78 protein-coding genes are annotated in these 88189 nt (G+C 71.3%); 54 read left to right on the forward strand and 24 right to left on the reverse strand.

What is annotated here, in order from left to right:
- The 3 genes from ON36_RS03630 to ON36_RS03640 all read left to right on the forward strand — a co-directional run.
- Positions 1-2447 (forward strand): amino acid adenylation domain-containing protein (locus ON36_RS03630; RefSeq protein WP_043647561.1); only part of this gene is annotated, 2447 nt, incomplete at its 5' end.
- Between the two features lie 204 nt (positions 2448-2651).
- A complete protein-coding gene (locus ON36_RS03635) occupies positions 2652-3674 on the forward strand; it encodes an alpha/beta hydrolase (RefSeq protein WP_043647563.1) in 1023 nt (340 codons plus the stop codon).
- 167 nt (positions 3675-3841) lie between these two features.
- A complete protein-coding gene (locus tag ON36_RS03640; protein WP_043647564.1) occupies positions 3842-5083 on the forward strand; it encodes a TetR/AcrR family transcriptional regulator in 1242 nt (413 codons plus the stop codon).
- Here ON36_RS03640 and ON36_RS03645 read toward each other — a convergent pair.
- Entirely contained in the window at positions 5064-6572 is a 1509-nt protein-coding gene (locus ON36_RS03645; protein ID WP_052313614.1) for an aldehyde dehydrogenase family protein, read from the reverse strand. The two genes, ON36_RS03640 and ON36_RS03645, sit on opposite strands and share 20 nt — an antisense overlap.
- 362 nt (positions 6573-6934) lie before the next feature.
- Here ON36_RS03645 and ON36_RS03650 point away from each other — a divergent pair, with 362 nt between their 5' ends.
- Genes ON36_RS03650 through ON36_RS03660 form a run of 3 tightly spaced genes read left to right on the forward strand, consistent with a single transcriptional unit; the run spans position 6935 to position 9620 of the window.
- Positions 6935-7939 carry a daunorubicin/doxorubicin resistance ABC transporter ATP-binding protein DrrA gene (locus tag ON36_RS03650; protein ID WP_052313615.1) on the forward strand — a complete coding sequence of 335 codons (1005 nt, stop codon included), beginning with the start codon at positions 6935-6937 and terminating at the stop codon, positions 7937-7939.
- Entirely contained in the window at positions 7936-8745 is an 810-nt protein-coding gene (locus ON36_RS03655; protein WP_043647568.1) for an ABC transporter permease, read from the forward strand. Before ON36_RS03650 ends, ON36_RS03655 begins: the two co-directional genes overlap by 4 nt.
- On the forward strand, positions 8742-9620 hold the full coding sequence (locus tag ON36_RS03660; protein ID WP_043647687.1) for an ABC transporter permease: 879 nt from the start codon (positions 8742-8744) through the stop codon (positions 9618-9620). Before ON36_RS03655 ends, ON36_RS03660 begins: the two co-directional genes overlap by 4 nt.
- 254 nt (positions 9621-9874) lie before the next feature.
- Here the strand turns inward: ON36_RS03660 and ON36_RS03665 are convergent, their stop codons facing one another.
- Both ON36_RS03665 and ON36_RS03670 read right to left on the reverse strand, forming a co-directional pair.
- Complete coding sequence (locus ON36_RS03665) at positions 9875-11059, reverse strand: lycopene cyclase family protein (RefSeq protein ID WP_043647570.1); 1185 nt, start codon at positions 11057-11059, stop codon at positions 9875-9877.
- Positions 11060-11316: 257 nt separating this feature from the next.
- On the reverse strand, positions 11317-11793 hold the full coding sequence (locus ON36_RS03670; RefSeq protein ID WP_043647572.1) for a hotdog fold domain-containing protein: 477 nt from the start codon (positions 11791-11793) through the stop codon (positions 11317-11319).
- A gap of 560 nt (positions 11794-12353) precedes the next feature.
- Here ON36_RS03670 and rpsJ point away from each other — a divergent pair.
- The 11 genes from rpsJ to rpsQ are packed head-to-tail and all read left to right on the forward strand — an operon-like array spanning position 12354 to position 17617.
- Complete coding sequence (gene rpsJ, locus ON36_RS03675) at positions 12354-12659, forward strand: 30S ribosomal protein S10 (protein ID WP_003938093.1); 306 nt, start codon at positions 12354-12356, stop codon at positions 12657-12659.
- A gap of 14 nt (positions 12660-12673) precedes the next feature.
- On the forward strand, positions 12674-13339 hold the full coding sequence (gene rplC / locus ON36_RS03680) for a 50S ribosomal protein L3 (RefSeq protein WP_043647574.1): 666 nt from the start codon (positions 12674-12676) through the stop codon (positions 13337-13339).
- Positions 13336-14022: a 50S ribosomal protein L4 gene (gene rplD, locus ON36_RS03685; protein ID WP_043647575.1), complete on the forward strand. Its 687-nt coding sequence runs from the start codon at positions 13336-13338 to the stop codon at positions 14020-14022. Before rplC ends, rplD begins: the two co-directional genes overlap by 4 nt.
- Entirely contained in the window at positions 14019-14324 is a 306-nt protein-coding gene (gene rplW, locus ON36_RS03690; protein ID WP_014981657.1) for a 50S ribosomal protein L23, read from the forward strand. Before rplD ends, rplW begins: the two co-directional genes overlap by 4 nt.
- Before the next feature lie 33 nt (positions 14325-14357).
- Entirely contained in the window at positions 14358-15194 is an 837-nt protein-coding gene (gene rplB / locus ON36_RS03695) for a 50S ribosomal protein L2 (RefSeq protein ID WP_043647578.1), read from the forward strand.
- Positions 15195-15208: 14 nt separating this feature from the next.
- Positions 15209-15490: a 30S ribosomal protein S19 gene (gene rpsS / locus ON36_RS03700; protein WP_019045020.1), complete on the forward strand. Its 282-nt coding sequence runs from the start codon at positions 15209-15211 to the stop codon at positions 15488-15490.
- Positions 15487-15897, forward strand: coding sequence for a 50S ribosomal protein L22 (gene rplV, locus ON36_RS03705; RefSeq protein WP_043647580.1), 411 nt, complete (start codon positions 15487-15489; stop codon positions 15895-15897). The genes rpsS and rplV overlap by 4 nt, the downstream gene beginning before the upstream one ends.
- Positions 15898-16692 carry a 30S ribosomal protein S3 gene (rpsC, locus tag ON36_RS03710; RefSeq protein ID WP_043647582.1) on the forward strand — a complete coding sequence of 265 codons (795 nt, stop codon included), beginning with the start codon at positions 15898-15900 and terminating at the stop codon, positions 16690-16692.
- Between the two features lie 3 nt (positions 16693-16695).
- Positions 16696-17112 carry a 50S ribosomal protein L16 gene (gene rplP, locus ON36_RS03715; protein WP_043647584.1) on the forward strand — a complete coding sequence of 139 codons (417 nt, stop codon included), beginning with the start codon at positions 16696-16698 and terminating at the stop codon, positions 17110-17112.
- Positions 17112-17351, forward strand: a complete 240-nt coding sequence (gene rpmC, locus ON36_RS03720) for a 50S ribosomal protein L29 (protein ID WP_043647586.1) — start codon at positions 17112-17114, stop codon at positions 17349-17351. The genes rplP and rpmC overlap by 1 nt, the downstream gene beginning before the upstream one ends.
- Positions 17348-17617, forward strand: a complete 270-nt coding sequence (gene rpsQ / locus ON36_RS03725) for a 30S ribosomal protein S17 (RefSeq protein WP_043647588.1) — start codon at positions 17348-17350, stop codon at positions 17615-17617. Before rpmC ends, rpsQ begins: the two co-directional genes overlap by 4 nt.
- 161 nt (positions 17618-17778) lie before the next feature.
- On the opposite strand, the gene ON36_RS32500 is transcribed toward rpsQ, so the two are convergent.
- The 4 genes from ON36_RS32500 to ON36_RS03745 form a co-directional block, all read right to left on the reverse strand.
- Positions 17779-20943 (reverse strand): hypothetical protein, encoded by a 3165-nt coding sequence (locus tag ON36_RS32500; RefSeq protein WP_052313616.1) that lies wholly within the window; start codon positions 20941-20943, stop codon positions 17779-17781.
- Between the two features lie 135 nt (positions 20944-21078).
- On the reverse strand, positions 21079-21822 hold the full coding sequence (locus ON36_RS03735) for a CPBP family intramembrane glutamic endopeptidase (protein ID WP_043647590.1): 744 nt from the start codon (positions 21820-21822) through the stop codon (positions 21079-21081).
- A 123-nt stretch (positions 21823-21945) separates the two neighbouring features.
- The gene (locus ON36_RS03740) at positions 21946-22893 is read right to left on the reverse strand and encodes an RluA family pseudouridine synthase (protein ID WP_043647592.1); all 948 of its coding nucleotides are present in this window, start codon (positions 22891-22893) and stop codon (positions 21946-21948) included.
- Positions 22894-22923: 30 nt separating this feature from the next.
- Positions 22924-23346, reverse strand: a complete 423-nt coding sequence (locus ON36_RS03745) for a TIGR03667 family PPOX class F420-dependent oxidoreductase (protein WP_043647594.1) — start codon at positions 23344-23346, stop codon at positions 22924-22926.
- Positions 23347-23553: 207 nt separating this feature from the next.
- Between ON36_RS03745 and ON36_RS36005 the strand changes: the two genes are divergently transcribed.
- The 3 genes from ON36_RS36005 (at position 23554) to ON36_RS03755 (ending at position 27156) form a co-directional block, all read left to right on the forward strand.
- On the forward strand, positions 23554-24555 hold the full coding sequence (locus tag ON36_RS36005) for an ABC transporter transmembrane domain-containing protein (RefSeq protein WP_245557870.1): 1002 nt from the start codon (positions 23554-23556) through the stop codon (positions 24553-24555).
- A gap of 88 nt (positions 24556-24643) precedes the next feature.
- Positions 24644-25402: an ABC transporter ATP-binding protein gene (locus ON36_RS36010; RefSeq protein WP_245557881.1), complete on the forward strand. Its 759-nt coding sequence runs from the start codon at positions 24644-24646 to the stop codon at positions 25400-25402.
- Positions 25399-27156, forward strand: a complete 1758-nt coding sequence (locus tag ON36_RS03755) for an ABC transporter ATP-binding protein (RefSeq protein ID WP_043647596.1) — start codon at positions 25399-25401, stop codon at positions 27154-27156. Before ON36_RS36010 ends, ON36_RS03755 begins: the two co-directional genes overlap by 4 nt.
- Before the next feature lie 100 nt (positions 27157-27256).
- Here the strand turns inward: ON36_RS03755 and ON36_RS03760 are convergent, their stop codons facing one another.
- Complete coding sequence (locus tag ON36_RS03760; RefSeq protein ID WP_043647598.1) at positions 27257-27964, reverse strand: siderophore-interacting protein; 708 nt, start codon at positions 27962-27964, stop codon at positions 27257-27259.
- A 123-nt stretch (positions 27965-28087) separates the two neighbouring features.
- On the opposite strand from ON36_RS03760, the gene ON36_RS03765 reads away from it, so the two are divergent.
- Entirely contained in the window at positions 28088-29371 is a 1284-nt protein-coding gene (locus tag ON36_RS03765) for a SidA/IucD/PvdA family monooxygenase (RefSeq protein WP_043647599.1), read from the forward strand.
- 17 nt (positions 29372-29388) lie between these two features.
- Here ON36_RS03765 and ON36_RS03770 read toward each other — a convergent pair whose 3' ends face one another.
- Positions 29389-30048: a GNAT family N-acetyltransferase gene (locus ON36_RS03770; protein WP_043647601.1), complete on the reverse strand. Its 660-nt coding sequence runs from the start codon at positions 30046-30048 to the stop codon at positions 29389-29391.
- 149 nt (positions 30049-30197) lie between these two features.
- Between ON36_RS03770 and ON36_RS03775 the strand changes: the two genes are divergently transcribed.
- The 7 genes from ON36_RS03775 (at position 30198) to ON36_RS03805 (ending at position 49700) form a co-directional block, all read left to right on the forward strand.
- Positions 30198-30968 (forward strand): thioesterase II family protein, encoded by a 771-nt coding sequence (locus tag ON36_RS03775; protein WP_043647603.1) that lies wholly within the window; start codon positions 30198-30200, stop codon positions 30966-30968.
- Positions 30965-32272 carry a beta-ketoacyl [acyl carrier protein] synthase domain-containing protein gene (locus tag ON36_RS03780; RefSeq protein WP_043647605.1) on the forward strand — a complete coding sequence of 436 codons (1308 nt, stop codon included), beginning with the start codon at positions 30965-30967 and terminating at the stop codon, positions 32270-32272. The genes ON36_RS03775 and ON36_RS03780 overlap by 4 nt, the downstream gene beginning before the upstream one ends.
- The gene (gene nbtC, locus ON36_RS03785; RefSeq protein ID WP_043647607.1) at positions 32272-35337 is read left to right on the forward strand and encodes a nocobactin polyketide synthase NbtC; all 3066 of its coding nucleotides are present in this window, start codon (positions 32272-32274) and stop codon (positions 35335-35337) included. The genes ON36_RS03780 and nbtC overlap by 1 nt, the downstream gene beginning before the upstream one ends.
- A 21-nt stretch (positions 35338-35358) precedes the next feature.
- Positions 35359-40407 carry a non-ribosomal peptide synthetase gene (locus ON36_RS03790; protein ID WP_043647609.1) on the forward strand — a complete coding sequence of 1683 codons (5049 nt, stop codon included), beginning with the start codon at positions 35359-35361 and terminating at the stop codon, positions 40405-40407.
- A 37-nt stretch (positions 40408-40444) separates the two neighbouring features.
- Positions 40445-44971, forward strand: a complete 4527-nt coding sequence (locus ON36_RS03795) for a non-ribosomal peptide synthetase (protein ID WP_043647611.1) — start codon at positions 40445-40447, stop codon at positions 44969-44971.
- Positions 44972-45087: 116 nt separating this feature from the next.
- On the forward strand, positions 45088-48525 hold the full coding sequence (locus ON36_RS03800; RefSeq protein ID WP_043647613.1) for a non-ribosomal peptide synthetase: 3438 nt from the start codon (positions 45088-45090) through the stop codon (positions 48523-48525).
- Positions 48526-48602: 77 nt separating this feature from the next.
- Positions 48603-49700 carry a DUF6545 domain-containing protein gene (locus ON36_RS03805; RefSeq protein ID WP_157224758.1) on the forward strand — a complete coding sequence of 366 codons (1098 nt, stop codon included), beginning with the start codon at positions 48603-48605 and terminating at the stop codon, positions 49698-49700.
- On the opposite strand, the gene ON36_RS03810 is transcribed toward ON36_RS03805, so the two are convergent.
- Positions 49678-51051 (reverse strand): SagB family peptide dehydrogenase, encoded by a 1374-nt coding sequence (locus tag ON36_RS03810; RefSeq protein ID WP_052313617.1) that lies wholly within the window; start codon positions 51049-51051, stop codon positions 49678-49680. The genes ON36_RS03805 and ON36_RS03810 overlap by 23 nt on opposite strands.
- A gap of 45 nt (positions 51052-51096) precedes the next feature.
- Entirely contained in the window at positions 51097-52077 is a 981-nt protein-coding gene (locus tag ON36_RS03815) for an ABC transporter substrate-binding protein (protein WP_043647617.1), read from the reverse strand.
- Between the two features lie 158 nt (positions 52078-52235).
- Here ON36_RS03815 and ON36_RS03820 point away from each other — a divergent pair, with 158 nt between their 5' ends.
- On the forward strand, positions 52236-54083 hold the full coding sequence (locus tag ON36_RS03820) for an ABC transporter ATP-binding protein/permease (RefSeq protein ID WP_043647619.1): 1848 nt from the start codon (positions 52236-52238) through the stop codon (positions 54081-54083).
- An 84-nt stretch (positions 54084-54167) separates the two neighbouring features.
- Here ON36_RS03820 and ON36_RS03825 read toward each other — a convergent pair whose 3' ends face one another.
- On the reverse strand, positions 54168-54623 hold the full coding sequence (locus ON36_RS03825) for a hypothetical protein (protein ID WP_043647621.1): 456 nt from the start codon (positions 54621-54623) through the stop codon (positions 54168-54170).
- 326 nt (positions 54624-54949) lie between these two features.
- Here ON36_RS03825 and rplN point away from each other — a divergent pair, with 326 nt between their 5' ends.
- Genes rplN through ON36_RS03845 form a run of 4 tightly spaced genes read left to right on the forward strand, consistent with a single transcriptional unit; the run spans position 54950 to position 56392 of the window.
- The gene (rplN, locus tag ON36_RS03830) at positions 54950-55318 is read left to right on the forward strand and encodes a 50S ribosomal protein L14 (RefSeq protein ID WP_043647623.1); all 369 of its coding nucleotides are present in this window, start codon (positions 54950-54952) and stop codon (positions 55316-55318) included.
- 1 nt (position 55319) lies between these two features.
- Complete coding sequence (gene rplX, locus ON36_RS03835; protein ID WP_043647625.1) at positions 55320-55637, forward strand: 50S ribosomal protein L24; 318 nt, start codon at positions 55320-55322, stop codon at positions 55635-55637.
- A gap of 1 nt (position 55638) precedes the next feature.
- Positions 55639-56202, forward strand: a complete 564-nt coding sequence (gene rplE, locus ON36_RS03840) for a 50S ribosomal protein L5 (protein ID WP_043647627.1) — start codon at positions 55639-55641, stop codon at positions 56200-56202.
- Between the two features lie 4 nt (positions 56203-56206).
- Positions 56207-56392 carry a type Z 30S ribosomal protein S14 gene (locus ON36_RS03845; protein ID WP_014981705.1) on the forward strand — a complete coding sequence of 62 codons (186 nt, stop codon included), beginning with the start codon at positions 56207-56209 and terminating at the stop codon, positions 56390-56392.
- 104 nt (positions 56393-56496) lie between these two features.
- Here ON36_RS03845 and ON36_RS03850 read toward each other — a convergent pair whose 3' ends face one another.
- Both ON36_RS03850 and ON36_RS35620 read right to left on the reverse strand, forming a co-directional pair.
- A complete protein-coding gene (locus tag ON36_RS03850) occupies positions 56497-56943 on the reverse strand; it encodes a PIN domain-containing protein (protein ID WP_245557872.1) in 447 nt (148 codons plus the stop codon).
- Complete coding sequence (locus ON36_RS35620; RefSeq protein WP_043647628.1) at positions 56940-57173, reverse strand: hypothetical protein; 234 nt, start codon at positions 57171-57173, stop codon at positions 56940-56942. Before ON36_RS35620 ends, ON36_RS03850 begins: the two co-directional genes overlap by 4 nt.
- 186 nt (positions 57174-57359) lie before the next feature.
- Here ON36_RS35620 and ON36_RS03860 point away from each other — a divergent pair, with 186 nt between their 5' ends.
- On the forward strand, positions 57360-57590 hold the full coding sequence (locus tag ON36_RS03860) for a hypothetical protein (protein WP_043647630.1): 231 nt from the start codon (positions 57360-57362) through the stop codon (positions 57588-57590).
- Positions 57591-57705: 115 nt separating this feature from the next.
- On the opposite strand, the gene ON36_RS03865 is transcribed toward ON36_RS03860, so the two are convergent.
- Entirely contained in the window at positions 57706-57972 is a 267-nt protein-coding gene (locus ON36_RS03865) for a hypothetical protein (protein WP_043647632.1), read from the reverse strand.
- Between the two features lie 180 nt (positions 57973-58152).
- Here ON36_RS03865 and ON36_RS03870 point away from each other — a divergent pair, with 180 nt between their 5' ends.
- Positions 58153-58365 carry a hypothetical protein gene (locus tag ON36_RS03870; protein ID WP_043647634.1) on the forward strand — a complete coding sequence of 71 codons (213 nt, stop codon included), beginning with the start codon at positions 58153-58155 and terminating at the stop codon, positions 58363-58365.
- A gap of 27 nt (positions 58366-58392) precedes the next feature.
- On the opposite strand, the gene ON36_RS03875 is transcribed toward ON36_RS03870, so the two are convergent.
- From ON36_RS03875 to ON36_RS03890, 4 genes are read right to left on the reverse strand one after another with little or no spacing between them, the layout of a single operon-like run.
- Entirely contained in the window at positions 58393-59175 is a 783-nt protein-coding gene (locus tag ON36_RS03875; protein ID WP_052313618.1) for an ESX secretion-associated protein EspG, read from the reverse strand.
- On the reverse strand, positions 59172-60554 hold the full coding sequence (locus ON36_RS03880; RefSeq protein WP_052313619.1) for a PPE domain-containing protein: 1383 nt from the start codon (positions 60552-60554) through the stop codon (positions 59172-59174). The genes ON36_RS03875 and ON36_RS03880 overlap by 4 nt, the downstream gene beginning before the upstream one ends.
- Positions 60554-60907, reverse strand: a complete 354-nt coding sequence (locus ON36_RS03885; RefSeq protein WP_245557873.1) for a hypothetical protein — start codon at positions 60905-60907, stop codon at positions 60554-60556. Before ON36_RS03885 ends, ON36_RS03880 begins: the two co-directional genes overlap by 1 nt.
- A 52-nt stretch (positions 60908-60959) precedes the next feature.
- A complete protein-coding gene (locus ON36_RS03890; RefSeq protein WP_043647638.1) occupies positions 60960-61526 on the reverse strand; it encodes a DUF3558 domain-containing protein in 567 nt (188 codons plus the stop codon).
- A 456-nt stretch (positions 61527-61982) separates the two neighbouring features.
- Here ON36_RS03890 and ON36_RS03895 point away from each other — a divergent pair, with 456 nt between their 5' ends.
- The 12 genes from ON36_RS03895 (at position 61983) to ON36_RS03950 (ending at position 69038) form a co-directional block, all read left to right on the forward strand.
- Positions 61983-62630 carry a YoaK family protein gene (locus ON36_RS03895; RefSeq protein WP_052313621.1) on the forward strand — a complete coding sequence of 216 codons (648 nt, stop codon included), beginning with the start codon at positions 61983-61985 and terminating at the stop codon, positions 62628-62630.
- Between the two features lie 277 nt (positions 62631-62907).
- Entirely contained in the window at positions 62908-63306 is a 399-nt protein-coding gene (gene rpsH, locus ON36_RS03900; protein ID WP_043647640.1) for a 30S ribosomal protein S8, read from the forward strand.
- Between the two features lie 15 nt (positions 63307-63321).
- Entirely contained in the window at positions 63322-63861 is a 540-nt protein-coding gene (gene rplF, locus ON36_RS03905) for a 50S ribosomal protein L6 (protein ID WP_043647642.1), read from the forward strand.
- Between the two features lie 2 nt (positions 63862-63863).
- Positions 63864-64271: a 50S ribosomal protein L18 gene (rplR, locus tag ON36_RS03910; protein ID WP_043647645.1), complete on the forward strand. Its 408-nt coding sequence runs from the start codon at positions 63864-63866 to the stop codon at positions 64269-64271.
- A 46-nt stretch (positions 64272-64317) separates the two neighbouring features.
- Positions 64318-64965, forward strand: a complete 648-nt coding sequence (rpsE, locus tag ON36_RS03915; protein WP_043647647.1) for a 30S ribosomal protein S5 — start codon at positions 64318-64320, stop codon at positions 64963-64965.
- Positions 64966-64967: 2 nt separating this feature from the next.
- Positions 64968-65147, forward strand: a complete 180-nt coding sequence (gene rpmD, locus ON36_RS03920; RefSeq protein ID WP_043647649.1) for a 50S ribosomal protein L30 — start codon at positions 64968-64970, stop codon at positions 65145-65147.
- 4 nt (positions 65148-65151) lie between these two features.
- On the forward strand, positions 65152-65595 hold the full coding sequence (gene rplO / locus ON36_RS03925; protein ID WP_043647651.1) for a 50S ribosomal protein L15: 444 nt from the start codon (positions 65152-65154) through the stop codon (positions 65593-65595).
- 142 nt (positions 65596-65737) lie between these two features.
- Positions 65738-67057, forward strand: coding sequence for a preprotein translocase subunit SecY (gene secY, locus ON36_RS03930; protein WP_043647654.1), 1320 nt, complete (start codon positions 65738-65740; stop codon positions 67055-67057).
- On the forward strand, positions 67054-67599 hold the full coding sequence (locus ON36_RS03935; RefSeq protein WP_043647656.1) for an adenylate kinase: 546 nt from the start codon (positions 67054-67056) through the stop codon (positions 67597-67599). The genes secY and ON36_RS03935 overlap by 4 nt, the downstream gene beginning before the upstream one ends.
- Positions 67600-67624: 25 nt before the next feature.
- Entirely contained in the window at positions 67625-68422 is a 798-nt protein-coding gene (gene map, locus ON36_RS03940; RefSeq protein WP_043647658.1) for a type I methionyl aminopeptidase, read from the forward strand.
- Positions 68423-68478: 56 nt separating this feature from the next.
- Positions 68479-68697 carry a ribbon-helix-helix protein, CopG family gene (locus tag ON36_RS03945; RefSeq protein WP_043647660.1) on the forward strand — a complete coding sequence of 73 codons (219 nt, stop codon included), beginning with the start codon at positions 68479-68481 and terminating at the stop codon, positions 68695-68697.
- On the forward strand, positions 68694-69038 hold the full coding sequence (locus ON36_RS03950) for a type II toxin-antitoxin system PemK/MazF family toxin (protein WP_174377536.1): 345 nt from the start codon (positions 68694-68696) through the stop codon (positions 69036-69038). Before ON36_RS03945 ends, ON36_RS03950 begins: the two co-directional genes overlap by 4 nt.
- A gap of 2 nt (positions 69039-69040) precedes the next feature.
- Here ON36_RS03950 and dtd read toward each other — a convergent pair whose 3' ends face one another.
- Both dtd and ON36_RS03960 read right to left on the reverse strand, forming a co-directional pair.
- A complete protein-coding gene (dtd, locus tag ON36_RS03955; RefSeq protein ID WP_043647698.1) occupies positions 69041-69484 on the reverse strand; it encodes a D-aminoacyl-tRNA deacylase in 444 nt (147 codons plus the stop codon).
- Between the two features lie 88 nt (positions 69485-69572).
- Positions 69573-71090: a hypothetical protein gene (locus ON36_RS03960; RefSeq protein ID WP_245557879.1), complete on the reverse strand. Its 1518-nt coding sequence runs from the start codon at positions 71088-71090 to the stop codon at positions 69573-69575.
- A 243-nt stretch (positions 71091-71333) separates the two neighbouring features.
- Here ON36_RS03960 and ON36_RS03965 point away from each other — a divergent pair, with 243 nt between their 5' ends.
- From ON36_RS03965 to ON36_RS03975, 3 genes are all read left to right on the forward strand, one after another.
- The gene (locus ON36_RS03965; protein WP_157224759.1) at positions 71334-73256 is read left to right on the forward strand and encodes a hypothetical protein; all 1923 of its coding nucleotides are present in this window, start codon (positions 71334-71336) and stop codon (positions 73254-73256) included.
- Entirely contained in the window at positions 73253-74050 is a 798-nt protein-coding gene (locus ON36_RS03970) for an ESX secretion-associated protein EspG (RefSeq protein ID WP_043647668.1), read from the forward strand. Before ON36_RS03965 ends, ON36_RS03970 begins: the two co-directional genes overlap by 4 nt.
- Before the next feature lie 121 nt (positions 74051-74171).
- Positions 74172-74489 carry a hypothetical protein gene (locus tag ON36_RS03975; protein ID WP_043647670.1) on the forward strand — a complete coding sequence of 106 codons (318 nt, stop codon included), beginning with the start codon at positions 74172-74174 and terminating at the stop codon, positions 74487-74489.
- 64 nt (positions 74490-74553) lie between these two features.
- On the opposite strand, the gene ON36_RS03980 is transcribed toward ON36_RS03975, so the two are convergent.
- The 3 genes from ON36_RS03980 to ON36_RS03990 are packed head-to-tail and all read right to left on the reverse strand — an operon-like array spanning position 74554 to position 75890.
- Complete coding sequence (locus ON36_RS03980; RefSeq protein ID WP_043647673.1) at positions 74554-75006, reverse strand: TY-Chap domain-containing protein; 453 nt, start codon at positions 75004-75006, stop codon at positions 74554-74556.
- Positions 75003-75494 (reverse strand): DUF6301 family protein, encoded by a 492-nt coding sequence (locus ON36_RS03985; protein WP_043647675.1) that lies wholly within the window; start codon positions 75492-75494, stop codon positions 75003-75005. The genes ON36_RS03980 and ON36_RS03985 overlap by 4 nt, the downstream gene beginning before the upstream one ends.
- A 12-nt stretch (positions 75495-75506) precedes the next feature.
- Positions 75507-75890 carry a hypothetical protein gene (locus ON36_RS03990; protein WP_043647677.1) on the reverse strand — a complete coding sequence of 128 codons (384 nt, stop codon included), beginning with the start codon at positions 75888-75890 and terminating at the stop codon, positions 75507-75509.
- 239 nt (positions 75891-76129) lie between these two features.
- Between ON36_RS03990 and ON36_RS03995 the strand changes: the two genes are divergently transcribed.
- From ON36_RS03995 to ON36_RS32510, 4 genes are all read left to right on the forward strand, one after another.
- The gene (locus ON36_RS03995) at positions 76130-76597 is read left to right on the forward strand and encodes a YbaB/EbfC family nucleoid-associated protein (protein WP_043647679.1); all 468 of its coding nucleotides are present in this window, start codon (positions 76130-76132) and stop codon (positions 76595-76597) included.
- Between the two features lie 100 nt (positions 76598-76697).
- Positions 76698-77666 carry a toxin-antitoxin system YwqK family antitoxin gene (locus tag ON36_RS32505; RefSeq protein ID WP_157224760.1) on the forward strand — a complete coding sequence of 323 codons (969 nt, stop codon included), beginning with the start codon at positions 76698-76700 and terminating at the stop codon, positions 77664-77666.
- Positions 77667-77907: 241 nt separating this feature from the next.
- The gene (locus tag ON36_RS04005) at positions 77908-80463 is read left to right on the forward strand and encodes a WXG100-like domain-containing protein (RefSeq protein WP_043647681.1); all 2556 of its coding nucleotides are present in this window, start codon (positions 77908-77910) and stop codon (positions 80461-80463) included.
- A gap of 8 nt (positions 80464-80471) precedes the next feature.
- Positions 80472-88189: DUF8616 domain-containing protein (locus ON36_RS32510; protein ID WP_281004811.1), on the forward strand; the 7718-nt coding region annotated here is incomplete at its 3' end.

Consider the following 88189-nt stretch of genomic DNA (forward strand, 5'->3'; position numbering starts at 1 on the left):
CCACCGTGCTGGCCGCGCGGGGCGCGGGACCCGACACCCTGGTCGCCGTCGCGGTGCGCCGCAGCGCCGAGCTGGCCGTCGCGATCCACGCGGTCCTCGCCGCGGGCGCGGCCTACGTGCCGCTGGACCCGGACCACCCGGCCGAACGCACCGCGGCGGTGCTGGCCGCGGCTCGCCCGCTGTGTGTCCTCACCACCACCGCGACCGGTTTCACCGGCGCGGGGGAGACCCCGGTGCTGACGATCGACACCGTCGAACCGGCCGACGGGCCCGCGCCCGCGCTCGCCGTCGCGCGGCCGGACAACCTGGCCTACGTCGTCCACACCTCCGGATCGACCGGAAAACCCAAGGGCGTCATGCTGACCCATCGGCAGCTGGTCGCCCAGTTCCGGTGGTCGCAGCGGACCTACCCGCACGGCCCCGGCGATGTGGTGCTGCACAAGACGCCGGTCACGTTCGACATCTCCACCTGGGAACTGCTGTGGCCGTTGCAGACCGGCGCGACCGTGGTCGTCGCCGAACCCGACGGGCACCGTGACCCGGCCTACCTCGCCCGGGTCATGACCGAACGCGCCGTCACCACCGTGCATTTCGTGCCGTCCATGCTCGACGCGTTCCTGGCCGAACTGCCCGGCGACACGCGGCTGCCGTCGCTGCGGCGGGTGTTCGCCGCGGGCGAGGCGCTCTCCGGCGCGACCGCCCGCCGCTTCGCCGCCGCGCTGCCCGGCGCCACGCTGGTCAACTGGTACGGCCCCGCCGAGGCGACCGTGGTCACCGCGGCGCCCGCGAACGACATCGCCGCCGACGTGGTCGGGGTGCCCATCGGCGCGCCGGTGGCCAACACCCGCGTCCACGTCCTGGACCGCAGGCTCCGGCCGGTGCCGCCCGGCATCGCGGGCGAGCTGTACCTCGAGGGCGTCCAGCTGGCGCGCGGCTACCTGGCCGCGCCCGCGCTGACCGCCGAACGCTTCGTCGCCCACCCCGGCGGCGCCCGCCTCTACCGCACCGGCGACGTCGTGCGCTGGGCGGGGGAGAGCCTCGAGTACCTGGGCCGCAGCGACTTCCAGGTCAAGCTGCGCGGTCAGCGGATCGAGCTCGGCGAGATCGAGGCGGTGCTGCGGACGCACCCGAACGTCCGCAACGCCGCCGCCGCGCTCGTCTCGGGGCCGATGGGCGACCGGCTCGTCGGCTACCTGGTCGCCGAGCCCGGCGCGGGCGACCTCGACCAGGCGTCGGTGCTCGCGCACGCCCGCGCGGCGCTGCCCGGGTACATGGTGCCCGCCGCGCTCGTCGTGCTGCCCGCGCTCCCGCTCAACGCCAGCGGCAAACTCGACCGCAAGGCGCTGCCCGCGCCCGCGGTCGCGACCCGGCCCTACCGTCCCCCGACCACCCCGGTGCAGCGCGCGGTGGCCGAGGTGTTCGCCGAGGTGCTGAACGCGGGCAAGGTCGGCCTCGACGACGACTTCTTCGAGCTCGGCGGCAACTCGCTGGTGGCGACCAAGGCCATCAGCCGCCTGCGCACCCGGGTCGGCGCCGACGTCCGCGTGCAGTGGTTCTTCACCGACGCCACGGTCGCCGCCCTGGCCGACCGCATCGACGCCACCCAGGCCGGCGGCGACTACGACCAGGAGTCCGACGACGCCCTCGACGTGCTGCTGCCCATCCGCAACCGGGTGCCGCACGGCACCGAGGCCGCGGGGCCGCTGTTCTGCATCCACCCGATGTACGGCCTGTCCTGGTGCTACGCCGGGCTCGCCCAGTACATCCCGGCCCGGCGGCCGATCTTCGGTCTCCAGTCGCCCGCGCTGAGCGAGGCCGGCTACCTGCCCGGCACGCTGTCGGAGATGGCCAAGCGCTACGTCGCCGAACTGCGCGAGGTGCAGCCGCAGGGGCCGTACCGGCTCATGGGCTGGTCGCTGGGCGGCGTGCTCGCCCACGCGGTGGCCACCGAACTGCAGGCGGCGGGGGAGCGGGTCGCGCTGCTGGCCATGCTCGACTCGCACCCCGACATCGACGTGCCCGACTTCCACAGCGCCGTGCGCGACGCGCTCGCCGAACTCGGCGTCGACCTGCCCGCCGCCCTGCCGGTCACCGGGGTCCGCGAGCTGAGCGACCAGGCGCTGGCCGCCCTGCACGCCACCATCCCGGCGAACATGGCCGTGCTCACCCCGGAACGGGTGCGCCGGATCTACCGCAGCGCGGTCCGCTCGGCCGAGCTGATCGCCGAGCACCGGCCCGCGGTCTACCGGGGCGAGCTGACCTACTTCAGCGCGCTCGGGCACGAGACCGCGGCCGCCAACTGGGCGCCCTACGTCGACGGCCCGATCGACGACCGCGCGGTCGCCTTCGCCCACGATCAGATGACGACACCGGGCGCGCTGGCCGAGATCGGCCCGCAGCTGTCCGAACTGCTCGATCGGGCGGACCGGAAAGCGGGTCAGGGGTGACGCGGAGTGGCGTGTGGGGCATGATGTGACCGCGCTGTTGTAACAGTTACCACTATCGGGCCGACCCCATAGGCCGTAGGGTCTGGCTCAGCGGTACCTGACGTGCCCGGTCTCCCGGGCGTACCGAAGTCGGAATCGAGACGAAGCGAAGGTGCGAAATTGATCCGTCGGCACACCCGGCGTCGTGGCTCCCGGGCCGCGGCGATGATCGCGGCAGCGGCAGTGGCCGCCGGACTGATGTCCGGCCTCGGCGTCGCCCCGGCTTCGGCCGACCCGATCATCGACTCCAAGAGCCTGCTCGCCAACCCGGTCGCGCCCGACGGTTCCAAGATCGTCAAGGCCGAGGTGAAGGACTCGCGCAGCCTGCGCCTGCACGTGTACTCGGCGGCCATGGACAAGAACATCATCATCGATGTCCAGCGCCCGGCCGACGCCTCGGTCCCGCGGCCCACCCTGTACCTGCTCAACGGCGCGGGCGGCGGCGAGGACTCGGCGTCGTGGGTCGCCAAGACCGACGCGCTGGAGTTCCTGTCGGACAAGAACGTCAACGTCATCCAGCCCATCGGCGGTAAGTGGAGCTACTACACCGACTGGATCGCCGACGACCCGGTCCTCGGCCGCAACAAGTGGAAGACCTTCTTCACCGAGGAGCTCCCCCCGCTGGTCGACGGCGCCCTCGGCACCAACGGCGTGAACGCCATCGCGGGCCTGTCCACCTCGGGTACCACCGTTCTCGCGCTGCCGATCGCCAAGCCCGGCCTCTACAAGGCCGCGGCGGCCTACAGCGGTTGCGCCCAGACCTCGGACCCGATCGGCTCGGAGTTCGTCAAGCTGACCGTCGAGACCTGGGGCGGCGGCGACACCCTGAACATGTGGGGCCCGCAGGGCGGACCCGAGTGGCAGGCCAACGACCCGTACCTGCACGCCGAGGGCCTGCGCGGCCTCGACCTCTACATCTCCACCGGCAACGGCCTGCCCGGCCCGTACGACACCCTCAACGGTGAGTACGCGCTGCCCGGCGCCTACGGCCTGGCCAACCAGATCGTCGTCGGCGGCGTCATCGAGGCGGGCACCAACTTCTGCACCCACAACCTGCAGAACAAGCTGAACCAGCTGGGTATCCCGGCCACCTACAACTTCCAGCCGTCCGGTACCCACTCGTGGGGCTACTGGAAGGACGAGCTGAAGCTGTCCTGGCCGACCCTGGCCCGCGGCCTGGGCCTGTAGGAAGCGGCACCCGCTCCCGTTCCGCGTCGACCGCCCTGCCCGCAGCTCCGCTGCGCGGCAGGGCGGTTTTCGTTGCCGAGCCTTCACACTTTGCCGATGGCGTGTGCGAATTGTGGTTAACTTGTCCGAGGCGGCGTCGTGCCGCGTCTCGGAACGGAAGTGAGTGCATGGTCGCCGATCGCAAGGGAACCGACCGCGCCGACGGCGCGGGCGACCCGTCGTCGGCGCCCGCGCCCCGGGTCGTCCGGCGTCGGCCCAAGGACCGCAAACTGCAGATCATGCGGGCCGCGGCCCGCGCGTTCAGCGCCCGCGGCTACTACCCCGTCGGCGTCGACGAGATCGCCGCCGAGGTCGGCATCTCCGGCCCCGCGCTCTACCGCCACTTCGCCAACAAGTACGCCCTGCTGGTCGCCGCCGCCGAGGAGGGCGCCCGCAGTCTGCGCGACAACGCCCGCGCCGTCGACGACCCGGCCCTGCCCGCCGAAGAGCGGCTCGACGCCCTGCTCACCGCCGTGGCCGAGCAGAACATCGAGCTCCGCCGCGAGGCCGGCCTCTACCGCTGGGAGCGCCGCTACCTCGAACGCGAGGACCGGATCCGCATCCGCGCCTACTACCGCGAACTCGAGGGCCTCATCGCCACGCCCGTCGCCGAACTGCGCCCCGACTGCGACGCCGACGACGTCACCCTGCTGTCGGTCGGCGCCCTGTCGGCCCTGGCCAGCATCGCCGCGCACCGGACCGGCCTCGCCCACCACCGCATGCTCGCCCTGCAACGCGCCATGGCCTGGTCGGTCGTGCGGGCCGAGCTGCCGCCCGCGCCGGCGCCGGGGACCGGCGAGGACGTGGTGCGCGGCCTGCCCGTCACCGCCAAACGCGAACAACTGCTCACCGAGGCGATCCGCATCTTCGGCCGCAACGGCTACCACGAGTCCGGCATCGAGGAGATCGGCGCCGCCGCCGGCCTCAACGCCTCCAGCGTCTACCGCTACTTCGACAGCAAGGCCGACCTGCTCGCCGCGGCCTTCCACCGCACCGCCGACCGCCTCGCCGTCGCCATCGGCGAGGCGCTGGCCGAGGCCACCGACCGGGCCGACGCCGCCCGCCGGATCGCGGGCCGCTTCGCCCGGCTGACCTTCGCGACGCCGGAGATCATGCCCGTCTACTACGCCGAGTTCGGCAACCTGCCCGCGGCCGAACAGCAGAAGCTGCGGGCCGTCCAGCGGCAGAACGTCCTCGAGTGGGCCAACCTGCTCGACGGCGACCCGGTCGAGGCCCGCTTCCGCGTGCACGCCGTCCTCGGCCTGATCATCGACTGCGGCAGGCTGCTGCGCTACGACGGCCGCCCCGAACAGCTGGCCCGCATGGCCGCCCTCACCGACGCGGTGATGTTCAGCCCCGCCGAAGCTTGAACAACATGATCGCGGTGCGCAGATGGCCGGGCCTGCGGTCCAGGGTCGACAGCCGCACCGGCGCCCGGTAGCGCCGCCGCGCGATCGCCAGCGTCCGGCTGAACTCCCGCAGGCCCTGCTCGCCGTGGCTGTGCCCCTGGCCGTACTCGCCGATCCCGCCGAACGGCAGGGCCGGTATCCCCGTGAACGCCGTCGACGAGTTGACCGTCACGACCCCGACGCGCAGCTGCTCGGCCAGCGTCTCGGCGGTGGCGATGTCGCGGCTGAACACCGTGACCGCCACCCCGTTGCCCGCGGCGTTCACCCGCTCGACGGCGTCGGGCAGCCCCGTGACCTGGTTGATGATCAGCACCGGCCCGATGCCCTCGCCGGTGACGGCGATGCTGTCCTCGGGTACGTCGGTGAGCACGATGGGCTCGACGTACGGGTCGCGGATCGACTCGAGCCCGCCGAGCACGGCCTTGCCGCCGCGGGCCAGCGCGTCCCGCACCTGCTTGCGCACCGTCTCGACCTGCGATTCCTCGATCATCGGACCGTAGGCGGCGCGATTGTCGGCGCCCGGCCGCAACGTGCGGGCCCGCTCGGTGACCTTGGCGAGGAAGTCGTCGTAGACGGAGGCGGCCACGTAACAGCGCTGGATGCCGGTGGCGTTCTGGCCCGCGTTCGCCATCGCGCCGAACACGGCCGCCTCGGCGGCGGCGTCGAGGACCGCGTCGACGTGCACGATCATGCTGCCCTTGCCGCTGTGCTCGACGACCACCGGCGTGAGCGTCTGCGCGCACTGGGCGATGACCTCGCGCCCGCCCGCCTCCGGCCCCGCGTAGGCGATCTTGTCCACCGCGGCGCGGCACAGCGCGTTCGCGGTCGCCGCGTCGCCCGTGACGACCTGCAGCACCGGCTGATCGGGCAGGATCGCCGCCCAGCTCCGCGCCAGCCAGACCCCGACCCCGGTGGTCAGCTCATGCGGTTTGAACACCACGGCGTTGCCCGCGGCCAGCGCGTACGCGATCGACCCCATCGGGGTGAAGACCGGGTTGTTCCACGCGCCGAGCACCCCGACGACACCCAGCGGCAGATAGCCGACCGAGGCGTGCTGGTTGCGGGTGAACACCCCGGTGGCCAGCCGCCGCCTGCCGAGGCTGCGCGCGGCGTTGCGGGCCGCCCAGTCCAGGTTCTCCACCGCCTGCATCACCTCGAGGGCCGCGTCGGCCTCGGGCTTGCCGGTCTCGCTGCGCAGGATCTCGATGAGCTCGCCGCTGTGGCGCGCGATATGGCGACACCAGCGCAGCAGGTGTTGCCGGCGGCCCGCGAAACCCAGCTCGCGCCACCAGGTTTCGGTGGCACGCGCGGTCCGGACCGCGCGGGTGACCTCCGCGTTGCCCTGGATCGGGTGGCGCGCCACCTCCTCGCCGGTGCGCGGATCGCGCGAGACCAGTGTGTTGTCGTGTCGGGCCGGCACCCCGGCGCCCGCGTGCGCGAACTCGGCCATGTTCACCTCTCACAGGTCGAGGTGCCACAGTGGCCGACCGGCACACCGGTCCACCTGAGACGAGTGTTTCTCCCCGACGGTCAGGGTATGGCGGGTTACCAAGGGCGACAAGGGTGTTGCGCTGCCCGATAGCTGCCCCTCGGCGCCGTCGGCCCGGTCTACCGGGACGAATCCGGCGAAGCGGGCGAAAAAGTGACCAAACGCACAGTTATCGGCGGGGGTGATCGGGTACGCGCATGCGGGACCTGGAATCGGTCCGGACCGGTAACATCGCGCCGAGTGGTAGGGATTGAGCTACCGGGAACGATGATCCGTGTGCGTTGTCCGACATGTCCCCCGCACCGGCCGATAGTGGAGAGTTGATGCCGAGTACGAACTCAGTGGAGTCGCCCGCAGGTGACGTCGTGACCGGTGGCGCGGAACCCGCGGTGCTCGTCTCCGACGTGCGCAAGTCCTTCGGCGACGTGCACGCCTTGCAGGGCATCAGTTTCCGGGCCGAGAAGGCGAGCGTGCTCGGCATCCTCGGCCCCAACGGCGCAGGCAAGACCACCACGGTCAAGATCCTGTCGACGCTGCTGCGCCCGGACTCGGGCACCGCGCTCGTCGCCGGTCACGACGTGCTGCGCGACCCCGGCGCGGTCCGCCGCTCGATCATGATGACCGGCCAGTACGCCGCCCTGGACGAGAACCTGTCGGGCCGGGAGAACCTGGAGCTGTTCGGCCGCCTCATGGGCCTGACCAGGTCCGCCGCCCGCAAACGCGCCGACACCCTGCTCGCGGAGTTCGACCTGGTCTCGGCGGGCAAGCGGGCTGTACGGCACTACTCCGGCGGCATGCGCCGCCGCGTCGACATCGCCTGCGGCCTGGTCGTGCGCCCCGAGGTCGTCTTCCTCGACGAGCCGACCACCGGCCTCGACCCGCGCAGCCGCCAGGGCGTGTGGGACCTGGTCACCGCCCTCAAGGAACAGGGCATCACCGTCCTGCTGACCACGCAGTACCTCGAAGAGGCCGACGTGCTCAGCGACAACATCATCGTCATCGACCGCGGCACCGTCATCGCCGAGGGCACCGCCGACGAGCTCAAGGCCCGCACCGGCGGCAGCTACTGCGAGATCGTCCCGCTCGATCCCACCCACATCGCGGCCACCGCCGCCGCGCTCGGCGATCTGGTGCCCGCCGCGGTGAGCGCCGAGCTGACCGGCGCCGACAAGCTCTCCATCCCGGCCCCCGAGGGCGCGGCCACGCTCGCCGAGGCGCTGCGCAGACTCGACGGCGCCGGGATAGAACTCGCCGACATCGGCCTGCGCCGTCCCTCCCTCGACGACGTGTTCCTCTCCATCACCGGCCACTCGGGCGGTCACGCGTGACCGTGAGCACCGCCGGAACGGACACTCTGTTCGCCGAGCTACCCGCGGTGCGGCCCAGCAGCTTCGCCCAGTGGCGGGCGCTGACCGGCCGCATCGTGCGCACGATGGCCACCAAGGGGGAGCTGATCGTCGCGGTCCTCACCTCGCTGGTGGTGACCGTCGCCTTCTACCTGCCGCTGCGCTACGTCATGAAGGTGCAGGGCATCGACTACGCCCAGTACGTCATGCCGATCGTGGTCCTGCAGACCATGTCCATGACCATGATGTCGAACGCCCAGCTGGCCGCGTTCGAGGCGCTGACCGGGCTGAGCACCCGCATGCAGACCATGCCCATCGGCACCCTGGTCCCGCTGACCTCGCGGATCTGCGCGGGCCTCGTGCGCTCGGTGGTCTCGCTGATCGCCACCCTGGCCTTCGGCTACCTGATCGGGTTCCGCTTCCAGGCGGGCGTCGGCCAGGCCCTGCTGTTCTGCGCGTTCGCGCTCGCCATCGGCGTCGCGCTGACCCTCGGCGCCGACGCGCTGGGCAGCCTCACCAAGAGCCCGGAGTCGCTGAGCCAGGCCCTGACCCTGCCGATCCTGATCTTCGGCATGCTCTCCACCGGTTTCGTCCCGGAGTCGAGCTTCCCGGAGTGGATCCAGCCCTTCGCGCGCAACCAGCCCATCTCCCAGTTCGCCTACGCGCTCAGCGACATGGCCGAGGGCGGCGTGCACTGGGACGTGCTGATGGTGCCGACGATGTGGCTGATCGGGTTGGCCGTGGTGTTCACGCCGCTGGCCGTGTGGGCGAGTGTGAGGCGATCATGATCACGGAACAGGCCATCCGCGCGGACGCGGACCCCACCCTCGGCGAGGTGGCGACCAAGCTCGCCAACGACCCGCTGCCCGAGGTGCGCGCCAAGAACGCGAACTCGGTGTCGGTGTGGTTCGTGCACAGCGTCATCCAGACCAAGCGCCTGCTCATGGTGTGGCTGCGGGATCCGGCCACCACCATCCAGACGCTCATCTACCCGGCGCTCACCCTGCTGATGTTCCAGGTGGTGCTGGGCAACTCCATCACCAACGCCACCGGCATCCCCGCCATCTACGGTCAGGCCGCGCTGCTCACGCTGATCGCCGCCATGACCGGCGCGGTGGTCAGCGCGCTCGGCTTCAAGCAGGAGAAGGCCACCGGCCTGCTCAGCCGCTTCTACACCATGCCGCTGAACCGGGCCTCGCTGCTCACCGGCCGCCTGGTCGCCGAGGCGCTGCGCATCCTCATCACTACGCTGTTCGTCCTGCTGGTCGCGGTCGTGCTCGGCTTCCGGTTCATGACCGACCCGCTGACCAACATCGCGCTGGTCTGCATCCCGGTGCTGTTCGGCCTCGGCTTCGCGGTGATGGTGACCGCCCTGGCGACCATCACCGAGGGCGTGCTGCTGGTCAGCCTGATCAGCACCTTCAACACGCTGCTGATGTTCTTCAACACCGGCTTCGTGCCCGTGTTCGCCTACCCGACCTGGCTGCAGGACGTGGTGGCGAACCAGCCGATGAGCTGCGCGATCGACGCCATGAAGGGGCTGTCCTACGGCGGCCCGGTTGCCGAGCCGCTGATCAAGACCTTCCTGTGGACCTTCGGCATGATCGCGGTCTTCGCCTACCCGGCGATCCGCGGCTACCGGCGGGCGGCTGAAACATCGTGAGCGCTGGCGCGCTCGAGTTCGCTGAGACATCGTGAGCGCTGGCGCGCTCGAGTTCACGGCCCCTCGAGGCCCGGCGGTCAGGTACCGCGGCTTGCTCCTTCGTCGCCTGCGCCGCGGCACCTGACCGCCGGGCCGGCCGTGAACTGGCCTCCTCGGGGTCGGCCCACCGCGGGTTACGCCCTCGCCGCTGGGCTGCATGCCCGCACGCGGGGGTTTGTGCCCCACGCGTGCCTCCGCCGAGTCACATGCGCACGCTATGCGGGTGAAACCGGGCGATCCGCCGGCTCGAACGGGTAGTCCAGCCAGCGGTCGCGGTTGGTCCAGCCGACCAGGTCGTAGCGCCAGCGGAACGGCCAGGTGTGTGCGACGGTGTTGAACAGCACCGCGCCGAGGGCCGTGTAGTCGCTGTGGTGGGACAGCAGCGCGCGCTGGCCACGGTCGGACTCGGTGAAGAACGCCTCGAACATGGCGATCGACTGATCGGTGGTGAGCCTGCCGAGGCCCCACAGCCCGCGCATCCGCATCCAGTAGACGAGGCGGGCCCGCCACGGCCACAGCGCGGCGACGGGATCCGCGCCGCGGCGCACGGCGTCGACGGCGTCGTCGACCAGGGCAAGGGAGTCGGCCACGCTGTAGCCGGTGCAGGGGTGCATCATCCCGCCGCGGGAACCGAACGGGATCGCGACGCCGGTGCCCTTCCTCGGCGGCGGCTGATCAAGGGGATAGTGGGCGGCCTCGGTCGGCTCGGTGCCGGTGAGGGTGATGCCGTGGGCGGCCAGCCGGTTCAGCGTGCGCCTGCGCAGCTCGTGCTGTGGCATGCCGCCGCGTAAGCCGAGGCTCGTCTCCTCGAAGATGACCTTCCCGTCGCCGAGGGGGACCGCGTACAGGAAGGACGGCGGCTCGTCGGCGCCCGCGCCGTTCTCCGGCCGCCAGTCCAGCAGCAGGCCCTCGCCGTCGCCGACCATGGGCGCCGCGGTGTCGGCGTCGACGAAGATGCCGTGCGCCGACGCCGCCCGCCTCCGGCCGAGGGTCGGCAGGCCGCGGGTGTCGAAGACGGTGCCCGCGGTGAGCACCGCGCCGTCGGCCAGTTCCACCTCGTGCGCCTCGACCCGGCGCGCGCGGGCGGCGAAGACGGTGGCGTCGTCCAGCGACAGCGCCGCGAACAGGCCCGGCTTCGACAGCACGCAGTAGGGCCGCGCGATCGTGTGCTTCGACTTCGTCCACACCGTCGGCGCCTCGATCCGCTGCGCGATCGCCGTGGCGGGCAGCCAGTCCGGCAACTCGTCGATCCAGCAGGAGAAGGTCTCCGGCCACAGCCGGTCGGGGCGCGGATCCACCGCCGCGACGCGCAGCCCGGCCGCCGCGGCCCGGTGCGCCAGCGCGCGCCCGGTCGGGCCGAGCCCGACCACACAGATATCGAATTCCCGCACGCCGCTCACGTCCGCATTCAATCCGCTGCCCGCGCCGCCGCGCAACCACCCACGGGCGGAACCCACAGCGAATCAGTCCCTGCCCCGCACCCCGTCCAGCGCCGCCGGGGCGACGACGACGGAGTACCCGGCCACGTCGATACCGACCGCCGGATCGGCTTCGACGACCAGTTCGTAGTGCTCCCCGACGAGGCGGTAGGCGGTGATCGAGACCCGATACCGGCCTCGGCATACTCCGCGAACTTCCTGATCCGGGCGGCGGGGGATCAGCGCGGGGTGACCCAGGTGGTGATGTCGGCGTGCACGACCTCGATGCCGTCGCGGTCGTAGATCGAGACGGGCACGACCAGGTCCCGGCCCTCGGTGATCGCGGCGAAGTCGGGGATCTCCGGCAGCTTCGCCACCGCGCGCAGGCCGGTCTCGGCCTTGGCCAGGTACTGCACGTTCATGGCCTTGGGGATCCAGCGGTGGGTGGTCGGCACGGTGGCCTCGCTCAGCATCCCCATCGCGACCTCGGCCAGATTGCAGGCCGCGATGGCGTGGAAGGTGCCCAGGTGGTTGTGGATGCCGAACCACTTCGGGGAGGTCACCTCGCACACGCCCGGTTCCAGCCGCACGACCTGCGGCAGCACCGTGCCGAAGTAGGGGACCCGCGCGACCATGCCCAGCGAGAACAGCGCGTGCCCGATCTTGTTGTCGGGCAGTTTCTTCCAGCCGCGGTACGTCGCGGTTTCCTGTGCCATGCCCGCTATCTTACTCCAAAGTAAGATAGCGGTGGAAGGGCGCGCGCCCGGACCGGGCCGGGGGCCGGTGCCGCCCGGCGACCCGGTGGCTACCATGGTTCGGTACAGCCCGCCGGCGACCCGGTGTGGATGCCGCGGCCCGATCCGGCGTGATCGATACCGCAGCACCCCCGATTTGAAGTGCGTTGTCGGCATGGGGCATACTGTTCGGGTTGCCTTGCGAGGGGTCGTGCCTGTTCTGCGGAACGGGCGGATCCGGTGAGGCGAGCAGTACCCAATTTTGCGTACCTCATCGGGAGACCGGTGTGGGTACGTCCGGAGCCACGTTCCGGGTCCTGGTGAGTTATCGACCGGGGCCGAGGAATGAGCGCCAGGGCGACACGCCCGACCGCGTGGACCGGATGAACCATGACAGATGAACAGCGGCGAGGACTGGGCGGGCGCCCGGTCGCGGTCTCGATTCGAGAGTCATTGGCGTGTGTTCGGGCTGTGCAAATTGAGGGTGGTGCGGGAGTTCGCTTCCGTGACCACGAGGAAAAGCGGAGAAAAGGACACTTAGCGTGGCGGGACAAAAGATCCGCATCAGGCTCAAGGCCTATGACCATGAGGCGATCGACGCGTCTGCGCGCAAGATCGTCGAGACGGTGACCCGCACCGGCGCCCGCGTCGTCGGGCCGGTGCCGTTGCCCACCGAGAAGAACGTGTACTGCGTCATCCGTTCGCCGCACAAGTACAAGGACTCGCGCGAGCACTTCGAGATGCGTACGCACAAGCGCCTCATCGACATCCTCGACCCGACGCCGAAGACGGTTGACGCGCTCATGCGCATCGACCTGCCGGCCAGCGTCGACGTCAACATTCAGTGACGGGGACTCGAGACATGACTGACAACAAGAACCGGCCTGCCGCCGGCATCCTGGGCACCAAGCTCGGCATGACCCAGGTCTTCGACGAGAAGAACCGCGTCGTCCCGGTCACCGTCATCAAGGCGGGCCCGAACGTGGTCACCCAGATCCGCACCGAGGAGCGCGACGGCTACTCCGCCGTCCAGATCGCCTTCGGCGCCATCGACCCGCGCAAGGTGAACAAGCCGACTTCCGGCCAGTTCGCCAAGGCAGGCGTGACCCCGCGCCGCCACGTGACCGAGATCCGCGTCGCCGACGCGTCCGGCTTCGAGGTCGGCCAGGAGCTCTCCGCCGACGTGTTCGAAGAGGGCAGCTACGTCGACGTGACGGGCACCAGCAAGGGCAAGGGCTTCGCCGGCACCATGAAGCGCCACGGCTTCCGTGGCCAGGGTGCCTCCCACGGTGCGCAGGCCGTGCACCGTCGCCCGGGTTCCATCGGTGGCTGCGCCACCCCCGGCCGCGTGTTCAAGGGCATGCGCATGTCGGGCCGTATGGGTAACGACCGCGTCACCACCCAGAACCTGTCGGTTCACAAGGTGGACGCCGAGAACGGCCTCCTGCTGATCAAGGGTGCGATCCCGGGCCGCAAGGGTGGCCTCGTGATCGTCAAGAGCGCCGTGAAGGGTGGTGCGCACGCATGACCAGCTCTGCTGTCAACACAGAGAAGGCTGCAAACCTGACGCTGCCGGTCAAGGAGATCGGTGGCAAGACCAACGGCACCGTCGAGCTCCCCGCGGAGATCTTCGACGCGCCGGCCAACATCGCCCTGCTGCACCAGGTCGTCGTCGCGCAGCTCGCCGCCGCCCGTCAGGGCACCCACGCGACCAAGACCCGCGGTCAGGTGTCCGGTGGTGGCAAGAAGCCGTACCGCCAGAAGGGCACCGGTCGCGCCCGCCAGGGCTCGACCCGCGCGCCGCAGTTCGCCGGCGGTGGCACCGTCCACGGCCCGCAGCCGCGTGACTACAGCCAGCGGACCCCCAAGAAGATGAAGGCCGCCGCCCTGCGTGGCGCCCTGTCCGACCGGGCCCGCAACGATCGCATCCACGTGATCACCGAACTGGTGGCCGGCCAGGCGCCGTCGACCAAGACCGCCAAGACCTTCCTGTCCGAGCTTTCGGACCGCAAGAAGTTCCTGGTCGTCGTCGGCCGCGAGGACATTGCCGCGTGGAAGAGCGTGGCGAACCTGCAGAACGTGCTGCCGATTGCTCCGGACCAGCTGAACACCTACGACGTGCTGAACAGCGACGACGTGGTCTTCAGCGTCGAGGCGCTCAACGCCTTCGTGCACGGCCCGGCCGAAGCTGCACAGGAGGAGAGCAAGTGACCACCATCGCCGACCCCCGCGACATCCTGCTGGCGCCGGTCATCTCGGAGAAGTCCTACGGACTGATCGAGGAAGGCACCTACACCTTCCTGGTGCACCCGGACTCCAACAAGACGCAGATCAAGATCGCCGTCGAGAAGGTCTTCGGTGTCAAGGTCACCAGCGTCAACACCGCCAACCGTCAGGGCAAGCGCAAGCGGACCCGCTTCGGTTACGGCAAGCGCAAGGACACCAAGCGCGCGCTCGTGACCATCTCGGCCGACAGCAAGCCCATCGAGATCTTCGGAGGCCCGGTCGCGTAAGCGGCGGGGAATCCAGAAAGCAGAGAAGAACTCATGGCAATCCGTAAGTACAAGCCGACAACCCCCGGTCGCCGCGGGTCGTCCGTCTCGGACTTCGCCGAGATCACCCGGTCGACCCCGGAGAAGTCGCTGCTCCGCCCCCTGACCAAGTCCGGTGGCCGCAACGCCCACGGCCGGATCACCACCCGTCACCGGGGTGGCGGTCACAAGCGTGCCTACCGTCTGATCGACTTCCGTCGCCTGGACAAGGACGGCATCCCGGCCAAGGTCGCGCACATCGAGTACGACCCGAACCGCACCGCGAACATCGCCCTGCTGCATTTCGCCGACGGCGAGAAGCGCTACATCATCGCGCCGAAGGGCATCAAGCAGGGCAGCCCGATCGAGTCCGGCCCCACGGCCGACATCAAGCCGGGCAACAACCTGCCGCTGCGCAACATCCCGACCGGTACCACGATCCACAACGTGGAACTGCGTCCGGGTGGCGGTGCCAAGCTGGCCCGTTCGGCCGGTAACAGCATCCAGCTGCTGGGCAAGGAGGGTCCGTACGCGACCCTGCGTCTGCCCTCCGGCGAGATCCGCCGCGTCGACGTGCGCTGCCGCGCCACCGTCGGCGAGGTCGGCAACGCCGAGCAGTCGAACATCAACTGGGGTAAGGCCGGCCGTATGCGCTGGAAGGGCCGCCGCCCCACGGTCCGTGGTGTCGTCATGAACCCGGTCGACCACCCGCACGGTGGTGGTGAGGGCAAGACCTCCGGTGGTCGCCACCCGGTCTCGCCCTGGGGTCAGCCTGAGGGCCGCACCCGTAAGCCCAACCGCCCGAGCGACAAGCTCATCGTCCGCCGCCGCAAGACCGGCAAGAAGCGCTAAGGAGGAGGTAAGAAATGCCACGCAGCCTCAAGAAGGGCCCGTTCGTCGACGACCACCTCCTCGCGAAGGTGGACGTCCAGAACGAGAAGGGCACCAAGCAGGTCATCAAGACCTGGTCGCGTCGTTCGACCATCATCCCCGATTTCATCGGCCACACCTTCGCCGTCCACGACGGTCGCAAGCACGTGCCGGTGTTCGTCTCGGACAACATGGTCGGGCACAAGCTGGGTGAGTTCGCGCCCACCCGCACGTTCAAGAGCCATGTCAAGGATGACCGGAAGAGCAAGCGGCGATGACCGATAACACAGCAACGGTTGAGCAGAACCCCACTGCCCGGGCGACCGCGAAGCATGTGCGGGTCACCCCGATGAAGGCTCGTCGCGTCGTGGACCTGGTCCGCGGCAAGCGGGTCGAGGACGCCCTGGCCATCCTGAAGTTCGCGCCGCAGGCCGCGAGCGAGCCGGTGGCCAAGGTCGTGGCGAGCGCCGCGGCGAACGCCGAGAACAACCTCGGCCTGAACCCGGCGACCCTGGTCATCTCGACGGCCTACGTCGACGAGGGCGCCACCATGAAGCGTTTCCAGCCGCGGGCCCAGGGCCGTGCGTTCCGGATCCGCAAGCGCACCAGCCACATCACCATCGAGGTCGAGAGCGTGCCCACCGCCGGTGCTGCTCGCAGCCGCCGGAAGGGAGGGGCAAAGTAAATGGGACAGAAGATCAACCCCCATGGCTTCCGCCTCGGTATCACCACCGACTGGAAGTCGCGTTGGTACGCGGACAAGCAGTACGCGGAATACGTGAAGGAAGACGTTCAGATCCGCAAGCTCCTCGCCACCGGCATGGAGCGCGCGGGCATCTCGAAGGTCGAGATCGAGCGCACCCGTGACCGCGTGCGTGTGGACATCCACACCGCGCGTCCGGGCATCGTGATCGGCCGTCGCGGCGCCGAGGCCGACCGCATCCGCGCCGAGCTGGAGAAGCTCACCGGCAAGCAGGTGCAGCTGAACATCCTCGAGGTCAAGAACCCCGAGTCCGATGCGCAGCTCGTCGCCCAGGGTGTGGCCGAGCAGCTGTCCAACCGTGTGGCGTTCCGTCGCGCGATGCGCAAGGCCATCCAGTCGGCCATGCGTTCGCCGAACGTCAAGGGCATCCGTGTGCAGTGCTCGGGCCGCCTCGGTGGCGCCGAGATGTCGCGCTCGGAGTTCTACCGTGAGGGTCGGGTTCCGCTGCACACCCTGCGTGCGGACATCGACTACGGCCTCTACGAGGCCAAGACCACCTTCGGTCGCATCGGTGTGAAGGTCTGGATCTACAAGGGCGACATCGTCGGCGGCCGTCGTGAGCTGTCCGCCGCCGCTGCCGCGCCGGAGCGCCCGCGTCGCGAGCGTCCGAGCCGCCCGCGTCGTTCCGGTTCCGCCGGCACCACCGCGACCTCCACCGAGGTCGGTCGCGCCGCCACCGCTGTGGCCGACGCACCGGCAGAGAACCAGGAGGGCTGACGCATGCTGATGCCCCGTCGCGTCAAGCACCGCAAGCAGCACCACCCGTCCCGCTCCGGCATGTCCAAGGGCGGCACCGCGGTGGCGTTCGGTGAGTACGGCATCCAGGCTCTCGAGCCGGCCTACGTCACCAACCGTCAGATCGAGTCGGCGCGTATCGCGATGACCCGCCACATCAAGCGTGGCGGCAAGATCTGGATCAACATCTACCCCGACCGCCCGCTCACCAAGAAGCCTGCCGAGACCCGCATGGGTTCCGGTAAGGGTTCGCCGGAGTGGTGGGTCGCGAACGTGAAGCCCGGTCGGGTCATGTTCGAGATGTCTTACCCGAACGAGGAGACCGCTCGCGAGGCCCTGCGCCGCGCGATGCACAAGCTCCCGATGAAGTGCAGGATCGTGACCCGGGAGGAGCAGTTCTGATGGCTACCGGTACCCCGGCCGCGGAGCTCCGTGAGCTCAACGAAGAGGAGCTCGTCGCCCGTCTGCGCGAGTCGAAGGAAGAGCTGTTCAACCTGCGCTTCCAGATGGCGACTGGTCAGATGACCAACAACCGTCGCCTGCGCGTGGTGCGTCACGAGATCGCGCGCATCTACACGGTCATGCGTGAGCGCGAGCTCGGCCTGGCCACTGCACCCGCCGGCAAGGGAGATGCGGCATGAGCGAGAATGCAATCGAGCGTAACCGCCGCAAGGTGCGGATCGGCTACGTCGTCTCGGACAAGATGAACAAGACGATCGTCGTCGAGCTGGAAGATCGCGTGAAGCACAAGCTTTACGGCAAGATCATCCGCACCACCTCCAAGGTGAAGGCGCACGACGAGAACGAGATCGCCGGCGTCGGCGACCGCGTTCAGCTGATGGAGACCCGTCCGCTGTCGGCCACCAAGCGCTGGCGTCTGGTCGAGGTCCTGGAGAAGGCCAAGTAAGGCCGACTCCTCGATCCATCGAGAGTCCCGCCGAAGGCCCGTCACCCCGCTCCGGGGTGGCGGGCCTTCGCCGTTCCCGGAGGCAGGGCTTTCGCCTCGGGACGGACGGAGGAGGCCCGCCTCCGGGTGGGGAAGCGGGCCTCGTACCCGGTCGGGGTGGCTCAGCCGGTGTAGGCGTAGGGGCGGGTCATGCGCTGGGCGAGCTCGATGACGTTGGCGACCGTCCGGCCCGAGACACCGACCTCGGCGCCGATGCTGGGGGCGGGCCAGGACTCGTTGGTGAGCTCGAGGATCTGCTCGACCTGGTCGAGGGTGAGGCGCAGAGGGTTGCGCGTCGCGATGATCTGGCGCGCGAGGGCGCGGACCTCGTCCTCCTCGTCGAATTCCGCCGCCGCGAAGTCCTCGTCGTCGTCGTCCTCCTCGTCGACGGCGTCCTCTTCGGCCACGGCGGCCGGGTCGGGGTCGGCGGTGGGCGGGACGTCCTCGGCCCTGGTATCGGGTTCGGTCGGGAAGGCCAGTTGTTCCGGCGCGGGATCCGCGACGGTGCTCGGCTCGTCGGCCGCGGGCGTCGGTGCCGGTGTCTGCTCCGGTGCCGACGAGGTGTCGCCGTTGTGGTCACGGGCGGCGGTGCCGGCGTGCGCCGTCGCCTCGGGAACCGGCTCGGCGCCGACGGGTTCGTCGTCGGTGACGTGCGCGGGGGTCAGGACCGGTATTCGGCGTAAGGCGGGCGCGGGTTCGGCGTGCGCGCGGTGCGCGGTGTCGCGGCGGTGGGTCTGTGCGGCCTTGTGGACGAGTTCGATGGTGCCCGGCGCGGGGGTGGGCACGATGCCTCGGGCGATCCGGCCCTGCGAAACAGTCTCGTGCGCGGCAAGTTCCGCCGTCGGCGCGATCGGCCGCAGCGCGGCGGGCTCGGCGTCCCCCCGCGCCGCAGCGTCGTCGCCGGTCCGTGCGGCGACCTGATCCCGGGCGACCAGCGCCTCGGTGTCCGGCTGGTATCCGTGCGTCTGTCGGGCGGTACGCGTTGCGGCGCGGGCCATTTCGTCGTCGATGCGGCGCGGGTCGGCGGAGGCGTCGTGTGCGGCCGGTTCGTCGCCAGGGGCGCCGGAGGTCCGGGTCGGTTCCGCAGGTGCGGAGGCTGTGGCCGGTGCGTCGCTCGGCGCCGCGTCGGTCCGCTTCGGTGCGGCGGTGGCCGGGACCGCGGCCGGTCGACTGCTCTGTGTGCCATCGGTCGGCGTCGGCGCTACCGGTGCCGGGGCGGAGACAGACACGTCGCCCGGGGTGTGGCCGGCGTGGCTCGGCTCGGCGGACACGGGCTGGGTGGCCGTTTCCTTGCCGCGGACGCCATGGGTTCGGGTCGGCACCGCGGGCGCGGGGTCTGCGGCCGCTGCGTCGCCAGGCCGAACAGTTCCGGCGGACGCGTAGTGCGTGACGGCTTCGTCGTCCGCGCCCTTCCGGGCCCGGACCTGCTCTGCCGGTGCGGAATTCGCGGCCAGTGCCAGGCTGGCGGCCGTGCCGACCCGGGTCGGCTGGGCGGTGCCGGCGTTCGCGGCCCGCTCTTCGCCGGTGACACCGGAGGTCAGGGTCGGGTACACCGGGGCGGATTCCGCGCTCGGACCGCCGGCCGGGGTCGATTCGGCGTGCGCGGCGGGCGTAGCCGGTACTCGGCCGGTCCGGGTCGATTCGACGCTGCTGTGGTCGGTGGCCGCTCCGTTGCGCGGTGCGTGGTCGGCCCGGGACGGGTCCGCCGGCGCGGGGTCTGCCGTTGGGCCGCTCGGGGCGACGGCGGCCCGATGCCGCTCGGCGGAGGCGGAGTGTGCGGCCGCTTCGTCGCTCGGGGCCTCGTCGGTCCGGGGTGGTTCGGTGACCGAAGAGACGGATTCTCCGACGTGGGCGGCCAGGGGTTGTTCGATGGTCGGCAGGTCGCGAGTCGGGATCTCGGGGGAGGGACGGTTGTCCGACGCCGACGCCGACGCCGACGCCGACGCCGACGCCAACCCCGCCGACGCCGACGCTCCGAGGTGCGGGACGTCGACGGTCGACGCGTCGCCGGCGGCATGCGTCGGCTCGATGGGAGACGCAGCCGTATCGACGCGGGGCGCATCGGAGGTTGGGGCTTGGGCGGCGGCGATGTGCGCGTGCCCGGGCAGCGCGTCCGACGGGAGGGACCCTCGGTCGGCAGGGGTGCCGGTGCGGACGGCCGGTTCCGGGCGGGCGAGGCCCGTGGCCGCGCCGTCGCGTCCGGCCTGGTCGGTGCGGGCCGGTTCGTCCCGCCGCGCGTCGGTGCGCCGGTCCTGCGGTGCGTGACCGGTGCGGTCGGCGTCAGCAGGTGCGGTGGCGAGGGGGTCGGCCTGTCCGGCGGGTGTGGCAGGGGCCCAGGTCGCGGGCGCGGGCTCGGGGGCGCGTGCGGCGGCGGTGGGTTCCGGGGCGTCGGCCGGCGTCGCGATCCGCTCGTGTCCGGCGTCCAGCGAGACACCGGCGCCGATCGGCACGAATCCGTCCCGCTCGGGGCCGACCTCCGCCGACACCCGGCGGAGGGGCGAGCCGACCTCGGCGACGACACCCCGATCGGCGGGCAGCTCGACCATCGCGGCGTCGATGAGCAGCGCGTACCGCGCGGACACCCACGCGTGCAGCCAGATCACCACGCCCACCATGACCGGGGCGATGGCGAACTCGGCGGCGCGGCCGAGGTCGCCGGAGGCCAGGTGCGGGCCGGTGTTGAGGGCGACGGTGGTGCCGAGCAGGGCGGCTTCGAAGAAGAAGACCTTGCCGCGGTCCAGCTCGCGGCCCCAGCGGGCGGCGGTGGTCGCGGTGATCATGATGACGATGATCGGGATGGAGATCATCGCCTCGATGCCGAAGCTGAGCCAGTACAGCGGGTCGCGCATGTCGCCGCTGGGGACCAGGTTGTGCTGGACGTTGACGCCCGCCCACACCATGCCGAGGACGACCACGCCGATGAGCGCGCGCGAGGACCACTCCGAGCGCCGGTAGAGCTGGGCCACGCGGGCGTCGGCGCTGGAGACCCGGCGGCGGGCGGCGAGGGCCTTGCGATGCCAGCGGGCGTCGGCCTCGTCGGCGCGCCGCAGTGCCGCGCCGACGCGGCGGTCGCGGCGGTCTGCCGCGAGTTCGTCGCTGACCGCCTGCTTGCGCTGCTTACGGCGTTGCGCCCGGATCCACTCGGCGAGGTCCCGTTCGGCCGCGATCTCCGCGTCCGACAGCGCCGTGTAGAGGGCGCTGTCGTGCTGCAGGGAGATCTTTCCGCGCGCGGCCTCCACCTGCTGCGCGAGTGCCGTGACCTCGTTCTCCGCCCGATTCTCGGACATGTACGCGCCTTCCGGTCACTCGAACATATGGACTATCGAACATATGTGTGATTGCCAGAGAGCGTAAACAACAGCCGCCCCACGGTCAACGACTGTCACGGTGACCGGGAGGGGAAGGGGGCTGGACGGCTGGGGTCAGCGCAGCGCGGTGTGCCACACGATGGCGGCGGCGAGGGCGCCCGCGCCGTTGAGTGACCAGTGCAGCGCGATGGGCGCGAGCAGGCTGCCGCTGCGGCGGCGCAGCCAGGTGAACACCATGCCCGCTGCGGCGGTGGCGAGCACGGCGAGGGTGATGCCCGCGATCTGGCCGGGCAGCCCGCCGCCGACGATCGCGGACAGGCCCTTGTTGCCGTCGGTGAGGCCGAGGGAGGACGCGATGTGCCACAGGCCGAACAGCAGTGACCCGCCCGCGAAGAGCCCGCGCACGCCGACCGCCCGGTCGAGGGTGCCGTGCAGGACGCCGCGGAAGGCGAGCTCCTCGGGGATGACAGTCTGCAACGGGATGACGATCATCGAGGCGATGAGCGCGCCGGAGAGGGTGGCGTAGCGGTCGGCGAGGAAGAAGGGCCGGGTGAGGGGGAGCAGCGCGCCGATCGCGACGGCGGCCAGCACGATGCCGACGGCGCCGAGCGCGTACAGCGTGCCCTTGCGCCAGTGCCGGGGCGAGAGGCCGAGTTCGGCCCAGCCGAGTCCGCGCTTGCGCATGAGCGCCAGCAGCAGGAAGGCCGCGACGGGCACGGCGACGAGATTGGCCCACGCGGTGGTGAAGTGGGCGATGAGATTGGTGCCTGCCAGGACCACGACCACGACCGCGATGTCGAGGTAGGCGTGCAGCGTGGGTCGGGGGGCGACGGCGACGTCGGCGGCGGGGGCGGACACCCGGCCGAGTCTACGGAAAGATCACGGCCGGGTCACGGGCCGCTGAACGAGAGACTCCGCACACCGCGATAGGGAACTCCTATGGTCCCGGCGGCGTCTGGCTCGGCGGCGTGGCGCCGCGCGTCAGGCCGGGGTGACCGGGCTCACCGCCCAGCCCGCGTAGTCGCTCCAGGCCTGCAGGCCGCGCCGGGTCTCGAACCGGCGCGGCGCGCCGCTGACGGGATCGGTGAACTCCAGGGAGGCGGCCAGGAGTTGCAGCGGGCGGGAGTAGTCGTCGACCGGTTTTTCGGTGAGGACCGGGTAGAAGTCGTCGCCGAGGATCGGCACGCCGAGGCTGTTCATGTGCAGCCGCAGTTGATGGGTGCGGCCGGTGTGCGGGCGCAGCCGGTAGCGGCCGAGTCCGTCGCGGTGCTCGATCAGTTCGACCTCGGTCTCGGCGTTCACCTCGCCGGGCACCTCGCGCGCCGCGATGACGTGCTTCTCCTTGACGATCCGGCTGCGCACGGTGCGGGGCAGCGTCAGCGCCGGATCGTGGGGCGCGACGGCCTCGTACTCCTTGCGTACGGTCCGGCGGTGGAACATCGTCTGGTAGGCGCCGCGCCGGGCGGGGTTCACCACGAACAGCACCAGCCCCGCGGTGGCCCGGTCGAGCCGGTGCGCCGGGACGAGGTCGGGCAGGTCCAGCTCGCGGCGCAGCCGGACCAGCGCCGTCTGCAGGATGTGCTGGCCGCGCGGGATGGTGGCCAGGAAATGCGGCTTGTCCACGACGAGCAGATCCTCGTCGCGGTGGACGATGCCGATCTCGAAGGGCACCTCGCGCTCGGTGGGCAGGTCGCGGTGGAACCACACCGCGCCGCCGGGGACGAACGGCGCGTCGGGGGCGATCGGGCCGTCCAGGTCGACGATCTCCCCGTCGCGCAGCATCTCGTCGATCCGGGCGGGGTCGACGCGGGGCAGCCGCTCGACCAGGTGGTCGCGGACGGTCGCCCAGGAGCCCTCCTCCGGGAACCGGAGCCGGGCGGGGTCGAGGCCGTGCCGTTTCGGCAGCGGCGGGGTCTGCCTGCGTCTCATCGCCTGCGACCCTATCGGCAGGCGCCGCGCTCAGAATCCGCGCACACGCTCCGGGGTGATCCGCAGCACCACCGCGTAGTCGGCGAAGAACTTCTCCCGTGACATGCCGAGTTCGGCCAGCCCGTCGGTGTACTTCGCGACGAAGGCGTCGAGTTCGGCCGCGGGGACGGGGGTCTCGTCCACCCGGGCGGTGCCGGTCAGGACCACCACGTCACCGCCGCTCGGCGTGCTGTTGAGGTTCAGCGACACCTTCGGCTGGGCGGCGATGTTGGCGAGTTTGGGGGTGCCCGGCTGGGTGAAGACGAGGAACTCGCCGTCGTGCCAGCGGAACCAGACCGGGTTGGGCTGCGGCGTGCCGCTGCGGCCGGTGGTGGTCAGCCAGATCACCTGCTCGGTGTCCAGCCGCCGGGTGACGCGGGCGCCGAAGTCGGTACTCGGATCGATCAGGGACATGCGGGCACTCCTGTCGGGAGGGTCGGTCGAACCTGTCCGTCAGCGGCAACGCCGCTGGGGCGCGGCGCATTCCGCGTGCCGGTGCCCTCGGCCGTGGTGGGCCTGCCCCCGGCCGCCAAGCTAACTTAGCCTTACCTTCGTTACCTGTGTGACAATGCAGGCGATCCGGGCGCCGTTCCGGGGGAGAACGAGAGGGCTGGACAGACGATGACGGTGGAGGAGGCGGCGCTTCCCGCGGCGCGGGCGGGGAATCGCCCGCCGCGGGAAGCGGCGAAGGCGAAGAAGCAGGCCGAGGCGCGGGCGCGGCAGGAGATCATGGCCCCGGTCCGGGTGCCGCTGCTGATCGCGAGCCTGCTGACGGTGCTGGTGTCGGCGGCGACGGTGGTGCCGTTCGTCCTGGTGGTCGAGGCGTGCCGGGAACTGCTGGACGACCCGATCGACACCGACCGGGTGTGGCGGCTGTTCCTGCTCGCCGCGCTGGTGCTGGCGGGCCGGGCCGTGCTGCAGGCGGTCATCCTGACCGGCACCCACCTGGTCGACGGCGGCTTCCAGCTCGCGGTGCGCAGGCGGCTCGCCCGGAAGCTGAGCCGGGTCCCGCTCGGCTGGTTCGGCGAACACATCTCGGGCGAGGTGAAGAAGTACCTGCGCGACGACGTCGAGGCGCTGCACTATCTGGTCGCGCACGCCCGCGTCGACTTCGTCGGCGCCCTCACCGTCCCGCTGATCACCCTGGTCTACCTGTTCGCGGTCGAGTGGCGGCTCGCCCTGGTCCTGCTGCTGCCGGTCCTCGGGTACGCGCTGCTGTTCGGCCGGATGATGGACCGCGACGGCCGCGACCGCGTGCTGGTCTACAACCGGGCCGAGGAACGCACCCAGCAGGCCGTCATCGAGTTCGTCGACGGCATCGGCGTGGTGCGTGCGTTCGGTCAGGCGGGCAAGGCGCACGGCGGAGTTCCAGGCCGCCGTCGACCATCAGGCCAGGGCCGTCGACCGGATGAAGACCCCGATCATCGGCGTGCAGTCCGCCTCCGACATCGTCGTGATGCCGGTCTTCGTGATGCTGCTCGTCGTCGTCTTCGGGCTGGCCTTTGTCGGCCTCGACTGGGTGCGCCCGCTCGACCTGCTGCCGTTCCTGCTGGTCGGCCTCGGCATCGGCAGTTCGCTGCTCGGCCTGAGCTACGCGGGTCAGACGCTGCGGTCCGCCCGTGAGGCCGCGCTGCGCCTGCACGGCCTGCTCGCCGAGCCCGAACTCGCCGCGGGCGCCGAGGAATCCGCGCCGCTCGCCGGGCCTGCCACGGTGCGCTTCGAGAACGTCTCCTTCGGCTACCGCGCCGACCGCGAGGTCCTGCGCGGCGTCGACCTGGAACTGGCCGCGGGCACGCTGACCGCCCTGGTCGGGCCGAGCGGTTCCGGCAAGTCGACCCTGGCCAAGCTGCTGCCGCGCTTCTACGACGTGACCGGTGGCCGGATCACCATCGGCGGCCGCGACATCCGCGACTTCACCTCCGAACAGCTCTACCGCACCGTCGGTTTCGTGTTCCAGGATGTGCGCCTGATCCGCGGTTCGATCCGGGACAACCTGCTGCCTGCCCGCCGGGGGGCGTCCGATCAGGACCTCGAACGCGCCGCGCGGGCCGCGCAGATCCACGACCGCATCCTCGCCCTGCCCCGTGGCTACGACTCCGAGATCGGCGTGGACGCGACGCTGTCCGGCGGTGAGGCGCAACGGCTGTCGATCGCGCGCGCCCTGCTGGCCGACACCCCCGTGCTGGTCCTCGACGAGGCCACCGCCTTCGCCGACCCCGAGTCGGAGGCGGCGGTGCAGGACGCGCTGGCCGCGCTGGTGGCCGGGCGCACGGTCCTGGTCATCGCGCATCGCCTGCACACCATCACCGGCGCGGACCGGATCGTCGTCCTGGCGGACGGCGCCGTCGCCGAGTCCGGCACCCACGCCGACCTGCACGTCGCGGACGGCCTCTACCAGCGGCTCTGGGAGACCAACGAGGCGGCTCTCGGCGACCTGGCCCTGATCGACACCGCGGAGGGCGCTCGATGATTCGCAAGGTTCTCGGCCTCATCCCGGCCGACTTCGCCCACCTGACCCCGCGGTTGTTCGCCGCCATCGTCGCCCAGGCGCTGTGCCAGGCGGCGGCCTACCTGCTGCTGGTCCCGGTGCTGGAGTCGGTGTTCGCCGGCGAGTTGTCGCGCGTCTGGGTCTGGACGCTCGGCATGGCCGTCGCGGTGGCGGGCGTGATCGTCTTCGGCTACCGGCAGGCGTCGACCGGCCTGCGCATCGGCATCGGGATGCAGCGCGGCCTGGCCACCCGGATCGGCGACCGGCTCAACGCCCTCCCGCTCGGCTGGTTCGAGACCCACGACGCGGGCCCGCTCTCGCGGCTGGTGGTCGATCAGGTCCGCGAGACGCAGGGTCTGGTCGCCTACCTGCTGGCCAAGATCCTCACCGGCGTGATCGTGCCGGTGGCGGTCGCCCTCGGCATGCTGGCCGTCGACTGGCGGATCTCGCTGGCCATGCTGCTCGCCGCGCCGGTGCTCTACGCCGTCAACCGGCTCGCCGACGGCGCGTATTCGCGCGCCGACGCCCGCCTGCACGACGCCGCGGCCGAAGCCGATTCGCGGATCATCGAATTCGCGCAGGCCCAGCCGGTGCTGCGCGCCTTCGGCGCCGTCGGCCGCGACAACAGGGCCCTCGACACCGCGCTGACCGAGCAGCGCAGGGCGGGCCTGGCGATGATCGCGGCCGCCGTGCCCGGTCTCATCCTGTTCGCGCTGTTCGTCCAGGCGGTGTTCCTCGTGCTGGTCTACCTGGCGCTGGGCGAGGTGACCGGCGGCGAGATCTCGGCCGCCGCCGCCATCGCGCTCATCGCGGTGAGCGCGCGGTTCGTCGAGCCGCTCAACCAGGCCGCACAGCTGGGTTCCGCCCTGCGCTCCGCGGGCGCGGCGGCCGACCGGATCGACGCCCTGCTCGCCGAGCCGGTGCTGCCCGAAGCCGCGACGCCGGTGACCCCGGGCGCGCCGTCGGTGGTGTTCGACTCCGTCTCCTTCGGTTACCGCGACGGTCACCGCGTGCTCGACGACGTCTCCTTCGAGGTCCCCGCGGGCACGACCACCGCCGTCGTCGGGCCGAGCGGCGCGGGCAAGACCACGCTGCTGCGCCTGGCCGCCCGCTACGCCGACGTCGACGGCGGCCGGGTGCTCGTCGGCGGCCACGACGTCCGCGAGCAGCCGTCGGCGACGCTGTTCGAGCAGCTGGCGCTGGTCTTCCAGAACGTCTACCTGTTCGATCGCACGCTGGCCGACAACATTCGCGTCGGCAGGCCAGACGCCACCGACGAGGAGGTCCGCCGCGCCGCGGAGGCGGCCCGGGTCGACGAGATCGTCGCCCGGTTGCCGGAGGGCTACGACACCCGGGTGGGGGAGGGCGGCGCCGCGCTGTCCGGCGGTGAGCGGCAGCGGGTGTCGATCGCCCGCGCCCTGCTGAAGAACGCCCCGATCGTGCTGCTCGACGAGGCGACCAGCGCGCTGGACCCGCACAGCGAGGCGGTGGTGGTCCGTGGCATCCACGAGATCACCCGCGACGCGACGGTGATCGTGGTCGCGCACCGCCTGGCGACCATCGCCCACGCCGACCAGATCCTCTTCGTCGACGGCGGCCGCATCGTCGAGCGCGGCACCCACGGCGAACTCCTCGCGCTGGACGGCCGTTACGCCGCCTTCTGGCACGAGCGTTCCCGCGCGACCGGCTGGCGGCTGGATCCGCGGGGCGCCGGCGCGCTCGCGTCGCGGCCCTAGAGACGACGGCCGGGCGGGACTCGTGCTCGACGCACTCGTCCCGCCCCGCTCGTCGTCGGACGTCCGCCGGCCCCCTCGACGGCGGCCCGGCGGGTGTCGGCTACTTCCAGTAGGCCTGGTACTTCAGCTGGGTCTTGGGCAGGCCGTGCGTGCCCTTGAGGCTCTTCACGATCGAGCGGGTGGTCTGCCCGCAGCACGCGACCCAGCCGAACGCGTCACCGGCGACGGTGATCTCCTGCGCGGCCTCGCGCATGAGCCTGCCGTCGTCCACGCGCTGCAGCCAGGTGATCTCGTGGTTGGCGCCCGCGCGCACCGGCAGGGACTTGTCGGACTCGTACTGCCACTCCAGCCAGACGCGGGCCGGGGTGTCGCCGATCGACTCGAGCAGGGAGTTGATCGCGGGCAGCGAGGCGGAGTCGCCGAAGACGACGTACTCCGACGGGGTGGTCGCGGGGAGCTGGAAGTCCGAGCCGAGGACGGTGGCCTCGAGCGGATCGCCGACCTGGGCGCGCTCGGCCCACCGGCAGGCGGGGCCGCCGTGCAGGGCGAATTCGATGAAGAAGGTGTCGTTCTCGGGATCGGAGTCGACCAGGGTGTAGCCGCGATGGTGCAGCTTGTCGCTCTCGGCGTCGGGGATCCACAGCCGGATCCACTGGGTCGGATGCACCGGATGCGCGGCCAGCAGGCCGCCACCGGCGAAGCCGAGACGGATGTAGGAGTCGGTCACGTATTCCGTGGAGGTGACCGTCAGCTTGAAGTCGTCGCCGCCCCACGCTTTGACCAGTACACCGTTGAAGCCCTTGCCCATGAGCTAAGGTTAGCCTTATAAGGTAAGCCTATGCAAATATAGGTGCCCGGATGTCGCGAGTGCGGATTCGCGCCCTTTGCCGCAGCGGGCACAGCGTTCGCGATACGAGTGTGGGAGAGCTGAGTGGAAACATTGCTTGTGGTCGGAGCCGGCCCCAAAGCCCTTGCGGTGGCGGCGAAGTCGCACGTCCTGCGAAACCTCGGCCTGCCCGCACCGCGCGTGGTCGTCGTCGAGCCGCACGCGGTGGGCGGCAACTGGCTGCCCAGCGGCGGCTGGACCGACGGGCGGCACCGGCTCGGCACCTCCCCGGAGAAGGACGTCGGCTTCCCGTACCACTCCACCTGGGCGCGCGGCCACAACCAGGCGATCAACGAGGGCATGCAGGCCTTCAGCTGGACCGCGTTCCTGGTCGAGCACGGCACCTACGCCGAATGGGTCGACCGCGGTCGACCGAGCCCGCAGCACCACGTCTGGGCGAAGTACCTGCAGTGGGTGGCCCGGCGCATCGACCTCGACCTGGTCCAGGGCACCGTCCGCACCGTGCGCCAGGGCGCCGACGGCGCGGGCTGGCGGGTCGAGGTGACCGACGCCGACGGCGCGCACACCGAGATCGCCTGCGACGGGCTGATGATCACCGGACCCGGCCGCAGCACCAAGGCGCTGCACGAGCACCCGCGGGTACTCAGCATCGCCGAGTTCTGGCACCTGGCGGGCAGGCGCGAGCTGCCCGCGGCCGGCCGTGCCGCGGTCATCGGCGGCGGCGAGACGGCCGGTTCCGCCCTCGACGAACTGGTGCGCCACGACATGCTCACCATCTCGGTGATCTCGCCGCGCGCCACCCTCTACACCCGCGGCGAGAGCTACTTCGAGAACGCGCTCTACAGCGACCCGACCAAGTGGGCCGCGCTGAGCAGCCAGGAGCGCCGCGACGTCATCCAGCGCACCGACCGCGGGGTCTTCTCGGTCCGGGTGCAGGAGAGCCTGCTCGGCGACAGCCGGGTGCACCACCTGCAGGGCCGGGTCACCAAGGTCACCGGCGACGACGAGAGCGTCACGCTGACACTGCAGAACGACCGCCGCGCCGACCAGTCGCACGCGTTCGACCTGGTCATCGACGCCACCGGCGGCGACCCGCTGTGGTTCGTCGACCTGTTCGACGCGCAGGTGCGCGACCTGCTCGAACTCGCCGTCGGCGGACCGGTGGTCCAGCAGCGGGTGGAGTCCTCGATCGGCTACGACCTGTCGGTCGGCGGGCTGGCCGCCAAGCTCTACCTGCCGAACCTGGCGGCCATGGCCCAGGGCCCCGGCTTCCCCAATCTCAGCTGCCTCGGCGAACTCTCGGACCGGATCCTGCGTTCCGAGCCCGCGCGTGTCCGGGCGGGCGCGCGGCAGCTGGCCGCGCGCTGAAACCGGTGGGACGGGGGTCAGCGCAGTTCGGGCAGGCCCTTGTCCGCCAGCGGGTGCATGTAGAGGGCGATCCGGCGATCGGCGCGAACGTCGAACTCGCCGAGCAGGATCCAGCCGAGCTTCTCGAAGGCGCGGCGGATGGGCTTGTTGTGCGAGTCGGGATCGCCCATGATGCGCGGGCATTCCGGGTCGGCGGCGGCGATGCCCGCGACCATGTGCTTGATCCAGGTGGACATGACGCCCTTGCCGAGCAGGCTGGTGTCGGCGGTGGCGATGTGGAAGCCCATATCGCGCGGGTGCGCGTGGTAGAGGCCGCCGATCACGTCGCGGGCGGGCCGGTAGAACTCGGTGTACCCGACCTCGCGGACCCCCAGGTCCGATCGGTCGACGGCGGCGAAGTCATAGGAAATAATGCAGGGCAGCGAGAAGGTGCCGGCCAGCTGGGCGGCCAGGTTCTCGCGACGCTTCTCCTCGGGCCAGTCCTGATCCCAGGCCTCGACGAGGTGCGGGCGGGCCATCCATTCGGCCAGCATGGCCGGGTCGGTGCCGTTCGGGTCGGCGACGCGGATGGAGTAGGGGGACGGAAAGGCCGGCAGGACCGGCCCGTGATCGAGACGGACAGCGTCGGGGACGGCCCGTTCACGGGTCAGGACCTGCGGTGCACCGGTGATATCCATCGGTGTGAAGCTCCGTTCATAACCTTGATCTCAAAGGGTTAGTAAGGCTAGCCTATACTAAATTCCGCACGGTCTGTTCGGCCGTGCGCAGCTTCAGAACGATCCGGCCGCTGAGGGGTATTCGGCGGAGTGTAGGGAGAACGACAACGATGGCACGAGAACTCGGCTGGCTCAGGCAATTCCACACCCCCAGTACCGACTCGACGCCACCGCTGATCGTCTTCCCGCACGCGGGATCGGGCGCCTCGGCCTACCGTACATTCTCCAAGCGGTTGTCCGCTGACTTCGATACCGTCGTCGTGCAGTATCCGGGTCGTCAGGACCGGGCACGCGAGGCCGCCGCGCAGACCCTGAACGAGCTCGCCGCGGGCGCCTTCGAGGCCTTCCGCGCCGCGCCGCAGGCGGCGACCGTCCCGCTCACGGTGTTCGGCCACAGCATGGGCTCGATCGTGGCCTTCGAATTCGTCCGCCTCGCCGAGGCCGCCGGGATTCCGGTGCGGTTGCTGGCCGTTTCGGCCGCGGGCGCCCCGATGCGGATCGCCGACCTGCCGCCGCACCCCACCGAGGACGAGGCGCTGCTCGATCACATGGTCGCGCTCAACGGCACCGGCGCCGAGGTCATGGCCAGCCGCGACGTGCTGCGCATGGCCCTCCCGGTGATGAAGGCCGACTACGCCGCCTTCGACCGTTACGCCTGCCCGGCCGATGTGACCATCAGCACCCCGGTGCACGTCCTCGGCGGCGACGAGGACGAATTCGTCGCCCCGCGCGACCTCTACGCGTGGTCCGGCCACACCGGCGCCGACGTCGACGTCACCCTGTTCGAGGGCGGCCACTTCTACCTCAACGACCACGTCGAGGCGATCGCCGAACTGCTCGCGCCCGCGCCGCTGGCCCAGTCTCCCGGCGCCGATCGGTGAGCGCGGTCCTTGACGCAGGCGATCCGATCGTGATCGTCGGCATCGGCATCGAGGCGCCCGGCGGCGTCGAGACACTGCCCGACTACTGGAGCGCCCTCGCGGGCGGCCGCGAACTGCTCTCGCCGTTCCCGCGCGACCGCGGCTGGCGCGTCGAGGAGATGCTCTCCCTCGGCCGCCTCGACGGCTGGTCGGACGTGCACGACGCGGGCGGATTCCTCGACGGCGCCACCGAGTTCGACGCCCTGTTCTTCGGCATCACCCCGCGCGAGGCCGCCGCGATGGACCCGCAGCAGCGGGTCGCCATGCGGGTGGCCTGGCGGGCGCTCGAACACGCCGGCATCAATCCCGGCGCGCTCGAGGGCGACCCCGCCGGTGTGTGGATGGGCGTCTCGGCCGTCGAGTACGGGCCCAGCCCGGCGGCGGTCAACGACTACGCCGGCTTCCGCGTCACCGGCACCGCGCTCGGCGCCACCGCGGGCCGGATCTCGCACAGCCTCGGCCTGATCGGCCCGTCGATCAGCGTCGACACCGCGTGCGCCTCCTCACTGACCGCGGTGCACCAGGCTTCCGCCGCCATCCGGTCGGGGGAGTGCGAGTGGGCGCTGGCGGGCGGCGTCTGCGTGATGGGCGCGCCCGGCGCGTTCTACGAGTTCTCCAAGAACGCCGCCCTCAGCGGCGACGGCCACTGCCGCCCCTACTCGGCGGGTGCCTCCGGCACGCTCTGGGGCGAGGGCGCGGGAGTCGTCGTGCTGGAACGGGAATCGCGGGCCCGCGAGCTCGGGCACCGGGTCTACGCGCGGGTGCTCGGTACCCGGGTCAACCACAACGGCAAGGGCGCGCCGCTGGCGGTGCCCAGCGCGTCCTCGCAGGCCCGCCTGGTCCGCGACACGGTCGCGGTCGCCGGGGTCGCCCCCGAGCTCGTCGGCCTGATCGAGGGCCACGGCACCGGCACCCCCGTGGGGGATCCGCTGGAACTGGCCGCGCTGTCGGAGACCTACGGGCGGGCGGGCTCGCCGCTGCTCGGCTCGGTCAAGTCCAACGCCGGTCACGCGCAGGCGGCCTCCGGCATGCTCGGCCTGATCAAGGTCCTGCTGTGCGGCGCCGAGGGCAGGATCGCGCCGAGCCTAGGCGCGGATCGGCCGACCGACGAATTCGACTGGGACGCGACGGGTCTGCGGCTCGCCGCCGAGCTGACCGACTGGGCGGCCACCGACGGCGTCCGCTACGCCGCGGTGTCCTCCTTCGGTGTCGCGGGAACCAACGCCCACGCCGTGCTCGGCATGCCCGTCCTGGAGGAGATCTGATGCCCGGCTACCGGCTGCCCGACGGCACCATCCCGGTGCTGCTGACCTCCGACACCGCCGACGGCGTGCGCGCCGAGGCCGCCGCGGTGCTCGGGTACCTGCGCGACCATCCCGCCACCACGCCGGACCGCGTGTCCGACATGCTGTTCCGCACCCGGGTGGCGCGCCGCCATCGCGCCCTTGCCATGGTCACCGACACGGCCTCGCTCGTCGAGGCGCTGACGGCCGTGCGTGACGACCGGCCGATCGCCTCGGTGGTCCGCGGCGACGGCCCGGCGCGCGGGCGCAGGATCGGCTTCGTCTTCCCCGGCCAGGGCAGCCAGCGCCCCGGCATGGGCCGCGTCTACTACGACCGCTCGCCGGAGTACCGGGCCGCCGTCGACGCGTGCGCGCGGATCCACCAGGACCGGTACGGCCAGTCCCAGCCGATGCACTACCTGCTCGGTGACGAGGGCGAATACCTGGACGTGGTCTGGGAGGTCCAGCCCGCGCTCATGTTCCACATGTACGGCCTCGCCGCCATGTGGCGCGCCGCGGGCGTCGAGCCCGCCGCGACGGTCGGCCACTCCCAGGGCGAGCTCGCCGCCGGCGCGGTCTCGCGGGTGATGACCCTGCGCGACGCGGTGCTCGCGGTCTCGCACCGGGCGCAGATGGTGGAGAAGATCGTGCCCGCCGGCTACTCCATGGCCGTGCTCGGCATGAACCGCGACGAGTGCGAGGACCTGCTGGCCCGGCACTCCGGGTGGGCCGAGCTCGCCGTGGTCAACGCGCCGAGCATCCTGGCCATCTCCGGCGAGGAGGACACCATCGCGGGCATGGTCGCGACCGCGACCGCGCGCGGCCAGTTCGCCCGCCAGATCCAGGTCGCCTACCCCGCGCACACGTCGATGGTGTGTTCCATGCGCGAGGACTTCGAGAGCATGCTGGGCACCGAGATGAGCGGCCCGCACTTCCTCGAATCCGAGATCCCCTGCTACGGCGGCACACTCGGCGACCGGATCACCCCGGACCTGACCCACCGCGAGTACTGGTACTGGAACCTGCGCAACCGCGTCCGGTTCGACCGCGCGGTCGTCGCGGCCGCCCGCGACGGGGTCGACACCCTCATCGAGGTGGCCGAGCACCCGGTGCTCCAGCTGGCCCTGCAGGAGAACCTCGCCCTGGTCCCGGATCGCGACATCCGGGTCCTCGGCACCTCCCTGCGCACCGCGACCGGGCTCGACGAGTTCACCCGCAACGTGGCCGCCGTCGCGGTGCACGACCTGGCCTTCCGCTGGGACGCCTGGCGCACCGACGACACCGTCTCGCTGCCGCTGCGCGACTTCCCGCACACGATCATGCATCCCAAGGTGCTGTGGATGGCGCCCGAGAACGTCGCCCCGGCCGCGATCCCGGCCGCGCCCGCGGTCCCGGCGCCGCGACGGCTGGTCGAGTCCTGGCAGCGCCTGGACAAGCGCGCGATGACCCCGCCGCGCACGATCGCGCTGATCGACCACACCGGCGCGTGCGCCGAGCAGGCCGAGGCGCTCGCCGCCGCGGCCGACCGGCACGGCGCCACCGCCGTCCTGCTCGGCGCCGACACCCCGCCCACCACGTTCGACACCGCCGTCGTCCTGCTGCCGCCCTCCCACGAAACCGACGGCGCGGCAACGATCCCCGCGCTGACGGACTTCTTCGCCGGGCGCGGCTGGACCCGCGCGCTCGACGTGCTCGGCCCCGGCGGCGACTGCTGGCTGGTGACCGTCGGCGGCGAGACCGTCACCGGCGACGACCCGGTACCCGGGCTGTTCCACGGCGCCGTCGCCGCGGGCTTCCGCAGCGCTGGTGTGGAGCGCCCCGACCTGACCCTGCGCCACCTCGACCTCGACCCGGCCGCCCCGGTGGCCGGACAGTCGGTGCGGGTGATGGGCGCCCTGCACACCGCGGGCGAGGCCGAGATCGCCCTGCGCGGCGGCAAACCGCACGTCAAGCGGATGGTGCCCGACACGGGAACCGCACCGAGCGCGGAGACGACGGACCTGTCGCACGTGCTGATCGTCGGCGGCACCGGCAAGCTCGGCCTGCGCTTCTGCGCGCACTACGCCGCAGCGGGCGCCCGCCGGATCACCCTGCTCAGCCGCTCCGGCGAGACCCCGGAGGTCACCGCCGCGCTGCGGACCCTGCGCCGGTCGGGCACAGTGGAGGTCGTGGTGACGTCCTGCGACGCGGGTGACCCCGCCGCCGTGGCGGCCCTGGCGGCCGAGCTGGACGACAACCCGGTCGGCCTGCTGGTCCACGCCGCCGTGAACTACGTCGACGCCGAACTGGCCGACATCACCGGCGAGATGATCGCCACCGCCACCGCCGCCAAGATCGTCGGCCTGGACACGGTGCTGGCCGCCGTGCCGCGCACGCCGGGGTTCCGGGCGCTGCTGTGCTCGTCCACCGCCGCCACCCTCGGCGGTCGCGGGCAGATCCTCTACGCGGTGACCAACCGCATGCTCGACGTCGCCGCGCGTGCGCTGCGGGCGGACGGCGTCGACGCGGTCTCGCTGGAGTGGGGCCTGTGGAGCGTGGCGGGCCCGCTCGACGCCGACGGGTTCGCCCGCGTCGAGGGCGCCGGCGTGTACCCGATGGCGCCGGAGGCGGCCCTGGCCGCCGGGCTCACCGGGCACTGGTCCGACGCGCTGATCATGTCCGCGGACTGGTCATTCCTGCGCGAGGTGCTCGAGCCCTACGGTCAGCACACCGTGCTGGCCGAGGTCCCCGACGACCCGGCGCCGACGCCGGTCGCCGCGCCCGAACCTGCCGCCGCCGCACCGGAGCCCGCCGCCGCGGCGCCCGCCGAGCCCGCGCCGCTGGCGGGGCGCATCCTCGGCGAACTGCACAAGGTGATGGGCACCGACGGCAGCGAGGCCATCGACGGGTCGATCCCGCTGGTCGCGCTCGGCCTGGATTCGTTGCAGGCGCTGGATTTCCGCAAGCGGGTCAAGGCCGAGCTGAACCGCGACCTGCCGGTCGCGCAGATCCTCGGCGGCGCGTCGCTCGACGATGTCGTGCTGCTCATGGCACAGAACACCAACTAAGGCACAGGGGTAGGAATTTCGATGTCAGACACCGATGCCGGCAAGCTGTCCGTGCTCGAACGCCGTAAGCAGCTGCTGCAGCAGCGTCTGCGCGACGCCGGACTGAACGCCGCGCCCGCGGCGGAGCTGCCCGCGGCGCGGCCGGGTGAGCGGTATCCGCTGTCGGCGGGCCAGCGGCGCATGTGGTTCCTGCAGACCAGGGACGCGGCCGACAGCTCGCTGAACGTGTGCCTGTCCTACCGGCTGCGCGGCGCGCTCGACGAACAGCGGCTGCGGGCGGCCTTCGCGACGGTGGTGAACCGGCACGAGATCCTGCGCACCGCCTACGGCGCCGACGAGTCCGGCGAGCCGTTCCAGGTCATCGCCGAGCGGTCCGAACCGGTTTGGCAGAGCGTGGATCTCACCGACCTGGACGAATCCGCCCGGCCGCACCGGGTGCAGGTGCTCGCCCGCCGCGAGTTCGCGACCGCCTTCGACCTCACCGCCGGCGTGCCGCTGCGGGCCACCCTCGTGCGCACCGGTGCCGAGGAGTTCGTGCTGCTGATCGTGGTGCACCACATCGCCGTCGACGACGAGTCGTGGGCGGTGCTGTTCGCCGACCTCAACGCCGCCTACAACAGCGCGGCCGCCGAACCCGCCGCGGCGCAGTACGTCTCGGTCGAGGTGCTCGGCGGTGCCGAGGAGCCCGGCGAGGCCGACATCGAGTACTGGCGGGAGGCGCTGCGCCCGCTGCCCGAGCCGATCGAGCTACCCGGCTCGCCCGCCGCCGCCCCGACCAAGGCCGCCGAGCGCCGCACCGCCGAGCTGCCCGCCGACCTGCTCGCCCGGGTCGAGGACTTCGCCAAGCGGCATTCGGCCACGCCGTTCATGGTCCTGCTCGCCGCCTACGACGCGCTGATCCACCGCTACACCGCCGCGCCCGACTTCCTGGTCGCTGTCCCGGTCACCTCCCGGCGCGCGGCCGCCGAGGACCTGGTCGGCTATTTCGGCAACACCCTGCTGCTGCGCGCCCAGGTGCGCCGCGCGGACACCTTCGCCACCTTCGTCGACGCCGTGCGCGACACCTGCCTCGCCGGCTTCGCCCACCAGAACGTCGGCATCGACCGGGTCGTGCGCGAGGCCAACCCGGAGCGTGTCGCCGGGCGCGACGGCATGGACCAGCTGGTCCGGCTCGGGTTCAGCGTGCGCAAGAGCACCGACGCGTTCGCCCTCGACGCCGTCACCGCCGAGCCGGTCGACCTCGGCGCGCCCTCGGCCCAGGTGCCGCTGGCCCTCGCCGTCGTGCTCGAGCCCACCGGCGCGGTGCTCGAGATCGAGTACCAGACCGACGTGCTCGCCGAGCCGCTGGTCGAGGCGCTGCTGTCGCACTACGTCCAGCTGCTCGACGCGGCGCTGAGCGCCCCCGACGCCCGCCTCGCCGACCTGGACATGCTCGGCGCCGCCGACCGCGCCGCGGTGCTCGCCCAGTCGCACGGCGCCGCGCTCGACCTGCCCGCCACCACCCTGGTCGCGCTGCTCGAGCGGACCGCCGCCGAGCGCGCGGGCGACCTCGCCGTCGTCGCCGACGACACCGAACTCACCTACGCCGAACTCCACCGCCGCGCGAACCGCCTGGCGCACCTGCTGATCGGCGAGGGCGTCGGCCCCGAGGACCTGGTCGGGCTGCGGCTCGGCACCTCGGTCGAATTCGTGGTCGCCATGCTCGCGGTGCTCAAGACCGGCGCGGGCTACCTGCCGATCGACCCCGCCTACCCCGACGACCGGATCGCGTACCTGGTCGACGACGCCGCGCCGAAACTGGTACTCGGCCGGGTCGAGCTGGACGCCGCCGAGGCGACCGCGGCGAACCTGCCCGAGCACGCGCCGACCGACGCCGAACGCGTGCGCCCCCTGCACCCGGATCACCTGGCCTACGTCATCTACACCTCCGGTTCCACCGGCGCCCCCAAGGGCGTGCCGGTGTCGCACCGCGCCATCGCCGCGCACATCACCGGGTTCACCGCGGAGTGGACCTTCGGGCCCGACGACCGCGTCCTGCAGTGCGCCTCGGTGAGTTTCGACGCCTCGATGTTCGACCTGTTCGGCACGCTCTCGGTCGGCGCGCGGCTGGTCGTGCCGAAACCCGACGCCTTCCGCGACATCCGCTACATCGCCGACCTGATCACCCGCCGTGGCGTGACGGTGATGAGCCTGGTCCCGTCGGTGCTGAGCACCTTCATGCTGCTGCCCGAGGTCAGCGAGTGGCGTTCGCTGCGCTACGTGCCCGTGGGCGGCGAGGCGCTGCCCGGCGAGGTGGCCGACAAGTTCGCCGGGCTCTTCGAGGCCGAACTGCGCAACCACTACGGCCCCACCGAGGCCGTGGTCTGCTCGACCCACATGCTGGTCGAAGGTCCGCAGGGCACCGGCGTCGTGCCGATCGGCGTGCCCAACGCCCAGGTGTGCGCCTACGTGCTGGACGAGGCGCTGCAACTGGTGCCCGCCGGCGTCGTCGGCGAGCTCTACCTCGGTGGTGACCAGCTGGCCCGCGGCTACCTGGGCCGCCCCGGCCTGAGCGCGCACCGGTTCGTCGCCGACCCGTTCAACCCGGGACAGCGTCTCTACCGCTCCGGTGACCTGGTGCGCCGCAACAGCTTCGGCGAGCTGGAGTTCGTCGGCCGTGCCGACGAGCAGGTCAAGGTGCGTGGGTTCCGGATCGAGCTCGGCGAGGTCGAGTCCGCGCTGGCGAGCCACCCGTCGGTCGGCCACGCCGTGGTCGTCGTCGCCGAGGACCCCGCCGTCGGGCCGATGCTGGCCGCCTACCTGGTGCCCGCCGCGGGCGCCGAGGTCGACGTCGAGGCGGTCCGCGCCCACGTCGCCGCCGGGCTGCCCGAATACATGGTGCCCGCCGCGTTCGCGGTGATCCCCGAGATCCCGCTGACCGTCAACGGCAAGCTGGACAAGCGGGCCCTGCCCGCCCCGTCCCCGGCCGCCGAGCGTAGCTTCCGCGCGCCCGCCACGGCCACCGAGCGGCGCCTGGCGACGATGTTCGCCGAGCTGTTCGGCCTGGAGAAGGTCGGCGCCGACGACTCCTTCTTCGACCTGGGCGGCCATTCGCTGCTGGCCGCGCGTCTCGTCGCGCAGATCCGGGCCGAGTTCGGTCTCGAATTCGACGTGCGCGTCGTCTTCGACACCCCGACCCCGGCCGGGCTGGCCGCCAAGCTCGTCGCCCAGTTCCGCGACGAGTTCGACATCGACCTCGACTCGGTCGACGACGGCGACGACGACCCGGCCGCCACCGCGGACGCGCCGGTCGCCGCGCCGGCGGGCACGCGCCCGCCGGTGACCGAACAGGTACGCCCCGAATGGATCCCGCTGTCCTACTCGCAGCTGGCCATGTGGTTCCAGTACCGCATGGAGGGCGCCACCGAGGCGGGCAACCTGCCCTTCGCGCTGCGCCTGGACGGGCCGCTGGACGTGGCGGCCCTGCGCGCCGCGATCAACGACATCGTCGATCGGCACGAGTCGCTGCGCACCAACTTCCCCGAGCACGGAGGCGTCCCGTACCAGCTGGTGCACCCGTCGCGCCCGGTGGAGACCGAACTGCGCGAGATCGCGCCCGAGCAGCTCGAGGAGACCCTCACCGAACTGCGCGGCCACCTGTTCGAGGTGGAGACCGAACCGCTGATCCGCCCGACGCTGCTGGCCATGGGCCCGCACACCCACGTGCTGTCGCTGCTGCTGCACCACATCGTCACCGACCACGCCTCGCTCGGCATCTTCCTCGACGACCTGCGGGTGGCCTACCGCGCCCGGGTCGCGGGCGCCGCGCCGACGTGGACGCCGCTGCCGGTCCAGTTCGCCGACTACGCGCTGTGGCAGCACAGTTCGTTCGACCACGCCGCCGCGTTCGGCAAGGCCGAGGTGGAGCACTGGCGTGCCCGCCTGGCCGGGCTGCCCGACGAGATCTCCGTCGCGCCGGACCGTCCGCGCCCGCCGGTGCTCGGCAAGCGCGGCGAGGTGGTCGTGTTCGCCGTGTCGCCGGAGCGGCGCGCGGTGCTCGAGGAGCTCGGGAAGCAGAGCGGCGTCAGCGAATTCATGGTCTACCAGGCCGTGGTCGCCACGCTCCTGCACGCGCTCGGCGGCGGCGACGACATCGCCCTCGGCACGCCGGTGGCCTGCCGCGTCGATCCCGCCGTCGACACCCTGGTCGGCCTGTTCGCCAACATGGTCGTGCTGCGCAACGACATCACGGGCGACCCGACCCTGCGCGAGCTCGTCGCGCGCAGCCGCGACACCGTGCTCGACGCCTTCGGCCATCAGGAACTGCCGATCGAGCGGCTGGTCGAGGCGCTCAACCCGCCGCGCTCCCGGTCGCGGAACCCGCTGTTCCAGAGCATGATCCACTTCCGCGGCGCCGACTACGCGCCGGTGCCGCAGGACCTGGCGGGCACGGGGGAGACCACGCTGACGGTGATCCCCACCGACTTCGACATCTCCTTCCTCGACCTGAACCTGAGCCTGAACGTCACCGTGGACGGCGGCCTCGACGTGCGCGTCGTGGTCAACGCCGACCTCTACGACGCCGCCACCGCCGCCTCGATCGCCGCCGCGCTCGACGCCACCCTCGCCGCGTTCGCCGAGGCACCCGACAGCCGGGTCTCGGCCCTCGAGGTCCTGCCCGCCGACGAGCTGGCCCGGCTCCTGGCCGAGCCCGTCGCCGCGGAGTCCGGCGCGGCCGCCGCGGCCGCCCAGGCGTCGGAGGAGACCCTGCGCACGCTGATCACGCTGCTGGAGGAACTCCTCGAGATCGACGACGTGACGCCGGAGGACAACTTCTTCGCCCTCGGCGGCGACAGCGTCATCTCGATCCAGTGGTCCGCGCGCGCCAAGGAACTCGGCCTGCCGCTGACCCCGCAGCTGGTTTTCGAGCACATGTCGGTGGCCGAGCTGGCCGCCGCGGTGGACGCCGCCGACCCGGCGGCCGACGAGCAGGAATCCGCCCCGCAGCCCGAGAGCGCGCCCATGAGCGCCTCGGGCCTGGACTCCGACGCCCTGGCCGCGCTGACCGCCTCCTGGCAGTCGCAGGCATGAGCACGACCCGCCCGACCTCCCCGAAAGGACACACAGCATGAGCGGCGCACCCCAGATCGAGGACGTCCTCGCGCTGAGCCCGCTGCAGGAGGGCCTGTTCTCGCTGTCGCGGCTGGCCGGCGACAAGATCGACCTGTACACAATGCAGTTCGTCTTCGACATCGACGGCCCGTTGCGGGTCGAGCTGCTGCGCCGCAGCGCCGAGGCCATGCTGGTGCGGTACCCGATCCTGCGGGTGTCGTTCTGGGACAAGGACCTGCCCAAGCCGGTGCAGATCGTGCCGAGCACGGTCACGCTGCCGTGGTTCGAGCGGGAGGCCACGCCGGACGAGTTCGACGTCATCGCCGAGTCCGAGCGGCGCAAGCCGTTCGACCTCGGCCGCGGCCCGGTGCTCCGGTTCACCCTGCTGACCGTGCCGGGGACCGAGCGGCGGCGGCTCGTGCTCACCGCCCACCACATCCTCATGGACGGCTGGGCGGTGGCGATCTTCTTCACCGAGCTGCTCGCGGTCTACCAGGCGGGCGGCTCGCTCGACGGGCTCCCGCCGACCCGGCCCTATCGCGACTACATCGCCTGGCTCGCCGCCCAGGACACCGACGCCACCGTCGCCGAGTGGGCGCGGTACCTGTCGAGGATCACCGGGCCGCTCATGCTCGCCGACGGCACCGCGGTCACCGACGGCGCCGTGCCGGAGAAGACGTTCCTGCGCCTGGACGCCGCCGAGACCGTCGCCCTGCACACGTGGGCGCGCGAGCAGGGTCTGACCCTCAACACCGCGGTCCAATACGCCTGGACGCTGCTGCTGTCGCGGCTCAGCGACCGCCGCGACGTCGTCTACGGGACCACCATCTCCGGCCGCCCCGAGGGGCTGCCCGGGGTGGAGGGCATGGTCGGCCTGTTCATCAACACCGTGCCGGTGGCCTTCGAGTTCGACCGGGACGGCTCGGTCGTGCAGCAGTGCGCGCGGCTGCAGCGCGAGTCGGCGGCCATGCGCGACAGCGGCTTCCTGAGCCTGTCGACCGTGCAGCGCGCCGCCGGGCACGGCAGCCTGTTCGACACCCTGTTCGTGTTCGAGAACGCGCCGATCGCCGACGCCATCCGCGACGCCGAGATCGGCGACGGGGTGACGCTGCGCCCCATCGGCATGGACTCGCTCGCGCATTACCCGCTCACCGTCGTCGCGCACATGAGCGGCGAGGACCTCCTCGTCGTCGTGGAGGCGATTCCCGGTGCGCTGCCGCATCTCTCGGCCGTCGAGCTGGGCGAGCGCCTGCTCGGCCTGCTGCGGCAGCTGCCCGCCATCGGCGCCGAGGGTCCCGACGCGCTCGACATCCTCACCGAGGCCGAGCGGGCCGCGTACTCCACCGCCGCGATCGCGCCGCCGGTGCCCGAGGCGGCCCGCACGATCTGGGAGCTGTTCACCGAGCAGGTCGCCGCGACGCCGGAGGCGGGCGCGCTGACCACCGGAGCGGGCGAGAGCTACACCTACGCCGAGTTCCACGACGCGGCCTGCCGCCTGGCGGGCGAGCTGGCCGAGCACGGGGTCGGCCCGGAAACCGTGGTGGCGCTGACGATGCCGCGATCGGCGGATTCGCTCGTCGCGATCTACGCGGTGCTCGCCGCGGGCGCGGCCTATGTCCCGGTCGACGTCACCCTGCCCGAGACCCGCATCGAATCCCTCGTGCGCCAGGCGGATCCGGTGCTCACCCTGACCGTCGCGGCCACCCGCGACCTGGTCGCGGCCGACGCCGCGGTGCTCGTCCTCGACGACCCCGCCGTGGCGGCGCGCATCGCGGCCCGCCCGGCGACCGCGCCCACGGTGGCCCGCCATCCGGACCACCTCGCCTACCTGATCTTCACCTCCGGCTCCACCGGCGAACCCAAGGGCGTCGCGGGTACGAACGCTGCGGTGACCACCTACTTCGCCGACCACCGGGAGCGCTTCTACCGGCCCGCCAACGCCCGCCTCGGCAGGCCGCTGCGGATCGCGCACGCCTGGTCGCTGAGCTTCGACGCCTCCTGGCAGCCCATGGTCGCCCTGCTCGGCGGGCAGGCCCTGCACCTGTTCGACGCCGAGGAGACCCGCGACGCCGAGCGCATGGTCGCCGGCATGGCGGCCTTCGATGTCGACATGCTCGACACCACGCCGTCGATGCTGGCCCAGCTCACCGCCGCCGGGCTGCTCGACCGGCCGCCGGCCGTGCTCGCCGTCGGCGGCGAGGCCTGCGATCAGGCCCTCTGGTCGGACCTGCGCGGCCTGCCCGGCACGACCGCGTTCAACTGCTACGGCCCGACGGAGACGACCGTGGAGGCCGTGGTCGCCCGCATCGGCGACTACGACGGCCCGACCATCGGCACCCCGAACGCGGGTACCTGGGCCTACGTGCTCGACTCGCGCCTGCGGCCGGTGCCGCCGGGCGTGGTCGGCGAGCTGTATCTGTCCGGCGGGCAGCTGGCGCGCGGTTACGTCGGCAAGCCCGGCGTCACCGCGGACCGCTTCGTCGCCGACCCGCTGCGTCCCGGCGCCCGCATGTACCGGACCGGCGATCTCGTGCGGCGCCTGCCGCACGGCGGCATCGGCTACCTCGGCCGGGCCGACTCCCAGGTCAAGATCCGCGGCTACCGCATCGAGACCGGCGAGATCGAGACCGCGCTGCGCAGGCTGCCCGGCGTGGACACCGCCGCGGTCGCGGTGGTGCGCAAGGCAGGCGGCGCGAGCCTGGTCGGCTTCGTCGTCGGCCGGGACGCCGAACCGGTCGACCTGCGCGCGGCCCTGACCCAGCGCCTGCCCGGCTACATGGTGCCCGCGCGCATCGTCGTGCTGGCCCAGCTGCCGGTCAACGCCAACGGCAAGCTCGACGGCCACGCGCTGGATCGCCTCGCGGCGCAGGCGCTCTCGGCGGGCGAGGCCGGCGCCACGGTGTCCGTGCCGCCGAGCACGCCCACCGAGAAGGCGCTGTGCGCGGTGCTCGCCGAACTGTTCGACGGCACCGCCCCCGGCATCGACGACGACTTCTTCGCGCTCGGCGTGGACAGCATCGTGGCGATCTCGCTGGTCAACAAGGCCCGCCGCCAGGGCATCTCGCTGAGCCCGCGCATGGTGCTGACCACCCCGACCGTGCGCGAGCTGGCCGCGGCCGCCGACCGCACGGTCACCGTCGCCGCGGGCGACGCCGACTACGGCGAGGTGCTGCCCCTGCCGGTGGTGTCGTGGATGTACGAGTACGGCAACTACCGGCGCTTCACCCAGTCCGCGCTGCTCACCGTGCCCGAGGGCATGACGACCGGGCAGGCCGAGGCGGTGCTGCAGGCGCTGCTGGACGGGCACGACACCCTGCGCTCGACCCTCGCGGTCACCACCGAGGGCCCGCGCCTGGTGACCCGGGAGCCGGGCACCGTCGGCGCCGCGTCGGTCTACCGCGAGGTCGACCTGGCGGGCCTGGACGAGGACGCCCTGCGCGCCACGATCACCGCGACGACGCGCGCGGTCACCGACGAGATCGTGCCGGAGAACGGCGAGATGGTGCGGGTGGTCCGCTTCACCGGCGCCGACGGCGGCGACCTGCTGCTGCTGGCCGTGCACCACCTGGCCGTCGACGTGGTGTCCTGGCACATCATGCTCGACGGCCTGACCGAGGCGTGGAACGCGGTGTCGGCGGGCAATCCGCCCAAGACGCTGCCGGAGTTCACCTCCTATCGGCGCTGGTCGCGCCTGATGTGGGACCGTGCCGCCGAACCGGAGGTGCTGGCCCAGCGCGGCTACTGGGCCGAGCAGGTCGGCGCGCCCGATCCGGCGGTGGGCAGGCGCAAGCCCGACCCCACCCGCGACACCTGGTCCTCGCTGCACGTCGCCCCGGCCGTGACTCCCGTCGCGGTGACCGAACGGGTGCTCGGCAGGCTGACCAAGGAGGAGGGCGTGCGCGAGTTCCTGCTGGCCGCGCTGACTCTCACGCTGGCGGCCTGGCGGGAGGAGCGCGGGCAGGATCCGCGCGCGGGCGCGCTCATCGCCCTGGAGGGCCACGGCCGCGCCGACGGCGAGCTGGGGACCGACACCGCCAACACCCTCGGCTGGTTCACCAGCGTGTTCCCGGTCCGCCTCGGCGCGGGCGACGCCGCGCCGAGCCTGGCCGCGGTCGAGTCGGCTCCGGAAGCCGCTCGCGCCCTGCTGGATTCGGTGACCGCGCACCTCTCCGGCATCCCGCATCAGGGCCTGGACTACGGCCTGCTGCGGTATGTGGACCGGGCCGCCGAACTGATCGCGGGCAACGATCCGCAGGTGGAGTTCAACTTCCTCGGCCGGATGGACCTCAGCGGCCGCACCGGGGCGACCTGGTCGCTCTACACGGGCCCGCGCAACGAGGCCCTGCCGCTCGACCCGGAGCCGGACCTGCCGCTGCGCTACGCCCTCGACGTGATCTCCGCGGTGGGGACCACCCCGGAGGGCCCGCAGCTGAGCACGAATTTCCGGTGGAGCGACGCCCTGTTCACCCAGGAGGACATGGATTCGCTCACCGCCCTGTGGCAGCGCAGCCTGGCCGCGCTCGCCGCGGGCCTCGCGGGCTAGCACCTGGCGAAGGGTTGCCCAACCAAGGTTAGGCAACCCTTTGTCAGTGGGATAAGCTAACCCCACGCACATCTCGATCCGCCCAGCGTGGCGGCAGCAAGGAGTGGAAAGCCGCAATGGATATCGACGAGATCCGGACCCTGGTCGCCGAGCAGATCGGGCTCACCGCGGCCGAGGTCGGTGACGACGACGACCTCATCCAGCTCGGCCTCGACTCCATCCGCACCATGAAACTGGCGGGCCGCTGGCGCAAGACCGGCGCCGACGTCAACTTCGCCCAGCTCGCCGCCGCCCCCTCGGTCGCCGCCTGGCACGCCCTGCTGACCGCGGGCGAGGAACCCGCCGCCGCGCCCGAGCCCGCCGCCGAGGACCCGGCGGGCGACGACGAACTCGCGCCCTTCCCGCTGGCCGGCATGCAGCACGCCTACTGGATCGGCCGCTCCGGCGAACAGGAACTCGGCGGCGTCGCCGCCCACCTCTACGTCGAATTCGACGGCGGCGCACTCGATCCCGACCGCCTCGGCAAGGCCGTCGCCGACCTCGTCGCGGCGCACCCGATGCTGCGCACCCGCTTCCTGCCCGACGGCACCCAGCAGGTGATGGCCGAACCCGGCCGCCCGGTGTTCACGGTGGTCGACCTGCGCGGCCGCGACGCCGAACCCGCGCTGGCCGAACTGCGCGAGACCAAGACCCACCAGGTGCTGGCCATCGAGGACGGCCAGGTCATCGACGTCACCCTCACCCTGCTCGACGGCGACCGCACCCGGCTGCACCTCGACGTGGACATGCTCGCGGGCGACGCCATGAGCTACCGCGTCCTCGTCGCCGACCTCGCCGCCCTGTATCACGGTGCGACGCTGCCGGCTCCCGGCTACAGCTACCGCCGGTACCTGACCCGCCCGGTCGACACCGCCGCGCGCGAGCGGGACCGCGCCTGGTGGGCCGAGCGGCTGCCCGACCTGCCCGGCGCGCCCGAGCTGCCCACCGTCCCGGTGGGGGAGCGGGTCGACCAGCACCGCACCGTGCGCTACAACCACTGGCTCGCCCCCGAGGCCAAGCAGCGCCTGCTCGCCGCCGCCCACGAACGCGGCGTCACCCCGGCCATGGCGCTGGCCGCCGTGTTCGCCGAGACCATCGGCGGCTGGTCGGCGCAGAGCCGGTTCCTGCTCAACGTGCCGTTGTTCCACCGCGAGCCGGTGCACCCCGACATCGACCGCGTCGTCGGCGACTTCTCGTCCTCGATCATGCTCGAGGTCGACGTGACCGACAATCTGTCGGTCACCGACCGGGCGCTCGCCCTCCAGCGCAGCATGCACGAAAGCGGCGCGCACACGGCCTATTCCGGCCTCGACGTGCTGCGCGACCTCGGCCGGCACCGCGGCGAGCCGATGCTGGCGCCGGTCGTCTACACCAGCGCGCTCAACCTGGGCGAGCTGTTCGCCGACCAGGTCACCGAGACCTTCGGCGAGCCGGTGTGGATCATCTCCCAGGGCCCGCAGGTGCTGCTCGACGCGCAGGTCACCGAGGTCCGCGGCGGCCTGCTGCTCAACTGGGACGTGCGCGAATCCGCCTTCCCCGCCGGACTGATCGACGCGATGTTCGAGCGCTACACCGCCGCCATCGCCCGCCTCGGCGAGGGTGACGCGGGGTGGGCCGCCGAGGCCGCGGTGCGGCTGCCGCGCGCGCAGGCCGAGGTGCGCGCCGCGGTCAACGCCACCGACGGGCCGGTCAGCGGCCGCGCCCTGCACGAGGGCTTCTTCGACCACGCCGCCACGAAACCCGAAGCGCCCGCGGTCGTCTGGGGACTCGGGCCGGATCAGGGGCAGTGGACCTACGGCGAGCTCGCCGCGCGCGCCCTCGCCGTCGGCGGCGCGCTGCGGGCCGCGGGCGTGCGGCCCGGCGACGCCGTCGCCGTGCAGCTGCCCAAGGGCCGCGACCAGATCCTCGCCGTGCTCGGCGTGCTCGCCGCGGGCGGCACCTACGTGCCCATCGGCTTCGACCAGCCGGTCGGCCGCCGCGCCGAGATCCTGCGCACCGGCGGCATCGGCGCGGCGCTGTCGGTGACCGGGGCCGACCTGGGGCCCGAGGTCACGGTCGTCTCCATCGACGCCGCCCGCGACTTCGCCGAACCGCTCGCCGAACCCTGGCGGCCGGACACCTCCGACATCGCCTACGTCATCTTCACCTCGGGCTCCACTGGCACCCCCAAGGGCGTCGACGTGATGCACCGCGGCGCGATGAACACCATCGACGCGGTCAACGAATGGTTCTCGGTCGGCCCCGGCGATCGCGTGCTCGCCCTGTCCGCCCTCGAGTTCGACGCCTCGGTCTACGACATCTTCGGGCTGTTCTCCGTCGGCGGATCGCTGGTCGCGGTCGATCCGGTCCAGCGCGCGGAGGCCACCACCTGGGTCGACCTGCTGCGCGCGCACCGGGTCACCATCCTCAACTGCGTGCCGAGCATGCTCGACATGATCCTCGAGATCGGCGGCGACAACCTGGGCGACTCGCTGCGCGCGGTCACCCTCGGCGGCGACTGGGTCGGCGCCGACCTGGTCGACCGGCTCGCGGCCCAGGTCCCCGGCGCCCGGTTCTCCGGCCTCGGCGGCGCCACCGAGACCTCCATCCACAACACCATCTGCGAGGTCACCGCGCCCGCGCCGAAGCACTGGGCCACCGTGCCCTTCGGCGTGCCGCTGCGCAACGTGCGCTGCCGCGTCGTCAACCCCGCGGGCCGCGACTGCCCGGACTGGGTGCCCGGCGAGTTCTGGGTGGGCGGCGCGAACGTCGCGGCCGGCTACCGCAATGACCCCGAGCGCACCGCCGAACGCTTCGTCGAGCACGAGGGCATCCGCTGGTACCGCACCGGCGACATGGCCCGCTACTGGCCCGACGGCACCATCGAGTTCCTCGGCCGCGCCGACCACCAGGTCCAGATCCGCGGCTACCGGGTGGAACTGGGCGAGGTCGAGTCCGCGCTGCGCACGGTGCCCGGCGTGCGGCACGCGGTCGCCGCGATCGTCGGCGCGGGCGCGCCCAAGCTCGTCGCCGCGGTCTCGGGCGAGGAGTCCGCGGTCGCCGGCATCGCCGACGCCGTGGCCGACCTGCTGCCCGCCTACATGATCCCGACCCGCGTCGAGTACCTCGCGCGGATGCCGCTCACCGCCAACGGCAAGCTCGACCGCCGCGCGGTGGTCGAACTGCTCGAGCCTGCGCCGGGCAGCGGCGAGGACTCCGCCCCGCGCGACGACGTCGAGGCCGCCCTGGTCGACATCGTCACCGGCGCGCTGGGGGTCGAGACCATCGGCGTCCACGACGACTTCTTCGCCGCGGGCGGCGACTCGGTGCTGGCCACCACCGTCATCGCCCGGGTACGCGAATGGCTCGACGTCGACCACGCGCTGGTGGCCGACCTGTTCGCCACCCGGACCGTGGCCGGGCTGGCCGAGCGGCTCCGCGGCCGGGAGGCCACCCCGCAGCGCCTGACCGAGGTCGCCCGCCTCTACCTCGAGGTCGCGAACATGACCGACGAGGAGATCCTCGCCCAGGCCTGACCGGCGGGCCCGGCTAAGGTCTTCGGCATGACCCACCGCCCCCGGCCCGGCCATCCCGGGAAAAGGCTCCGCTGATCGTGCAGGGAGCACCCGCGATCGTGGTCTGGGGCTGTGCCGTCTGGGCGGTGGTCGTCACCGTGCTGCGGCTGTGGCTGGTGCGCGAGACCGCCGAGGAACGGCTGATCAACCGGGCCCTGCTCTTCGCCGCCGCGGGCACCTTCCTCGGTGTGGCCTCGGTCCCGCTCCACCTCGGGATCGCGGGCCGCACCGTCGGGGCCGTCGTCGGGTTCTTCACCAGCAGCAGCGTCTTCGGATTCGCCCGGGTGGTGGCCACCCGCGACACCGAGGGCATCTGGCGCAGGCAGCGCCGCTACGACGCGGGCGCCTGGCTGCTCGGCGCGATCAGCGTGATCCTCGGCGTCGCCGCCGGGACCGGCCTGATCACCGTCGACCTGCTGAACCGGTGGTTCGACCTCGGCGGCGTCCTGGTGTGCTTCCCGCTCGCGGTGTCGGGCGCGCTGATCCTGCGCGGGTGCGTCCGAGAGATCGTGCTGCCCGCGACCTCGCTCGCCGAACGCATCACCTACGGGATCCTGATCAGCATCGCCGGCTACTGGATCAGCTACTCGGGCTACCTGGTCGTGCTGTTCGCGATGAACCGCAGCACGTTCGCCATCGGGCCGGTCTGGGCGCTGTGCGCGTACGCGTTCCTGGCCGCCATCACCACGCTGCTGGCGATCCCGGTGATGTGGCGGCTGCTCGACGTGCTCGGCTGGAACCGCGCGGGTCGCGACTGCGCGCGGCTGCGCCCGCTGTGGGCCGACCTCACCGCCGAGGTGCCCGAGGTCTGCCTGGGCGACACCATCCACCGCAACGCCGCCGAACGCCGCTACCGGATGACCATCGAGATCCGCGACGCCCTGCTGCACCTGCGCAGGCAGGCCGAATCGCCGGACGGTTTCGCCGCCCAGCCTGGCCGCGCGTGCGTGTGGCGCCGGGTCTACGAGATCGAGGAACGGCTCGGGCCCGAGGACATCGCCGCCGAACACGGCAGCCGAGACCTGTCCCCGGAACACGAGCGCGAGCTGCGCTACCTGCTGGCCGTCGCGGGCCGGTGGCCGCGGGCCGACGAGCCCGCCGTCCCGGCCGCGGTCAGCGCGGCGAGCCCAGGATGATGCTGCCGACCGCGCATTCCTCCAGCTCGTCCACCCCCGCCGCGGCGACGAAGGCCGCGGTGTCGACGAACCCCTGCGCGCACGCGCCGAGGCCCATGGCCGTCCCCGCCAGGTAGACGGTCTGGGTGAGCACCCCGACGTGCTTGAGGATCACCGAGTAGGCGACCTGCTCGTAGGTCCACATGATCCGGCCCGAGCGCGCGGCGAGCACCAGCAGCACCTGCGGTTCGGCCCCTTCCGACAGCGTGGCCGAGGTCGACTTGACCAGCTTGGCCACCGCGGGGGAGTCCGCGCCCGCGACCGGGCGCAGCACGTGATCGAACGAGTCGTAGTGGTACATCCCCGGCGCCAGACCGGCGACGTTGCGCACCACCGGATACACCTCGAGCTCGTAGACGCTGCCGCCGGACGGGAACGGCCGCGAGACCAGCTCCTCGTTCGGATGCTCCGAGCGGGTGCCGCGGGTGCGGGCGGTGCGGTAGAGCAGTTCGCCGAGCTGGGCGAGGGTGATCGGGTGCGCGTCGTCGAACGCGCGCACCGAGACCCGGTCCTCGAGGACGGCGGTCAGGCTGGGATCGGCGGCGCGGGCCGCGTCCAGGTCCGGCACCGGCAGCGCCACCGGCTCGCCCGGGTAGTCGGGCTTGCGCGCGGGCGGCTGCGGGAACTCGCCCTTGGCCCACTTGGTCGGGCCGAAGTGGTCCCAGGTGACGACGCGCTCGCCCAGCGTGCTGCGGCGGTGGAACCACAGGTCAGGCAGGCTCCAGCTGCGCGTGGTGAAGGCGCGGTCCTCGGCGTCGGCGTCGGGCACGAGGAAGCCGCACCACTGCAGGTCGTCGAAGAACTGGGACTTCACGTCGACCGGGAGCGTGGAGTCCGCCGCGCCGGGCCCGTCGAGCAGCGAGAGCAGCCGCGGATCGTGGATCCGCAGATCGCACCAGGATCGCGGATGCTCGAGCACGAAGCCCTCCGTGTCCCGGTGCAGCACCGCGAATTTCGACAGCGTGGCCGACCAGGACGGCGGCGCCGACGGCCGCGGCGCGGGCTGCGCGAACGGCCGCACGGTGTAGAGGTCACGGCCGCCGTCGCGGACCGTCACCGCCAGCCAGCCCCCGTCGGTCAGCCGGTCCATCAGCCCGGCGACGTCGGCGCCCTGGGCCGCCGCCGTCATCTCCGCGACCGTCGCCGGGCCCTTGTTCAGCGTCTTGAGCGCCTGGAGCTGCCCGGCGGCCAGGCCGGTGAGCTTCTCCTTCTGCGGCGGGTTCAGCAGCACCGCGCCCGCCGGGGTGGTCAGGCAGGTGACGCCGGTGCGCAGCGCGAATCGGGTCTGTTCGGGATAGGTCACGGCGGGCATGACGGGGGTGAACCTCCGCGGGTCGAACTCGGGACTACTGCTGTCTTACTTGGCCGCGGCGGCGAAGGCGGGACCGAGCTTGTCCAGAATGTAAGGCACCGACAGGGCGGTCGGCTGGTTGATCGCGCTGATCTCCTGCGTGGTGAGGAACACAGCCGAACCCTTCTGCACCGCAGGCAGATCCGTGTATCCGGGCAGCTGCTTGTACTTGCCGTCTAGGCCCGGCGAGTAGCCGGCGAGCAGCAGGTCGGCGGTCAGTTCGTCGACGCGTTCGGGCGAGAGCGACACGCGGCCCTGGTTGGCGGGCAGGTCCTGGAGGTTCTTCGGGATGGTCATGCCCAGCTGCGAGAACACCTTGGCCGAACCGTCGTTCGGGTCGGTCAGCACCATCAGCTGGGCCGGACCGGCCAGCCAGGTGCTGGCGAAGGTCTTGCCCTTCAGCGTCGGGTTGGCGGCGGTGATCGCCGCGATCTTGTCGTCCACGCCCTTGATGACCGCGGTCGCCTTGTCCGGGGTGTGCAGCACCTTGCCCAGCGTGGTGACCTGGTCCTGCCAGGAGGTGACGATCGAGGTGGTGAGCCCGGGCAGGGTCGGCGCGATCTGGGACAGGGTGTCGTAGGTCTTCTGATCGGCGATGAACGGATCGGCCAGGATCAGGTCGGGCTCCATGGCGGCGACCTGCTCGGCGATGTTGCCGCCCGGGCTCAGCGCCTTGGACTCCTTCAGGGTGTCCGGCGTCCACGGCGGGGTGCTCTTGGACGCCACCGAGACGTTGTCGATGTAGCCGATCGGCACGACGCCGAGCGCCAGGCTCGTGTCGAGCCACTGATTGCCGAGGGCGACGATCTTCTTCGGCGTCCCCTCGACCTTCGTCTCGCCCCGGGCGTGGGTGACGGTCACGGTCTCCCCGCCGGACCCGGCCGCGTCGTCGGACGAACCACACGCGGTGACACCGAGCGCCAGCGCACCCGCCACCACCGCCACCGCGGCCCGCGACCACAGGCGGGACGCACGAACTGACCTCATGGGTAACCTTCCGTCGAAACAACTCAGCCTAGGCTAACCTACGGACCCCTCCCGCCGGTCGGCGGCCGATCGAATCGCCTCGAGCGGTTGGACTGCCGGTCCCCGCCACGCGGGTTAGACTTCGCCGACTTTTGGCCGTCGCGGGATGGGAAGCGTGCGTGGAGACGTCTAGAGACTGGAGCGTCGAGTGGCTGGAGAGTCTGAAATGGCTCGCCATCGCCTTCTCCATCACCCTGGTTGCCTTCGTGGTCATCGCCGCGCTGCTGCTCACGCTGACGAAGTGGGGCCGCCAGTTCTGGTCCGTGAGCGGCGGCTACTTCCGGGGTGAGGGAGCCTGGCGCACGTGGCTCTTCGTCGCGGCCCTGCTGTTCATGGCCTTGCTCAGCGTCCGGCTGAGCGTGCTGATCAGCTACTGGGGCAACGACATGTTCACGTCGTTCCAGCTCGGCGCCGCGGCGCTGAAATCCGGCGACGCGGCGGCCCTCTCGGAGGCGAAGACCGGGTTCTGGGACTCGGCAAAGCTTTTCCTCGTCCTGATCACCCTCTGGATGGTCAAGGAACTGGTGTACCTCTACGGCAAGCTGGCCTTCGATATCCGCTGGCGGGTCTGGCTGACCGAGCACGTCACCACCGACTGGCTGCGCGGCCGCGCGTTCTACCGGGCCCGGTTCATCGACAACACCATCGACAATCCCGACCAGCGTGTGCAGGCCGACATCACCACCTTCACCCAGCAGTCGCGCACGCTGTCGCTCGGCGCGGTGGAGGCCATCGTCTCGGTCGTGTCCTTCACCAAGATCCTGTGGGACCTGTCCGGCCCGATGACCATCCTCGGCGTCACCATCCCGCGCGCCGCCCTGGTCATCGTGCTCGCCTACGTGCTCATCACGACGCTGATCGCCTTCTGGGTCGGCCACCCGCTGATCCGGATCAACTTCCTCATCGAGCGCACGACGGCCAACTTCCGCTACGCGCTCGTCCGGGTCCGCGACTCCGCCGAGAGCGTGGCGTTCTACAACGGTGAGGACGTCGAGCGCAAAGGCCTGCTCGACCGCTTCGCCGCGGTGATCCGGGTGCAGTGGACCTACGTCTACCGCTACCTGAAGTTCGCCGGCTGGAACTTCGTGGTCAGCCAGTCCGCGTACCTGTTCCCGTATCTCATCCAGGCGCCCCGTTTCTTCAGCGGCGCGGTCACCCTGGGCGGGATGAACCAGACGGCCTCCGCGTTCAGCGAGATCCAGAGCTCCCTGTCGTTCTTCCGTGAGTCCTACGACGACTTCGCCGCCTACCGCGCGTCCCTCATCCGACTCGACGGCCTGCTGATCGCCGGCAAGGAATCGCGCGATCTGCCCGCGATCGCCGCCGCCGATCTCGAGGACGGCGTCAGCCTCGACAAGGTCGATGTGCGCAAGCCCGACGGCACCGTGCTCATCGACGACCTGACCCTGCGGCTCGCCCCCGGCGACGCGCTGGTCGTGAAGGGCGCCTCGGGCAGCGGCAAGACCACCCTGCTGCGCGCGCTCGCGCAGATGTGGCCCTACGCAGGCGGCGAGGTCGGCCGCCCGGCGGGGACCGAGACGCTGTTCCTGTCCCAGATCCCCTATCTGCCCCTCGGCGATCTGCGCACCGCGGTCGAGTATCCGGTCAGGAAGGACGGGGTCACCGACGACACCCTGCGCGAGGTCCTCACCAAGGTCCACCTCGGGCACCTGGTCGACCGGCTCGACGAAGAGGCCGACTGGGCCAAGATCCTGTCCCCGGGAGAGCAGCAGCGCCTGGCGTTCGCCCGCATCCTGCTGATCCGCCCCAAGGCGGTCTTCCTCGACGAGGCCACCTCCGCGGTGGACGAGGGCCTGGAATACACCCTCTACAACCTCCTCCGCACCGAGGTCCCCGACACGATCCTGTTCTCGGTCGCCCACCGCAGCACCGTCGACCGCCACCACACCCAGCGCCTGGAACTCGAGGGCGCGGGCACCTGGGACCTGGCGCCGATCGACGCCTGAACCCCGACGAAAACGGGCGGCGGTACCGAGGTACCGCCGCCCGTCCGCCTTCCGGAGGCGCTCTCCGCGCCGCCGGCCGAAGGGCTACCGCGACGAGAGTCCCGAGGAGATCCCCGAACTGCCGGTGGCGAGGTCGCAGGCGAGGGTGCTGCCCGCGTGGAGCATGCGGGTGACGATCGGCACGCTCTTGGTGACCAGCGGGGAGCCGGTGGCGTGCAGCAGCAGCGACAGCTGCACGGAGTAGCCGGTCTCCACGTAGTAGTAGGCCGTGGCCTGGGCGATCGTGCGGCCCGCGACGTCGACCTTGATGTTCACGGTGTCGCTGGCGAAGAACTTGCCGTTGGCGACGAAGTCGACCTGCGCGCCGACGTAGTCGTCGAGGCCGGTGACCTGGATCTTGGACGTGCACCCCGCGGTGAGGGTGTCGGTCAGGGCGTCGAACACCGGGCCCGCGCTCGCGTTCGGCGCGGTGACGATCAGGGTGGCGGCCAGGGCGGTCGCGGTGGTGGCGATGCGGCGCATCAGCGGGGACAGTGGCATGGGAATGCGGCTCCTCGTTCCGCTCGCGGGGAGAAACCGCGAGCGAGGGGGACGCTAACAATGTGTGCTCCGTCACCACACGGGTTTTGAAACATTGGCACTTCAAACTGTGCGGGGGTGCCCGATTTGGGTCCCACCTGGCGCTTCCCCTACACTAGACCGGTTGCCTGCGGGAGCTGTGCCCGCAATTCGGCAGTGAACCCCCAGTGGTTGGCCCGCCAGGGCCGGTGAAATCGCTGGCAGGCGCGCGTCCGGAGGGCGACAGACCATGCCCGTCGGGTCGGCAATCCGGCGTGCGTATACATCCAGGTCAGGAGGAAGCTGAAGTGATTCAGCAGGAGTCGCGACTGCGCGTCGCCGACAACACGGGTGCGAAGGAAATCCTTTGCATCCGCGTGCTCGGTGGCTCGTCGCGTCGCTATGCCGGTATCGGCGACATCATCGTCGCCACCGTCAAGGACGCCATCCCGGGCGCCAACGTCAAGAAGGGCGACGTCGTCAAGGCCGTCGTCGTGCGCACCGTCAAGGAGCGCCGCCGTCCGGACGGTTCCTACATCAAGTTCGACGAGAACGCTGCCGTGCTGATCAAGCCCGACAACGACCCTCGCGGCACCCGCATCTTCGGCCCGGTCGGCCGCGAGCTGCGTGACAAGCGCTTCATGAAGATCGTTTCGCTGGCCCCGGAGGTGCTCTGACATGAAGGTGCACAAGGGTGACACCGTGCTCGTCATCTCGGGCAAGGACAAGGGCGCCAAGGGCAAGGTCATCCAGGCCTACCCGGCGACCGGCAAGGTTCTCGTCGAGGGCGTGAACCGGATCAAGAAGCACGTCGCGGACTCCGCCAACCAGCGCGGCGCTTCCTCGGGCGGCATCGTGACCCAGGAAGCCCCCATCCAGGCCTCCAACGTGATGGTCGTCGATTCCGACGGTAACCCGACCCGCGTCGGCTACCGCACCGACGAGACCACCGGCAAGCGGGTTCGCATCTCCCGTAAGAACGGGAAGGACATCTGACATGACCACCAGTGAAAAGGTGCAGCCCCGGCTGAAGGCGCGCTACCGCGCCGAGATCAAGGACGCGCTGAACAGCGAGTTCGAGTACGCCAACGTGATGCAGATCCCGGGCGTCGTCAAGGTCGTCGTGAACATGGGTGTCGGTGACGCCGCGCGCGACGCCAAGCTCATCAACGGCGCCGTCAAGGACCTCGAGCTGATCACCGGCCAGAAGCCCGAGATCCGCAAGGCCACCAAGTCCATCGCGCAGTTCAAGCTGCGTGAGGGCATGCCGATCGGCGCGAAGGTCACCCTGCGCGGCGACCGCATGTGGGAGTTCCTGGACCGCCTGGTCTCCATCGCGCTGCCGCGTATCCGCGACTTCCGCGGTCTGTCGCCCAAGCAGTTCGACGGCAACGGCAACTACACGTTCGGCCTGAGCGAGCAGTCGATGTTCCACGAGATCGACGTGGACTCCATCGACCGCCCGCGCGGTATGGACATCACCGTGGTGACCACTGCGACCAACAACGAAGAAGGCCGTGCGCTGCTCAAGCACCTCGGCTTCCCGTTCAAGGAGAACTGAGCACATGGCCAAGAAAGCACTGGTCAACAAGGCCAACGCCAAGCCGAAGTTCGCGGTCCGCGCCTACACCCGCTGCCAGCGTTGCGGCCGGCCCCACGCGGTCTACCGCAAGTTCGGCCTGTGCCGCGTGTGCCTGCGCGAGATGGCCCACCGTGGCGAGCTCCCGGGCGTGCACAAGAGCTCCTGGTGAGCCCGCGCTCCTCGTGAGCGCAGCCGCCTAGGCGAATATCGAACGAAGGCACGGACTTCCGAGTGGAGTCCGTGCCTTTCGTGCGTTCTGTACGCAGATTCGGGTCAGAGGTCGGCGGGCAGAATTGTGAAGGACCGGTGCGCAGTCAGCGGTGTCAGAGCGCGAAAGTCGCGATGGTCCAGTGTGAGGATCGAGGCTGTCTCGTACTCTGCGGCCAATGCCACGCAGACAGCGTCGGCGAGATCCAGGTTCAGACTGGGATAGAGAGTCCGCACAGCGTTCGCCTGGTCGAGGACGTCGGGAGTGAGCACGGCGATCTCGAAGTCGTCGGTTCGGGCTTGCGCGCTGAGGTCTTCGATCATCGTCCTGGCATGGTCGCGACCCAGTTCGCGCCGTCCGACATGATCGAGTTCAGCGAAGCTCAAAGGCGAGAGCACAACCAAGCCGGCCCGTTCGAGGGAAGCGAAAGCTGCATCGCTTTCCGGGGCCGAAGTATCGAACGCGGCGATCAGGCCGGAGGTATCGGCGATGACAATGCCGGTTCCGGTCACGCGGCGCCGTCTTCGGCGACGATCTCCTCGGTCCGGGCGGCGAGTGTCGGGTCGCCGCTGGCGAAGCGGCGCAGGCGCAGCGGTGCGGATCGCCGACGCAACCGCATCGCGGCCAAGTGGATCGCCTCACGGATGATCTCCGCCTCGCTCGCGTCCGAGTTCGCAGCGGCATCTTTGATAACCGCGAGGTCGTCGGCGTCGGCGTAAACCATCGTCCGCTTGAGAGGCATATGTGTATTGTCGCATATATGCCAGGCTGCCGACAGGTCGGCGTAGTCGAATCGCCCCGCCGCTGGCAACAAATACCGCGCGGCCGCTGTCGCGGGTGGGGACGCGCTTCCTGTGGGTCGGGCATCCATGGGTGAAATATTGTGATTTCACTACTGGGGCGCCCTGTGATGGTGTTCCCTATGCGGATGACGAAGAAGCTCGCCGCCGCCACCGCCCTCTCCTGCGCCCTGCTGGCCGCCCCCGCTACCGCCTCGGCCGCCCCCGTCGACGCGATCGCCGGCTCCGGTTCCGGCCAGGGCGGCGGCTCCGGCTCCTCGGAAACCCAGCTGATCTGCTCGCCGGTCGCCCAGCTCCTGTTCGCCACCGGCAGCGTCGAGAAGCCCGCGCTCTACGACCTGCTCTGCCTGTTCAGCTGAGTCGGGTCCTTCGGCCCGGCCTCGTCGAGCGGCGCGGCGCGCCGGCTCCGCCACCCGAACCGTCCCGCTCGGGTCTGCGGGGAAGCCGGCGCGGACGTCGGCGCTCGGCCGCCGGCTACCAGGGCAGGCAGCCGGCCATCTTGAGGCGGGTGGCGAGGCCGGAGCCGACGACCGTGCTCGATCCGCCGCCCTTGGCCAGGACCGACAGCAGGAGGTCGACGCCGAGGCCGGCGCCGATCGAGCAGCCCAGCAGGTTGATGTCGACGGTGATCCGCTCGTCGGGGGCGCCGGGCAGGGATTCGTCGGCGTGCGCGGTGCTCGTGCCCGCGATGGTGGCGACGGTCAGTGCCGCGACGACGATGCCTGCCTTGATGGAACGCACCTGGGGTCCTCCTCGGTTTCGCGAATCTCGTGACGCGGCGGAAGGATCCGCCGCCACTCCTTTGTTGACCGACCGGCCCGTCCGGAAACCCGCCGGTCGTGTCCCCCGGAAATCGGGGTCGTGTCTCCCGACGCGAGCGCCGATACGTTGAGCGGCGTCACTCGTTCGGAAGGATCGCCCATGAGAACTCTCGCCGTCACCGCCGCGCTCGCCGCCGCCCTGATCGCCGCGGGTCCCGCCGTCGCCACCGCGTCACCCGCCCAGCCCGTCGCGGGAACCGGCTCGTCCTCGCTGGACGTGCTGTGCTCCCCGATCGGCGGTCTGCTCGTCGCCGTCGGCAGCGCCGAGAACCCGTACGGCCCGCTGCTGACCGGGGTCTGCCTCACCCGCTGACCGAGCACACGGCCCCGGTGATGTCGCCTAATACGCCCGGGACAGGCGGCTGCCGAACAGGGCGATGTGGCTCGCGATGCGGTGCTGGAGTTCGGCGGGCGGGCCCGGGATGACGGTGAATTCCTGGGCGTCGTGATGCTGGAGCAGATACCGGCCGTCGTCGGGGTAGTCGAGCCACAGGAAGGCGCGGCCGTCGGTGCTCGGCCGGGCGTCGACCTGGAATCCCGGGTACACCGTGATCTCCCCGGTGCCGACGCGGGGACGGCGGAAGAAACGCTGGAGCTGCTCGACGGGCGAGAGGCGGGTCGGGTGCCTGCTGTGTACCGGGAGGTCGAGGTCGGCGCGGCGACCCTCGAAGCGCGGCGTCCGCCCGCCGGGCACGCGGGGGAGGTGCGCGACGATCCGCGCGGGCAGGCTCTCCGGGTCGATCGCGGACAGCGTGACGCGTCCGCCGTACTCGCGGTCCGGCCCCGGTTCCTGGGTCGCCAGCACGCAGCGGTCACCGGCCAACCCCGCGAACACCCGGACGACCTCGGTCTGACCCGGCCCGTGGATGCCCTCGATCTCCACCCGCACCTGCGGTTCCAGCAGCACGCCGACGGCGGCGTGCACCTCGCGGTCGTACCACCGCCGCAACTCCCGCGCCGCCGCGTTGCGCCGCCCCCGGTGCACCTCGGCCGTCTCCGCGAACTCCGGTTGCCAGCTCAGCGGATACGGCCAGCGATCGCGGCCGTGCGCTTCGAGCACGAGCGAGAACGCGAGCGGATCGAATTCCCAGCGACCCCCCGGCGCGCCGGCACGCGAGTTCACCCGCCGATCACCCCACCCGCGGGCAGCGTCGGCGGGAGCTTGCCGATCAGTTCGGTCTCCCGGTCCTGCACCAGGTAGTCCGGCGTCTTGTGCTCGTTCTCGTCGTCCTTGCCGCCCGCGCCCCGGCCGCCGCCCATCATGCCCGGCATGCCGCTCATCCCGCGTGCGCCCGACGCGCCCGCCCCGGTGCGTGCCCCGGCGCCCGCCGCGCCTGCCGCGCCCGGCGCGGCAGCGACGCTGCGCCCGGCGCCCGGGGTTCCCGCACCCGGGACCCCCGCGCCGGGCGTGCCGGAACCCGGCGACCCCGCACCCGGCGGCCCGCCGGTCTTGTTGTCGCCCGGCGTGTTCGGGGTGCCGGTGGTGTCCGGCGTGGTCGCGGCCGGTGTGGTCGACGACGGATCGGTGCTGCTCGGATTCGTGTCGGTGTCCCCGGTATCGGTGTCGTCGTCGGACGGGTCGTCGGTGGTGTCGGTCGACTGCGGCGTGGTGGCCGCCGGGTTCTCGCCGGTGCCCGCCGGCGCCGTCGACGGGACACCGGAGTTGTTGCTGCCGTTCCCGTTTCCGTTCCCGGTGCCGTCGCCGTTGTTCCCGTCGCCCGGACCGGTACTGGGACTGCTCACGGTGTTCTGCGGCACCGGCAGCACCGGCGTGTGGCTGTCGACGGTGGTCGACCCCGGCTGGTAGGTGCCGATCATGAACAACTGCGCGTCCGCCTGCGCCTCGTTCGCGCGATGCTTGGCGGCCTTCACCACGCCGTTGCCCGGAATGTGGCCGACGAACTCGTCGAAGCTCGACACCTCCTCCGGCTTCGGGATCGCGATCTTCGCCTGCCCGAGCAGGCCCTCCATGTGATCGATCCCGTTCGCGACGAGCTGGAACGCCGTCGGCAGCTTCCCCGCCTCGGTCGTATAGGACTTGATCGCCTCGATCGCCGCGGTCCCCGAGGTGCCCGACCACTTCTCCGACAGCACCCGCTCGAAACTCGTCCGGTAGTTGTCCACCGCGGCCTGGGTGCCTGTGGTGAGCCGCCGCCAGGCGTCCGCGCCCGCGTTCACCTCACCCGCCGAGACCCCGGCCTGCCCGTCCTTGCCGTTCAGCGCCTCCCAGATCTGCTGATGCGTCCAGGTGCTGAACTCCTCGGGCGCGGTCACGGCCTTGCCGTCCATGGTCAGCCCCGCCCCCGCGGCCAGGCGGGAGAACTCGCTGGTGATGATGTCGCGGTCACCCTGCCAGGTCTGCTTGCCCTGCTCGTCGAGGGTGGCACGGTTCCCGTCGGCCTCCCTGGAGGCGTTGTAGTTCTTGAAGACCTTCCAGCCACCCAGCGTGCCGACATCCACGAAGAACTCGCCGACATCCTCACCCCAGTCGAGGAACCCCATCAGATGCCCTCCCCGTTCGCGCCCAAAGCGCCCGCGGTCTGCTGGTCGACGGCCTGGAGCTTGCCGATGGCGGCCAGGAAAGTGTCCCGCTGGTCGCGGGCTATGGAGATGTGCTGGTCCAGGCGTTTGGTTGCGGAGTCGCCGCCGGTTCCGCCGGCGACTGCCTTTTGCTCGAGTTTCTGGCGGATCAACTTTGCGGAGGGTAGGTCGCCCCATCCCGTCAGATGCTCCAGTTTGCTCGCCACGAGCTTCTGCGACTCGAGTTCGGTGATGTAGGCGCTGACCACGTTGGCGATGGACTGACCGAGGTCCTCCTCGATCTTGAATTCGCCGCTGATGGCCTGCTGCTTCATGTTCCGCCAGTACGTGGCTTGGTCTTCCGTCATCGTCGTGTCCCCCCAACTTCTACTTCGGCAGATGCGGTTCCAGTGCGACGGCGTACTTCTCGGCCTGCTCACACAGATCCCCGACCCGAGGCCCTTCGGTGCTCAGCCAAGACGCGGTTACCTCGAACATGCCCTGCTGCGCGTCGAAACCGACATAGCAGATGTCCGGAGTCGCGTTCTCCTTGAAGACCAGGCCACGGCGGCCGTTGACGGTCGTTTCGCGGAGGACGGTGACCGATTCCTTGGTGCGGGCCTGGTCGAGCGTATGGCTCGTCGAACCGACGCCGACCATGCGTCGCCCCGACCCGTACCGATTGTCGGACGGTGCCCAGTCGCAGATCCGCCACGCCGAGACACCGCTCGGCGGGTCCGTGGTAACCAACTTCGTCGCCGGATCCAGCCCCGCCCCCCGCAGCGCGTCGTCGGACAACGCCCCCCGGCACGGGTTGAACACCTCGATCTTGTCCAGGTCGCGCACGGTCGTGGTCGGCCCGGCCGATCCGTCCGTGGTGGTCCCGCACCCGGCGAGCACGGCCGCCCCGACCGCGGCGCAGACCGCCACCCGCCTCACCGCATCGCTTCGCACAGCACTCCCTACCTGGTCGAACCCGAACAGCTCCCCGCCCTACAGAGGTTGGACGCGTCCCGGCCCCGATCGGTTCCCTCCGGATCGTGACGGGTTCCCATCAAACCACGGCACGGTCCGCGGGGTGGGGGGCGTCACGGGCGGGCGGGGGAGTGTGCCGGCTCACCGTGGGGATGTCCGTCGCGAATTCTTCCGGTTAACAGCCGGTTTCGCGATGTGATGTGTGCCTGAGATTTCTCGCAGAACCACTTTTATCGGTGGCCGGGGTTCCGGGGCGCCGCTACCGTCGGGATGATCGCGTGATCGAAAAAGCGCGCATTCGGGTGTCGAAGACGATCCCTGATCCGAGGAATTGCAGTCGGCGACAGAGGATGTGGAATTGTGACGGCGACCACGGAGCTGATCAGGAGTGATGCGGGCGACAAGGCGCCGCTACGAGGGATTCCCGCGGGCGCGATGCCGCTCGTCGCGTTTCTCTCGATGCTGGCCGGATTCATCGGCGCGGCCGCGTACACGCATTCCGACGGCTATTTCGTGACATTCATGACCGGTAATTCCGAGCGAGGCGTGCTCGGCTGGTTCGACGGCGACCATCTGCTGGCCGCGGGCGCGGCGACCCTGCTGTTCTCGTTCGGGCTCGGGGTGTTCGTCGCCTCGCTGCTGCGCAGGCGGCTGTGGGACAACAGCCAGTACGGCGCGGCCGTGGTGACGACGGCGGCGCTGGTGGTTGCCTCGATGGTGGACATCGCGCTCGACCAGTCCGGCGGGCAGCGGCTCGGCTTCGTGCCGATCGCGTTCGTCGCGTTCGCCGTCGGCGCGCTGAACACGGCGTTCGTGAAGAACGGGGAGACCAGCGTGCCGCTGAGCTACGTGACCGGCACGGTCGTGAAGCTGGGGCAGGGCATCGAGCGCCACGTCAGCGGCGGGAGCGCCCGCGACTGGCTCGGCTACGGCCTGCAGTACGGGTCGTTCGCGGCGGGCGCGCTGCTCGGCGGGGTGACCGGCCGGATCGTGGGCGGTGAGATGATGCTGATCGTCGCCACAGGCGTCTCGGCCACGGCGGTGGCCCTGACCGCGCGGTCCCGCGAGGGCGTCCCCGCCTGACCGGCGGTCGGGCGTGTCGCCGCAGGTCGGCGCGGCGAGCCCCGGATTTTGCCCTGGTCACGGCATTGTCTACACTAGACCGGTTGCCTGGGCACTTCTGTGTCCGCGTTCGGGTTCTGTGCCGGACTCGGACCGCCCGGGCGCCGAGGACTCCCAGTGAGATCTCATCCGGTCGGCAAGTGTCGGCCGGGCCAGCCGAATTGCTGTAGGCCCACGGTCGATGCCCTGGCATCGGTGCTGCATGGGAACCGCAGCGAGAAAGGTGTCAGGTCTAACCATGACCATGACTGATCCGATCGCAGACTTCCTCACGCGTCTGCGCAACGCCAACTCGGCGTACCACGATCAGGTGAAGGCTCCGCACTCCAAGCTCAAGGCGAACATCGCCGAGATCCTGAAGCGCGAGGGTTACATCGCCGATTACCGCACCGAGGACGCCCAGGTCGGCAAGACCCTGATCGTCGACCTCAAGTACGGCCCCAGCCGCGAGCGCTCCCTGCAGGGCCTGCGCCGCGTGTCGAAGCCGGGTCTGCGGGTGTACGCGAAGTCCACCAACCTGCCCAAGGTCCTCGGCGGCCTCGGCGTGGCGATCATCTCCACGTCGACCGGTCTGCTCACCGACCGTCAGGCATCCAAAGCCGGCGTGGGCGGCGAAGTCCTCGCCTACGTCTGGTAAGGGAGGTCAGAGACAATGTCGCGTATCGGTAAGAAGCCGATCGAAATTCCCGCCGGTGTCGATGTCACCATCGACGGCCAGGTCGTGACCGTCAAGGGCCCGAAGGGCACGCTGACCCACACCGTCGCCGAGCCGATCGTCGTCGTCAAGGGCGAGGGCAACGAGCTCGAGGTGCAGCGTCCGAACGACGAGCGGGCCAACCGCTCCCTGCACGGCCTCACCCGTACCCTGATCGCCAACAACATCGAGGGCGTCACCAAGGGCTACGAGAAGAAGATGGAAATCTTCGGTGTCGGTTACCGTGTGGCCGCCAAGGGCTCGAACCTCGAGTTCGCCCTCGGCTACAGCCACCCGGTCCCGATCGAGGCCCCCGAGGGCATCACCTTCGCGGTGGAATCGCCCACAAAGTTCTCCGTGTCCGGTATCGACAAGCAGAAGGTCGGCCAGATCTCCGCTGTCATCCACGGACTGCGTAAGCCCGACCCGTACAAGGGCAAGGGCATCCGCTACGCCGGCGAGGTCGTTCGCCGCAAGGTCGGAAAGACGGGTAAGTGATCATGGCGCAAACCGAAAACCAGAAGGCCAAGCGGATCCCGCTGGGCAAGGACGTTTCCACGAAGCGTCGTCTGTCGAAGACCCGCCGTCACTTCCGTCTGCGCAAGAAGGTCGTCGGCACCACCGAGCGTCCGCGCCTGGTGGTCAACCGCTCCTCGCGCCACCTGCACGCCCAGCTGGTCGACGACTCGGTCGGCAAGACCATCGCCGCCGCGTCCTCGATCGAGGCCGACGTGCGCGCGCTGGACGGCGACAAGTCGGCCAAGGGTGCCAAGGTCGGTCAGCTGATCGCCGAGCGTGCCAAGGCCGCCGGTATCGAGACGGTCGTGTTCGACCGTGGTGGTCACGACTACCACGGCCGGATCGCGGCGCTGGCCGATGCCGCTCGTGAAAGCGGGCTGAAGTTCTGATGAAGACGCAGCCTGTTATCTGCCACATCGAAGAAGGGAACGTCTGATGCCGGGACGTCAGCGGCGTGACGGCGGCAACGGACCCGCCGGACAGAACAGCAACGGCCCCGAGGGCCGCGACAACCGCCGGGGCGGCAACGACCGTCGCGGTGGTGGCGACCGTCGGGACAACGCTGCCGAGAAGAACCAGCTCGAGCGCGTGGTCGCGATCAACCGCGTCTCCAAGGTCGTGAAGGGTGGTCGTCGCTTCAGCTTCACCGCCCTCGTGATCGTCGGTGACGGCAACGGCCTGGTCGGCGTCGGCTACGGCAAGGCCAAGGAAGTTCCCGCGGCCATCCAGAAGGGTGTCGAGGAGGCTCGCAAGGGCTTCTTCCGCGTCCCGATGATCGGCTCGACCATCACTCACCCCGTCCAGGGTGAGGCGGCGGCCGGTGTGGTCATGCTGCGTCCGGCCTCGCCCGGTACCGGTGTGATCGCCGGTGGTGCGGCGCGTGCCGTGCTCGAATGCGCGGGCATTCACGACATTCTGGCCAAGTCGCTCGGTAGCGACAACGCGATCAACGTCGTGCACGCGACGGTTGCCGCGCTCAAGCAGCTCCAGCGCCCCGAAGAGGTTGCCGCGCGCCGCGGTCTGCCGATCGAGGACGTCGCCCCCGCGGGCATGCTGCGTGCGCGTGCAGGACAGGGAGCCTGACCATGGCTGATCTCAAGGTGACCCAGATCAAGAGCTCGATCGGCGCCAAGGCGAACCAGCGGGAGAGCCTTCGCACGCTCGGCCTGCGCAAGATCCGCCAGAGCGTGGTCCGCGAGGACAACGCTCAGAACCGCGGTCTGATCAACGTCGTGCGCCACCTCGTGACCGTTGAGGAGGTCTGACGACATGACCATCAAGATTCACCACCTGCGGCCCGCCCCGGGCTCCAAGACCGAGAAGACCCGTGTGGGTCGCGGTGAGGGCTCCAAGGGCAAGACCGCCGGTCGTGGTACCAAGGGCACCAAGGCCCGCAAGAACGTCTCCCCGGCGTTCGAGGGTGGCCAGATGCCGCTGCACATGCGCCTGCCGAAGCTGAAGGGCTTCACCAACCGCTTCCGCGTGGAGTACCAGGTTGTGAACGTGGGCCGCATCGCCGAGCTGTTCCCCGCCGGTGGCGAGGTCGGCAAGGCCGAGCTCGTGGCGGCCGGCGCGGTTCGCAAGAACCAGCTGGTCAAGGTGCTCGGCGACGGTGAGATCGGCGTGGCGGTGCAGGTGACCGCCGACAAGGTGACCGGCTCCGCCAAGGAGAAGATCACCGCCGCCGGTGGCACTGTCACCGAACTGGCCTGACGGTAATCTCGACTGCAGTCGGCACCGGACGAGTGATCCCTCGTCCGGTGCCACTGTTAGAGTTCAGTTGTTGTCTGCCAAGACTCGTCATGGGCTGACGTCTAGCCGCATGGCATGACCATGTCGTTCGCCAGGAGGATCTGTGCTTTCCGCCTTCGTATCGGCCTTCCGGACTCCGGACTTACGGCGGAAGATTCTCTTCACGCTGGGGTTGATCGCGCTGTACCGGCTCGGTGCCGCGCTGCCGTCCCCCGGCGTCGACTATCGCGCGGTCCAGGACTGCGTCAAGCTGGTCTCCGGTGGTGACAACGCCGGTATCTACCAGCTCATCAACCTCTTCTCCGGCGGCGCGCTGCTGCAGCTCTCGGTGTTCGCGATCGGCATCATGCCGTACATCACGGCGAGCATCATCATCCAGCTGCTGACCGTCGTCATCCCGCGTTTCGAGGAACTGCGCAAAGAAGGCCAGGCAGGCCAGGCCAAGATGACGCAGTACACCCGATACCTGTCGATCGCGCTGGCGATCCTGCAGGCCACCGGTCTCGTCGCGCTCGCGGCTCGCGGCCAGCTGCTGCAGGGCTGCCAGAAGCCCATCCTCGCCGAGTCCGGCATCTTCGACATGATCATCATCGTGCTGGTCATGACCGCCGGCGCCGCACTGGTCATGTGGTTCGGCGAGCAGATCACCGAGCGCGGTGTCGGCAACGGCATGTCGCTGCTCATCTTCGCGGGCATCGCGGCCCGCATCCCCATGGAGGGGAAGAACATCCTCGACAGCCGCGGCGGGCTGATCTTCGGCGTGGTGATCGTCGCCGCGCTGATCATCATCGCCGCGGTCATCTTCGTCGAGCAGGGCCAGCGCCGGATCCCGGTCACCTACGCCAAGCGCCAGGTCGGCCGGAAGATGTACGGCGGCTCCTCCACCTATCTGCCGCTGAAGGTCAACCAGGCCGGTGTCATCCCGGTGATCTTCGCGTCCTCGCTGCTCTACCTGCCCAACCTCATCGCTCAGCTGACCGGTTCCAACACCGCGACGGACCCGAGCTGGTGGCAGGAGATCATCCAGAAATACCTGGTCAACCCGGGTAACCCGGTCTACATCGCGATCTACTTCGGTCTGATCGTGTTCTTCACCTACTTCTACGTCGCGATCACCTTCAACCCGGAGGAGCGCGCGGACGAGATGAAGAAGTTCGGCGGCTTCATCCCGGGCTACCGCCCCGGTAAGCCGACCGCGGACTACCTGCAGTTCGTGCTGAGCCGCATCACCCTGCCCGGATCGATCTACCTGGGTCTGGTCGCGGTGCTGCCCAACCTGTTCCTCGACATGGGTAACAGCGGTGCGCAGAACCTGCCGTTCGGCGGAACCGCGGTGCTCATCATGGTCAGCGTCGGCCTCGACACTGTGAAGCAGATCGAAAGCCAGCTGATGAATCGAAATTACGAAGGGTTCCTCAAGTGAGAGTTGTTCTGCTCGGTCCGCCGGGTGCCGGCAAGGGTACTCAGGCCGTCCTGCTGTCGGAAAAGCTGGGCGTTCCGCACATCTCCACCGGAGACCTGTTCCGCGCGAACATCAGCCAGCAGACCGCTCTGGGCCGCGAGGCGCAGAAGTACATGGACGCCGGTGACCTCGTGCCAAGCGACGTGACCAACCGCATGGTCGAGGCGCGGGTCGCCGAGCCCGACGCGGCCAACGGCTTCGTCCTCGACGGGTACCCCCGGACCGTCGACCAGGGTGACGCCCTGAAGAAGATCCTGGAGAACCAGGGCCTGGCGCTCGACGCCGTGCTCTGCTTCGAGGTCGCCGAGGACACCGTCGTCGAGCGCATGCTCGCGCGCGGCCGCGGCGACGACACCGAGGCCGTGATCCGCAACCGCCTACGCGTGTACCGCGAGGAGACCGAGCCGCTGCTCGCCTACTACGACGGTCTGGTCGTGACGGTCGACGGCATCGGCGAGGTCGAGGACGTCAACGCCCGGGCGCTGAAGGCGCTCGGCAAGTAATCCCGAACGGAGCTGACGAGGCCGGATGGTCTTCCACCGTAAGAAGAAGGTCGTGCCGTTCCGGACGGCGGGTGAGCTGGACGCCATGGCGGCGGCCGGCGCGGTCGTCGGCCGGGCGCTCGTGGCGGTCCGCGCCGCCGCCAAGCCCGGCGTGTCCACGCTCGAGCTGGATCAGGTGGCCGAGGCGACCATCCGCGACGCGGGCGCCGTGCCGTCCTTCAAGGGCTACCACGGTTTCCCCGGCTCGATCTGCTCTTCGGTGAACGACCGGGTCGTGCACGGCATCCCCTCGGCGAGCGAACTGCTCGTCGAGGGCGACCTGGTCTCGATCGACTGCGGCGCCATCCTCGACGGCTGGCACGGCGATTCCGCCTGGACCTTCGGCGTCGGCCCGATCATCGAGGCCGACCGCCTGCTCAGCGAGGCGACCCAGCTCTCCATGGAGGCCGGCATCGCCGCCATGCTGCCCGGCAACCGGCTGACCGACGTCTCGCACGCCATCGAGCTGGGCACCCGCGCGGCCGAGGAGAAGCACGGCCGCGCCTACGGCATCGTCGACGGCTACGGCGGTCACGCCATCGGCCGCGAGATGCACATGGACCCTTTCCTCCCCAACGAGGGCGCTCCCGGCAAGGGCCCGCGCCTCGTCGTCGGTTCCGTGCTGGCCATCGAGCCGATGCTCACCCTCGGCACCACCGAGACCCGCACCCTCGACGACGACTGGACCGTCGTCACCACCGACGGGTCCCGCGCCGCCCACTGGGAGCACACCGTCGCCGTCACCGAGAACGGCCCCCGCATCCTCACCCTGCGCCCGGAGTAGTCCGGTTCCGCTCGAGGTATTCCTACCGGGTTTCCTACCTTGGTAGCATAAAGGGTATGAAGCTGAGCGTGAGCCTTTCGGAAGACGACCTGAAGGTCCTCGACCATGAAGTGTGCCGGGCCGGCCTGCCCGGGCGGTCGGCTGCCGTTCATCGTGCGATCCAGTTGCTGCGGGAACGGGCACTCGAAGACGAATACACGGCGGCCTGGGATGAATGGGAATCGTCGGGTGAAGAGGAGATCTGGGCACCTGCCTCGTCCGATGGTCTCGCCTGATGCGGCGGGGTGACATCCTGCTCATCGAGTTCGATCCGGCGCGGCCGGACGAGGCGAACAAGGTTCGTCCCGCGATCGTGGTCAGCAACGATGGCGCCAATCGTTCGGCGGAGCGGCAGGGACGAGGGGTGATCTCCGTTCTTCCCGTGACGAGCAACGTCGATCGGGTGTACTCGTTCCAAGTGCTGATCGAGGACGCTGGTCTGCGTACGGCATCGAAGGTTCAGACCGAACAGATCAGGTCGGTGTCCATCAGCCGGGTCCGGCGAACCATAGGCAGAGTTCCCGCGGCGACGATGGCCGAGGTGGATCGGGTGCTGCGGGTGCATCTCGGGTTGTGAGGTCATCCCTCCAGGAGGATGGTGACCGGTCCGTCGTTGACCAGGTCCACGTGCATGTGCGCGCCGAACCTTCCGGTCGCCACCGTCGCCCCGAGCTCTGTGAGTGCCTGTGCGTAGGCGTCGACCAGGGGTTCGGCGACCGGGCCGGGGGCGGCCGCGTTCCAGGACGGGCGGCGGCCCTTGTTCGTGTCGGCGTAGAGGGTGAACTGGCTGACCACCAGGATCGGCGCGTCCAGGTCGGCCGCCGAGCGCTGCCCGTCGAGAATCCGCAGGCGCCAGGTCTTGTCGGCCAGCGCCTTCGCGGTCGCCTCGGTGTCGTCGTGGGTGACACCGACCAGGGCGAGCAGCCCGTGCGGCGCGCCGCCCTCGGCCGCCTCGATCCGCCCGACGACCTCCCCGTCGACGCTCACCTGGGCGCGGGACACCCGCTGCAGCACGATACGCACGCTCTCGATGATGCCGGGTTCATCCGGCCGACGGTCGTTCGGGGTGACCGGGCGCACGGCAGAGCGACCACGGGGCCGAGCGCCGCCGTCACTCGCCCGGTGCGGGCTCGCTCTTCCCGAAGAACAGCACGTCCTCGCCGTATTCGGTGAGCGCGCGGGCCTTGGCCGCCTGCCGGATGCCGCTGCCGGGCAGCTGGGTGATCTTGGCGAACATGGGCGCGTTGCCGAAGGCGGCCCTGACCTGGGTCTCGGAGGCGTAGTCGGCGCCGTAGTCGGCCAGGGTGGCGAAGTCCAGCGGGGCGAGCGGCGCGTCGAGCGGCGCCTGGCCGCTCGGCCTGCCGAGGGCCGCGTACTGGGTGGCCACGCCGTTGTCGTAGACACACAGCTCGTAGGAGATGTTCTCCACCGTCGCGACCGTGATGACCGGCCACTTCTCCGAAAGACGCTGCGCCAGCGGGTGGGCGGCCAGGCCGCCGATCTCCCAGTTCAGGCTCTTCACCGAAATCCAGCTGCCCGAAGACTGTTCGACCAGCACCACGTCCTCGCCGAGGACGGTCGACGGGTTGGTCTCGGGTTCGCGGGTGCCCCAATGCGCTTCGCTGACGCCGCCGAAGGCCGAGGACGGCACCGGCTTCGCGCCGTCACGGGCGTAGGCGGCGACGATCGCGGCCCGCACCTGGCTCAGCGCGTCCGGCGCCGAGCAGCGCACGGCCAGCGCGCCGTAGGTGGCCGAGAGCTCCACCGGGCGTGACGGGGGCTCGGGCATGGCGCCCGCCGCGAGGGGCTTGAGCCCGACCAGCGCGAGGCGCCAGTTGATCTCGTCGATCGTGGCCAGGTCGCCGCCCGACTGGTACAGGATCTGGTGCTGGGTCAGCCGGCCCGCGCGTTCCAGCGTGGGGGCGCCGAGCTTGGTCAGCGCCTGGATCGTCTTGTTGGTGAGATCGAGGACCTCGATGGAGGTCTCGCGCAGCTTGGCCGTGCTCTCGGAGGTGGTGATCTGCGCGTACAGGGCGCGATAGCTCGCGATCGCCTGCTTGCGGGACCGGCCGACCATCAGGGTGCGCAGCAGCGTGCTCAGGCTCGCCAGGTATTTGCCCGGCTGCTGATGGTCACGGGCGTAGAGCGCGGCCCGGATCCGGACGGCGTCCTCGCTGGCGGCCACGGCCGCGTCGTGGTCGAGCCGCATCAGCCACACGCCGCACTTGGACAGGCCGTCGGCGCACATCGCCGCGACCTCCGGATAGTCCTGGGCCACCTGCCGATAGGCATGGCAGGCGCTGCGGATGGTGTTGGTGGCCAGCTGCCGGTGTCCGAGCGCGCGCGTGGCCTGCTCGAACAGCCGAAGCGCCTCGTTGAGCCTGCCCGCGTACTGGGAGTCGTTGAAACCGCCCACCAGCCAGTGCAACCGGATCGCCACGGCCTCCTGGGCCGGTTCGAGCGCCTCGGCGGTGCGGTCGCGGCCGTCCGCCTCGCGCGTGGCGAGCAGGGCCTGCGCCAGTTCGGTGAGCGCCCCCGCCAACCGCAGATAATCGGTGGCGGCCTGGCTGCGCGCCGCGGCGCTGCGATCGGCCGCGACCCGGCGTTCGAGTCCGCTCAGATCGGTCATCGTGAGCAACTCCATCGCGACGTCAACTCCCGGGCCCCATCGTTCCTGCGTGGCCGCTACCGGCCGTGTGCGCTTCGGTCGAGTCTGTCACAGATCGCCGCCTGCCGCCCAGGTGACCGTCGCGGAAAATGCCGGTTTACGGAAAGTGCTGGGGCTGGGCATAACCCGTTGTTCTGGCTAAGCTTCCACCGTTCCGGACTGTCGGCGAGGGCCGCCGGGGGAGAGTATCGAGGAGCGGGTGGCGTGGGTAAGGATTCTCCGTATGCCGGATTGGCGAGCAAGGCGAAGGTCCGGGTCGAGACCGGCGCCGCGCTCGAGGCGGCGAAGGCCTGCGCCAGTGCGCTCGACGTGCTCAAGGGCTGTCAGACCCTGCTGAATTCGGGCCAGCTGAACGTCTTCACCGAATCCAAGCTCGGCGGGAGCGAGGTTCTCGCCGGGCCGCCGCTGCACGATCGCTTCATCGACGAGGCCAACCAGGCCAAGGAGTCGGTCGGCCAGTTCATCACCGCCTTGCACGACCTGATCGACCTGTTCAAGGACGCCGGTGACAAGTACACCGGCGCCGACAACCTCTCCGCCGACGACATCGCGGCGCTCAAGACCAAGAAGACCGAGCTCAACGGCGTCTCCTCGGATCCGACCGGCAGCGGTCGTGACCTGTCCGGCGCGATCAAGCAGGCGGGCAGCTACCACCCGGCGCACGAGGACATCACCCATCGCGACGGCAAGATCATCGTCTATCACAACGACGACATCGACGTCGCGAAGATGCCGGAGCACAAGGACTCGAAGGCCAAGCCCGAGGGCGTGCAGGTCCCGATGCCGGTGCGCGAACCGTCGAGCATGAGCTGGAACGACCTCTACAACCTCGGCTTCCGGATCGGCTGGACCGAGCTCACCGAGGACTCGCCGACGTGGGGCGCCATGGCCGCGCAGACCCACACCGCGGCCTGGGACCTGAACCGGGCGCTGGAGAAGATCACCACCACGGTGTGGGAGAGCCAGGGCGGCGACTCGGCCATGGCCGCGATCAACACGTTCGCCGGTTCGATGATGGAGCTCTCCGACGGCTTCAAGACGATGCAGAACGTGCTGCAATACACCGCCGACTGGCTGTACGCGACGAACTCCTGCATGCCGATCCGCGCGGAGGAGGAGTGTGGCGACGATGTCGAAGAGGTGCGTGAGCTCTACAAGAAGCACTATGTCGACGGCGTGAGCAACACCGAGAAGGCGTTCCCCACGGCCGCCGTGCCCGCCGCGCCGAAGGGCCCGGTCGGCGAACCGGCGAAAGATCCGGCCAAGGACCCTGCCAGAGACCCGGCCAAGGACACCGGCGGTCAGCAGACCGGTGGCGGCCAGCAGACCGGTGGCGGCCAGCAGACCGGTGGCGGCCAGCAGACGGGAGGCGGGCAGCAGACCGGCCAGCAGACTCAGCCGCAGATCTCCGCCGCGGGCCAGGCGGCCCAGGCGGCCCTGCAGCAGGCGTCCTCGCCGACCGGTTCCGGGAAGACCGGTGCGGGCAGCACCGGAACCGGGACCACGGGGACCGGGAGCACGGGGACCGGCAGCACCGGCACCTCGGGCACGAAGGGGACGAGCGCGGGTTCGGTCAGCGGCAGCGGCTCCTCGGGATCCGGTTCGGGCAGCGACATGCTGTCCTCGCTGGTGTCGGCGGTGTCATCCGCGGCGTCGACGCTGTCGCAGGCCCTGCCGAGCCTGCAGACGGCACTGCAGAGCGCTCTGCAGCAGGTCTCGTCCGGTGTCAGCTCGGCGATGCCCGACCTGTCGCAGCTGAGTGCGGTGCTCGAGCAGTACCCGGACCTGGCCGAACTGCTCGGGCAGTCGCCGGAGGTCTCGGCGCTGATCGCCGCCAACCCCTCGCTGGAGCCGATCGCCGAGCTGCTCGGCCTCGAGGTCGAGCACGCCGACCCGGCCGTCGCGGGGTCGGCGGAGGCCGAGTCCACGGCCGGCGCGGATCTGTTCCCACGCGCCTCGCTGCCCGACTTCTCCAACATCCTGTCCGGTCTGGAAGGCACGGGCGAGCCGCTGACCGGCCTGGTCGCCGCCGCGCAGCCGGAACAGGCGGCGCCGATACCCGTCCGGACGGTCGAAACGGTCGACGAGACCTCCTTGACCCACGCGCGTCCCGAGGCGACCGCGTGAGCGCCCGGTGGGAACTGACCGACATCGAGTTCTACGTCCTGTGGAAGCGGGTGATCGGCGGCAGCCTGCCGCGTCCGCTGAGCTTCCAGTCGACGATCATCGCGATGGCCGATTTCGAGCAGGCGCAGTACGAGGCGTGGAACCACCTGCAGGCCACCATGGATCCGGCGCTGCGCTCGGTGCTCGAGGTCCTCGAACGTCCCGACGTCTACCTGCGCCTGCGCGGCTGGAACGACCGGGAACGCGGCGACGCGCAGCGCTGGCTGAAGGCGAGGGCGGCCCGGGCGGGTGCCAACGGCTACCTGATCTACCAGTTGCCCGGTGAGACACCCGCACACAGCGGCGGTTTCGTGATCGAGGACTGCGGCCCGCACGGGCTCGCCGAGGCCGTCGTCGATCTGATGCCCGCGGTCGGCGCGGGACAGCGCGGCGTGCTGCCGCTCGCGGCGGGCGGGCACGAGGAGGCGGAGGAGTCGCGGCCGCGGTCGTCGATGTTCTTCGAGGACGCCGATACCTCGGTCGCGCGGACCAACGCGGAGTTCTTCGAGACGCCCGCCGACCGCACCGGCACCATCAACATCCTGCAGAACCAGTCGATGTTCGGATCGCGGGGCATGCAGCGCGACATCCTGGTCTGGCGGGACCTGCCCGACGACGGCCGCTATGTGATCGAACTGCCCTCGGATTCCCCGACCGCCGTACCGATGAACCGGGATGTGCTGATCGCCACCGTCGACAAGTCCATCGCGCGGATGATGGCGCGGGTCGAGGCGCACTGGGAAGCGCGGCTCTGAGTCGAACCGTGCACGCGCCGTTCATGTCCGGGTCACCGACGGGTATCCGCGGTCTGCGAGTCTGTTGCGCAGGCGAACGAGTTGTGGTGTGCTCGAACACACCAGCAGTGGAGGGACCGCCATGACCTTCGAATACGATGCCGACCTCTTCCGCGCCGCGGCGGGCAAATCGACCGGCGTCCAGAACAAGATCAATTCCGTCCTGAACACGCTCAACGGCGCCATCGGCGGCCGCGGGAACGTCTGGGGCAGCGACAAACTCGGCAACAGCTTCTACAACGGCCCCGGCGGCAACGACGGCTACAAGGCCTCCCGCGACAACGTCACCGAGAACGGCCGCACCATGGCCGAGACCATGGGCAAGTTCGCCGAAGGCCAGATCGACAGCGCGGTCGCCATCGAGAAGATGGAACGCGGCAACCGGGACGGCATGACCTAGACGGCGGGCCGTCGGGCCGTCGTCGCTCGCCGCAGAACCCGCCGGGCCGGGGCGCGCCGCCGGGTCAGGTGGTGCGTTGGTGGGGGAGGCCGAGTCGGGGGAGGTCGAGGCGCCGGTCGGCGGAGCCGGCGATCCAGGCGTCGTAGACCAGGCCGTGCGGGTCGGCGATCCCGTAGCCGTCGCGGAGCCCGGCCACGGAAAGCGCCGCGGCCCGGTCGTATTCGGCCAGGGAGACGGGGGCGTCGAAATCCGCCCACCACAGGAAGCTGCTGTCGGCGTCGGGGGGCTGCCAGCCGGCGCGGACGATCGCCTGCCTGCCCGTTTCGTCCGCGCGGGCGGCCTCCTCCAGGTACTTGTCGCTCACCAGCTGGGCCGCCAGCACGTCAACGTCCTTGTAGAACTGCACGTAGCGTCGCTGCCCCGCGGGGCGGGGTTCCACGATGATCAGCGTCGCGGTGTCGGGCAGCTCGAGCAGTTCGGCGGCCAGGTCGGCCGCGAAGGTGTCCCAGGCGGTCACAGCAGGCCCTGCACGTCGACCTCGGCGTCGCGATCGTCGGCCGCGAGGGCCTCGTTGGTGACCAGCCACAGCCACACCGACAGTTCCTGGCGCGCCTGGACCAGCGTGGCCCCGGCTCCGGCCCAGCGGATCTGGACGGGATCGTCCACCACCCGGGCGGTCGGTGCGCCGAGCGCGCCCTCGATCGCCTCCTCCAGCTCTGCCGACGCGTCACGCACCAGCGTCCGGCCCGCCTCGGTGTCCTCGGCGTAGCCGGTCACCCGGATCTCGATCCGCTCGACCCGGCCGTCGTCGGCGAAGATCGTGCCGCTGCCCGTCCCGAACCCGGTATCGAGCATCACCCAGCCGGGCCGTTCGGAGACGACCCGCCAGCCGAACTCGGCCGCCAGACGCGGCGCGTCGGCGAGCTGCCAGGACCAGTCCAGGTCCCGCAACCGCGTGGCCAGCGCGGCCACCTCGGGCGCGGGGGTGGTCTGCCATTCGGTCATGCGGTCGTCTCCTCAGAAGTAGGCCATGAAGGCGGCATCGAATTCCGGGTCACGGGTGTCGAAACCCGCCGGGCGATAGTCGCCGGCGCGGACATGGGCCACGAAGTCCGCGGGCAGTCCCACCGCGCCCGCGGCCACGTACCGCATCGAATCCTCCCGCCAGATCCAGACGCCGTCGGAGTACAGGGAGGACCCGCCGGAGATCCACTCGCCCTCGGCGAGCAGGTCCGGAACCGAGCCCATGACGTCGAAGACGGCGGGGACGTTGTACATGTAGTCGAGGATCCGGTCCCGGTCCTCCTCGACGACGCCCGCGTCGGCGGTGCGCAGTGACGGCAGGTCCTGGTACCGGTCGCTGTACATCTCCCGGTACATCGCCACCGGCTTCAGTTCCATCGTGCGCGCCCCTCCGTCGATCGTGGTCGTGACTCAGATCTTTCGCAGGGCTCACCGAGTCGTCAAGCGCGGGGGCGTCCGTGCGCGGGGCGGCAGCGACCATTCACCCTGTCGTCACGCCCGATTCGCCCGCGGGTGTCAGTCTGTTGCGTACGCGAAGGACTTGTGATGTGCTCGGTTGATCCGGTGGAGGAACGAGGCGATGGCGACAGCGTCGCAAGGGGCGGGCGAGTAGCGCGATGGTGAACGAGCGGGCCAAGTCCGATCTCTACGAGATCATGGAGACCGTGCAGGAGCAGTTCCGGCAGGTGGAACGGATCCAGCGCGAGCGGGCCGACATCGTCGGCAAGTCCACCGTCCGCAAACGCGTCACTGTGACGGTGAACGCCGACAACAAGATCATCGAGACCAAGTTCGGCGCCGACATCGAGGACCTGACCTACCCGGAGATCGCCAAGGCGGTCACCGAGGCCGCGCAGCTCGCGGCCGACGACGTGGCCCGCCAGCTCGCCGAGCTCATGAGCCCGTTCCAGGCCACCCGCGCCCGGCTGCCGAAGCTCTCGGACCTGATCGAGGGCATGCCCGAGCTCCGCATGCCTGGCAAGGTCGACGCCCCGCTGAACCCGCCGACGACGCGCCAGGACAGCTTCTCCGACGGCGCGGTGGCCAGGGACACGGGCAGCGCGGCGACCGATTCGAGCTGGTGATCCGGATCCCGGGTCGCGTCGGCGCGTGGCCGGGCCGGAAGGATGGCCACGGAGACGATGACGCGGACGACGAGCGAACAAACCCGGAAGAGGTGTGTCGATGAGTGACGACGGTGCCGGAACCGACGCCGACTTCGTGGACTCGGCCGACCCCGAGCTGGATCGGGAGGGGCCGGACGGGCTGGCCTACTACCGGGGAGAGCCGCTGAACGGCAGCGTGTACACCCTCGACAGCGAGGGCGGGATCGGCGAGATCGCCGCCTTCCGCGACGGGTTGCGCAGCACCGAGGTGTTCTACTTCCTCGACGGCCGCCGCGCCGAGGAGCGCACGTACGTCGAGGGACGGCCGTTCGACGAGTGGCAGGCCTGGCACCCGGACGGCACGCTCGCGCGGCGCGAGCTCTACTCCTGGCAGGGCCGACTGCGGTGGCGCACGCGCTGGTCGGAGTCGGGCGAGGTGCTCGAGGACACCGATGTCGAGCGGGCCGAGCGCGGGATCGATGCCGAGGCCGTGCGCGAGGACGACGCGCGGGTGAGCTGGCTTCAGGACGGCAGCCGCTGGTTCCTCGACGACGAGCCGCTGACCGGCCAGGTGATCGAGCGCGCCGGTCCCGACCCCCGCGCGCCGATCGTCGCGGTGCAGAGCCACCGCGACGGGTACTACGCGGGCCCGCAACGCACCTGGTTCGCCGACGGGCCGCGCCGGACGGTCGGCCTGGTGTGGCGCAACCGCCCGGCGGGACTGTTCCTCGAGTGGTACGCCACCGGCGCCCTCGCCGAGGAGAAGGCGTTCGACGCGGAATCCGAACTGCTGGAACGTCGGGCGTGGGACGCGTCGGGCGCGGTGACCGCCGAGTGGCGCGGCGGCCCGCGGGAGTCGACCGTCCACCGGGAGACGTGGCCCGACGGCGCCCCGAAGCTGCTGGGTGTGCGCGGGCCGGCGGGCCGGATCGGCGCGTGGGTGTCCTTCGCGCCCGGGGGACAGGTCGTCGGCGAGGACTATTTCTCGCCCGAGGGCGAGCTGGTGGCCGGCTACCGGTGGGACGAAGCGGGGAACCCGCGACCGTGACGGCCCGCATTCACGTTGTCGTTACGCGGCATTCGCACTCGGGTGTGATTCTGTTGCGTACGCGAACGAGTTGTGGTGTGCTCGACGGGATCACGGTGGAGGGACGGGGTGCTGATGGTGTGGAGGCCGGACCTCGTTGCCGCCCTGCTCATCCCGGCCGTGTCTCGCGCCGGTCTCCCGGCTGCGCTGCGCGCGTCGACCCCGCGCGGTGACCGCGGCGAATCGGTGATCTGAGCGTCACATGTCGATGGAGTTGCCGTCCGGGCTGCACTGGCTCTCGATCCTCGCCGGCATGGAGTGGCCGGAAGGCGACGAGGACGGCATGTGGGGCATGGCCGGCGACTGGCACACCGCCGCCGACGGTCTGCGGGCGATCATCGACGACATCGATGCCGCCAAAGCGGCCGCGCACAAGGCGTACCCGCAGGGCGAGGGCGTCGAGGACATGCTCAAGGCCTTCGAATCGCTGGCGCGCGGCGACGGCGGCGACAAGGACCAGTCGATCCAGAAGCTGGCCACCCTGTTCGATCAGGTCGGGGACTCGGTCTATCAGACCGGTACCGAGATCGAATACACCAAGCTCATGTTCTATTCGTCGCTGCTGTTGCTGGCGGCGGAGATCGCCGCGGCGTGGATCTTCCCGCCGACCGCGCCCGCGGTCGAGGCGGCGGCGATCGGCGCGACCCGGATCGCGGCCCGGGTGCTCACCGGGCGGGTCATCGCGGCGATCCTGCGCAACGTCGCCAAGGCCGCCGCCACCCGCCTGGTGAAGTTCCTCGCCCGGCACGTGGCCATCGACACGGTCCTCGGTACCCTGCAGGAACTCGGCATCCAGCAGTGGCAGAAGGACCAGGGCCACCGCAAGGAGATCGACTGGAACCAGGTCAAGGCGACCGCCATCAGTTCCGCCGCGGGCGGCGCCGCGGCGGGCCCGTTCGGGCACTGGCTGGGCAACAAGCTCGGCAACTCGATGAAGCCGTGGCTGCGCAACGCGATCACCGGCGTCGGCGCGGGCCTGGTCGGCGCGGGCGGCGGCATGCTCGGCCAGTTCGGCTACGACGCCGCCACGGTCGGCCTCGACAAGGCGTGGAACAACCTCAAGACCGCGGCCGGTGACCCGCTCATGTGGAGCGCGGGCGCGAGCAACGGCGCTCTGTCGGGGCTGAACAAGGGCGCGGCGACCAACGCGTGGCAGTCCATGAAGCCGGGCCTGTTCGAGCGCCCGAACCTGAGCACCCGCATCGCCGAAACGCTCGGCCCGGACGCGAATCTCGGCACCTTCGGCCAGAACTCGGGCGCGAACACCGGGGCGGGCGACGGGTCGACCGGCCGCCCCGGCGAGGGCGACGGCGACGGGGCGGGCGCGAACCAGGGCGACCGCAGCCGCACCGGCGCGGGCGAGGCGGGGTCGGGCGACGGCGGCGGCGAGAACCGGGCCGGGGACGCCGAGGGACAGAAGGTGCGGCCCGCGGGCTCGACCGACGCCCCCGAGGCGCAGGGCGACACCATGGCGGGCGACCCCGAAAGCCGCACCGATCACCACGATTCGGGCGAGCGCCAGGCGACCGGAGACGGCGGCGGGCCGGCGCCGACCCGGCAGGAAGCCAGGCCGGAGGCGGCGGGCGGCGACACCGCCGCGGGCGACGGCAGCGGCGGCAGGCACGACAGCGGGCCGCGCGCCCAGGCCGAAGCGCCTGCCGCGCAGGCCGATTCCGGCGCGACCCAGCACGACGCGCCACGCGCCGGCGTCGCCGAGGACACGCCGACCGGCACCGTCGAGAACACCAGGACCGATGCCGCGTCCGGCGGCGAACCGGTCGCCCAGTCGCGCGACACGGCCCAGAACGGCGCGGCGCCGCTCACGACGGCGGCGGGCGCGCCACCGGCGACGGCGGCGGGCGCCCCCGCGTCGGGACCCGCGCAGACCGCCGGTCCCGCCCAGTCGGGAGCGCCGGCGCAGGCCGGCGGACCCACCCATACGCAGGCCGGTGCGCCGCCCGCGAACTCCGGGCAGGCGCCCCAGAACGCCGCCGCGCCCCAGAACTCCGCGCAGGCGCCGTCGCAGGGCGGTGCGCCCGCCCGGCCGGGTGGGCCGGAGGTCCGCGCCGACGGACCCCGCGCCGCCGCCCAGGACGGCACCCGCGCGGCAGGCGCGGACAACCGCCTGCCCGGCGGCGAGACGAAGGGCGACCGCGCGCCGGGCGACTCCGTCCGTGCCGGCGATCCGGAAGTCCGCGCGGGAGTCGCGGGTACGGACGGACCGGCCGCGCGCCCGGATGCTGCGCTCGGCGTCGACGGTGAGCGCACGGTCGGCGCTCGGCCCGACGGTTCCCCGAGTGCCGACGGTGACCGCGTGCGGTCCACCGGGGACGGACCCGCCGCGCGCCCGGATGGTGCGCTCGGCGTCGACGGCGACGGCGTGCGGCCGGCCGACGGGCCCGACGGTCCCCAGCGTGCCGAGGGTGACGGCGTGCGCCCGGGCGGGGACGGTGCCGCCACTCGTCCCGATGGTCCCCGCCACGTCGACGGTGACGGCGTGCGCTCGGCGGGGAGGACGGACCCGCCGCGCGCCCCGGACCGGACGACACGCCCTCGGGCCGGGACGACGCCCGCGCCCGGCCGGACGGCGAACACGGGCCGACACCGGACGACGCCCGTACCGTCCGTGCCGATGCCGAGATCCGGGCGGGCGCGCACGAACCGCTCGCGGGCGCGCACGCCGACGGCCCCCTCGAAGGGGTCCGGGCTGGGCGCACCGCGGGCGAGGCGCCCGCCGCCCGCGCCGCCGACGCCGTAGCGGAGGGGGTGCGCACGGGCGAGGCCGAGGGGCCGAACCGCCGGCCGGGCGCCGACCCCGCCGCCGGCATCCCGCCGGTCGTGCCGCTGGTCGGCGACGCCGGACCGTCCCACGCCCGCCCCGACGCGCACCGCCCGGCCGCGGGCGAGGCCCGGCCCGCGTCCGACCGGCGCGACAGCGGCGCCGACCGCCCGGACGAGAACCCCACGGCGCGCGACCGCAACGACGACCGCGCCCCCTGGCGGGACGAGAACGGCAACCTGCCGGTCTACGACGCCCACCTGCCCGGCGGCGAGGGCGTCGTCCACCGCCCCACCTCGACCTCGATCGGCAACGACAACCGCACCCATCGCGTGCGCGAGAACCTGCGCAACGACGGCGCCCACGACGTGATCGTGCACGGCAGGCCGGACGGCGTGCCGTTCCCCGGTCGGAACACGCCCGTCCACGCCCAGGAGATCGTCGACGCGATCCGCAGCAACCCGAACTACCGCCCGGGACAGCCGATCCGGCTGGTCTCCTGCCACGCGGGCGGGGTGAACGGCTGGGCGCAGTACCTCGCCGACCACCTCGGCGTCGACGTCCACGCGCCGACCGACCAGGTCGGTGTGCGCAGGCAGCCCGGTTCGGATCCGGTGATCGACAACGGCGGCCGCTGGCGGACCTTCAGCCCGTCGACCGGCGACGGTACCGACGGCGCCCGGCCGCGACCCGACGGCGCCGAGCCGAGGGAGCGCGCCTCGGTACCGGACCGGGACGGGGCGCCCCCGCGCGAGCCCGCCGACTGGATGGGCGACGACCCCGACGGACCCGACAGACCGCCCGCGTCCGACAGCCTGCGGCCGCCCGGCGACGCGACCGAGGTCCCCCGCCGGCCCTCGGTGGAAGGTCAGCGGCTCGGCGACATCGACATGAACGACCCGCGGGTCGAGCTGACCGGCGACAACCCGCCGCTGATCAAGTCCATCGACGGTGAGCCGGTCGCCGACTTCGCGCGCAGGCTCGGTGCCGAGCGGGCCGAGCTGTTCCTGCGCGCGGGCGAGGTCGATCCGCGCATCGTCGACAACGCCCAGCAGGCGAAGCAGGCGCACCGCGCGGCCGAAGCAGCGGTCGAGCACGCGAAGAACGAGTTCAAGGCCGCGGACCCCGCCGACAAGCCGGCGGCGCTCGATCGCCTGAAGGAAGCGCAGGCGCGCGCGACGGAGGCCAAGCAGGCGGCGCAGGACGCGCTGAGCGCGCAGCGGGACGCGGAGCGGAACCGGCTGCCCCGCGCCGCGATGGGCGAGATGATCGCGGTGACCGTCGACCGGCTGACGGGCCGGGTGTACGAGGCCGCCAACGGCAGGCCCGACAGCGTCATCCCGCACGACCAGGTGCACCCGGTGCTGCGGGACCGGGCCGCGGCCGTCGCGGAGAACGGTCCCTACAAGCACACCGACGAGGGCGACGACGTCGCGGCCACGCACCCGACACCGCACCCGGACCAGCCGCTCGGCCACGCCGAGATCCGCACGACGAACATGGCGCTGCACGACCGCGCGGCCATGGGCCATCCCCACGACGAGAACTCGCTCGGCTCGCTCACCAACTCGCCGTACCAGCCGCGCGGCGGCAACCGGGGAGACGCGCCCTACTGCGCGAACTGCACCGCGATGCTGAAGGGCACCGAGAGTGCCACCGGCACCCACTCCGGCTACCCGCCCACCGACAGCACGCTCACCCCGCCTGCCCGGCCCGCCGACATCGACCTGCTGGGCGACGGCGACGGCGCACCGCAGCCACATCCGGCAGGTCATCAGGACGTGCCGCCCGGCATGGTCCGCGGCGACGACGGACTGCTGCGCAGGCCGACCGATCGTCTCGACAGCTACCGCGACCCCGACGGCACCTGGCATCACGTCGACGACGCGCCCAACACCTCCCGCGACCGGCGGTTCCAGCTGCACGGCCCCGACGGTCTCTTCGCCGAGGACCATCTGACCAAGCGCGACTACGACTTCCGCGTGCAGAAGGGCGACTCGGACACCTACGAGGTGCGCGACAAGGACCTGGCCGATCAGCTGGAAGCGGCCTCGGACCTGCGCAAGGACCTGCAGGTGCGCCGGGACCAGGTCGGCGTCGACCTGCACCGGCTCATGGCCGAGTTCGACGTCGAGAAGGCCAGCGACCTCGCCGGTGGCAAGCTGTCCAAGGCGGTCGACAAGCTGCGGCGGGCGATCGACACCGACCCGGGGCTCTCCGACTCGGAGCGCGCGCACCGCCACGAACAGCTGAACGACCTCAACCAGACCGCCCGCAAGTACAACCGCCTCGGCACCGAGATGGTCGAGGCGTCGAAGAACCTCGGCGAGCTGGCGGGCAGGGCGTACGCGGGCGATCCCGTGCTCCATCCCGGCGCGGTCCAGCTGTCCCCGTTCCGGGACGCCTTCGACGGCGCGCACGTCGTCGACATCGCCTCGTTCGTGCCGAGGAACTCCGCAGGCGAGGGGCCGACGCTGCTCGTCGTCGAGGCGAAGGGTGTCGGGTCCGGCCTCGGCGGCTCGAAGGTCGCCCGCGCGGAACAGGGTTCACCCGAGTACCTGCGCGAGGTGCTGTCCAAGGACCAGAACCTGCAGCGCATCCTGCACGAGACGCCCGAGGACATGCGCGCGCGGGGGATCGACCCCGACAGCCCCGAGGGCCGCGCGCTGCGCCGGGCGGTCGAGCAGCTGCGCGAGGCGCGCGACAACGGCACGCTGAAGGTCGAGTACCGGCTCGTGCACGCCTCACGGGACGGCGTCGTCACCGTCACCGACCTGATCCTGCACCGCGACGGCGTCGACGTCCTCGCCGACGTCCCCCTGCCGCCGCCTCCCGACACCCCCGGCCACGGCGCGGACCCCGACCCGGGCGGTCCCGACGGGGACGCACCCGACGGTTCGCCGATCCAGTCCGGCGGCGCGATCCGGCCCCGCGACCTGTTCGACATGCCCGCGCAGGACGCGTGGGCGAACGAGGCCTACGACCACTTCCGCGCCACCGACGCCGAAGTCCGCGCGATCGAGGCCGGGCTGGCCGACGTCGACCGGGGCGACGGGCGGCGCGGTTTCGACGCGGCCGAGATCGAACAGGTCAAGAACCACCTGTTCCGGGAGGAGCACCCGCTCGGCGTCTTCGACGAGGACGGCAACCAGGTCGGCACCGAGAACCGGCGCTACGACGCCGACGCCGACATCGCCGAGGCGTGGATGCGGATGGCCGCGGGGCGGCCGCTGCCGGAGGATATCGTCCTGCTCGAACACGAGCTCGCCGAGGCGCAGTACTACCGTGACCACCCCGGTGCCTCGTACCGTGAGGCGCACCTCTCCGCCAACGAGAGGTTCGACTGGGAGTCGCGGATACCGGCCCGCACCGGCGAGAACCTGAACGATTGGAGGTCGGCCTTTGGCGATACTTCTGCTGTTCCGCAAGGAGTCGGAGACGGACACGGACGTGATCTACCGGTTCGGGGGAGCGGACCCCCCGTTCGCCCGGGCGCTGACGATCAGCAAAGCGGACTACGCGGTGACGGTCGAGGACGGGAGGATGGACCGGATGGCGATCTTCGTCGCCGGGACGGCGATCTCGCGGCATCGGCAGGACGGGACCTGGATCGAGGCGGGCAACCACCAGGCGTGACCGACCGGCCCGTCCAGAGCGGCGGCCGGAACGACGCCGGGCAGGCGGGCGACGACGACGCGAGTCCCTCCGGCGAGGCCGATCGCGACCGGCCGGACACCACATCGCAGGACCAGCCGGCGAAACCGCCGCCGCCCCCGGCGCCCGCGCATCCGGAGTCCAACGATCCGGCCGACGCGCCGGTGACCACGGCGACCAAGGCGCTCACGGATCTGAGTCAGGGGCCCGCCGTGGTGGTCGGTCCCGACGGATTGATCACCCACGTCGACGGGGTGCCCGTGCAGGAGCGCGCGGACGCGATCGCGCGTGATCGGGCCGATCAGTTCCGGCAGGCGGCCGCGGAGTTCGCGCAGCGGCCCGGGGAGAAGCCCGCGCAGACACAGAAGCGGGTGCTGGCGGCGCAGAAGGACGGCACCTACGTGTCGCCGAAGTCGCACGGCAAGGTCACCGCCGCCGTGGTCGACCAGCGGACCGGCATGGTCTACGAGGGCACCAACGGGACCCGCGACGACGTGATCCCCAAGGGCAGGCGGCATCCGGCGCTGGTGGCCAACGTCGACGCGATGCGCGCGGCGGGGCAGGCGCGGCCCGAGGGCGGCTACCCGGCGCTCGACCGGCACGGCAGACCCGAGACCGGCGCCGACGGCACGCCCAAGGGCACCCGCACCACCCCGCATTTCGACAACCCGTGGGGCCACGCCGAGGTCAAGGCGCTCAACGAGGCGCTGTGGGCCCGTGACCGGGAGAACGCGGCGCGCGCGGCCCGTGGCGAGGAGCCCCTGCCCGCCGGGGCCGACGCGCTGCGGGAGATGTACGCCCAGACCTACAAGCCGTTCGAGGGCGACCGCCCGGAGGCGACGCCGTTCTGCGCGAACTGCCATCACACGATGGGCGACGCGGGCTGCCACGCGGGCCGCTACAGCGACTTCCCGCACCGCCCGGACAACCTCACCGGCGTCTACGACCCGGCCGCGGTCCCGCCGGCCGACGGCCGCCCCGGCGCCCCGGCGCCGCGCGACGACGGCGCCGCGCGAGCGCCCGACGACCCGGGCGTGGACAGGATGGGCGACGACGAACCCGACGGCACGCGCCGCAGGCCCGAATTCGCCGAGCCGGAGCCGGAATCCGGCCGGCGGATCCGCGTCGAGTTCGGCGACGACGGGGAGATCGTCGCGCTGCACGTGCGTCTCGAGGACGGGCGGTGGCTGATGACGCGCCCGGACGAGGGCCCGGCGCATCCGCCCGCCCGCCAGGAGTCCGGGCCGGTCGACAACCGGAATGTGCTGCGCAAGCTCGTCGATCAGCTCAACGCGGGCTACGAGGGCCTCAACCTGAAGTACCCGTCCGGCTCGGGCATCGACGGCCGCGGGCAGACGGCGTTGCGCGACGGCGTGACCGGCGGCGTGCATCTGGTCACCGATCCGCCCGCGCCCGCGCATCCCGCCCCGCCGCCGACGCCGGCGCCGGACGGGCCGGTGATCGACGCCCCGCCGCCGGGGCCCGGCGATCCCGCGCTGAACGTCGCCCGCATCGGCAAAGAGGGCATGACCTTCTGGCAGAACCGCGAGCACATCCCGCTCGTCGGCGGGGCCATGGGACGCGTCGAGACCGCGGCGGGCGAACACCATCCGGTCTACTACCCGGACGGGCGCGAGTACCGGCCCGAGATCGAGGACGCCGACCCGCGGCTGTTGCGCGACAACATCGTCAGCGAGCTCGAGGCGGGCCGGATCGATCCGGACGAGGCGCGCGACATCCTCGAAGGACTGTTCCACCGCACCGAGGACCCCGAGCTGCGTCAGCAACTCGTCGACGATCTCGAGTTCCGGGGCCTGATCGACACCGACGAGGCCCGCGCGCTCGAGGACACGCCCTTCGACCCGGACCACGGCGAGCCGGCGCCGGACGGTCCGCCGCCGGAGAACGAGTCGCTCACCGACATGGCGCGCCGGCTCGGCATCGACCTCGCCGACGAGAGCCCGCAGGCGCTGCGCCGGGCCATCGACGCCGAGGCCTACCGGGTGCTGCGCGAGGTCGGCGCGATCGAGGGCCTGGCCGACGCGACCCGGCGGGTCGACGAGGAACAACGGCGCCCCTACGGCCGCGTGAGCGAGGAGACACCCGCCGCGGCCCCCGACGAGCGCACCGTCCCCGCCGGGGAAACGCCGCGGCGGGAGCTCGATTCCGACACCCGGCGCGCGGACGACGACGACCTGCTCCTCGACGAGGACGACCACGCCGACGAGCCGGAGCCGCGGCGCCGCCACTGGGGCGACACCAGCGGCCCGCGTCCGGTGCCGTTCTCGCGGGAGGTCAGCTTCCTCGACAACAACCCGATCGGGCGGTTCCTGCGCGACCTCATCGTCGCCTTCGACGGCAGCACCGCCCTGCGCGACTACGAGCGGGTCGGCAACGGCGCCGACGCCCTGCCGGAGTGGGGCGACATCGCCGACACCGCCGAACTCGGCCGCGACCAGGGACCGCGCTCCTTCTTCGAGCACGCGCTGCGCCGCGACCAGCTGCGCGACGAACTGTCCAGCCGGGCGGCCATGTTCGGCGTCGACCTGGCCGACCTGACCGGACCGGACGCGGACCGGACCCTGGCCGCGCTGCGCGACGCGGCGGGGCAGCGGGCACGGAACCTGGCCGACTTCATCGCCGCCGCCGAGCCGATCCTGCGGGGGGACGAGGGCGCCCCGGTCGGCCGCACCTACGGCGATCAGGTCGCGCGCATCCCCGGCCCCGACGGCGGGCCGGACCGGTTGCTCGTCACCGACGGTCCGCTCGACCGCGAACAGGCGCTGGCCCGCGCGCTCGACGACCACGACGAGCTCGCCGACGGGCTGCGCGACGGATCGCTGCGCCTCGACTTCCGCGCCACCCGCGCCGACGGCGCGGGCAACCTGCACCTCGACCCGGTCAGCACCCCCGAGGTGGAGCACGTCCGCCGCACGATCGACGGCGGCGAGCTGAAGGTGACCCTGCTGCGCGGCGAGGACGGGCAGTGGCATCCGGTCCAGGCCGAGCCCGAGAGCCCGCCGCCGCGCGACCGGGAACAGATGGTGCGCGACATCCGCGACCTCGCCCGCGACCTGAACCTGCATCCGATGCAGCTGCACCCGGACCACATCGCCGCGACGATCCGCGACCTCGACCTCGACAACGCCGTGCGCGCCGCGCAGGTGGAGGCGCTGGCCGACTACGCGCGCAACATCTCCGACATCGAGACCTACCATCTCGTCGGGGACGCCCGCTCGCGGCTCGCGGACCGCCTCGGCCTCACCGAGGCCGAGCTCACGCCGCGGAAGCTCGCCGAGGGGCTCGCCGACCGCAAACAGCGCAAGGCGTTGCGCACCCAGCAGTTCGAGGACCTGCTCGACGGCCCGCGGCACGAACCGCGGAAGAACAAGGTCGAGGGCTACTCCCAGCAGTTGCGGGACAACGTCGACAAGGACGCCGTCCTCGCCGCGCAGGAGAAGCTGATCCGCGCGCTGGCGCCGAACGACCCGGAATCGCTGCGCCCCAAGCGTTCCTTCAAGGCCGAGCACGGCCGCAGGGAGTACCGGGCCGACACGACCGGCATCGACGCGAACGCGCTGCGCAAGCGGGTCATGCGCCTGCAGCGGCGCGGCCACAGCGACCTGGTGCTGCGGGCGCTCACCGACTACGCGGAGGCGCTGTGGGACATCGACCCCTACAAGAACGTCCCCAAGGGCGACCGCTCCGCCGACCCGCGCACCACCGGCGAGCCGCGCGTCTACGACCTCGACGCCGTCCACGGCCTGCGCGACATCGTCGGCACCGCGACGCCGGGCGCCGACCCGATCGGCTTCGCCGCCCAGGTCGCCGACAGCGCCGCCCGCTCCTACGGCCAGGGCGAGACCCCCGACCCCAACGGGCCGCGGCCGCAGGCCAACCGGGACTGGGCGCGCCTCATCGGCGTCGACCTGACCAACGCGAGCGACGAGAAGTTCCGCGAGATCTACGAGGCCTACCGCGACGGGAAGATCGAGAAGCACGAGGGACTGAAGCCCGGCGAGCTCGAAGCCGAGATCCACCGCATCCGCGA

This window comes from Nocardia thailandica NBRC 100428, from assembly GCF_000308795.1.
Lineage (GTDB): Bacteria > Actinomycetota > Actinomycetes > Mycobacteriales > Mycobacteriaceae > Nocardia > Nocardia thailandica.

Bases quoted from the DNA above. Each gene is read 5' to 3' on its own strand.
- ON36_RS03635 (WP_043647563.1), top strand. From the start codon at position 2,652: ATGATCGCGGCAGCGGCAGTGGCCGCCGGACTGATGTCCGGCCTCGGC.
- ON36_RS03640 (WP_043647564.1), top strand. From the start codon at position 3,842: ATGGTCGCCGATCGCAAGGGAACCGACCGCGCCGACGGCGCGGGCGAC.
- ON36_RS03645 (WP_052313614.1), bottom strand. From the start codon at position 6,572: ATGGCCGAGTTCGCGCACGCGGGCGCCGGGGTGCCGGCCCGACACGAC.
- ON36_RS03650 (WP_052313615.1), top strand. From the start codon at position 6,935: ATGCCGAGTACGAACTCAGTGGAGTCGCCCGCAGGTGACGTCGTGACC.
- ON36_RS03660 (WP_043647687.1), top strand. From the start codon at position 8,742: ATGATCACGGAACAGGCCATCCGCGCGGACGCGGACCCCACCCTCGGC.
- ON36_RS03670 (WP_043647572.1), bottom strand. From the start codon at position 11,793: ATGGCACAGGAAACCGCGACGTACCGCGGCTGGAAGAAACTGCCCGAC.
- rplC (WP_043647574.1), top strand. From the start codon at position 12,674: ATGACTGACAACAAGAACCGGCCTGCCGCCGGCATCCTGGGCACCAAG.
- rplD (WP_043647575.1), top strand. From the start codon at position 13,336: ATGACCAGCTCTGCTGTCAACACAGAGAAGGCTGCAAACCTGACGCTG.
- rplB (WP_043647578.1), top strand. From the start codon at position 14,358: ATGGCAATCCGTAAGTACAAGCCGACAACCCCCGGTCGCCGCGGGTCG.
- rpsS (WP_019045020.1), top strand. From the start codon at position 15,209: ATGCCACGCAGCCTCAAGAAGGGCCCGTTCGTCGACGACCACCTCCTC.
- rplV (WP_043647580.1), top strand. From the start codon at position 15,487: ATGACCGATAACACAGCAACGGTTGAGCAGAACCCCACTGCCCGGGCG.
- rpsC (WP_043647582.1), top strand. From the start codon at position 15,898: ATGGGACAGAAGATCAACCCCCATGGCTTCCGCCTCGGTATCACCACC.
- rplP (WP_043647584.1), top strand. From the start codon at position 16,696: ATGCTGATGCCCCGTCGCGTCAAGCACCGCAAGCAGCACCACCCGTCC.
- rpmC (WP_043647586.1), top strand. From the start codon at position 17,112: ATGGCTACCGGTACCCCGGCCGCGGAGCTCCGTGAGCTCAACGAAGAG.
- rpsQ (WP_043647588.1), top strand. From the start codon at position 17,348: ATGAGCGAGAATGCAATCGAGCGTAACCGCCGCAAGGTGCGGATCGGC.
- ON36_RS32500 (WP_052313616.1), bottom strand. From the start codon at position 20,943: ATGTCCGAGAATCGGGCGGAGAACGAGGTCACGGCACTCGCGCAGCAG.
- ON36_RS03740 (WP_043647592.1), bottom strand. From the start codon at position 22,893: ATGAGACGCAGGCAGACCCCGCCGCTGCCGAAACGGCACGGCCTCGAC.
- ON36_RS03745 (WP_043647594.1), bottom strand. From the start codon at position 23,346: ATGTCCCTGATCGATCCGAGTACCGACTTCGGCGCCCGCGTCACCCGG.
- ON36_RS36005 (WP_245557870.1), top strand. From the start codon at position 23,554: ATGACGGTGGAGGAGGCGGCGCTTCCCGCGGCGCGGGCGGGGAATCGC.
- ON36_RS03755 (WP_043647596.1), top strand. From the start codon at position 25,399: ATGATTCGCAAGGTTCTCGGCCTCATCCCGGCCGACTTCGCCCACCTG.
- ON36_RS03760 (WP_043647598.1), bottom strand. From the start codon at position 27,964: ATGGGCAAGGGCTTCAACGGTGTACTGGTCAAAGCGTGGGGCGGCGAC.
- ON36_RS03770 (WP_043647601.1), bottom strand. From the start codon at position 30,048: ATGGATATCACCGGTGCACCGCAGGTCCTGACCCGTGAACGGGCCGTC.
- ON36_RS03775 (WP_043647603.1), top strand. From the start codon at position 30,198: ATGGCACGAGAACTCGGCTGGCTCAGGCAATTCCACACCCCCAGTACC.
- nbtC (WP_043647607.1), top strand. From the start codon at position 32,272: ATGCCCGGCTACCGGCTGCCCGACGGCACCATCCCGGTGCTGCTGACC.
- ON36_RS03790 (WP_043647609.1), top strand. From the start codon at position 35,359: ATGTCAGACACCGATGCCGGCAAGCTGTCCGTGCTCGAACGCCGTAAG.
- ON36_RS03795 (WP_043647611.1), top strand. From the start codon at position 40,445: ATGAGCGGCGCACCCCAGATCGAGGACGTCCTCGCGCTGAGCCCGCTG.
- ON36_RS03800 (WP_043647613.1), top strand. From the start codon at position 45,088: ATGGATATCGACGAGATCCGGACCCTGGTCGCCGAGCAGATCGGGCTC.
- ON36_RS03810 (WP_052313617.1), bottom strand. From the start codon at position 51,051: ATGCCCGCCGTGACCTATCCCGAACAGACCCGATTCGCGCTGCGCACC.
- ON36_RS03815 (WP_043647617.1), bottom strand. From the start codon at position 52,077: ATGAGGTCAGTTCGTGCGTCCCGCCTGTGGTCGCGGGCCGCGGTGGCG.
- ON36_RS03825 (WP_043647621.1), bottom strand. From the start codon at position 54,623: ATGCCACTGTCCCCGCTGATGCGCCGCATCGCCACCACCGCGACCGCC.
- rplX (WP_043647625.1), top strand. From the start codon at position 55,320: ATGAAGGTGCACAAGGGTGACACCGTGCTCGTCATCTCGGGCAAGGAC.
- rplE (WP_043647627.1), top strand. From the start codon at position 55,639: ATGACCACCAGTGAAAAGGTGCAGCCCCGGCTGAAGGCGCGCTACCGC.
- ON36_RS03845 (WP_014981705.1), top strand. From the start codon at position 56,207: ATGGCCAAGAAAGCACTGGTCAACAAGGCCAACGCCAAGCCGAAGTTC.
- ON36_RS35620 (WP_043647628.1), bottom strand. From the start codon at position 57,173: ATGCCTCTCAAGCGGACGATGGTTTACGCCGACGCCGACGACCTCGCG.
- ON36_RS03860 (WP_043647630.1), top strand. From the start codon at position 57,360: ATGACGAAGAAGCTCGCCGCCGCCACCGCCCTCTCCTGCGCCCTGCTG.
- ON36_RS03870 (WP_043647634.1), top strand. From the start codon at position 58,153: ATGAGAACTCTCGCCGTCACCGCCGCGCTCGCCGCCGCCCTGATCGCC.
- ON36_RS03880 (WP_052313619.1), bottom strand. From the start codon at position 60,554: ATGGGGTTCCTCGACTGGGGTGAGGATGTCGGCGAGTTCTTCGTGGAT.
- ON36_RS03885 (WP_245557873.1), bottom strand. From the start codon at position 60,907: ATGAAGCAGCAGGCCATCAGCGGCGAATTCAAGATCGAGGAGGACCTC.
- ON36_RS03895 (WP_052313621.1), top strand. From the start codon at position 61,983: ATGCCGCTCGTCGCGTTTCTCTCGATGCTGGCCGGATTCATCGGCGCG.
- rpsH (WP_043647640.1), top strand. From the start codon at position 62,908: ATGACCATGACTGATCCGATCGCAGACTTCCTCACGCGTCTGCGCAAC.
- rplF (WP_043647642.1), top strand. From the start codon at position 63,322: ATGTCGCGTATCGGTAAGAAGCCGATCGAAATTCCCGCCGGTGTCGAT.
- rplR (WP_043647645.1), top strand. From the start codon at position 63,864: ATGGCGCAAACCGAAAACCAGAAGGCCAAGCGGATCCCGCTGGGCAAG.
- rpsE (WP_043647647.1), top strand. From the start codon at position 64,318: ATGCCGGGACGTCAGCGGCGTGACGGCGGCAACGGACCCGCCGGACAG.
- rpmD (WP_043647649.1), top strand. From the start codon at position 64,968: ATGGCTGATCTCAAGGTGACCCAGATCAAGAGCTCGATCGGCGCCAAG.
- rplO (WP_043647651.1), top strand. From the start codon at position 65,152: ATGACCATCAAGATTCACCACCTGCGGCCCGCCCCGGGCTCCAAGACC.
- map (WP_043647658.1), top strand. From the start codon at position 67,625: ATGGTCTTCCACCGTAAGAAGAAGGTCGTGCCGTTCCGGACGGCGGGT.
- ON36_RS03945 (WP_043647660.1), top strand. From the start codon at position 68,479: ATGAAGCTGAGCGTGAGCCTTTCGGAAGACGACCTGAAGGTCCTCGAC.
- ON36_RS03960 (WP_245557879.1), bottom strand. From the start codon at position 71,090: ATGACCGATCTGAGCGGACTCGAACGCCGGGTCGCGGCCGATCGCAGC.
- ON36_RS03975 (WP_043647670.1), top strand. From the start codon at position 74,172: ATGACCTTCGAATACGATGCCGACCTCTTCCGCGCCGCGGCGGGCAAA.
- ON36_RS03985 (WP_043647675.1), bottom strand. From the start codon at position 75,494: ATGACCGAATGGCAGACCACCCCCGCGCCCGAGGTGGCCGCGCTGGCC.
- ON36_RS03990 (WP_043647677.1), bottom strand. From the start codon at position 75,890: ATGGAACTGAAGCCGGTGGCGATGTACCGGGAGATGTACAGCGACCGG.
- ON36_RS03995 (WP_043647679.1), top strand. From the start codon at position 76,130: ATGGTGAACGAGCGGGCCAAGTCCGATCTCTACGAGATCATGGAGACC.
- ON36_RS32505 (WP_157224760.1), top strand. From the start codon at position 76,698: ATGAGTGACGACGGTGCCGGAACCGACGCCGACTTCGTGGACTCGGCC.
- ON36_RS04005 (WP_043647681.1), top strand. From the start codon at position 77,908: ATGTCGATGGAGTTGCCGTCCGGGCTGCACTGGCTCTCGATCCTCGCC.